Genomic DNA, 112,539 nt, shown 5'->3' with positions numbered 1-112,539 from the left:
TGGCCCCCCTTTGCCAAAGGGGGGAACAAGACAGCGCTCCGTATTCACCCCCCCTTTGAAAAAGGGGGGAAGGGGGGATTTCCCATCAACCTGACTTCCACCATGTACCTCGGCATCGACCTCGGCACCTCCGAACTCAAGTTCCTGCTCCTGGATGCGACGCATCACATCGTCGCCACCACCGGTGAGCCGCTCACGGTGCAGCGCCCCCACCCGCTGTGGAGCGAGCAGAACCCGGCCGACTGGTGGGCCGCCTGCGACCGTGGGTTGAGCCGACTGGCCGCCGAGCAGCCCGCGGCGATGCGCGCGGTGCGCGGCATCGGCCTGTCCGGCCAGATGCACGGCGCGGTGCTGATCGACGCGGACGATGCCGTGCTGCGCCCGGCCATCCTCTGGAACGACGGGCGCAGCGGCGCCGAGTGCAGCGAGCTGGAAGCCGCCTGCCCGGGCCTGCACGCCCTCGCCGGCAACCTGGCGATGCCCGGCTTCACCGCACCCAAGCTGCTGTGGGTGAAGAAGCACGAGAGCGATCTGTTCGCACGCACCGACGGCGTGCTGCTGCCCAAGGACTGGCTGCGCCTGCAGCTCACCGGCGAGCGCGTCAGCGACATGAGCGACGCCGCCGGCACGCTCTGGCTGGACGTGGCGCAGCGCCGCTGGTCCCCCGAGCTGCTCGCCGCCACCGGCCTGAGCGAGGCGCAGATGCCCCGGCTCGTCGAAGGCAGCGAGCCCTCCGGCACGCTCAAGCCCGAGCTGGCCACCCGCTGGGGCCTGGCCCCGGGCGTGATGGTGGCCGGCGGTGGCGGTGACAACGCTGCCAGCGCCGTGGGCATTGGCGCGGTGCGCCCGGGCGAGGGCTTCGTCTCGCTGGGTACCTCGGGCGTGATCTTCCTGACCAGCGAGCGCTTTCGCCCCAACCCGGCCAGCGCGATGCACGCCTTCTGCCACGCGCTGCCCGGCACCTGGCACCAGATGAGCGTGATGCTCAGTGCCGCCAACGGCCTGCGCTGGGTGAAGAACCTGCTCGGCGCCGCCAGCGAGTCTGCGCTGCTCGACCAGGTGGCCACGCTGACGGCCGAGGAGCGCGAGCGCGCCCCGCTCTTCCTGCCCTACCTGAGCGGCGAGCGCACGCCCCACAACAACCCCAATGCCCAGGGCCTGTTCTTCGGCCTGACCAACGAGCACGGCCCGGCCGCCCTGGCCTACGCGGTCATCGAGGGCGTCGGCTTCGGCCTGCTGGACGGCTGGCACAGCCTGGGTGTCCAGCCCGGCGAGGTGTGCAGCCTGTCGCTGGTCGGCGGCGGCGCGCGCAGCCCGCTGTGGGCGCAGCTGCTGGCGTCGCTGCTGGGCGTGACGCTGGTGACGCGTCAGGGCGGCGAAGCCGGCGGCGCACTCGGTGCCGCGCGGCTGGCCTGGCTGGGCGACGGCGGCACGATCGACCAGGTCTGCCTCGCGCCGCCCGTGGCACAGCGCTTTGCGCCCGATGCCGCGGAGCACGCCCGGCTCGCCGAGCGGCATGCGCGCTTCACGGCGCTGTACCGGGCGGTGGCGCCGCTGTATCCAAAGGCCTGAAGCAAGGGCCTGAAGCCGGCGAGCCGCCCTGCCGCCTGAATTACTCCGGCAGCCGCTGCATCAGCAGGTCCGCCACCACGGGCCGGTGGGCCGAGCCCTCGCGCCCGCCCGCGAAGGCCTCGCGCACGCCGATGTCGGGGCTGACCAGGATGTGGTCGATGCGCAGGAAGCTGATGTAGGGCCGCAGCGAATGGCCGTGGGTGAAGCCGTAGCCGCGGCCGGCGCTCGAAAAGGCGTCGCGCAGGCCGGTGTCGAGCAGGCGGCGCAGCAGGGGCGAAGCCTCGGGCAGGTTGAGGTCGCCGGCCAGGATCAGCGGGCGCGGCTGGCGGGACAGGTCCCGCGCGATCGACTCGACCTGATTGCGGCGCACGGCGAGGTTGTGCTCCCACTCGTCCAGGCCGGCGAGGCGGTCGTGGCGGGCGGCGTTCAGGCCCGAGCGGGGGGAGAACAGGTGGGCGGTGACGAGGTCGATCTCGCGGCCGTCCACGGTGATGACGCAGCGCAGGTAATGGTGCGGCTCGCGCTTGCCGGGCATCTTGGGGGCGCTGCAGTCGCGCAGCGGTACGCGGCTGGCGATCATGTACTCGCCGCGCTTGATGACCTGGCGGCCCTTGAAAGCCGCCTCCAGCGGCGCCGGCATCTTGGCGCCGGGCTGGGTGAATTCGTCGGCGTCCTGCATCACGATGACGTCGGCATCGTGCTGGCTGATCTCCAGGCCGAGCAGGTCGAAGCCGCCGACCCGTTCCTCGGCCAGGAAGGACTTGATGTTGTAGGTCATCAGCCGCAGCCGGCCGCTGCCATTGTCGGCATGGCCCCAGACGGGGCCCATCACCACCCCCGTCACCAGCAGCGGTGACAGCGCCGCGGCGGCACGCCAGCGCCAGCCCAGCGCCCAGGAGGCCAGGAAGACCACCAGTGCCGGCGCCAGCCAGGCCGGGTAGGGCACATAGCGCAGCAGCTCGATCCAGGCGTTGGGGCCGCGGTCCAGCGTGAACGCCAGGCCCAGGGCGGCCGAGGCCAGCAGTGAGAGGATGACGGCGGCGCGCAGCAGCGGCGTGATCCAGGAACGGGTCGGGGAGGGGGTCATGAACGCAGGGGAGGTCGGCGCCAGGGCATGGGAGCGCGAGAGCGCGGCACGCGAAGCACGTGAAGGGGGGCAACGCCGATTTCACCAACGACAACGGCCCCGAAGGGCCGTTGCAGAAGTCGGACCGTAACCGAAGTCACGGTCGGAACGCGAAAAGTCGCGCGGCAGCCGTTCAGGCGGCGATGACGCGGACCATCTCCAGCACCTTGTTGGAGTAGCCCCACTCGTTGTCGTACCAGGACACGACCTTGACGAAGGTCTTGTCCAGGGCGATGCCGGCTTCGGCGTCGAACACGGAGGTGCAGCTCTCGCCGCGGAAGTCGGTCGCGACGACCTTGTCTTCCGTGTAGCCCAGCACGCCCTTCATCGCGCCTTCCGAGGCCGCCTTCATGGCGGCGCAGATCTCGGCGTAGGAGGCTTCACGGTCCAGCTCGACGGTCAGGTCAACGACCGACACGTCACTGGTCGGCACGCGGAAGGCCATGCCGGTCAGCTTCTTGTTCAGCTCGGGGATCACCACGCCGACGGCCTTGGCGGCGCCAGTGGACGACGGGATGATGTTCTCCAGGATGCCGCGACCACCGCGCCAGTCCTTGTTGGACGGGCCGTCGACGGTCTTCTGGGTGGCGGTGGCGGCGTGCACCGTGGTCATCAGGCCGCGCTTGATGCCCCAGGTGTCGTTCAGCACCTTGGCCACCGGGGCCAGGCAGTTGGTGGTGCAGCTGGCGTTGCTGATGATGGCCTGGCCGGCGTAGGTCCGGTCGTTCACGCCGTAAACGAACATGGGCGTGTCGTCCTTGGACGGGGCGGACATGATGACCTTCTTGGCGCCGGCCTTGATGTGGGCTTCGGCGGTTTCCTTGGTCAGGAACAGGCCGGTGGACTCGACGACGACGTCGGCGCCGACTTCGTCCCACTTCAGCTCGGCCGGGTTCTTCACCGCGGTCAGGCGGATCTTCTTGCCGTTGACGACCAGGGTGTTGCCGTCGACGGACACGTCGCCCTTGAAGCGGCCGTGCACGCTGTCGTACTTGAGCATGTACGCCAGGTAGTCGGGCTCGAGCAGGTCGTTGATGCCGACGACTTCGATGTCGCCGAAGTTCTGCACCGCAGCGCGGAACACCATGCGGCCGATGCGGCCGAAACCGTTGATACCGATCTTGATGGTCATGTGAGGACTCCTGGAATGGATGGGTGAGACAGGAACAAGAAATCGAGCATCCCGGCCGGCCTGGCAGCACGCACGTCAGCGGCGGGCAAACCTGTCGAGTGTGACGTGTGTCGCGTTACTTCGAAAGTACTTTCCGCACGGTGGCCACGACGTTGTCTGCCGTGAAGCCGAAGTGCTTGAACAGCACACCCGCCGGGGCGGACTCGCCGTAGCTGTCGATGCCGATCACCGCGGCGCAGCCGTACTTCCACCAGAAGTCGGTCACGCCAGCTTCCACCGCGATGCGTGGCAGCTTGGCCGGCAGCACCTCGGTCTTGTAGGCGACGTCCTGGCGGTCGAACACGGTCGTACTGGGCATCGAGACCACGCGCACGGCGATCTTCTGCTTGGCCAGTTCGGCCTGGGCGTGCAGGGCCAGCTGCACTTCGGAGCCGGTGGCGATGATCACCGCGTCGGGCTTCTTGCCTGCCTTGAAGCCGACCTCGCTGGGCTCGGCCAGGATGTAGGCGCCGCGGGTGATGACGTCAGCGTCGGTCTTCGGGGCGTAGGGCAGGTTCTGGCGGCTCAGCAGCAGCGCGCTGGGGCGGTTCTTGTTGGCCAGCGCCATCGTCCAGGCCACCGCGGTTTCGCAGGTGTCGGCCGGGCGCCAGACGTCCAGGCCCGGGATCAGGCGCAGGCTGGCGGCGTGCTCGACGGACTGGTGGGTCGGGCCGTCTTCACCCAGGCCGATGGAGTCGTGGGTGAACACGTGCACCACGCGCAGCTTCATCAGCGCGGCCATGCGGATGGCGTTGCGGCTGTAGTCGCTGAAGGTCAGGAAGGTGCCGCCGTAGGGGATGTAGCCGCCGTGCAGCGCCACGCCGTTCATGATCGCGGCCATGCCGAACTCGCGCACGCCGTAGTTGATGTGGCGGCCACCGATGCCGGCCTCGTTCTTGACCACCGCACCGGCCGCGTCGAAGCGCAGGTTGGGCGTGGATTGGGTGTTGGTCAGGTTCGAGCCGGTCAGGTCGGCCGAGCCGCCTAGCAGCTCGGGCAGGCGGGCGGTGAACAGCTCCAGCGCGATCTGGCTGGCCTTGCGGCTGGCCACGGTCTCGGCCTTCTCGTGCGCACCGGCCACGGCCTCGACGGCAATCTCGGCGAAGTCGGCCGGCAGCGCGCCCGCCATGCGGCGGGTGAACTCGGCTGCCAGTTCCGGGAAGGCGGCGGTATAGGCGGCAAAACGCTTGTCCCAGGCGGCCTCGGCCTTGGCGCCGGCGGCCTGGGCGTTCCAGGCGGCGGCGATGTCGGCCGGGATCACGAAGGGCTCGGCGGTCCAGCCCAGGGCCTCGCGGGTGAGCTTGATTTCTTCGGCACCCAGCGGCTCGCCGTGCGCCTTGGCGGTGTTGGCGCGGTTGGGCGAGCCCTTGCCGATCGAGGTCTTGCAGATGATCAGGCTGGGCCGGTCGGCACTCGTGCGCGCCGTGGCGATGGCGGCATCGACCGCATTGGCATCGTGGCCGTCGACCGGGCCGATGACGTTCCAGCCGTAGGCCTCGAATCGCTTGGCGGTGTCGTCGATGAACCAGGGCGCGACCTGGCCGTCGATGGAGATGCCGTTGTCGTCGTACAGGGCAATCAGCTTGTTGAGCTTCCAGGCGCCGGCCAGCGCGCAGGCCTCGTGGCTGATGCCCTCCATCAGGCAGCCGTCGCCGAGGAAGGTGTAGGTGCGGTGGTCAACGATGGCGTGGCCATCACGGTTGAACTCGCTGGCCAGCAGCTTCTCGGCCAGTGCCAGGCCCACTGCGTTGGTGATGCCCTGGCCCAGCGGGCCGGTGGTGGTCTCCACGCCCGGGGTGATGCCGACCTCCGGGTGGCCCGGCGTACGGCTGTGCATCTGGCGGAAGTTGCGCAGCTCGTCGATCGGCAGGTCGTAGCCGGTGAGGTGCAGCAGCGCGTAGATCAGCATCGAGCCGTGGCCGTTGCTGAGCACGAAGCGGTCGCGGTCGGCCCACTGCGGGTTGGCCGGGTTGTGCTTCAGGTGGCGATTCCACAGCGCGACGGCCATGTCGGCCATGCCCATCGGCGCGCCCGGGTGACCGGAGTTGGCCTGCTGGACCGCGTCCATCGCCAGGGCGCGGATGGCGTTGGCCAGCTGTTGGGAGGAGGGGGATTTCTTGGTGGCCATGGCGCGATCAGGGGCAGTGGGGGACGGCAAACGCATAATTTTACCGGTGAGTCACCGCCGGGCCCGCGACGCCGAACGGCGCGCAGTATCGACCACGCCGGCCCACCTTTGCGCTGCAGCGCGCGCACCGCCGCACGTCATACTTGACGAGCATCAAAGTCAGAACGCGCGAAACTGCGAGCCTAAGCGGGTGCCGCCTCGTTCGACCCCGGTTGCGTGACCAGCGGCTTCATCAACTGCAACCACCCAGACTTGCCCAGGCGTCCGCGCTCGGGCCCTGAGACCTGCCCGGATTCCGCCATGAGCCATCCCTCCTTCCAAGTCATCCGCGACGAACACCAGGCCCTGGCCGCGATGCTCAGCTCGATCGCGATGCTGATCACCGAGCACCGCCGCAAGGGCGTGCAACCCCCGTTCGACGTGCTGCGTGCGATGCTGTTCTACATCGACGAGTACCCCGAGCGCCTGCACCACCGCAAGGAGAGCGAGTTGCTGTTCCCCGCCGTGCGCCGGGCCAGCCCCGAGGCCGCCGATGTGCTGGACAAGCTCGACCGCGACCACGGCAACGGCGAGCGGGCCATCCGCGACCTGGAACATGCGCTGACCGCCTACGAGATGATGGGCGAGTCGCGTGCCGATGCCTTCGCCACGGCCATCGACCGCTACCTGGACTTCTACCGCGCCCACATGCGCCTGGAAGAGGACGTGGTGATGCCACTGGCGCTGAAGGTGCTCAGCGAGGACGACTGGGTGCTGCTCGATGCCGCCTTCGCCGAGAACCGGGACCCTTTGACCGGCCACAAGCCGGAGGCGGAATACGAAAAGCTTTTCAGCTTCATCGTCAACAACGCCCCAGCGCCCATCGGTTTGGGTGCTCCGCTCTGAGCGGTTTTTCGGCTTCAGCGGCCTAAACTGCGGGGCTGTGAATGCCCCCAATGCTCGCTCTGAAAAGACCCTGACAGCCGCTCCCGCCGCGGCTGCCGCCCGGCCTCTGCGCGCCATCGTGCTGGCGGCCGGGCGCGGCGAGCGCATGCGCCCGCTCACCGATCACACCCCCAAGCCGTTGCTGCCGGTGCAGGGGCGCCCGCTGATCGAGTGGCACCTGCTGGCGTTGGCACGCGACGGGGTGCGCGAGGTCATCATCAACACGGCCTGGCTGGAAGAGCAGTTCCCGGCCACGCTGGGCGATGGCAGCCGTTTCGGCCTGTCGATTCGCTACTCGGCCGAGGGCCGCGACTGGGGCGGCGCGCTGGAGACCGCCGGTGGCATCGCCACCGTGCTGCCCTGGCTGGGCGAGGGCGGGCGCGAGGCCTTCTGGGTCGTGTCGGCCGACATCTGGGCGCCCGACTTCCGCTTCGACGCTGCCCAGGTCGCACGCTTCCTCGCCAGCGGGCTCGACGCGCAGCTCTGGATGGTGCCCAACCCGCCCTTCCACCCGCGCGGTGACTTCGCCTTCGGCGCCGCGCTGCCGGCGCTGGGGCCGGATGCGGCGCTGGGCATCGGTGCCGACCAGGCTGATGATGCCCCGCGCGCCACCTACGCCAACCTGGCGCTGATGCGCACGCGGCTGTGCGCTGGCATCCCGTCCGGTACACGGGCCCCGCTGGGTCCGCTGTTGCATGCGGGCATGGCGGACCAGCGCATCGGCCTGCAGTGGTACCGCGGTGCCTGGGAGAACGTCGGCACACCGGCGCAGTGGGAGGCCCTGCAGGGCGGGGCGGCCACCGCAATGCCGCCGTCGGCAGCATCCACCGAGGAGGCGGTCCCATGACTCCCTGGCTGATCGAGGCGGGCCGCTGGGGTGGCCTGTTCACCGCCGCGCTGTTGGCGACCATCGCCATCGAGCAGCTGCTGTCGCTGTCACTGCGGGCCTGGCTGCTGCGGCGCGACCCCTTGGTCTCCAGCGTCGACGAGACGGCGTCCTACCAGCGCTCGCTGTTCACAGCGGCCAGCCGCGAGGTGCGCCGCATCTGGCGTGGCCTGTTCGCAGCGGGTGGCTTGGCCGGCCTGGGCCTGCTGCTGCACCCGCTGTGCTTCGTACCGGCGGTCGGGCTGCTGCTGCTGACGCTGAAGTGGGAGCTCGATACCTGGGAGTGCGTGGCCGTGAGCCCCTGGCAGGTGGCTTGGCGGCGTGGCTGGCGGCGCAGCATCCGGCGCCTGCCGATGGTGCAGGTGGCGCGGGTGCACCTGGTGGAGCGGGAACTCTCGCGCCGCCACGGCTGGATCGCGCAGCGCTGGGGCCGCCCGCTGGGCAGCTGCTACCTGGCGCTGGAGCTGCACAACGGCCGCGCGGTGAAGCTGCCGCGCACCGGGCTGATCGCCGGGCGTGCCGAGGTCGAGCAGGCAGCGCAGTTCCTGCGCAAGCGCCAGCGCGCGGCGCAGCGCGAGCGCCGTGAGACGCTGCGTGAGCAGCAGCGCGCCGCCCGGCGGGCCCGCCGGCTGCTGCCGGATCCGCGCGAGCGCACGCTGCTGCAGCGCGAGCTGGCCAACCTGCGCCGCGTGCCCACGCCGCAGCGCGAGGTCTACCGCATCGGCCGCTGGCCGGGGCAGGTGGTCGACATGTCGCCCGACACCGGGCCCGACACGCTGCAGATCAGCGCCCCCGGCGATCTGTCGGGGCCGGTTTACCACGGCGAGCGGGCCCACGGCTGAGCCGTCGCCGGGCCCTTGGGCCGCCAGGGCGCCCACCCTCCTAGAATTCAGGGGTTTTGCCGGGCGCAGCTTGCGCAGCCCCACCCTTTCCGTCTCCTTCGAATTCCCGAACCGCGGGCCTCGACCGTCCGCCGTCTGCCATGCTGACCTTCCAGCAACTCATCCTCCGCCTGCAGGACTACTGGGACCGCCAGGGCTGTGCCCTGCTGCAGCCCTATGACATGGAAGTCGGTGCGGGCACCAGCCACACCGCCACCTTCCTGCGCGCGCTGGGCCCCGAGCCCTGGAAGGCCGCCTACGTGCAGCCCAGCCGCCGTCCCAAGGACGGTCGCTACGGCGAGAACCCCAACCGCCTGCAGCACTACTACCAGTACCAGGTGGTCCTCAAGCCGGCGCCGGCCAACATCCTGGAGCTGTACCTGGGTTCGCTCGAAGCCCTGGGATTCGACCTGAAGAAGAACGACATCCGCTTCGTCGAGGACGACTGGGAGAACCCCACGCTGGGCGCCTGGGGCCTGGGCTGGGAGGTCTGGCTCAACGGCATGGAGGTGACACAGTTCACCTACTTCCAGCAGGTCGGCGGCATCGACTGCAAGCCCATCACCGGCGAGATCACCTACGGCCTGGAGCGCCTGGCGATGTACCTGCAGGGCGTGGAGAACGTCTACGACCTGGTCTACGCGCCTGGACTGAAGTACGGCGACGTGTTCCACCAGAACGAGGTGGAGCAGAGCACCTACAACTTCGAGCACAGCAACGTCGAGTTCCTGCTCACCGCCTTCGGCGCGCACGAGGGCAATGCCCAGCACCTGATCGCTGCTCAACTGGCGCTGCCGGCCTACGAGCAGGTGCTCAAGGCCGCGCACACCTTCAACCTGCTGGACGCGCGTGGCGCCATCTCGGTGACCGAGCGCGCCGCCTACATCGGCCGCATCCGCAACCTCGCCCGTGCCGTGGCCGCCGGCTACCTGGACAGCCGCAAGCGCCTGGGCTTCCCGATGGCGCCCAAGGCCTGGGCCGACGAGGTGATCGCCAAGCTGGATGCCGAGGCCGAGAAGGCCGCCAGGAACGACGCGAAAAACGACGCCAAGAAGGCCGCCTGAAGACCATGACGAGTCCCACCATGAACGCTGCCAACCTGCTCGTCGAGCTCTTCGTCGAAGAACTGCCCCCCAAGGCGCTGAAGAAGCTGGGCGAATCTTTCGCCGCCACGCTCGCCGCCAGCCTGAAGGCCAGTGGCTTGGCCCACGCCGACGCCGCCGTGACCCCGTTTGCCTCGCCGCGCCGCCTCGCGGTTCACGTGACCGGCGTGGCCTCGCGCGCGGCCGACCGCGCGGTGCAGCAGAAGCTGATGCCGGTGTCGGTGGCGCTGGACGCCTCCGGCCAGCCCACCCCGGCGCTGCTGAAGAAGCTCGCCGCCGTCGGTGCCGACGCCTCCGCCGTGCCCCACCTCAAGCGCCAGCCGGACGGCAAGGCGGAAGCCCTCTTCCTCGACTCCGTGGTGCCCGGCGCCACGCTGACCGAGGGCCTGCAGAAGGCGCTGGACGAGGCGCTGGCCAAATTGCCGATCCCCAAGGCCATGACCTACCAGCTGGCCGATGGCTGGAGCGACGTGAAGTTCGTGCGCCCGGCGCACCGGCTGGTCGCGCTGCATGGCACGCATGTGGTGCACGTCGAGGCGCTGGGCCTGAAGGCCGGCCGTGAGACGCTGGGCCACCGCTTTGAGGCCACCACGCCGGTGGTTGCGATCGATGACGCCGACAGCTACGCCCACCAGCTGCGCGAGCAGGGCGCGGTGATCGCCAGCTTCGACGGGCGCCGCGCCGAGATCGTGCGCCAGCTCGAATCCGCTGCCGCGGTGGAGGGCCTCAAGCCGATCGAGGACGAGGCGCTGCTCGACGAGGTGACCGCGCTGGTCGAGCGCCCGAATGTGCTCACCTGCCAGTTCGAGAAGGAGTTCCTCGACGTGCCGCAGGAGTGCCTCATCCTGACGATGAAGGCCAACCAGAAGTACTTCCCGCTGCTCGATGGCCACGGGAAGCTCACGAACAAGTTCCTGATCGTCAGCAACATCCGCCCGGCCGACGCCAGCGCGGTGACCCAGGGCAATGAGCGCGTGGTGCGCCCGCGCCTGGCCGATGCCAAGTTCTTCTTCGACCAGGACCGCCGGAAGACCCTGGCCAGCCGCGTGCCGGGCCTGTCCAAGGTGGTCTACCACGGCAAGCTGGGCACCCAGGGCGACCGCATGGAGCGCGTGCGCGCGATCGGCCACGCCATCGTCCACCAGCTGGGCGCGCACCAGCCGGCGTCGGTGCAGTCGCACGACGAGCTGCAGATGCTGGAGCACAAGGTCGACCAGGCCGCCCAGCTGGCCAAGACCGACCTGCTGACCGACATGGTCGGCGAGTTCCCCGAGCTGCAGGGCATCATGGGCGGCTACTACGCCCGCCACGAAGGCCTGCGCGACGGCGTCGCGATCGCCATCGAGGACCACTACAAGCCCCGCTTCGCCGGCGATGCGCTGCCGCGCAACCACAGCGGCACGGTGCTGGCACTGGCCGACAAGCTGGAGACGCTGGTCGGCCTGTTCGGCATCGGCCAGCTCCCCACCGGCGACAAGGACCCGTTTGCGCTGCGCCGCCACGCGCTGGGCGTGATCCGCCTGCTGGTCGAGAAGAACCTGCCGCTGTCGCTGCCGGAGCTGCTCTCGGCCGCGCTGCCGGCCTTCGGCGAGCTGATCGAGGACCCGCGCCTGGCGCTGGCCGACTTCTTCCAGGATCGCCTGGCCGTCAGCCTGCGCGAGCAGGGCTACAGCGCCCAGGAGGTCGACGCCGTGCTGGCGCTGCAGCCGGAGCGTCTGGGCGACGTGCCGAAGCGCCTCGCCGCGGTGCGCGCCTTTGCCGGCCTGCCGGAGGCCGCCGCGCTGGCCGCAGCCAACAAGCGCATCGGCAACATCCTGAAGAAGGCCGAAGGCGCGGTGCAAGCCAGGGTGGATGCCGCCTTGCTGCAGGAGCCGGCCGAGCAGCAGCTGGCCGCCGCGCTGGCCGAGGCGCAGCCACAGGCCGACCGCCTGTTCGAGCAGCACGAGTACGCGGCCAGCCTGCAGGCCCTCGCGGCCCTGCGTGCGCCGGTGGACGCCTTCTTCGAGGACGTGATGGTCAACGCCGAGGACGCCGCGCTGCGTGCCAACCGGCTGGGGCTGCTCAAGACCCTGCACGAGGCGATGAACCGGGTGGCTGACCTGTCGCGCCTGGCGGCTTGATCGGGCGAGGCGACACGACGATGATCGCAGGCATGGCCAACGAAAGCGGACATGCCTGAGCGCAGCCCCATGAAGATCGTCATCCTCGACCGCGACGGCACGATCAACGAAGGTCGTGACGACTACGTCAAGACCGCCGACGAGTGGTACCCGCTCGCCGGCGCCCTGGATGCCATCGCCCGCCTGCACCAGGCCGGCTGGCACGTGGTGGTGGCGACCAACCAGTCGGGCCTGGGGCGCGGGCTGTTCGACATGGCCACGCTCAACGCCATGCACCTGAAGATGAACGAGGCGCTGGCCCGCCTGGGTGGGCGGGTCGACGCGGTCTTCTTCTGCCCCCACGCCCCCGAAGACGGCTGCGAATGCCGCAAGCCGCGCCCAGGGCTGTTCACGCAGATTGGACGGCGCTACGGCGTCGAACTGGCCGGTGTGCCCACCGTCAGCGGGACCCTGCGCCACCTCCAGGCCGGCGTGGCGGCGGGCTGCCAGCCGCATCTGGTGCGCACCGGCCACAGTGCCGATCTGGATGCCGCAGGCCTGCAGGAGCTGCGCGCGCAGGTGCCTGGCCTCGTGGTGCATGAAGACCTGGCCGCCTTTGCCGACACCTTGCTGATCGGGCACCACCGCAAGGTGGGCGAGCCCCGCTCCAAACCTGCCGGCGAGGCCGTTGCCCGCTTGGCCGATCCGCTCTGACGATGAACCGATGATCCACCTGCGTTCCGCCCTGTTCGTGCTCTGGCTGACGGTGACCGTGATCCCGTGGAGCCTGTTCGTCGTCATCCTCTCGCCGATCGTCAGCAGCACCCGGCTGTACTGGATCTGCGCCAAGTGGCTGCACGTGGCCATCCTGGGCGCCAAGTGGATCTGCGGCGTGAAGTGGCGCATCCAGGGCATGGAGAACGTGCCCAGCGCGGCCGACGAGAAGGCCGCCGTGATCCTGGTGCCCAAGCACCAGTCGACCTGGGAGACCTTCGCCTTCCCGGCGCTGATGCCGCACCCGCTGGCCTACGTTTTCAAGCGCGAGCTGCTCTACGTGCCCTTCTTCGGCTGGGCCATCGGCAGCCTGGACATGGTGCACATCAACCGCGGTCGGGCCTCGGAGGCCTGGCGCAAGGTGGCCGAGCAGGGCAAGCGCATCATGGGCCAGGGCAACTGGATGATCATGTTCCCCGAGGGCACCCGCGCGCCGCGCGGCGGCCAGGGCGAGTACAAGACCGGCGCCTCGCGCCTGGCGGTGACCTGCCAGGTGCCGCTGGTGCCCATCGCTGTCACCTCGGCACGCTGCTGGCCGCGCAAGAGCTTCCTGGTCCGCCCCGGCGTGATCGACATCTCCATCGGCCGGCCGATCCCCCCCGAGGGCCGCCGACCCGACGACCTGATGCGCGAGGTGGAGGCCTGGATCGAAGGCGAGATGCGCCGCCTCGACCCCGAGGCCTATGCGCCGTCTCCTGACGCCAGGGCTGAGCCAACCCGCACGCCCGGCGCCTGACCCGGCCGAAGCCCTCCAGGACCGGCCACGATGCGCCGCACCCGCCGCGACGAGGACGATCCGGCGCACAGCCAGTTCAGCCTGCCGATGTTCGACGACGACATTGCGCCGCTGCCGACGCCCGTGCCGGCCGGCAGCCACGACGCGGCTGCGGCGGTTGCCGCGCCAGCCGCTGCCCGGGTGGAGTCGCCACACCGCCTGTTCCGCCACCTGCGCAGCAACCGCGAGGTGAAGCTGGGCGCCCACCTGATCGGCTACGAACTCAAGCGCGGCCGGCGCCGCACCATCGGCTTCGTGATCGGCCACGAGGGGCTGGCGGTCAGCGCACCGCGCTGGGTCGGCCAGGGCGAGATCGACCAGGCGTTGCAGGCCAAGGCCCGCTGGATCCTGCGCAAGCTGGCGGACCAGAAGGAGCGGCTCGACCGCCTGGAGGCGGCCCGGGTGGACTGGCGCGACGGCACGGCGCTGCCCTTCCTGGGTGCGCCGATGACGGTGCGGCTCGACCCCTGCGTGACCGGTGCCCTGTTCACGGCCCAGCCGCGCAGTCTGCGCGTGGGCCTGCCGCTGCAGGCCGACCCGGTGCAGATCCGCGACGCCGTGCAGGGCTGGCTGCAGCGCCAGGCGCTGGCCCTGTTCGAGCAGCGCTGCGGCTTCTATGCCGTGCAATTGGGCGTGATGATCCGCCGCCTGAGACTGAGTTCAGCGCAGACCCGCTGGGGCAGCGCGAGTGCCGATGGCACGGTGCGGCTGAACTGGCGGCTGATCCACTTCGCGCTGCCGACCATCGACTACGTGGTCGCACACGAACTCGCGCACCTGCGCGAGATGAACCACAGCCCGGCCTTCTGGGAGGTGGTGCGCTCGGTGATGCCCGATTTCGAGCATCGCCGTGGCTCGCTGCGCGACGGGCAGGTGCCGGTTTACGACTGACGCGTCGAACCGGCCCTGCCCGGCGCAGGCTTTACTTCTGCTGCATCGGGCAGGTGTTGAGGCCCAGGATCGAATAGGCCGGGCAGGTGCGCAGCAGGCCGGTGGCCAGCGGCACGATGCCGATCCAGCCCCAGGCCCCGATCGTGCCCAGCAGGGTCAGCACGATCAGCAGGGCGCCGATGGCGATGCGGGCAATGCGGTCCATCCCGCCGACGTTGGTCTTCATGGCAACTCCTTCCACCGGCACCACGCCAGCTTGAGGCGCAGTGTGGTGCCGGGAGAGGTTTCCATCTGTGACTTGAGTCACAAACTTCGCGCTGTTGGCGTCGGTGCCAATTGGGCGGCTTGCCGGACGCGGCGCATCGTGCGTTCAGAAGGAAGCAGTAACGCCCACACCGTAGGTCGTCACCCGTGATGAGCCCCCAAAGGAGTTGTCATCAATCTTGTGTTTGCCGAAATCGACGTTTGCGTCGATCGAGAGATTCTTGGTCAGAGCATAGCCGGCTCCCAAACCAAAGAGCAGCGCCACATTCGTGTCGGAGACGCCGCCACGAAGCGACATGTAGGACCAGTCGAGCTTGGTCTTGAGTGACGCGACGCCAAGCCGCCCGAAGCCGCGCACTTGCGGCGCCAGATCCACGAAGCCTGCAATGCCGACACCAAAGCCGGCAGACTTGATGCTCATCGACACACCGGAATCAGCTGCAGAGACTTTGCCCAGGTTGTAGTAGCCCCCCTCAATGCCGAGGTTCGGGGTCAGCTTATAGCCACCCAACAGCTTGAACCCGATGCCATTCTTGTCGCAGGAGCTGACACCGCTGCAGTCTTCGTTGGACCGCGCAAGACCGCCGGAAGCCACCATGTATGGTTCAGCACTGACGGCCGTGAAGGTTGCACCAAGCACCAATCCGAGAATCCACTTCTTGATCATCACTGACTCACATGTTTGAGAGCCTCATCTCCGATGCGCCACAACCATTGCGTCGGCACCGACAAGGCGATACGGATCTTCTGAAACCAAGCTCCTGTATCACTTCGCTCCTTTGGGGGTATGTGGTGACGAACTGACAACGCCTTGGGTGGCATCACGCTGCATTGGAGCCGCCTGCCAAATTTCTCAACGCCGCCGGGTTCAGGATCTCGACACGCTCCCGTGCCAGGGCCACCCAGCCGGCGCGCTCGAAGCGCTTGAGCAGGCGCGTCACCATCTCGCGCACGGTGCCCAGTTCGTCGGCCAGCTGCTGGTGGGTGGTGTGCAGCGTGCCGCCATGGCCGAGCAGCGCGGCGGCCAGGCGCTGGTCCAGGCGCTGGAAGGCCACCGCCTCGGCCAGGGCGATCAGGTCCGCCATGCGGGTGGCGAACACGCCGAAGATGAAGCGGCGGAAGGGCTCGTGGTCGCACCAGCGCATGAACATGGCCGGTGGCAGCAGCATCAGCCGGGTGGGCTGCACCGTGGCGCCGTGGGCGGCCAGGGTGGTGTGGCCGAACAGGCAGGAGGCCGAGACGATGCAGACCTCGCCGGCCTGCACCCGGTACAGCTCCAGCGCCCGGCCCTGCGGCGCGCCGCGCGCCACGCGCACCTCACCCGACAGCACGAAGGGGAAACCGCGGCAGGGCGCACCTTCGTCGAAGAGCAGCGCGCTGGCCGGCACCTGCAGCGCCGGGCCCAGCGCGGCGAGATCCGCCTCCCAGCCGGTGGGTGGGGATTCACCCAGCACCGGGTAGAGCGCAGCCAGCTGCTGTGCCAGCGGGGTGGCCTCGGGCGAGGACGGGTCGGCAGGGGCAGTGCGTTGCGTCGGCATGCTGCGCAGCATACGCGGGCGCTGCCTAGAATCCCGAGCCGGTCCCGACCGTCGTGACCGTTGCGTCCCTCACCCGCCGCCAGGAGCCCGCCCGCATGAACGCCCCACATCCCATCAGCTGGCAGCCTGCCCTGTCCCTGCGTCCGTTGCCGCCGGCGATGCTGGAGGCCCTGCGCCAGCGCTTCGGTGAGCGCTGCAGCAGCGCGCGGGCGGTCTGCGACCAGCACGGGCGGGACGAGTCGCCCTACGACGTGACGCCGCCCGAGGCGGTGATCTTCTGCGAGAGCAGCGCCGACGTGGCCGATGCGGTCAAGCTGGCCGACCAGTACGCCGTGCCGGTGATCCCGTTTGGCGTCGGCTCCTCGCTGGAGGGGCACCTGCTGGCGGTGCAGGGTGGCATCTGCCTGGACGTGTCGCGCATGAACCGGGTGCTGAGCGTGAACGCCGAGGACTTGACGGTGACGGTGCAGCCGGGTGTGACGCGCGAGCAGGTCAACGCCGAGATCCGTGACCAGGGCCTGTTCTTCCCGATCGACCCGGGCGCCAACGCATCCATCGGCGGCATGTGCGGAACCCGGGCCAGCGGCACCAACGCGGTGCGCTACGGCACCATGCGCGAGAACGTGCTGGCGCTGGAAGTGGTCACCGCCAGCGGCGAGCTGATCCGTACCGGCACGCGGGCGAAGAAGTCCTCGGCCGGCTACGACCTGACGCGCCTGTTCGTCGGCAGCGAGGGCACGCTGGGCGTGATGACCGAGATCACGCTGAAGCTCTACCCGCTGCCCGAGGCGGTGTCGGCAGCGATCTGCCATTTCCCCAGCGAGGCGGCGGCCGTACAGACCACCATCGCGCTGATCCAGCTGGGCGTGCCCATTGCCCGCTGCGAGTTGCTGGACGCCAACGCGGTCACGGGCGTGAACCTGCAGAGCAAGCTCGGCCTGCGCGAGACGCCGATGCTGCTGATGGAGTTCCACGGCAGCCCGGCCAGCGTGCAGGAGCAGGCCGAGACGGTGCAGGAGATCGCCCGCGACCACGGCGGCGAGGACTTCCAGTGGGCCACCACGCCCGAGGAGCGTTCACGCCTGTGGGCCGCGCGGCACAAGGCCTACTTCTCGGCGATGCACCTGAACCCAGGCTGCCGCACGATCACCACCGACACCTGCGTGCCGATCTCCCGGCTGGCCGACTGCGTGGTCGCCGCCAAGCAGGAGGCCACCGACGCGGGCCTGCCGCACTACCTCGTCGGCCACGTCGGTGACGGCAACTTCCACATCGCCTACTTGATCGACCCGTCCAGCGCCGAGCAGCACGAGCGCGCCGAGGAGCTGAACCGCCGCGTGGTGCAGCGCGCCATCGCCTGCGGCGGCACCTGCACCGGCGAACACGGCGTGGGCCTGCACAAGATGGGCTTTTTGCTGGAAGAGGCCGGCGAGGGTGCGGTGGCGATGATGCGCAGCATCAAGCGGGCGCTGGACCCGAAGAACATCCTGAATCCGGGGAAGATCTTCTCTATCAACCCCCCCTAAGTGGGCGTTCCCAGCCCTTCACCCCCTTACTGCTCCTTAACATCTACACACCTTAGAAGTAGGGAGAGAAACAGTGAATAGGCTGGCGAAGTTTGCGTGTGGATTGGTACTCCTGACTGGCGTAGCGGCCTGCGGCGGCGGCGATAGCGAGGGGGGGGAGGTTCTAGATACCACCATCACGCTGTCAGAAGGGGTTTACCACTCATATACCCTTGAGCCCGGCACTTACCATGTGTCAATCACCTCAAGCAACAATGGTGTCACCGTACAGTGGCTGGGGGGCAGCGGAACCGGGTGCTCCGGCTCTGGGGAGGTCAAGGTCTGGTCTGCGACCTGCGCGCTGTCGATCAAAGGCCAACTGATCGTCACGAATCCGACGGTCTTTGGGCTCGGCGGATCAGAAATTGTCACGATCCGTCTGACCAAGGACTGATCCGCCTTCAATGGCTCGGCGCCGGCACCGTCCAGCGCTTGGTCACGTCACCCTTGCCGTTCGCACTCTCCAGGTGCACCGCAAAGCCCCAGAGCCGCGCGGCGTGCTTGAGCACCTGCTGGGCGGAGTCGTCCAGCGGGCGGTCGTTGTGCTGGAAGTGGCGCAGCGTCAGTGAGCGGTCGCCGCGCAGGTTGACATTCCAGACCTGGATGTTGGGCTCGCGGCTGCCCAGGTCGTACTGGTGCGACAGCGCCTCGCGCACGCGCCGGTAACCCGATTCGTCGTGGATGGCCGCGACCTCGATCTCGGACTGCTTCTCGTCGTCGACGATGGCGAACAGCCGCAGGTCGCGCATCAGCTTGGGGCTGAGGAACTGGCCGATGAAGCTCTCGTCCTTGTAGTTGCGCATCGCGTGGTCGAGCGCGGGCAGCCAGGGCGAGCCAGCCAGGTCGGGGAACCAGTGGCGGTCCTCCTCGGTCGGGTGGCGGCAGATGCGCTCGATGTCGCTGTACATCGCAAAGCCCAGCGCGTAGGGGTTCAGGCCTGAGTAGCCGCGCTCGCCCACGCGGGGCTGGTAGACCACGTTGGTGTGCGACTTCAGCCACTCGATCATCACGCCGTCGGTGAGGTAGCCGTCGTCGTACATGGTGTTGAGGATGCGGTGGTGCCAGAAGGTGGCCCAGCCCTCGTTCATCACCTGGCTCTGGCGTTGCGGGTAGAAGTACTGCGCCACCTTGCGCACGATGCGCACGATCTCGCGCTGCCAGGGTTCGAGCAGCGGCGCATTCTTCTCGACGAAGTACAGCAGGTTCTCCTGCGGCTCCTCGGGGAAGCGGCGGGTCTCCTGCTGCTCCTCGGCCCGGTCGGCGCGACGCGGCAGGGTGCGCCACAGGTCGTTGACCTGCTGCTGGGCGTAGGCCTCGCGCTCCTTGCGCTCGGCCAGTTCCTGCGCCAGGGTGCGCTTGCTGGGGCGGCGGTAGCGGTCCACGCCCTGGTTCATCAGCGCATGGCAGCTGTCGAGGAAGGTCTCGACCACCTCAAGGCCATGCTTTTCCTCGCAGGCGGCCACGTAGTTCTTGGCGTAGACGAGGTAGTCGATGATCGATGCAGCGTCCGTCCACATGCGGAACAGGTAGTTGCCCTTGAAGAAGCTGTTGTGGCCGTAGGCGGCGTGGGCGATGACGAGCGCCTGCATCGCCATCGTGTTCTCCTCCATCAGGTAGCTGATGCAGGGGTTGGAGTTGATGACGATCTCGTAGGCCAGGCCCATCGCGCCGCGCTTGTAGTTCTTCTCGGTGGAGATGAACTCCTTGCCGTAGCTCCAGTGGCGGTAGTTCACCGGCATGCCGACCGACGCGTAGGCGTCCATCATCTGCTCGGCGGTGATGATCTCCAGCTGGTTCGGGTAGGTGTCCAGGCCGTGGCGCTCGGCGGTGGCGCGGATCACGGCGTGGTACTGATCGATGAGCTCGAAGCTCCAGTCGCTCGGGCCGCTCAGGTGCTGCGCGGGGCGCTGCGCCAGTGGCAATGGGCCGTTGACCAGGTCCTTCATCTGCGGCTTGGCGGTCATGCGGGGGCCCCTTCCTTCTTGAACAGGTCGCGGAACACCGGGTAGATCTGCGAGGCCTCGGTGGCCTTGCGCATCGCGAAGTGCGGGCCGGACTCTTCGGCCAGGCGGGCGTACTCGTCCCAGAGGTTCTGCTCGGGTTCGGCCACCTGCACGTAGGCGTAGTAGCGCACCAGAGGCAGGATCTTCTGCGCGAGCAGCTCGCGGCAGCGGCCGCTGTCATGGTGCCAGTTGTCGCCGTCGCTGGCCTGCGCGCCGTAGATGTTCCACTGGTCGCTGGGGTAGCGCGCGCGGATGATCTCCTCCATCAGCACCAGGGCCGAGGACACCACCGTGCCGCCCGTCTCGGTGGAGTGGAAGAAGCCCTGCTCGTCCACCTCCTGCGCCTGGGTGTGGTGGCGGATGTAGACGATGTCGATCTTCTCGTAGTGCCGCGTCAGGAACAGGTAGAGCAGGATGAAGAAGCGCTTGGACAGCTCCTTGCGCTGCTCGTCCATCGAGCCCGACACGTCCATCAGGCAGAACATCACCGCCTTGCTGGTGGGAACGGGCGTCTTCACCCGGCTGCGGAAACGCAGGTCGATGGGGTCCAGGAAGGGAATGGCGCCGATGCGGCGGCGCAGCTCGACGATGCGGGCCTCGACCTCGTCGATCTCGCGGCGCACCGCGTCGTCCAGCGTCGTGCCGGGCGTGCGCAGCAGCGCCAGGCGCTCCTCCAACTCGTGCAACTCGCGCCGCTTGCCGGTGCCCAGCGCGATGCGCCGGCCCAGCGCGCCGCGCATCGAGCGCACCACGTGCAGGTTGTTGGGCGTGCCGTCGCTGGTGAAGCCGGCGCGGTGGCTCTTCCACTCCGGGGTCTCGGCCAGCTGGGTGCGGATCAGGTGCGGCAGGGCCAGGTCCTCGAAGAAGACCTGCATGAACTCCTCCTTGCTCAGGCTGAAGACGAAATCGTCCTCGCCCTCGCCGGAATCGCTCGCCTGGCCGCTGCCCGAGCCGCCGCCGCCCTGGCCGCCCTTGGGGCGCTGGATGCGGTCCCCCGCCACATACTCCTGGTTGCCCGGGTGCACCATCTCGCGCTTGCCGCCCGAGCCGTGGTGGAACACCGGCTCGCTCACGTCCTTCTTCGGGATGTGCACGTCCTCGCCGCGCTCCAGGTCGCGGATGCCGCGGCCATCGATCGCCCGGCGCACCGCGTCCTTGACCTGCTCCTTGTAGCGGCGCAGGAAACGTTCGCGGTTGCCGATCGACTTGTTCTTGCCGGCGAGCCGGCGATCGATGATCTGTTGCATGGCAGCCCTTGGACCCAAGATGGCGTTGACTCAGCTCGACTTGCGCACCCGCAGGTACCACTCGCAGAGCAGGCGAACCTGCTTGGACGTGTAGCCCTTGTCGACCATGCGCTGCACGAAGTTCTCGTGCTTCTTGGCCTCGTCCGCACTGGCCTTGGCGTTGAAGCTGATCACTGGCAGCAGCTCCTCGGTGTTCGAGAACATCTTCTTCTCGATCACCGTGCGCAGCTTCTCGTAGCTGGTCCACAGCGGGTTCTTGCCCTGGTTGTTGGCCCGGGCACGCAGCACGAAGTTGACGATCTCGTTGCGGAAGTCCTTCGGGTTGGAGATGCCGGCGGGCTTCTCGATCTTCTCCAGCTCCGCGTTCAGGCTGGCGCGGTCGAACACCTCGCCAGTGTCGGTGTCGCGGTACTCCTGGTCCTGGATCCAGTAGTCGGCATAAGTGACGTAGCGGTCGAAGATGTTCTGGCCGTACTCGGAGTAGCTCTCGAGGTAGGCGGTCTGGATCTCCTTGCCGATGAACTCCGCATAGCGCGGTGCCAGCAGCTCCTTGATGTAGGCGACGTACTTCTGCTCGACCTCGGCCGGGAACTGCTCGCGCTCGATCTGCTGCTCCAGCACATACATCAGGTGCACCGGGTTGGCCGCCACTTCGGCGCTGTCGAAGTTGAAGACCTTGGAGATGATCTTGTAGGCAAAGCGCGTGGAGATGCCGCTCATGCCCTCGTCGACACCCGCATAGTCGCGGTACTCCTGGTAGCTCTTGGCGCGCGGGTCGGTGTCCTTCAGGCTTTCGCCGTCATAGACCATCATCTTGCTGTACAGGCTGGAGTTCTCCGGCTCCTTCAGCCGGGTGAGGATGGCGAACTGGCTCATCATCTTCAGTGTGCCCGGGGCGCACTTGGCCTCGGCGAGCGATGAGCCGCGGATCAGCTTCTCGTAGATCTTCACCTCCTCGGAGACGCGCAGGCAGTACGGCACCTTGACGATGTAGATGCGGTCGAGGAAGGCCTCGTTGTTCTTGTTGTTGCGGAAGGTCTTCCACTCGCTCTCGTTGCTGTGTGCCAGCACGATGCCATCGAAGGGGATGGCGCCGAAGCCCTCCGTGCCCTTGAAGTTGCCTTCCTGGGTGGCGGTCAGCAGCGGATGCAGCACCTTGATGGGCGCCTTGAACATCTCGACGAATTCGAGCAGGCCCTGGTTGGCCAGGCACAGGCCGCCGGAGTAGCTGTAGGCGTCCGGGTCGTCCTGGGCATAGGTTTCCAGCTTGCGGATGTCGACCTTGCCCACCAGGCTGGAGATGTCCTGGTTGTTCTCGTCGCCCGGCTCGGTCTTGGCCACGCCCACCTGCTTGAGGATGCTCGGGTAGCGCTTGACCACCCTGAATTTGCGGATATCGCCGCCGAACTCCTCCAGCCGCTTGACGGCCCAGGGGCTCATGATGCGGTTGAGGTAGCGCCGCGGGATGCCGAATTCCTTCTCCAGCACCGGGCCGTCTTCGGTCACGTCGAACAGGCCGAGCGGCGACTCGTTCACCGGCGAGCCCTTGATGGCGTAGAAGGGCACCTCCTGCATCAGCTGCTTGAGGCGCTCGGCGATCGAGCTCTTGCCACCACCCACCGGGCCCAGGAGGTAGAGGATCTGCTTCCTTTCCTCCAGCCCCTGCGCGGCATGGCGGAAATAGGACACCACCTGCTCGATGGCGTCCTCCATGCCGTAGAACTCGGCGAAGGCCGGGTAGATCTTGATGACCTTGTTGGCAAAGATGCGCGACAGCCGCGGTTCGTTGCGGGTGTCCACCATCTTGGGTTCACCGATGGCCTGCAGCATGCGCTCGGGGGCGGTGGCGTAGGCGATCGGGTTGCGCTTGCACTCGACGAGGTACTCCTCCAGGGTGAGTTCCTCTTCTCGGGTGCGCTCGTAGCGCGCGGCGAAGTTGCTGATCACGTCCATGCAGGGCCTCCTGGGGGTCGGGCAGTGGGCGACAGGATCAGTGTCGCGCCACCAGGGAAGATCTGGTGGAGTCCCGTCCCGTTGCTACGCCGGGGCGAGGCGCCATCAGAGCTTTCCGTCGCTCTGCAGTCGTTGTGTCTGTGATCCCGTGGTGTCAGCTTCGTTCAACCTGAAGGGGTCGGTCCATGGAAGAAGCCCCAGCTGTCACTGCTTTTTCAATTGCCTTGGCAGCCGCAGGCATTTCTTCACTGACCGATGCCTCCTGCTCGCCGACTTGCTGGCTCGCTGTTGAATCAGACGTAGCAGACACCTTGTCGGTTGACCTAGCAAACCCGGGGCCAGCGGTTGGGCATCAGGCCCCGGAAGGTCTCCGGGTGTGGCCGATGTCACACCGCGTCCCAGCGTAGCGGCGCAGGCGGACGCTGCCGACACCGCGAACGCGGTGCACGGCCCGATGGATCTGGGGGGCAGGTCGGTGCGTTTGCGGGGGCGGGTTGATCCGGGCCGACGCAAGACGACGTTTTCAGGTCTCTTTCAGCCCCAGCTTGTCGAGCAGGCCGTTGAGCTCATCGAGCGAGCCGAAGGCGATCGCCACCTCGCCGGCCGGGCCGCCGCGCGAACGCTTCTTGACGCGGATCTCGACCTTGGCGGTGAGCCAGTCGGCGAGCTGTTCCTCGATGCGTGCGATGTCGCGCGGATGTTCGCCCTTCATGCGCAGCAATGGCGCCTGGCGCGGCGTGTCGCCGCGCTGTACCAGCTTCTCGGCTTCGCGCACCGAGAGCTTTTTCGCGACGATCTGATTCGCGCAGGTGATCTGATGTGCCTTGTCCAGTGGCACCAGTGCCCGGGCGTGCCCCATGTCGAGGTCGCCGGCCATCAGCATCTGCTGCACCGGTTCGGCCAGCGTGATCAGGCGCAGCAGGTTGGTGGTGGCACTGCGGCTACGGCCGATGGCCTGGGCCGCCTCCTCGTGCGTCAGGCCGAACTCGCTGACCAGCCGCTGCACGCCCTGCGCCTCTTCCAGCGGATTGAGGTCCTCGCGCTGGATGTTCTCGATCAGCGCCATCGCGGCGGCGGCCTGGTCGGGCACATCGCGCACCAGAACGGGGACTTCGTCCAGCCCGGCGATCTTTGCGGCGCGCGAGCGCCGTTCGCCAGCGATGATCTCGTACATCGGCAGCCCGTCGCGCGGTGGCAGCGGGCGCACCAGGATGGGTTGCATGATGCCCTGGCTGCGGATGCTCTCGGCCAGCTCGAACAGCGAGCCCTCGTCCATGCGGGTGCGCGGCTGGTAGCGTCCAGGCAGGAGCTGCGCGAGCTTGAGCGCGCCGGGCTGGCCCGGCTGGCCGTCCGCGGTGACGGCTGCGCTCAGTTGCGGCCCGAGCAGCGCTTCCAGACCGCGACCGAGACCTTTGGGCTTCTTGGTGACCATGCGTCCGATTGTCGGTGATCCGGACCGTGGCTCAAGCCTGGAGCGCCGGTGGCGCCCGATCGGCCTGATCTGCCATGGCCAGCAGCCGCTGCAGCAGCGCCCACCCCTGTGGCCAATCGCCCAGCCCGGATGCGGTGTTGAGGTGGCCGGCCGCCCCGGCATCGACCACTTCGGCGCCCCAGTCGGCGCACAGGCCCCGCGCCCTGGCGGGGTCGCAGTAGGGGTCATTGCAGGAGACCGCGGCGATGGCCGGAAAGGGCAGCCGAGCCCGGCTCATCGGCCGCCAGTTGTGCAGTTGCGGTGGCATGTCGCTGCGCTCGGTGTCAGGGGGCGCTACCAGCAGCGCGCCGTGCACCCGGGCGGTGTGGCGGCTGTGCGCGGCCCAGGCTGCGGTGAGTTGGCAGCCCAGGCTGTGCGCTACCAGCACCACGGGACGCGCTGGGCGGTCGTTCCCGGCCAGCAGGGCCTCGTCCAGCCGTGCCATCCAGTCGCCGCGCCGCGGCCACAGCCAGTCGGACTGTTCGAGCTTCTCGTGCCCTGGCCGGCCCCACCAGTGGGCCTGCCAGTGGCCCGGGTCGGAATCCAGCCAGCCTGGCAAATGAAGGATGCGCACCGCGTGTGGAGGTGCAGGCAGGTTGTCGAGATCGGCGGTGTCACGGTCCATGGCGTATTCTTGCGCTCCCCCATTCCGGCTCCCCGTTCGAACGTTCCGCACGCGGGGTCACAGGATCAGCAGAGGTTGTTCACCATGAAGCATGCGGTATTTGTCGACGGCCAGGAAGGCACCACGGGCCTGCGCATCCACGAGTACCTGGCCAGCCGCAGCGACATCGAGGTGCTGCGCATCGACCCCGAGCGGCGCAAGGACGCCGCCGAGCGTGCGAGGCTGCTCAATGCAGCTGACGTGGCCTTCCTCTGTCTGCCCGACGCTGCCGCCAAGGAGGCCGCCGCGCTGGTCACCAACCCCCGCACCTGCCTGATCGACGCGAGCACCGCGCACCGCACCGCGCCGGGGTGGGCCTTCGGCCTGCCCGAATTGGTCGCCGGCCAGCGTGAGCGCCTGCGTTCGTCCAAGCGCATTGCCAATCCGGGCTGCCACGCCAGCGCCTTCATCCTGCTGCTGCGCCCGCTGGTCGATGCCGGGCTGTTGCCGGCTGGCCTGCCGGTGAGCGCCACCTCGATCACCGGCTACTCGGGCGGCGGCAAGAAGATGATCGAGCAGTACGAAGCCGGCGGCGACGCGCGCCTGGCATCCCCTCGCCCCTACGCGCTGGGGCTGTCGCACAAGCACATCCCGGAAATGATGGCCCACACCGGGCTGACGACCAAGCCGGTGTTCATGCCCGTCGTCGGCCCGTTCTACAAGGGCCTCACGGTCAGCGTGCCGCTGCATTTGGCACACTTGCGCGCCGGTACCACGGCGGAGGACCTGCGTGTGGCTTACGAGCGTCACTTCGCCGGCGAGCCCTTCGTGCGCGTGATGCCCCTCAACGATGGCCCTACGCTGGACGACGGGTTCTTTGACGTCCAGGCCTGCAACGACAGCAACCGGTTGGACCTGTTTGTTTTCTCGCAGGGGGATCAGGCGCTGCTGATGGCCCGTCTGGATAACCTCGGCAAGGGTGCCAGCGGTGCCGCGGTGCAGTGCATGAACGTGCACCTGGGCGTTCAGGAAACCCTGGGGCTGTGAGCCGGGATTCCACCAGACAAGGCCCGCTCGGCCTGGTTGATCGAGGCCGGATCGCCACCAGAGAATGATCCGGATCAAAATGAAAAAGCCCGGGTGGACCGGGCTTTTTCATTTACTGGCGCGAAACGCCAGGGACCAGCAACATCGAATCAGGAGAGCTGCTCGCTGATCAGTTTGGTCATCTCAAACATCGACACCTGATCCTTCTTGAAGATCACCTTCAGCTTGGCGTCGGCGTTGATCATGCGCTTGTTGGCTTCATCCTGAAGCTTGTGCTTCTTGATGTACTCCCAGATCTTCTTGGTGACTTCGGTGCGCGGCGCAGGCTGTTTGCCGATCACGGCGGCCAGGGCTGCAGACGGAGTCATCGCCTTCATGAAGGCCGCGTTGGCCGTGCGCTTGGCCGGTGCTTCCTTGGCGGCCGGTGCCGCCGCCTTGGTTTCGGCCGCGGCCGATTTCTTTGCAGCAGGTGCCTGTTTAGCGGCGGCTTTCTTTGCAGTTGCCATGTTGACTCTCTCCATCAAGGACTGACGACGTGCCTTGCCCGGCCCGCCAGCGCGAACACCAGCATACCTACGGCACTGTGGTCGCGGATGGTACTGCCTGCCCCAGCCATTGAGAAGGCAGTTTCCGCAGCCCCTGGGCGTGAAACGGCGGTACAGGCCGGTTTTCTGTGGCCCGCAGGCATCGCCCTTGGGGCGAATCCCATGGGGGGCCTCGGTGACGGCGCCGATGGCAGTGCGGTGGGCCGCTGTGTTAACTTCCTGCCAAACCCCAGTCACCGCCAGGCCTCCTCCATCCCATGCCCGCCCTGCCGCCCCTGCGCCTGACCAAGGAGCGGCTGTGGCTCGGTGGCGCCGGCCTGTTGCTGTGGTTGGTCGTCCTTGCTGGCGACTTGCTGGGGGCCGCGGAGCGCTGGGCCTACGATCATGCATTGACGGGTGCGGCGCGAGCCGGCTCGCCGGAAGTCGTGGTGGTCGCCATTGATGCCCCCAGTCAGGCGAAGCACGGCAGTTGGCCTTGGTCGCGCGAGTTGCATGGCCGGCTGTTGGACCGCCTGCGCGGCGCCGGTGCACGCGTGGTGGCCCATGCCGAGCCCTTCATCGGCGCCCAGAGCCCGAGTGCCTTGGCCGAATGGCACCGCATAGCGAGCACCGTGGCAGCCGACCCGGCGCTGGCGCACCACCCGGACCTGCCGACCGTGCTGTCCGTCAGCCGGGAGCAACTCGATGGCGACGGGCAGTTTGCACACAGCTTGGCCGCCCACGGCAGAAGCCTGCTGGCGCTGGGTCCGCTCGAAGCCGCGTCGCTGCGCACGGGCGAGGCCATGGCCGCCTTGGTCGACGCGCAGCCCACTGCTGCAGGTTCCAATGCTTCCTTACCCGCTCGTCCGCCCTGGCCGCTGCCGCTGCTGGCCCGCGCGGCACTGGGCAGTGGCCATCTCGAACTGAGCGCGGACCGCGACGGTACGTTACGCCGCCATGCACTGCGCCGGGATGTCGAGGGCCGTGGCATCGCCTCGCTGGCCTGGCTGGCCGCTTCTGTGCAGCGTGGCCTGCCACCCGATCCGCCTGGGCAGGGGGGGCGTTGGGTCAGCCTGGGGTCGACGCGATTGCCGCTGGGGCCGCAGGACAGCGTGGCACCCATCTTCGCTGCGGATCGTCCGCAGCAGCCCGCCTTCGTCCACCTCAGCGCAGATGCGGTGCTCGGTGGCCAGTTCAACGCCCGCACCGTGGCAGGCAAGCTGGTGCTGATCGGCCGTGTCGACCACGCCGCCCGTGCCGGAGGCGCGTTGCTGCCCGATGGTGAGCCCGTGGCGCCGGTGGAGGCCCTGGCCCAGTTGTCTTCCGCACTGCTGACCGGCCAGGTCGTGGCCCAGCCCGGTTGGGCACGCGGCCTGCCCTGGTTGCTGGCGATTGCTGCCGTGGCCTACCTGGTGTGGCTGGCGCCGCGGCTCACCGCAGGCTCGGGCCTGGTGCTGAGCAGCCTGGTTGCCCTGTGTCTCCTGCTCGGCGCCCAGCTCGGCCTGAGTGCGGCGCACATCTGGTCGCCCATGGTCCTTCCGGCCGCCGTGCTGCTGCTGGGGCACCTCTCGCTGCTGGGATTGCGCCGCCACGCCCTGCAGTCAGGGCCGACCACGGTCACGCCCCTGGTCCCGCTGCCGGCGGGCCGGGGCGCCCTGGGTGGCGCTTCCGCCTCGACTGCTGCTGCGGCTGCTTCCACGGTGTTGGCCGTGGAAGCCGGGCGGCCCGCCTCGACGATCCTGCCCCAGTTGGACCAGTCCCCCGGAGTGAGTCACGGCGACCCGCGTACCGCCACCCGTCCGGTCGGGCTGCCGGTGATGCTCTCGGCGGCGCTCCCCGGTGCGCTGGCGTCGCTGCCCGCTGGGGCACCGGGCACACCGCCTCACCCTGAAGCGGACCTCTCGATGGCGGCCACGCAGCCCTTGCACGAGCGTGAGGCGAACCCCGCCACGGAACCTGCCGCCATGTACCGCTCTCGGGGTCCAGGCGGCGCGGCGCCACCGCGCCTGGGGGCGTACCAGCTGGAGCATGAGATCGGGCGGGGCACGATGGGCCGGGTCTACTTGGCCAGCGAAATCGGCCATGGCGGCGAGGTGGCGGTCAAGACCCTGGCCCTGGCGCGCGAGTTCGAAGGCTTTGCGCTGCGCGAGGCGCGCGCGCGCTTCCAGCGCGAGGCCCAGGCCGCCGGCCGGCTGCAGCACCCCGACATCGTGCGCGTGCTCCAATCCGGCGAGGAGCGCGGGCTGGCCTACATCGCGATGGAACGGCTGCATGGGCACGACCTGACGCAGCACGTCCAGCCGGGCACGCTGCTGTCGGTCGGCACGGTGGTGGCCATCGGTGCACGTGTGGCGGCCGCACTGGCCCATGCCCACCGGCAAGGCGTGATCCACCGTGACATCAAGCCGGCCAACGTGATGATCGATCCGGAGCACGGCCAAGTGAAGGTCACCGACTTCGGCATTGCCCGCATCACCGATTCGGCCCGTACCCGCACCGGCCTGGTGCTGGGGTCGCCTTCCTACATGTCGCCCGAGCAACTCACCGGGCGCAGCGTCGATGGGCGCAGCGACCTGTACTCGCTCGGGGTGCTGCTGTTCCAGTTGCTCACGGGGCGGCTGCCGCAACAGGGGCACACCCTCGCCGAGATGATCCATGCCGCCACCCAGGAGGTGGCCCCCGATGTGCGCCAGCTGAACCCGCTCGTCCCGGAGGTTCTGGCCAACATCGTCAGCATCCTGCTGCAAAAGCGAGCGGAGTTGCGCTACGGTGATGGCGATGCGGTCGCGGCCGACCTGCGGCTGGTTGGCTCCTGGTTGATGCAGCAACGCCGGGAACGCGCAGAGTCTGACGCTGTCGCATCGGTGCAGGATTGCGCGTTGCCAGCGCAGCCGAGTGCAGGATCACGGTCTGCGCCTGCCCGGGACGGGGCACAATCAGCGTCCTGATCCATGGACCGCGCCCGTGCCCCGCTCATGAACTTCGAGTTCTATGCCGTGACCGATCGCGGCCGCGCCCGCTCGAACAACGAGGACTCCGTCGCCGTTGATGATGGCGTGGCCCTGGCCGTGCTGGCCGATGGCATGGGAGGCTACAACGCTGGCGAGGTGGCCAGTGGCATGGCCACCGCCTTCGTGCGCTCGGAGCTTGGCCGTTGGCTCGCCGATGCGGCCCCGGAGGTCAGCGACCATGACGTGCGCCGCGCCATGGACATCTGTGTGGACAATGCCAACCGGGCGATCTTCAATGCTGCCAACGCCAATCCGCAGTACGGTGGCATGGGTACCACGCTGGTGGTCGCGGTGTTTCGCAGCAATCGCGTGCTGCTCGGCCACATCGGCGATTCACGCGCCTACCGCTGGCGCGATGGCCAGTTGGTGCAGATCACCCGGGACCATTCGCTGCTCCAGGAACAGATCGACGCCGGACTGATCTCACCCGAGCAGGCTGCGCTGAGCCACAACAAGAACCTGGTGACGCGCGCAGTGGGGGTCGAGGACGTCGTGCTGTTGGAAACCCACATGCATGCCGTGCTGCCCGACGACTGGTTCCTGATGTGCTCGGACGGTTTGTCCGACATGCTCGACGATGACAGCGTTGCCGAGGTGCTGCGCACGCACGGCAACGTGGTGGATGCGGCGCATGCGCTGGTGGATGCGGCCAACGAAGCTGGGGGACGGGATAATATCGCCGTCATTCTGGTGGCCGCGCGGGGGGCGCCGGCAGCATCGCGCTCCTGGTGGCCCTTCCGGCGCTGAACTGTTCCTCCGCCGATCGCACGACAAAAGTCACAGAGGTCACGCATGCCCAAACTCGTTGTTTCGCTCGACGGTGTCGTCATCAAGGAAGTCCAGCTGACCAAGGACAAGACGACGCTCGGGCGCCGCCCCTACAACGACATCGTGATCGACAACCTCGCGGTCAGCGGGGAGCATGCGGTGTTGCAGATGGTCGGCCAGGATGTCTACATCGAGGACCAGAACAGCACGAACGGTACTTACATCAACGGGCGTGCTGTCAAGAAGCAGCTGCTGCAGCACAACGACACGGTCGAGATCGGCAAGTACAAGATCAAGTATTTGGTCGAAGACAGCTCGGACTACGAGAAGACGATGATCCTCAAGCCCGGCCAGATGCCGGGTGGTGCGCCGACGCGCCCGCTGCCGCCAACGATGCCAGGGGGCCTGCCGCCCTCGGGGTTTGGCGGACTTGCTGCCGGCACCGTGCTGCAGGCATCGATCAAGGTGCTGTCCGGCGCGGCAGCCGGACGCGAGGTGGTGCTGACCAAGGTGGTCACCACCGTGGGCAAGCCCGGTGTGCAGGTGGCCTCGATCACCAAGCGCCCCGGGGGCTACGTGTTCGCCCACGTCGAGGGGACCAACCGCCCGACCGTCAATGGCCAGGCGGTGCTGGGGGATCCCGTGCACCTGAAGGACGGTGACGTGATTGAACTGGCCGGCACCCAGATGCAGTTCGTGCAGCCCTGAGCGGACGGTCCGACAACCGTCTGACCCGGTGGCAAGCAGTGGCTCGGCGGGCCTGCGACAGCTGTCATCCCTTCTTGGAAAATACCAGCGTGAGCTCTGTCACGCGCATGCCAAGCCGATGGCGCAAGCGGCCACCGGCAGTGAGGAAGTGCTCGCCTGCGTGCTTGCCCGCATCGGGCTGGGTTGGCAGGATGGCGCCCCACGCAACGGTACCTGGGCGCGAATGGTTCGACGCCCATCGACGTGCCCAGCAGTCCACCGACCGGCCGGCCCTGTGCCAGCCGCTCTCGGCAGGTTGCTGTTTGTGTGCCTGACCTGGAACCCTGATGGATCTGCGCGTGCTCGGTTGCTCTGGCTCGATCGCCAAGGACAACCGTACCACCTCCTTCCTGCTCAATGACCGTGTGCTGGTCGATGCCGGGACCGGTGTCGGTGACCTGAGTCTGGACGAGCTGGCGGCCATCGACCATGTCCTGCTCTCGCATTCGCACCTCGACCACGTTCTGGGCATCCCGCTGATCGCCGACAGCATCATGCGTCGGCGCCTGGCCGAACCGGTGTTCCGCTCCCTGCGTGTGCATGCACTGCCCGCCACGCTGGAGGCGCTGCGCAGGCATCTGTTCAACAACGTGATCTGGCCGGATTTCACCCGGCTGCCGACACCGGGGCAGGCCATCGTCGAGCTCGTGCCGGTGGAGGTTGGCCAGCGGCTGGACCTTGCCGGGCTGCACATCGAGGTGTTGCCTGCCGCGCACACGGTGCCTGCCTGCGGCTTTGCGGTGGACACCCCATCGGGCTGGTGGGTCTACACCGGCGATACCGGGCCGAATCCGCCACTGTGGCAGCGACTGCGCGGGCGCCGTGTGGCGCAGTTGGTGATCGAGACGGCGTTCAGCGACGACGAGCGGGCCTTGGCCGAAATGAGCCGTCACCACTGCCCGAGCAGCCTGGCGCAAGAGCTCGTGCAGTTCGACGCCGAAACACGCGTTGCCATCACCCACATCAAGCCGGGTGAGATGGCTGCTGTCACGGGGCAGATCGCCGCGCTGGGCATCGACCGGCCCCTGTTTGCGCTGGCTCGCGGCGACCGCTTCAGCTTTTGACCTCGCGCCGCCTGTCGTTCGGACCGAGGCGGATCAGGCGGTTCACAGCCGCAGTGCGTCGTAGCCGCTGCGCAGGATCAGCGCGCCGACCACCAGCAGGAACACCTGCCGTACGAAGCCCGCCCCGTGGCGCAGCGCCAGCCGCGATCCCAGCCAGGCACCGGCGACGTTGGCAACCGCCATCACCGCCGCGACGTGCCACCAGACATGCCCTTTGGCGGCGAACAAGGCGATCGCCGCCGCGTTGGTCGCCGTGTTCAGCAGCTTTGCCGACGCCGAGGCATGCAGGAAGTCGTAGCCCAGCCAACGCACGAACAGGAACACGAAGAAGCTCCCGGTGCCGGGACCGAAGAAACCGTCGTACCAGCCGATCACCCCGCCAATGGCCATGGCCGCCAGACGCTCGGCGCGTGGTGGCAGTCGGGGGGCGTGGACGCGCCCCAGGTCTTTGCGCACCAGGGTGTAGGCCAGCACCCCCAGTAGCACAAAGGGCAGGGCACGTCGCAGCGGCGTGGCGGGCACCTGTGTGATGAGCCAGGCGCCGACCAGGCTGCCCAGCAGCGCCATCGCCGTTGCCGGCAGCAGGGTCGGCCAGTTCAGCCCCACGCGTTGCGCATATTGGCGCATTGCCCAGGCGGTGCCCCAGATCGAGGCACCCTTGTTGCTGCCAAAGAGAGTGGCCGGCGGTGCTGTGGGAAAAACGGTGAACAACGTGGGCACCAGGATCAGTCCGCCACCGCCGACGATGGCATCCACGAAGCCTGCCAGCCCGGATGCGAGGGTGACGATCAGGAGGTCGGGCATGCAAGACCAGAGGTTGGGGTCTGCGGTCAGGACGCGTTCACTTGTCCGCATGACCACAGAGATGAAAAAAGCGCCGGGATCACCGGCGCCTTTTCATTGTCTCACCGCGCTGCAATGCGCTGTTTTTCATGCAAGCCCAGCCACCTTGTTTGATGTTGTGGCGGTGACCGCTGGCTTGCTGTCCTGTGCCTGTCTCCTCAGCCCCTCGCTCTTGCGGGACTGTCAATCAAGTGACACCCTTCGCGAGTGGCCGCACTGTAGCGGGGCGGGTACAGGCACAGCATCCGGGCTAACCCGCACCATCGTTGGGCCGTGGCGACAGCGCTCCAGCGACCCAAGGGCCCTCCTCGATGTCCTTCCGCCAACGGTCTGCGGAAATCGTCCACGTCGGTGAAAGTTCACGTCGGGATTCTCTTGGACCGCATTCCTTGGCAAGGTGGCCTGGGATCCGGCTTCTCCAGCGACGGAACAAACCCGTGAAAATCCGGGTTAACCCCGGTTTTGATGCAATTCGATACCACGGATCCCTGTTCGACTGGGCACCGTTACAACACTTCTCGATCGCCCGTGCTCCCCACGCTTGCGCAGTCACGCATAATGTCCTTTCGTGTCTGGATGCGTGCGCCTTCTCTGTTCCCTGGAATGAGTGCTGGCTGTAGCTCCGCCACTTGGTTCTCTGGTACCGCGGTACTTGTTTCTTGAAAGGCGCTCTTCCATGGGCAACAAACTGTATGTGGGCAATCTGGCCTACAGCGTGCGCGACGACGATCTGAACGAAGCGTTTTCCCAGTTCGGTGCGGTCAATTCCGCCAAGGTCATGATGGACCGCGATACCGGCCGCTCCAAGGGCTTCGGTTTCGTCGAGATGGCTTCGGATGCCGAAGCGCAGGCCGCCATCAACGGCTTGAACGGTCAGGCCATCGCTGGTCGCGCCGTGGTCGTCAACGAAGCCCGTCCCCGTGAAGAGCGTCCGGGCGGCTTCCGCAGCCCCTACGGCGGCGGCGGTGCCGGCGGCGGTGGCCGCCGTGAAGGCGGCGGCGGTGGTGGCTACGGTGGTGGCGCTGGCGGCGGTGGTGGTGGTGGCGGCGGCGGTGGTTTCCGCAGCCCCTATGGTGGCGGTGGCCGCCGTGAAGGTGGCGGCGGCGGCGGTGGTCGCGGCGGCTACGGTGGTGGTGGCGGCGGTGGCTACGGCGGCGGCGGTTACTGATCTGTCATAACCGGGGTGAGCCACTCCGGTTGAACGGATTTGAAGGGCGGGCGATCGACGGATCGCCCGCCCTTTCTCATGGGCCGTCCAGTGACGCCCGCCCTAGTTGTTGGATGGCCGGCTGCGCCGTGGCTTGCGCCCGCGCCCGGCCAGCAGCCGGTCGAGCAGTGCATTTGGCAGCAGCCGCAGCAGCCGCGCGACCCAGGCCATCTGCCAGGGGATCACCCGGTGGCTGGCGCCCCGCTCGATGGCCATGACCGCCCGCTCGGCAAACGCCTCGGCCGACGTCAGAAAAGGCATGGGGTAGGGATTGCCGCGGGTCAAGGGGGTGTCGACGAAGCCTGGCAGCAGGGTGACGACGCGGATGCCGTCGTTGCGCAGTTCGCCACGCAGGCTCTCGCAATAGGCCACCACGCCAGCCTTGCTGGCGCAGTAGCCCCCGTGGCCCGGAAGCCCGCGGATCGCCGCCACGCTGGCGATGCCCACCAGCCGGCCGGAGCCGGCCACCCGCATCGGTGCAATGAAGGGGTGGAAGGTGGCCGCCAGCCCGATGTTGTTGGTGGCAAAGAGCTCGCGCAGCACCTCCAGGTCGGCCCGCTCGGCCGTGTCGATGCCCACGCTGATGCCGGCGTTGGCAATCACGACCTGGGGCAGCCCCTGCTCGATCAGGCAGCGCCTGCCTGCGGCGACGATGGCATCGACGTCCTGGACATCGGCGGCGTAGAGTGCGCAGCGCTCCGGGCCCAGCCCTTCGGACTGAGACCAGCGCTGCATGGCATCCAGGCGCCGTGCCACCAGCGCGAGCCGCCAGCCGCGCCTGGCATAGGCGTTCGCCAGCGCCTGGCCGATACCGCTGGAGGCACCGGTGATGAACACCAGCGGCGCTCCAGGGGAGATCGGGGCTGCCGGCAGTGTCATGGTGGACCTAGCGGGGGCCGGGGGTCCCCTGGGCCGGTTGCAGGTGGCCGTGCACGCCACCGCTCAGTTCGGCCAGCCGACTGTCGTGGTCGTAGGTCATGGCAGCGGCGGTGAACACATGCGCCCCCTGGCGCAGCGTGACGGGTTCGCGGCTGCTGACACGCCCGGCCCGGGTATCGAAGCTCATGCGCTCACCCGTGAATTCGACCGGCGCATCGCCTGGCTGGTCGGCAGCGCGGCTCACGTGCGCGCCGCCTTCGAGGGTCACGACGCCGGTGGCATTGATGGCGACCGCGCGCGCAGCGCGGGCCTGCAGCACGCGCCCTTGAGCGTCGGTCCAGTGCAGCCGCACGCCTTCGATTTCCAGCGAGTCGGTGTCGGGGTAGTGGCGCACGACGTCCCCCTCGATCACGCCCCGCGCCGGCCCTGCCTGGGTGTAGTGCTGTACGGAGAAACCGCGCATCTCGTAGTCAGGGGTGTGCGTGGCTGGCCCAGCGGGTTCCGGCGCCACGGGCACCGGGGTGCGCTTGACCAGCCACCAGCTTGCAGCGGCCAGCAGGGCCATCAGCAGCACGGGCAGGTAGGCCATCACGGCGCCGCGCAAACGGGTGCCCCAGGGCAAGTGCAGTACCGCTGCGGCATCCTGGGGTCGGCCGGCCAGCGGGGGCAGCGGCAGGGGGCCGTCGTCGAGCTGGTCGAGGTCCATCGGGCGTGTCTGGGGTGCGAACGGGCTGGCGACGGGTCTCAGGCCGCCGGTGTGCCGTCCAGCGTCGTGAGGTGCCCGGCAAGCAACGAGGCATAGACCCCCCGTGCGACCAGCAGCAGGTCACAGAACTCGCGCGCTGCGCCGTGCCCGCCCGGGGTGGCGGTGACGTGGTGACACACCGCCCGCACCTCGGCGTGGGCCTGGGCCGGCGCACAGGCCAGTGCACAGCGCGCCAGCAGGGGCAGGTCCGGCCAGTCGTCGCCGATCACCGCCAGCTGGTGCCAGCCCAGGCCAAGCGTGGCCAGCAGCTGGGCGCCCGCCTGCAGCTTGTCGTGCACGCCGAAGAGGGCCTGCGTGACGCCCAGGTCCGCGCAGCGCCGCCGCACGGCGGGCGAATCGCGTCCGGTGATGACCACCGGCGTGATGCCTCCGCGTGCCAGCAGCTTGATGCCGTGGCCGTCGAGCGTGCTGAAGGCCTTGACCTGCTCGCCCTGAGCGCCGATCGTGATGCGCCCGTCGGTCAGGCAGCCGTCCACGTCGAAGACCGCCGCGCGCACGTCCTGCGCCTGCAGCAGCAGTTCGGGCGGGAAGTCCAGCACCGGCCGCACGGGCCGCGCCGGGGCCGCGAGCAGGGTTGCGACGGCGTTGGCCTGCGCGTTCGCAGCGGTTGCCTCTGCGCTTGCCATGTTCAGATCACCTTCGCCGTGAGCAGGTCGTTGTAGGTCAGCGCGCCGACCAGCCTACCGGCCGCGTCCACCACCAGCACGTTGTGGATGCGGGCCTGTTCCATCAGGTCGGCGGCCACCACGGCCAGGGCGTTCTCGGCCACGGTGCGTGGCTGGCGGTGCATGATGTCGCCGGCGCGCAGCTGCCGCACTTCGCCACCGCGCTCGATCAGGCGGCGCAGGTCTCCGTCGGTGAAGATGCCAATGGCGCCCCCGGCCTCGTCCACCACCGCGGTGCAGCCCAGGCCCTTGGCGCTCATCTCGCGCATCACGTCGAAGAAGCCGGCCGCCTCGGTCACGCGCGGCACCGCGTCGCCGCTGCGCATCACGTCGCGCACGTGGGTCAGCAGCTTGCGGCCGAGCGCCCCGCCCGGGTGCGAGCGGGCGAAGTCCTCTTCGCGAAATCCGCGTGCATCCAGCAGCGCGACGGCCAGGGCGTCGCCCAGCGCCAGCTGCGCGGTGGTGCTGGCGGTGGGCGCCAGGTTGAGCGGGCAGGCCTCCTGCTCGACCCGGTTCGACAGCACCAGGTCGGCATGCGCGGCCAGGGTCGACTCCGGCCGGCCGGTCATGGCCAGCAGCGTGACGCCCAGGCGGCGCAGCGCCGGCAGGATGGCGGCCAGTTCCTCGCTCTCGCCGGAATTGGAGATGGCCAGCACCACGTCGCCGGGCGTGACCATGCCCAGGTCGCCGTGGCTGGCTTCACCCGGATGCACGAAGAACGCGGGGGTGCCGGTGGACGCGAGCGTCGCGGCGATCTTGCGCCCGACGTGGCCGCTCTTGCCCATGCCCATCACGACCACCCGGCCGCGGCAGCCCAGCATGGCACGCACGGCGGCGGCGAAGGGCTCGGCCACCTGCTGCTCCAGGCCGAGCAGGGCTTGCGCCTCGATGTGCAGCGTCTGGCGGGCCATGCGCATGGCTCGCTCGGCATCGAAGTCGGGGAGGGGGGTGGAGGTCACGGTGTACACGCCGGACCCGTCCGGAAGGGGCGGGTTCGTGATTTAGGATCCGGTGATTCTAGGAGGCCCGGCCCTCCGCCCCAGGAGCTCAGGAGATCCCGACCCCGCATGGCCACCACGCTTGAAGTTGTGCTGCTTTACCTGCTGGCCGCCGTGCTGGGGGTGGTGGCTTGCCGCCTGCTGAAACTGCCCGCGATGCTGGGCTACCTGATCGTGGGCGTGTTGATCGGTCCGAACGCGCTGGCGCTGGCGCGCGACTCGGCCGGGGTGCGCTACTTGGCCGAGTTTGGCGTGGTGTTCCTGATGTTCGTGATCGGGCTGGAGTTCAACCTGCCCAAGCTGCGCAGCATGCAGCGCCTCGTGTTCGGGCTGGGCATGGGGCAGGTGGTGTTGACCATCTTCGGTGCGGTGCTGGGCAACGTGGGGCTGACCTGGTTGTATGCCCTGCTGTTCGAGCGCACCTGGGAGCTGGACTGGCAGGGTGCCGTGGCGCTGGGCGCGGCGATGGCCATGTCCAGCACGGCGATCGTCGCCAAGATGATGGCCGAGCGGCTGGAACTGGAAAGTGAGCACGGCCGGCGCGTGATGGGCGTGCTGCTGTTCCAGGATCTGGCCGTGGTGCCCCTGCTGGTACTGATTCCCTCGCTCGCACTGGGGGGCGGAGACCTCTGGCGCACCCTGGCGCTGGCGCTGGGCAAGGCCACCGTGCTGCTCGGGCTGCTGCTCTGGGGCGGGCAGCGTCTGATGCGCTGGTGGCTCACGCTGGTGGCGCGGCGCAAGAGCGAGGAACTGTTCGTCCTCAACCTGCTGCTGGTGACGCTGAGCCTGGCCTGGCTCACCGAGCACGCCGGGCTGTCGCTCGCGCTGGGTGCGTTCGTTGCCGGCATGCTGATCGCCGAAACCGAATACAAGCACCAGGTGGAGACCGACATCCGGCCCTTCCACGACGTGCTGCTGGGGCTGTTCTTCATCACCATCGGCATGAAGCTGGACTGGCGCGCCGTGCTGGCGGAATGGCACCTGGTGCTGGTGCTGTCCACCCTGCCGGTGCTGGCCAAGGCCGGCATGGTTGCACTGCTGGCGCGGGCCTTCAGTGCGGCACCGGGGGTGGCGCTGCGCACCGGCCTGTACCTCGCGCAGGCGGGCGAGTTCGGCTTCGTGCTGCTGACCCTGGGCGCTGACCACGACCTGATCGGTGCGCGCTGGATCAGCCCGGTGCTGGCCGCGATGGTGATCTCGATGCTCGCCACGCCCTTCATCATCCTGGGCAGCGACCGCATCGTGATGAAGCTGTCGGCCACCGACTGGCTGCTGCAGTCGGTGCAGCTGACCAGCATCGCGCGCAAGTCCATCCGCACCTCGGCCCACGTGATCATCTGCGGCTACGGCCGCAGTGGCCAGAACCTGGCGCGCATGCTCGACCAGGAGCACATCCCCTACATGGCCCTGGACCTCGATCCTGACCGCGTGCGCCAGGCCGCCGCCGCAGGGCAGAGCGTGGTCTTTGGTGACGCGGCGCGCCTGCCCAGCCTGATCGCCGCCGGCCTGGCGCGTGCCAGCGCGGTGGTGGTCAGCTACCACGACACGGCCTCGGCGCTCAAGGTGCTGCAGCACGTGCGCGAACACGCTGCGCATGTGCCCGTGGTGGTGCGCACCATCGACGACAGCGACCTGGAGAGGCTGCGCGCCGCCGGTGCCACCGAGGTGGTGCCCGAGGCCATCGAAGGTTCACTGATGCTCGCCAGCCATGCGTTGGCGCTGGTGGGCGTGCCGATGCGCCGGGTGATCCGCATCACCCGCGATGCGCGTGACGCGCGCTACGGCCTGCTGCGTGGCTACTTCCATGGCGCCGACGACGACACCACGGAGGACTTGCAGCAGGAGCGTCTGCAGACGGTGGCCCTGCCGCCCGGGGCGCCGCATCTGGGCAGCCCGCTGGGCGAGTTGGCGCTGCACGCGCTGGGGGTGTCGGTGGTGTCGGTGCGGCGGGCTTCCGGCCAGGTCGTGCCGGGCGCGGATGACCTCACGCTGGCTGGCGGCGACGTGCTGGTGCTCAGTGGCCAGCCCGAGCCCCTCGCGCTGGCCGAGAGCAAGCTGCTGCGGGGTTGATGCCGGCGCGTTGCGCCGCGCGGACTGCCTGGCGTGGGATCAGGCCACCGCGATATGCAGTGCCATGTTGGCCCGCATGCGCGCCACCAGCACCGCCCCGGCGGCACGCATCACCTCGATGGCAATGGCGGGAGCACGCTGCACCAGTTCCTCGAAGCGCGGCAGGTGCAGCGCCCAGACGGTCACGGCGGTCATCGCTTCGACGTTGGCTGAATGCGGTTGGGCGCTGAACAGCCCGGTTTCGCCGACGATCGCGCCAGGGCGCAGCATGGCGATGCGTGACAGCGCCGGTGCGGCGCCCGGCACGTAGACCTGCAGGGTCCCGCGGGCAAGGAAGTAGGCAGTGCGGTCCGCATCGCCCTGGCGGATCAGCAGATCCCCGGGCCGGGCCTGGTAGCCCGTCAGGTAGGCTCCCAGGGTGCGCCACTGTGCCGCGTCCAGGCGGGCGTGGAAGGCGTCGTCGGTGTTGAGCGACTGCACGGCCTGCACCAGTTCCTCGATACCCATCCGGTTCTCCAATCCCAGCGACTTCGTACCGGCCTCCCCTTGGCCGTACCGTCCGCGCGAAAAAACAGCAGCGATCTGGCAAATCGCCCATCGGCATTGTGCCCTGCGGCCGGCCCACGGCGAACCACGACCTTGACGCGTGTACGGGTCGAGACGCCATGGCGCAACAGCGTCGCAGTGGGGCAGCCTGCTGCGCGGCCCTTACTTGCCGATGCAGAATAGGAAAAATGTACTTAAGTCCATGAATTGGAACGAGTTTTATGACACTGATCGTTTATTTGGACTCATTCTTGGACTTCAGTGGGCGTGCGTCGGCTCCAGCGATCAAGATTGCATGGTCAGTTCGGACTGTAGTCCGATGATGCCCGTCAGCTTGTCCAGCAGCTTCATCAGGTCCGGCGGCTGCCGAACGATGTGATAGCTCCACCGGCCGAAGCGCCCGTCGTTGTTGACGGCCGTACACCAGCGGTGCGCGGCCTGGGCCTTCACCTCGGCATCGCCTAGCTGGCCCTTCACCTCGACCATCAGGCGCTCACCGGTCGTCAGGTCCACGATGAAGTCGGGCAGGTAGCGTCGGCGGATTCCGTCCTTGCGGTACGGCACGATGAAGCCCAAGTGGTCATTCTTGACCCACTTGGCGACGCCCTCGTGGGCGTCCAGGGCCGTGGCCGCCGCCTGCTCCCAGGTCTTCGTGTCGGCGACGATGGCGTTCAGGTGGCACTTCTGCACCGGCCAGGGCTGCCGGCCGGTGAAGAACTCGACGTGTCGCGTCGAGCGCTCGCCCGCCGGACCCGGCACGATGATGGGCCGCTCCTGCGTCTTGCCGCTTTCGTCCACCGGCACCAGCGAGTCGAACAGGATGCCCACCGCCTGCTGGAAGTACGGGTTCAGCGCCACGTCCTGCGGCGCCCGATTGCCCGACAGCTTCAGCTTCTCGGCCAGGAACCGGGTCGTGTAGCCCAGCAGTTGCGGGAACAGCCGATGCGTCGGGATGACATCGCCACGGTCGGCCAGCCACTGCTGCGTCAGCACCTTGGCCATGGTGAAGGCCACCTGCTGCACCCGCACCTTGGCGCGCCACTGCTCCAGGTTCACCACGTCGGCCGCGCCGGGGCCGTAGGCGGCCAGGGCGCCGTCCTGGGTGGTCAGTCCCTTCATCAGGGTCACGTCCGGCACCGTCATCGGGTTCAGCTCCAAGGTTGGCACCTTGGGCCAGTCCATGGTCAGCCGGGTCACGCCGGGGTCGGTGTAGCCCTCCACCACCGGGAAGGCCAGCTCGAACTGCGCCTTGGCCGGCACGGCGTAAATCTGGTTGGCCGGCGGTGACGGTGGCTGCTGGGCGCCGCCCTCCACCTTGAATGGAATGAGCTCGAACGGCACGCCGAAGACCTTGGCCGTCTCCTCGCGGAAGAAGCCCGTGGCCTCGTCCACCGCGTAGGACGTGCGCCGCAGCGCGCGGCCAACCACCTGCTCACACAGCAGCTGCGAGCCGAAGGGGCGCAAGCCCACCACGTGCGTCACGGTCGTGGCGTCCCAGCCCTCGGACAGCATGGCCACGCTGATGATGCAACGCACGTCGCGGCCGGGCGGCACGCTGGCGTCGATGGTCACCAGGCCGTTGTCGTCGTCCTCCAGGGCCTTGCGGTTGTGCTTCTCGACCATGGCCACGTACTCTTCGGGCACCTTGTTGCCCGGCCAGCCGGTCTTGCCGATGGTCTCCAGCACGAAGCGCAGGCGCCGCGCCTCGTCGTTCTTGCCACCGCCCTCGGCGATGTCCTCGGCCACCTTGCTGTCCACCCGCACGGTCCACTCACGACCGGGGGCGTTGCGGAACTGCTCGGGCGCCGCGCCGTAGGTGGCGTTGCCGTTGGCCAGCCAGTCGTACAGCTCTTTGGCGAGCGCGGTGTCGCGGCACACGATGATGAAGACCGGCGGCACGTCGGTCTTGCGGTGACCAGCCTTGAACTGCGCCGACCACTGCTCGGCCGTCTTGCGCCACTCGTCAGCCAGTTGCACGATGGGCTGCGTGGCGTAGCGCATCAGCACGTCGGGCGTGAGCTTGCCGCTGTGGCCTTCCTTCTCGGCAATCTCCTGCACCCACCGCCACACGTTGAAGTAGGCGGGCGTCTCGGTGCCGCCGATGTCCTGCGTGGGCAGCTGGGGAATCTTCACTAGGCCGGCTTCGATGGCCTCCAGCAGGCTGAAGTCGGACACCACCCAGGGGAAGGGCTTGCCCACCTCATTGCCGCTGCCCTGGATGAAGAACGGCGTGGCCGACAGGTCAACGCACAGCCGCACGCCATTGGTCCGGCCTCCCAGCGCCTTGTTGATGCGGTCCAGGCCTTCAATCCACACCGTCGCCTCGCGGGCATCGACCTCGGCCGTTTCCTCGTCGATGGCGAAGGTGTCCTCCGCGTCGAGCTTGCCGCGCCGGTAGGCGTGGTGGGCCTCGTCGTTCATCACCAGAATGGCCGAGCTGCGCCCCTTGCGGTTGCCCAGCACGCGGCGCAGGAAGGCGGTGTCGCTCTCGTAGTAGCGCACCTCCTTCACCTCGAAGCCGGTGAGCTGGCCCTTGTTGTCCCGCAGCTCGCGCAGGATGTCGAAGGCGCCGGTCAGCGCCTGCTGCCGGATGTCGGCCTCGGTCACCGCGTCCTTGCCGCCCACCTTCACGGTGCGCAGCTTCTCCACCGGCACGCCGCGCTTCACCACCTTGGCCGACGTGCCGTTCACATCGGTCAGCTCGCGCCGCTCCAGGTTGTGCCAGTTGGTGATGAAGACCTCGCCCTTGCGCAGGTCGGGCATGCGGTGCAGCGGCACGAGTTGCCGGGTGCGGTACAGGCTGAGCTCGTCCAGGTTGGGGTCGAGCTCGCGCAGCCGGTCGCGGATGGTGACGTTCGGGCAGACGATGAGCACCGTGTCCGAGTAGGCCGAGGCCTGCGGCTGCGCCACCTTGTTCAGGATGGACCAGGCCGACAGCATGCCCATCACCGTGGTCTTGCCGCTGCCAGTGGCCATCTTCAGCGCGTAGCGCACGAAGGCCTTGTACCCGTCTGCCTTGGCGTCGTCGCCCGGCTCGTCGCTGGGCACGTTGATGCCCTGCTTCAGGTCGTCTGGCCCTTCCACCAGGAACAGCACCGTCTCCACCGCTTCGAGCTGGGCGAAGAACAGCCGCTGCGAGCGGTCAGGCGAACGCCACAGTTCCAGCAGTTCCCGCGTTACCTTGGTGGCGCCGGCATAGTCGCGCTCGCGCCACTCGCGCAAGCGCTGGCGGATGAGGTTGGCCAGGTCCAGCAGGTATTCCTGGCCCTTCGATGCGTCGTCCAGCAGCGACTGCTGGCCCTTGGCCTTGCGCCCGCGCGCTGCACGGTCGGGCACACGGAAGAAATACGAGGCCAAGCGCCGGCCTGGCCGCTTCTCCGGGTGCTTGCCCTCTTCGATGTGCCAGTGGAAGGCCGGCGGGTCGTAGGGCGAGTTGATGATGGGCGCTTCGACGGCGTTGATTTGGCTCATTGCGGCTTCCTCACCTTCAGCACCGCGCAACGTTCGGACATCAAGCTCATGTCCTTGCTAAGGCCCGTCTCCAAGAGATGCATGCCAATCAGCGACAGCGCGCCTTCGTCCTGCAAATCACTCGGGAACTGCCTGCCCGTGACCACCACTTGGCGGAAAGCGAGCGCCCCGACCAGTGCATCCCGCTCGTGCAGCGAAACGCCCTCCACGACATCAATCGGCACAACGACTCCAGCCCGACTGGTGATGAAGGCCTCCCAGAAGAAGAATTGGCAGCGGCCTTCCTGCACTTCGTGCCAGCGCGTTGTACCGGTCGCGGTCCCCGCCATCTCGGCCATTCGAGCCAGCACCCAATTGGTCTGAGCCAACCCGGTCGCCAGCACTGAGGCACCCGGGCCGCCGCACCAGTTCAGTCCCTCCTCGCCGATGCGGCAGTCGGTCATCGTGGCCACGTCTGCACGCTTCGGCACGTAGAGCGGGCACTCGAACCCGATGGCGATGGTGCGGCCGCTGCGGATGTGAGGTTCCAGCAAGGCGATGAAGGCTGGGAGGTCGCGTCCCGTCACCTGAGTTTCGCCGTGAAGCAGAGCCCAGCCGACGTTGCCCCTCTTGGGCGAACCAATGTCCACGCAGGCGACGACTGCAGGTGCAAACCGTTCTTCGTTCATGCGCGGACATCCAGCACGCGCATCAGCTCGTTACCGCGCTCGTCGATGACCTTCACCGCCACGCGGCGCTTCGGCCCGATGGGGAACGGCTCGCTCACGGTGCCGGCCAGGTGCTCCCACACCGACGGGTCGAACTCGGCCTTCAGCGATTTCTGCAGGTTGTCCCACGCGGCGGTCTTGGGGAAGAAGACCTGGGTGGCGTAGAAACACATGCCGTCGTAGTCGGTGTCCAGCATCCACGCCGGCAGGTTCTGCGCAGGGATGTCCTCCTGGTCCATCGTGGCCGGGTTGAAGATGTCCAGGCCGCGCAGCTCGACCTCGTACAGGTCGGCCCCGTCGTCGTTCTTCTTTCCGGCCTTGCGCACCACGGCGTCAGGCAGGCCCGTCACCGAGAAGATTTCGCTGGCGCGGCTGGTCTTCAGTAGGTCGCTCATGGCCACGTCCGGTGTGACCGTGACGTAGGTGCAGGGCACGCGCAGCTTGGCGCGGTCTTCCAGCAGCTCGCGGGCCTTGGCCTGGATGGCGAAGCCGAAGAAGTACAGGTGCGGGAACTTCAGGAAGTAGGCCTCGCGGGCAGCCTCGAACACCACGTCGGACGAGATGGCGCCGTCCTCAGGGCCGAAGACCACGGCGATGCGGTTGCCCTCGGCGTCCAGGCCCTCGGCATGGATGGCATCGCTGTCGGTCATGCGGCGGATGTCGGCCAGCACCAGTTCGCGGTTGCCGGGCAGGCGCAGCGTCTTGGACTGGCGCAGCACCTGGGTCATGCGCTCGATGTGCGTCGCGGGGTCGTTGTACCGGCCAGCGGGTTCGGCCACGTGCAAAGGCAAGCCGCCGTTGGCAGCGTCGGCATCGCCCAGAGCGGCATCCAAACTCTGGGCCTCGGAATCCGCCGGCATGCTCTCTTCGAGCTCGACTGTCTGCGCGGGCGCGATGGTTGCCTCAACTACGAACGGGCCGGCAACCCGGGTCACCTTGTCATTCACCTCCGGCCGGTCCACCAGTACTTCCATGGCCGGCTGCTCGTCATTGGCGATGGACTTCAGGGTGATATGCGGCACTAAGCCGCCGACCTCTTCGCCCTTACGGTTCTGCTTGCGTTTGTAGACGAAGCCACCGGCCGGCCCTCGTTGGTGGTCCTTGAGTTCGTAGAAAGGGAACGTAGCAGTAAGCAACCGTTGGCGCGCCAGTGCAAGCGGCACCCGCGACGTGTCACAAGTAATCCAGCGCCGCCCCCATTGTTCTGCCACATATGCGGTGGTTCCTGAACCGCAGGTTGGGTCAAATACCAAGTCGCCTGGCTCACTGCACATTAACATGCAGCGTTGTATGATTTTTGGCGATGTTTGAACCACATATAACTTGTCCGCCATGAAGCTCGCGCCAACGTCGGACCAATTGTTATCCAGCGGATAAAGCGGAAAATCATCAAAGAATCGAACATAACCGACGCGACTGTCGGTTGCCTCAAGTCGGCCGGCAGCCTGCAGTCGAGACATCCCCTGCTCATTTGTTTTCCATCGAGCCTGAGCACCAGGCCGATAAGCGCGTCCGTTTATTTCAACAGGAAACCAGCAAGCAGCCCCCTCCCCCTTCTCACGACCCATACTCTGGCTGGTCAGATTGTCAAGGCTGTAGATTTTTGACCCTGAAGGAAGCAGAGTCGGGTCAGTGATTTCGGCCTTCGCTAGCGCTCGTCGAGTGCCATCAGGAAGAAGGACGCGGTTGTAGTTGGTGGCCCCGTCGCCTCCCAACTGCTTGCGGAGATAAAAGGGTCGATACTTGAGGCGAGTAATATCTCGCCCATACCAGACAACATAGTCGCATGTTGCCGGCAGATAGTTAACCGTGGCCGAGGTCGTCTTCTGGACTGTGATGATGGCTACAAAGTTTTGTGGACCGAAGACCTCGTCGAGAAGCTCCCTGACATGGTGCAGATTGTCGTCGGATATTTGCACAAATACGCTTCCGCTTTCGTGCAAAAGCTCCCGGGCAGCCATTAGGCGGTCTCGGAGGTAGGTAAGGTAGGAATGAAGTCCTAGCTCCCAAGTGTCCCGATAGGCCTTAACCATTTCGGGTTCACGCGACATCTCGGCGTCAACACTATGCTTAACGTCGCGCTTGCGAACGAACGGCTGAAAGTTCGAGCCGAACTTAACGCCGTACGGCGGGTCCATGTAAACCATTTGGACCTGACCGCCCAGACCCTCGAATTCCAGCAGCGAATTCATCACCTGCAGGCTGTCCCCGAGAATCATCCGGTTCTGCCACGGCCCCTTGTGCTCGTAGGCATCGAGCTTGTCGGTCACGTCCAGCCCGCCGCCGTCGCCGAACAGGTCGTAGGTGGTGCCCTTGGCCTTGCGGTGCTTGATGCCTTCCAGGATAGCCTTGGTCGAGTGCCGTTCGTGCACGAACAGCGGCACCGTGGGCACTGAAATCTGGTGGCGCTCGGCCTTGCCGGTCCAGTTCAGGAAGGGCTGGCTCAACGCCTGCAGCAGGTCGGCAGCCGCCTTCAGCGACTGCACCTGCACGCCACCGCCGGCCCACACCTGCGGCGCGGTGAACACCGCCGCCTCGCCTTCGGTGGCGCAGCGCTGCACCAGTCCCAGCAGCCATTCGGCCAAGTCGCGGTCGCGGTTCTCGTCCCAGCTCAGGGCTGGGTCCAGGCTGCTGTCGTAGCGGTAGGTCTTCGGCGGCTTCTTGGTGTTGAACTGGTCCTGCACGCCGACATCAGGGCGCTGGGTGGCCAGTTGGCTGTGGTGGTAGTTGCTGGTCTGATTCGGCGCGGCAATCGTGTTCTTCTTGCTGACCAAGACGTGCTCCCTTTTGAACTCTGGTGAATGACAGCGACCTGAACTGCAAATGCTAGGTCAATCACGCATCTTCGCCGAACGGGGCTGGCTAACGCGGCGGGCACACAGAATGATCACTTGGGCATAGTTCACGGCAATGCTCTCGAAGGAATGCATGCGCCTGACGGCGTACTACCAGCGAGACGCAACCGCGCGCGCACATCGATCCGCATGGCATTGCCTTCGCGAGCCGCGACACCACTCATCGGCCAGTCACGTGTTTGCCGGGGCTCGGTCTAGCGAATAGGCATTGCGGTTCGTTCTTCGTTGTTGAGTCGAGGTACGGAGAGGTGTAACTCAGTGTCGCCCTCCCGCTGACAACAGCCCGCCGCGCTGCAGCGCCTGGGCGAGAAAGGCTGCGAGTGCCTCCGGGTTTTGAGCCGTGCCCGGTTGGGGCACCGCCAACGCCTTGATCAGTTCGCCCTGCCGGCGCGGCGCCACGGTGCCGTAGCTGTAGAACGTGGTCAGCACGCCCTCGTGGCCCAGGTTCTGGCTCCAGGCCTTGAACTCCTCCGGGGTGTGGCAGAGGGTTTCGCCCAGCTGCGCCAGCGTGCGGCGGAAGCTGTGCGGGTTGAAGTAGGGCAACCCGGCCGCCTTGAAGGCTGCGCGGAAGATGGCTCGCACCGGTGAGGCGTTGGCCCAGCCGGCACGCTCCAGCCCGGTGGCCTCGAACTGCCCGGAGACACCCACCTCGATCCGGGTGGCGGGAAAGAGCGGGTCGTCGAGCCCCCACAGCCGTTCGGTGCGCAGGTGGCACACCCACGCCTCGGCGATGCGGCGGACCTCGTCCCCGACCGGGAAGAAGTAGCTGGTGAAGGTCTTGCTGAACTTCGTTCGCACCTCCCGCGCGTCCTGGTGGATGCTGCCCTGCGCCAGATCCACGTGCTTGAGCCGCAGCGAGGCCAGCGCGCTGTCACGGGCCCCGGTCAGCAGTGCGAAGGCCACCAGGGCCCGGTCGCGCATCTCGATGTCGCTGTCCGCCGACATGGACCGGATGACGTGGAGCACCTGCTCCATCGTCGGCGCGGGCCGCTCCCGCCGGGCGGTGGCCACACGGGCGTCCTTTTCGGACAGGTTGAAGTAGTCCGCATCCGAGTAGTTCAGCCGCGAGCGGTAGCCCGGCTGCAGCGCCAGCCACTGAAAGAAGCGCTTCAGATGCGACAGCGTGGCGTGCTGGGTGGCCTTGCTGAGCTTTTCGCCGGTGACCTGGCTGTCCCGGTCGGCCAGTCGGCGCTTGAAGGCCACTGCCTGCTCGGGCCGGAAGTTGCGGAAGTCCCGGTACTGCGTTTCCGCCTCGAACCGTGCCAGGGCCTTGGCGACGGCGTCCACCGAGGGCTCGCTCTGCCGTTTGGCCTCCTTCAGAAAGCCGAAGTACTGGCGCTTGACGCGCTCGTTGTCGGGGTGATGTTTGCGCATGTTCAGGCTCCTGCCTTGAAGTCACAGATTCCGGAGGGGATGGGGCTCTTGGCTATGTGCTCCCCCGCCTCCGTCTCCTGAATGCGCAGGCTGCCCAGGACTTCGGTCATCCGGGCGGTGGATACGCGGCGGAACAGCCCGGTGCCGCAGACCGGGCAGCGGCCGATCAGGTTGCCGTTGGTCGGGGTGATCAGGCGGTAGCCAACGACCCCGCCCACTGGCTCGCGCGGGACGCGGCAGCGCAGGCAATAGATCTCGCCGGCCCCACAGGGCTGCTTGTTCCGGTTGCGCTTTTTCTCCAAGAACTCGGCCAGCGCCTGACCGCGAACCAGCACGGGCCGTCGCTCGTCGATCACACCCAACCCGGCCTTGATCCAGGCGCGCACGGTGTTCTTGTGCACGCCGTAGAGGCGGGAGACTTCCTCGACCGAGTAGGTGCGGTGGATCTTCGCCAGCCGGGGGTTCAGGCTGCGGGTGCCCATTCATCGCTCCTCCATGGCAGCGGCCAGCATTGGGTCCCCGACTCTGGTGAGATGGAGGCGGTGCACCAGCTCGCGGATGCGCGCGTCGGTCAGTCCGGCGATGCGTGCCGCGTTAAGTGCCGAGACTTCTCCGGCCGGCCAGCCCACGGCCCGGGCGCCCAGCGAGATGGGCCGGGTCCAAAGGCCCTGCGAGATCCGCAGGTAGATGGTGGAGCGGGAGTACCCCGTTTCGTGTTCGACCTGCCGGCGGCGCAGGATGGTCAGACCGGAATGGGGTGGGCGTTGTTCGGTCAGGCCCGGGTATCGCGTGGAATCGTGCGTTCTCTGCACATGGTTCTCCAACAAGCGGATCAATCCCTTGCCGGAGGTCGTCACAACGCCTCCCGGGGTGGCAATCACCTTCAGGATGAGTTGTAATCGACAGCTGTCAGCCGCTCAAAGTTGACAAGGCGCTCCGGCGCCAGAAGGCCCTTCGGTGTTGCAACCACTGCGGGGCCTTCGTCTTTTCCCTGGTGATCCATCCAGTTCCAAGATGAGCAAGTCTAGACCGAGATTTACCGAGCTGCTGTGGATAACTCTGTGGATTTCTCGGGGTCAACTGGTGCCGAAATCATCATGTCGGCGCTGAAAATTCAATTCAGACAGTGACTTGTGAGTTATCTCATGGATCACATGGTGATTGCCTGATTCTTCATCAGACGTCGGTTGCTACGCGTCCTGAATCGGTTCTTGAAGGCCTCGCCCTCGCCTTTTTGGTCAGACCGTCTGCTCTTGGTGGCTTGGTCGGCCAACAAACTCGGCCCAGAACCCCAGCATCTCGCGGCGCTGCGGTGCGTACTCCGCGCGGTTGTAGATGCCACGGACTCCACCGATCGTGTGGTTCAGGGCCTTTTCGACCACGTCCGAGGACCAGCCGTGTTCGTGGAGAAGGGTGGATGCGGTGCGGCGCAGGTCATGGACCGTGAAGGCGGGAATATCCTGGCCTGCCAATGACACCTTCAATGCACTATTGATGGCGTTATGCGCGAAAGGCTTCTCCGGATGGGCTCGTCCCGGCAAGATCAGGGGGCTGCCGCCCGCCAGCCGCTTCAGCTGCTGGAACAGCTCGACAGCCTGCGGCGCCAGATAGACGATGTGGGGCTTGCCGGTCTTCGAGTGCTCGACTGGGATGTGCCATTCCGCGGCGTCGAGGTCCACATGCTCCCATCTCGCCAGCAGAAGTTCCGACTTGCGAACCATCGTCAGCAGGATCAGTCGCAGGCCGATCTTGAATTGCCGGCGGATGTTCGATTCATCCACTGCCCGTAAGAAGGTGCGGATCTCGGCGGGTGAAAGCGTACGCTCCCTGGGCTTGGCCTTGTGCACGTGGCGCATCGGCAGCGCCGAGACGGGGTTGACCGTCGCCACGCCACAGGTGATCGCGTAGTCGAACATCCGCTTGAGCACGCCCCTCAGCGCTCCTGCCGCGGCGTCGAAGCCTTCCTCCTTCTTGCGCCAGATGATCGAGCGAGCGTCCTCCGCGGACACGTCCTTCATCGCCTTGGATCCGATGGCGGGGATGATCGACTTGTCGAAGTAGCGCCGGGGCAGCGTCACGTTCTTCCAGTCGCGCGCGACGATCTCGCGGAAGTACTTTTCGCCGAACTCGGCAACGGTTGTGGCTGCAGCCCGGCCGGCTTTGGCCAGCTGCTTTTGCTGGGCGGGTGACTCGCCCATGGCCACCGCGTGGGCCGCTTCGTCCCGCTTCAGGCGGGCGTTCTTCAGGGTCAGATCCGGGTACTTGCCGAGCGACAGCTTTTCCTGCTTCCCGTTGAGCCGGTACCGGTAGCGCCACACGACCCCGCCCGTCGGGAAGACCTCCACGTAGAGCCCTCGCTCATCCGCGAGGGTGTAGGTCCGCTCCCTGGGCTTGAGTGCCTTCAGCGCAGTGTCGGTGAGTGCCATGCAGCCTCCGTGAGTCCAAGTTCATGGGATCCGGCGCGCCATTCACCTTCTTGGAGGTGAACTTGGACACGAGAGCAATGTGCTCTTGGTGGACCAGGTTGGACATTCTAGGAAGCAACATCCTTGTAAAACAAGGAGTTGTGGTGTCTTTCAAGACCTCATGAGATGGTCTTGGAAGTGACTCTACTTTCCGATGCAGAAGCGGCTGAAGATGACGCCCAGCAAGTCGTCGGGCGTGCAGGCGCCGGTGATTTCGCCCAGCGCGTCGTGCGCCAGGCGCAGCTCCTCGGCGAGCAGGTCCAGCGCGGCGTCGGACTGGCCGGCCCAGGCCTGGGCCTCGGCGAGGTGGGCCTGCGCGGCACGCAGTGCCTGGACGTGGCGCTCCCGCGCGAGGAAGACGCCGTCTGGCGCAGCATGCCAGCCAGCCAGCTGCAGCAGGGTGCGGCGCAGCTCGTCCAGGCCGGCGTGGGTGCGGGCGGACAGCACGATGGCGGAGGCGCCGTCGTCCGCCCGCATGGCCGGAGCGGCGGCGACGGGCTGGGCGGCGAGGTCGACCTTGTTGTAGACGTGCACAAGCCGCGCCCCTGCCGGCAGGCGCGCGGCAATGGCCTCGTCGGCAGCGACATAGGCGGCGTCATCCTGGCGCGTCAGGTCGTGCAACAGCAGTACTGCATCGGCCTCGGCGATGGCCTGCCAGCTGCGCTCGATGCCGATGCGTTCCACCTCGTCGCTCGCCTGGTCGCTTTCGCGCAGGCCGGCGGTGTCGACGATGTGCACCGGCACGCCCTCGATCTGCAGCGTCTCGCTGACCTTGTCGCGCGTGGTGCCGGGGATCGGCGTGACGATGGCCAGCTCCGCGCCGGCCAGCGCATTGAGCAGGGAGCTCTTGCCGGCGTTGGGCTGCCCGGCGATCACCACCTGCAGGCCCTCGCGCAGCAGGGCGCCCTGGCGGGCCGTGTCGATGACGTGGGCCAGCTGCGCGTTGGCCCGGCTCAGGCGGCCGCGGGCGTCGGCGCGTTCGAGGAAGTCGATTTCCTCCTCGGGGAAGTCCAGCGTGGCCTCCACCAGCATGCGCAGGTCGACGAGCTGGTCGCGCAGTGCGCCGACCTGGCGGGAGAACTCACCGGCCAGCGAACGCGCCGCGCTGCGCGCCGCCGCCTCGGTGCTGGCGTCGATCAGGTCGGCCACTGCCTCGGCCTGTGCCAGGTCGAGCTTGTGGTTCAGGAAGGCCCGCTCGGTGAACTCGCCCGGGCGCGCCAGGCGCAGCCCCGGCAGGCAGGGGCTGCCGTGCGCATCGGGGGCGGCCGCCGCTTCCAGGCAGCGCGCCAGCAGCAGCTGCAGCACCACCGGGCCGCCGTGGGCCTGCAGCTCCAGCACGTCTTCGCCGGTGTAGCTGTGCGGCGCCGGGAAGTACAGCGCCAGGCCGTGGTCGATCGGCCGGCCGGCCGCGTCGCGCAGCGGCCCATAGCTGGCCACCCGGGGCGTCAGATCGCGACCTGTCAGCGCGTGCGCCAGCGGGGCCAGGGCGCGGCCGGACACGCGCACGATGCCCACCGCCCCCCGGCCGGGAGCGGTGGCGATGGCAGCGATGGGTTCGTCATGGCGGGGCAGCATGGGGGCGATTGTCCCTGCGGCCGCCGGACCGTGGATCAAGGGGTGCAGCACGATGAAAAAAGCCCCGCTGGACCGAGGTCCGGCGGGGCTGCAGCGGCATGGAACGGGGGGCTGTGCGCGGAGAAGCGCCAGGGCGCTGCGGCAGGGCAAATGTGGCGCGGGGGGAAGCGGCCGGTTCGTCCGGCTTCGACCTCCCGAGCTGGGGACATCGCTGCGAATCCGTGGGTCGCGAAGACCGCAGGAACAGCAGCGACGGCCTCAGGTCTGCCCCGCTGTCCGTATGGTGCGCGAAGCGTCAGGTGGCCTCAACCCCCTGTTCTGGTTCCTCCGCGCTGCTCCGTGGACCGCAGCACGGGACAATTCCACGCGACGCGGTGGTGCCGCCCATTTCGGGGCCGGGCTGGCACTGTCCGTGCGGTCAGCCCCGCCGCGTGGCGGCGATCTTCACTTGTTCAGCCCGAGCTGCCGGTTGATCATCCACTGCTGGGCGATGGACAGCAGGTTGTTGGTGAACCAGTAGAGCACCAGGCCGGCCGGGAAGAAGAAGAACATCACGCTGAAGGCCAGCGGCATGATCCACATCAGCTTGGCCTGGACCGGGTCCGGCGGCGTGGGGTTCAGCCAGGTCTGCAGCACCGTGGTCAGCGTCATCAGGATCGGCAGGATGAAATACGGATCCTTCACGCTCAGGTCCGTCACCCAGCCCAGCCACGGGGCGCCACGCATGTCGACGCTCGACAGCAGCACCCAGTACAGCGCGATGAAGAACGGCATCTGGATGAAGATCGGCAGGCAGCCGCCCAGCGGGTTGACCTTCTCCTCGCGGTAGATGCGCATCATCTCCTGCTGCATCTTCTGCGGCTCGTCCTTGTAGCGCTCGCGCAGTTCCTGCACCTTCGGGTTGATGGCCTTCATCTTGCCCATCGAACGGTAGGCGCTGGCGTTGAGCCAGTAGAACGCCGCCTTCAGCAGCACCACCAGCGCGACGATGGCCCAGCCCCAGTTGCCGATCATCGAGTGCAGCTTGTGCAGCAGCCAGAACAGCGGCTTGGCCAGGATGGTCAGCCAGCCGTAGTCCTTCACCAGGTCCAGACCAGGTGCCAGGGCCTCCAGCTTCTTCTCTTCCTGCGGGCCGACATACAGGCGCGCGTCCAGCGTCTTGGCGGCACCCGGGGCCAGGCTGCCCAGGGGCACGGTCATGCCCACCGCGTAGAGGTTGTTGCCGACCTTGCGGGTGAAGAACTCGCGCTGCGCCTTGTCCGACAGGAGCCAGGCCGAGGTGAAGTAGTGCTGCACCATCGCGACCCAGCCGTTGTCGGCCTGGGTTTCATGGCTGGGCTTGTCGGTGGTGCCGCGCTTCTCGATGTCCTTGAACTCGATCTTCTGGAACTTGCCGGCATCGGTGTACACCGCAGGGCCGGTGAAGGTGCTGTAGAAGCTCGACTCGTTCGGCGGCGCGTTGCCGTCGCGCACCAGCTGGTAGTAGGCCTGCACGTTGGCCGCTGCCGCGCCCGTGTTCTGGACCTGCTGCTGCACGCCGATGCTGTAGTCGCCGCGGCGGAAGGTGTAGGTCTTGACCAGCTTGACGTCACCGGCGGTCGCCTCGAACTGCAGCTTCAGCTCGTTCTGGCCGTCCGCGAGGGTGCGCTCGCCGGGCAGCAGCGTCATCACGGTGAAGTGATTGGGCAGCGTCGCGCCGGCCGTGGCGGTGATCAGCCCGGTCTCGGCGGTGTAGGCGCGCTGGGCCGAACGGTCCAGCAGCGTGATGTTGTGCTTGCCGTCACCAGCCTGTTCTGTGTAGCCAAGCAACTCGACGCGCACCAGGCTGCCACCGCGGGTGTCCAGCGTGGCGTTGACCGTGTCGGTGCGGACCTCGACTGTCTCGGACGGTGTGGCCGCGGCCGTACCAGGCACGGCCACGGCCGAAGCGGCGGCAGCCGGTGCGGTGGCGCTGGTGCTGGTCACGGGAGCGGGGACGCCGGCCGATCCGTTCGCGGCGGGTGCGCTGGCGGCGGGCTGCGTGGGGTCGAACATCGACGGCTGGCCGTTGTGCCGGTTCCAGCCGTCCCACAGCATCACCAGCGACATCGAGAAAACACCCCACAGCAGGGCACGGCGCATGTCGGTCATACGGAGGTCTTTCGGGATTCGGAAGCCGGCGACCCGGTCGGGGCGGCGGCGGACTCGGCGGCGCTGGCGCGCCCGAGCAGGGCGGTGAACAGTCCGGCCCCTGTGGGAGGCACCGGGTCATGGCCGCCCGCGCACCAGGGGTGGCAGCGGCCGATGCGGGCAGCGCTGAGCAGGCCGCCGCGCAGGGCGCCGTGCCGTTCGAGCGCCGTCAGGGCATAGGCGGAACAGGTTGGCTCGAACCGGCAGGACGAGCCCAGCCAGGGACTCAGCAGCAGCCGGTAGCCACGCACGAGCCCGATCAGCAGCTGGCGAGGCCACGCCATCGGCGACGACCACCCGGCTCGGGTGGGCCAGGCAGCGTTCACCGCGCCGCCTTTCCGGAGGCGGCCGGTCCGCCCGACCTGACGCGGCGTGCCGCATCGCGCAGCAGACCATCCAGCTCACTGCGCACGGCCTGCTGCAGGGGCTCGGAGGCCGCCGACGTGAAGGCCTGGCGATTGATGCCGGCGCGCAGGCGCAGCACCCACTCGCCGCAGGGCAGTTCGGTGAGCCGCTCACGCACGTGCGCGCGCATCTGACGCTTGATCAGGTTGCGCGTCACGGCGCGGCGCGCGTGCCGCTTGGGCACCACCATGCCCAGCATCAGGATGTCGTTTCCCGATGCAGGCCCGCTGGAATCATCCACAGGGGGCGACGGATCAAGGGTCGCGGCTGTTGACAACTTGGCGGGTGGCAGATAGTGCACGCTGAAATGGGTCGACCGGGCACAAGGACGCTGACCCATGGCCGCCTCGAAACGGGCGGACGCGGTCAGGGCGCTCAGGGTCTGTGCCAAGCCGGGTTCCAGCGGGGCGGCCAGGGCAGCCCCGTGCTCGATCAGAGAGCGATGCGCTTGCGGCCCTTGGCGCGGCGAGCGTTGATGACCGCACGGCCACCGCGGGTCTTCATGCGCACCAGGAAGCCGTGGGTGCGGGCGCGGCGAACCTTGGACGGTTGGTAAGTGCGTTTCATCTTGGATCCTCAGGGGCGGTGATGCGGCAGTGATGCGGCGGTGAAGCAGAAGCGGCCAAGCCACCCGGCCATCGACGGAAGGTCGCCGATGGTGCGTGATGGGGTCAGCCGGGGGCGGCACTGCTGAACAGTCGCCCCGGTGGTTCGTCAAACAGTCCCGCAGCGACGACTTGGTGCCGCCTGCGCAAAGCCCAGGCAAACGCACCCCGGCCACGCTCCAGGGAACCCGCGATTACAGCAAGAAACGACCGGGGCGTCAACGTATCCCGTCGTCTTTCCATCCCGGTCGCAGGGTTGACCTGCCTCTCCAAACTGTGGATAACCATATCTCGAAGCCAGGGGATGTGGCTACAATCGCGCCCCTTCGGAAAAGTTGTCCACACCAAAAACATGATCACGGACCTGTGGGAGCGTGGCTGCGAGCGCCTGGCAGCCGAGCTGCCCGAGCAGCAATTCAACACCTGGATCAAGCCCCTGCCGGCTGCCGACGTCTCGGCCGCTGCCGACGGGTTGCGGGTGGGGCTGCGCGTCCCGAACCGGTTCAAGCTCGACTGGATCCGCACGCAGTACGGCTCGCGCATCGAGTCGGCGCTGTCAGAGTTGGCCGGCCAGCCGGTGCGGCTGGAGCTGTCGCTGCTGCCGCGCGGCCCTGAGCAGCGCATGGCGGCCCCGGCGGGCAGCGACACGGCCATGCGCGTCATCGCCCCGGCGCCGTTGTCGGTCGGTGCGATGCTCGACACCTCGCTGGTTACGCCAACCGCTGGCTCGATGCCCGCGGGTCGCGCGTCCTTGCGCCGCCCGGTGCGTGCCGAGGAGCCTGGCCACGTCGCGGGTGCCGCGGCACCGGGGGTGTCTGCCGCGCCCGCGCGTGGCGCACTGCCGGCCCCGGCCAGCAACATCGGCCGGCTCAACCCGGCCCTGACCTTCGAGACCCTGGTGCCCGGGCGGGCCAACCAGATGGCCCGCACCGCGGCGCTGCATGTGGTGGGTGCGCCCGGCCAGATGTACAACCCCTTGTTCATCTACGGCGGCGTCGGCCTGGGCAAGACCCACCTGATCCACGCGGTGGGCAATGCCCTGATCCGCAACAACCCCGACGCCCGGGTGTTGTACCTGCATGCCGAGCAGTTCATCTCCGACGTGGTGAAGAACTATCAGCGCAAGACCTTCGATGAATTGAAGGCCAAGTACCACTCGCTGGACCTGTTGCTGATCGATGACGTGCAGTTCTTTGCCGGCAAGGACCGCACCCAGGAGGAGTTCTTCAACGCCTTCGAGGCGTTGCTGGCCAAGCGCGCGCACATCATCATGACCAGCGACACCTACCCCAAGGGGTTGGTGGACATCGACGAGCGGCTGACCAGCCGCTTCGACGCCGGCCTGACGGTGGCCATCGAGCCGCCGGAGCTGGAGATGCGCGTGGCCATCCTGCTCAAGAAGGCCCAGGCCGAAGGCGCCGGCATGCCCGAGGACGTGGCCTTCTTCGTCGCCAAGAACGTGCGTGCCAACGTGCGCGAGCTCGAAGGGGCGCTGCGCAAGGTGCTGGCCTACGCCAGGTTCTCGCACAAGGAGATCAGCATCAACCTGGCGCGCGAGGCGCTCAAGGACCTGCTGTCGATCCAGAATCGCCAGATCTCGGTGGAGAACATCCAGAAGACGGTGGCGGACTTCTACAAGATCAAGATCGCCGACATGTACTCCAAGAAGCGCCCGGCCAGCATCGCCCGGCCGCGCCAGATCGCGATGTACCTGGCCAAGGAGATGACGCAGAAGAGCCTGCCCGAGATCGGCGAGCTCTTCGGCGGACGCGATCACACGACGGTGTTGCACGCGGTGCGCAAGATCGGCGGCGAGCGCCAGAAGAACACCGAGCTGAACCAGCAGCTGCACGTCCTGGAGCAAACGCTCAAAGGCTGAACCGGCGCGGCCGGAGGCTGCACCGTTTTCAGGCGAAAATAGCGCGTTTGCGGCCGCTCGCATGCGCGCGCGTGGTCCGTGTCCTGGTCACCGATGACCCCCCCGACGAGAGAGACACCCCTCATGATCGTGCTGAAGGCAACACAGGAAAAGGTGCTGGGCGCCTTGCAGGCCGTCTCCGGCATCGTCGAGCGGCGCCACACGCTGCCCATCCTGGCCAACGTCCTGATCCGCAAGCAGGGCGGGCACACCGAGTTCACCACCTCCGACCTGGAGATCCAGGTGCGCACCGCGGCCGAGCTGGGTGGCGACGAGGGCGCCTTCAGCACCACCGTGGGTGCGCGCAAGATGATCGACATCCTGCGCACCCTGCCCGCCGACCAGGTGGTCACGCTCAGCGCGGCGCAGAACAAGCTGACGCTGGCCGGTGGCAAGAGCCGCTTCACGCTGCAGACCCTGCCGGCCGAGGACTTTCCGCTGGTGCAGGAGTCGGCCGAGTTTGGCCCCAGCTTCAGCGTGCCGCAGAAGACGCTCAAGGGCCTGATCGACCAGGTGCACTTCGCGATGGCGGTGCACGACATCCGCTACTACCTCAACGGCATCCTCTTCGTCGCCGAGGGCCGCACGCTGACGCTGGTGGCCACCGACGGCCACCGCCTCGCGCTGGCGCAGGCGACGCTGGACGTCGAGATGCCCAAGCAGGAGGTCATCCTGCCGCGCAAGACCGTGCTGGAGCTGCAGCGCCTGCTGAAGTCCGAGAAGGACGACAAGTCCGCCCCCAAGGACGCCGAGGGCAATGTGGAGGAGTCGCGCATCGAGATGCGCTTCGCCGACAACCAGGCCAAGTTCAGCTTCGGCGGCATGGAGTTCGTCACCAAGCTGGTCGAGGGCAAGTTCCCCGACTACAACCGCGTCATCCCGAAGAACCACCGCAACCACGTCACCCTGGGCCGTGCCCCGCTGCTGGCCAGCCTGCAGCGCGCGGCCATCCTGACGAGCGAGAAGTTCAAGGGCGTGCGCATCAACTTCGAGCCGGGCACCCTGCGCATCGCCGCCAGCAACGCCGAACAGGAAGAGGCCAAGGAAGAGCTGGAGATCGACTACGGCGGCGACGCCATCGAGATCGGTTTCAACGTCACCTACCTGATCGACGTGCTGGCCAACGCCAGCACCGAGATGGTGATGCTCTCCCTGCAGGACGCCAACAGCTCCGCGCTGGTCACGATTCCCGAACAGGCCGGCTTCAAGTACGTCGTGATGCCGATGAGGATCTGACGATCCCCATCGGCATTGCTGCCGTGCTTTGTGCACCCCCTGCCCCCGCCAAGCGGGGGCGCCAGCCAGGGGGTTGCCCGGGCCGCCTGTCCTGCGGACGGCCGGCCCTCATTGTTTCAAGACACCATGACCGAATCCACCACCCCGATCCCCGCTGAACCGACGCCCGAAGAGCAGGCTGCTACGGCGGCAGCATCCGCCGCGGCCTCTGCGGCTGCATCGGCCGCGGCCTCCGCAGGGTACGGCTCGGACAGCATCCAGATCCTGGAAGGGCTGGAGGCGGTGCGCAAGCGCCCGGGCATGTACATCGGCGACACCTCCGACGGCACCGGCCTGCACCACCTGGTGTTCGAGGTGGTCGACAACTCCATCGACGAGGCCCTGGCCGGCCACTGCGACGACATCGTCGTCACCATCCACACCGACAACTCGATTTCCGTCACCGACAACGGCCGCGGCATCCCCACCGGCGTCAAGATGGACGACAAGCACGAGCCCAAGCGCTCGGCCGCTGAAATTGCCCTGACCGAGTTGCACGCTGGCGGCAAGTTCAACCAGAACAGCTACAAGGTTTCCGGCGGCCTGCACGGCGTGGGCGTGAGCTGCGTCAACGGCCTGAGCAAGTGGCTGCGCCTGACCGTGCGCCGCGACGGCCAGACCCACTACATGGAGTTCCGCCAGGGCGTGCCGCAGGACCGCCAGATCGAGGTGCGCGATGGCTTCGAGGTCAGCCCGATGCGGATCACCGGCGAGACCGACAAGCGCGGCACCGAGGTCCACTTCCTGCCCGACACCGAGATCTTCCAGCACAACACCGAGTTCCACTACGACATCCTGGCCAAGCGCCTGCGCGAACTCAGCTTCCTGAACAACGGCGTCAAGATCCGCCTCGTCGACGAGCGCAACCAGAAGGAAGACAACTTTGCCTACGCTGGCGGCGTCAAGGGCTTCGTCGAGTTCGTCAACAAGGGCAAGAAGGTCCTGCACCCGAACATCTTCCACGCTCGCGGCGACAAGATCAGCGACAACCAGACCAACGTCGGCGTCGAAGTCGCGATGCAGTGGAACGAGAGCTACAACGAGAACGTGCTCTGCTTCACCAACAACATCCCCCAGCGTGACGGCGGCACCCACCTGACCGGCCTGCGCGCGGCGATGACCCGCATCATCAACAAGTACATCGAAGACAACGAGATCGCCAAGAAGGCCAAGGTCGACATCACCGGCGACGACATGCGCGAGGGCCTCGCCTGCGTGGTCAGCGTCAAGGTGCCCGAGCCCAAGTTCAGCAGCCAGACCAAGGACAAGCTGGTCAGCTCCGAGGTGCGTGCGCCGGTGGAGGACATCGTCAGCCGCCTGCTGAGCGACTGGCTGCTCGAGAACCCCACCGACGCCAAGACCATCTGCGGCAAGATCGTCGACGCTGCGCGCGCGCGCGACGCCGCCCGCAAGGCCCGCGAGATGACCCGCCGCAAAGGCGTGCTCGACGGCATGGGCCTGCCCGGCAAGCTGGCCGACTGCCAGGAGAAGGACCCGGCGCTCTGCGAGATCTACCTGGTGGAGGGCGACTCCGCCGGCGGCTCGGCCAAGCAGGGCCGTGACCGGAAGTTCCAGGCCATCCTGCCCCTGCGCGGCAAGATCCTCAACGTCGAGAAGGCCCGCTACGAGAAGCTGCTGGCCAGCAACGAGATCCTCACGCTGATCACCGCGCTGGGCACCGGCATCGGCAAGGGCATGGGCGGGGACGACTTCAACCCCGACAAGCTGCGCTACCACCGCATCATCATCATGACCGACGCGGACGTGGACGGCGCCCACATCCGCACCCTGCTGCTGACCTTCTTCTACCGCCAGATGCCCGACCTGGTCGAGCGCGGCCACATCTACATCGCCCAGCCGCCGCTGTACAAGGTCAAGCACGGCAAGGCCGAGCAGTACCTCAAGGACGCCTCCGCGCTGGACGACTACCTGCTGCGCGTGGCGCTGGATGGCGCCCGCGTCGACCCCGCCAACGGCCGGCCGGTCATCGCCGCGGCCGACCTGTCCGAACTCGCGCGCCAGTACGTGCAGGCCAACAACGTCATCGCCCGCCTGTCCAACTGGATGGACGTCGAGGCCCTGCGCGCCATCGCCGACGGCCTGGCGCTCAACCTGGACGACGCTGCCAGCTCCGAGGCCAGCGCCGTGGCGCTCAAGGGCGCGCTGCACGACGCCGAGGTGGCGGCCGAATTCGACGCCCGCAGCGACAAGCACCACCTGCGCATCAGCCGCCGCCACCACGGCAACATCAAGAGCAGCATCATCACCGCCGACTTCGTGCACGGCGCCGACTACGAGGCCCTCAGCCGCGCCGGCCTCACCTTCAACGGCCTGCTCGGCGCGGACGCCACCGTCAGCCGCGGCGAAGGCGAGAAGCAGAAAACCGTCAAGGCCGGCGACTTCCGTACCGCCATGGCCTGGCTGATGCAGCAGGCCGAGAGCAGCGTGGGCCGCCAGCGCTACAAGGGCCTGGGCGAAATGAACCCCGAGCAGCTCTGGGAAACCACGATGGACCCGACCGTGCGCCGCCTGCTGCGCGTGCAGATCGAGGACGCCATCGAGGCCGACCGCGTCTTCACCATGCTGATGGGCGACGAAGTCGAACCGCGCCGCGAGTTCATCGAGACCAACGCGCTGCGGGCGGCGAACATCGACGCGTGAGCGTTGCTGGCGGCCTGCAGGGCGACGAGCGAGCGACGTGACTTGCGGCGCGCCTCGGGCCTGCTTTCAGCACTTGAATCGCACCTCGAGCCGCCCCGCACGTGCCCGCCCTGCGAGGTCGGCGACATGAGGCGACATGAGGTAGGCCATTGACCTACACTTGCGCCATGGATTTCGAATGGGACGACGCCAAGAGCGACGCCTGTTTCCGGGAGCGGGGCTTCGACTTCGAGTACGTTGCCCAGGCCTTTTTCGACCCCGCGCGGCACGTCATGCCCGACGATCGCCGCGCCTATGGAGAAGATCGCTTTCGGCTCCTGGGGCGCATCGACGGACGCCTGTTCGTCGTGGTCTACACGCCCCGGGCCGGGGCGTTGCGCATCATCTCGGCCCGCAAGGCCAACACACGTGAGGTCAAGCGTTATGACGGTCACCCGCAAGAAGCTCACTGAGCCTGTCAGCGGCCAGCGCGTGGGGCGCATCGACACTGCGCGCGTTGACGGCACCACCGAAGCGGACGTCTCCCGTCAAGCCCTCGCCGACGACCGTGAGGCGATGCAGGACGCTGCCCAGTTCGCCCGCCAGGTACGCCAGCGCATGGGCCTGAGCCAAGCCGAACTCGCGAGGCGCATCGATGTGTCGCTGGAGACCATCCGCAACTGGGAACAGGGAAAACGCAGCCCGACCGGTGCGGCCAAGGCCCTGCTGCGATTGCTGGACAAGGCGCCGGAGCTCGCCTTGCAGACCCTGCGTTAGGGTGCCACCTCAACCCTGAGCGGCGCTTGACGGCCTGCCAACCGGCACCGTTCACTACACCCATGGCCGTCCCCCGCTTCATCACCGACGGCCGCGATGACATCGCCGCCTTCTGCCGGCGACACCATGCCCGGCGGCTGGAGCTGTTCGGCTCGGCCACCCGGTCAGACTTCGATCCCGCGTGCAGCGACCTCGACTTCCTGGTGTCCTTCGACGAACTCCCGCCCGTGGCCTACTACGACGCCTTCTTCTCGCTCAAGGAAGGGCCTGGAAGCGATGTTTGGTCGCCAGATGGATCTGGTTGTCGAGCGGGCGGTTCGCAACCCCAACCTCAGGCAGCGCGTGGACGCCGAGCGGTAGTCCGTGTATCCAGCCTGAAGTTGGAAAGCCCTTCAGTGCGATTGAGTCTATCGAAGAACTGCTAGCTTTTCGAAATCAATCCTTGTTGGAAGTCCGGCATATGTTCCAGAGTTGTTGGACCACCTAAGTGCCGAATAACCCCCAACAAGCCGATGCCCAACCCACCTGGAGTCAATTAGATTGGGCCCATTTCTCGGATTGATCAACAAGAGCCTCCCCATGAAATCAATCCACTCTAGCGGAGACAGGAGTCTAGTCGAATATGCGTGGTATGACCTGCCACTTGTATATAACGCAAGATTCAAGAATACCGCTCTTGGAAGATATTGATGCAAGCGATCTATAAAATACCGATCCAACGATGTCTCAATCGCGAAATCAATCATTGGAATGTGAAAACTTCGCTTGTTTATCTTTACAATTGAGTGAAATGCCAACTCTTGTGTCGTCTCGAGATTGTCTATTTCTTTGTTGACCCATGAGCTATTTGCTGTACCTCCATGCACCCGTATGACGTCCCTAGAATCAAGAAGAGTGTCGGGAACGTAGATGTACTTGCTGAATTCAAATGTCATCCTCTCATCAGCAAGCAGATCCTGCATAAAATAGTAGGGGTGTCGTGGGTCTATCACTTAATTCTTATGCCCTCAAGCACTTGATAGGTTTCAAGGGCGAAATCATCTGTCATTCCAGCAATAAAGTCAATGATTAGTAGGACTTACGCAAACGTTTAAATCAAACTAGATTATTTAATATATCGGCGCCGATTTCGTGGTATTTGTGATAATATATTCACCATGAAACCCACGAGCCGAGACTACTGCCAATTTCTGATATCCACACAAATCAACTACACGCAGACCTATTTTGCGGATCACCATCAGAGGTTTTCTCATGACGCCATAAATCGCTACTTGCAGGCTGCCAATATCAGCCCGGCCGATGTCTGGAATCTGGCCCGACGAAACATCGAATTTGACGACGATGCCTGCCTGGTTTTCGATGACAGCGTTCTGGACAAGAACCACTCGCACAAAATCGAGCTGGTGCGCAAACAGTACAGCGGCAACGCCCACGGCCTGATCAAGGGCATTGGGGTGGTCAACTGCCTGTACGTGAACATCAAGACCGGCCACTACTGGATCATCGACTGGCGCATCTATGCGCCTGACGAAGACGGCAAGTCCAAGCTGGATCATGTCCAGGAGATGTTCGACAATGCCATGGCGCACAAGAAGCTGCCCTTTCGCACCGTGCTGATGGACTCCTGGTACGCCACCATGGATCTGATGAAGCACATCCACCGGGCGGGCAAGCACTTCTACTGCCCGCTCAAGAGCAATCGCAAGGTTGACGACAGCCAAGGCCAGCAGCCCTACAAGGCGGTCAGTACGCTGCAGTGGAGTGCCCAAGAACATGTGCATGGCAAACACGTCAAACTGTTCAAGTTTCCCAGTGACATCAAGCTGAAACTGTTCCGGGTTGTGGTTGATACCAATCGCACGGACTGGGTTGTGACAAACGACCTATCTCAAGATTCGACGGACGATACGCATGAGATGTGTGCCGTGCGCTGGAAGATTGAGCAGTACCACAGGGAGATCAAGCAGGTTCTTGGCATCGAAAAATGTCAGTGCAGAATGGCCCGGTCACAGAAGAATCACATCGCCTGCGCGATATTGGCCTGGGTCCACCTCTGCGAGACGGCCAAAGCGCTGAAGACAAACATCTACAGCCTGAAGAAGGGAATCCTCTCGGAATTCCTCAAGAAGGAACTTCGGTCACCAACCATTCGCATGGCACCCATCTGACATATTGAGTCGAAATGGCGAATCATTGCGCTAGCTGAAGTGACCCTGCGTAAGTCCTAATTAGATGCGCCCGCCTCGACTGCTCGTCCCCTCGGTCCAGTATCGAGTATTTCTCAATGTATCTCTTCGGCAACCTTCGAAGCAAGTGTCCATGAAAATCAAGATTCTGAGCTTTAATTTTTTCGCGATCGTCCGACAGCAATGCATTGAAATTATCTGCCGATAGCGAACGCAACTGCCCAAAATGAGATAGTAGCCCCTTAATTACACTTCTTCCAGCGAGTTCGACTCCCTCTGCGGCCGGACTTCTATATATTCTCGCTCTGGCAAAGGTGCCCACCTTTTTCAATAGGTCACCCACTTCTGTTTCGCCTGGAATGTTGCATCGGAAGTCTCCGTTGAATATTCCGTCTATGTTGTCCGTGTAATTCTTTGTGGCGGTCTCTACTGCTAAGTTATTAATCCGGCAATTAAACAGGAAAAATTTGCGTATCAAGGAAGTCCTTTGCAATCAAGGACTTGCGGGACCTTTGTGTCGCCTGTTTTATTGCCGGTTTAATAATGATGGCGGTCTTGAAAGCAATAAATGGTTTTATATGATTGGATTTGGCAGTGATTTCGCTGAAAAATGGATCAAATTCATTCTTGAGATCTTCATCGTCAATTATTCCCTTCTCAAGACCATCCTCGAGATCGCTCATGGAATATGCAATCTCGTCTGCAATGTCCATTATCTGCATTAGTGGAAATATTTTTCCTGTCTTCCAGTTTAGGCGTTCGCAACATTCTTCGTAACTTTTGACGTCACTGTCAAATATCCCGACCTTCTTGTCAATTGGTCTATTCTTGACATCCCATGGGTACTTGATTGTCGAAAGCAGAAGCGAGCAACTCAAGTTTAATCCGAAACGATCCTCGCCTGCTAGAAAAGATATTAGTCGGAAACCCTGAGGATTTCCATCAAAATGAAGAACGTCCCCTGCGAGTTGGATGTCTCTACACCATTCTCTAACTGCCGATTCTCCAAGATGCCCAAACGGTGGGTTCCCGATATCATGAAGAAGACACGCTGTCTCGACGATGTTCACTAGTGCCGTCAGCTCATTGTAGCGCTTCGAGGAGGTGTCATTGCTGACAAATTTTTCGATTATTTTCTGCGTAAGGTATCTGCCAATCTGTGATACCTCAATGGAGTGCGTCAATCGGGTTCGCACAGAGGCATTCGGTTCAAGTGGGAATACCTGAGCTTTTTGCTGCAAGCGACGGAAAGCTGCGGAATTTACAACTCTCGCTTTATCGCTCTCTGAGGCAATCAAGACGCCACGATAACCAGCTGTTGACCCTCGAAGACGCTCCTCGGAGACAAGTTGCAAGAGCTTCGAAATTGACGAATTACTCATAGAGCCTTCCGTGATTGCTCAGTTTGATTTGGATGAGGCTTACGCTGCGACGACGGCTGGCGATTGCTGTTTCTGGAGCGCGTAAGAAACCCTCTCCACCGCCCCCGAGTCCCCACACCCCGCCAACACCAGCCGATGCGTCGCCCGGGTCATCGCGACGTACAGCAGCCGCCATTCCTCATCCTCCGCATGGCGCGCATCCGGCACGGCCTGGAGGCCGACGATGGCCACGGTGTGGAATTCCAGGCCCTTGGAGGCGTGCAGCGTCGTGAGCTTGACGCTGTCGGGCTGCCAGCGTTTTCCGTCCGCGCCCTTGAGGCGCTGGGTGGGGATGCCTTGCTGGTGCAGGGCGCGTTCGATCGGGTCGAGCAGGTGGTTGTAGCGCGCCAGGATGCCGATGTCGGCCGGGGTGACGCCCTCGGCCATGGCGTCGGCGATGCGGTCGGCCACGCGTTCGGCTTCCTCGCGGGGTGAGCCGGCGCGCAGCAGTTCGGGCAGGGGGCCGCTGCGGCCGGCGGCCAGGGGCTGCTGGTGGACGATGTCGCTGGTGGCCTCGTCGTCCGGTTCCTGGCCGGCCAGGAGTTGACCGGCGGTGCGGGTGGCCAGGGAAAGCACCTCGGCGGTGTTGCGGTAGTTGACCTTCAGCACGCTGGTGCGCCCGCGGGCCTCGATGCCCACGCTGGCGAAGCTGAACTTGGTGCGGGGCCGGCGGTAGATGCTCTGGGCGTCGTCGTAGAGCACCAGCAGGCTCTTGGTGCTGGGGTCGACGAGCTGGGGCGCCAGGCGCAGCCAGGCGTCCTCGAAGTCGTGGGCCTCGTCGATCATCAGTGCGGCGTACTGGGCGCGGGGGATGCGGCCCTGCTCGACGGCCTGCACCACGCTCTCGGCCAGGCGGTCGTAGTCGGTCTGGCGGCCGTTGCGCGGAATGCCCAGCTGGTAGCTGCTGGCCATGTCGTAGCACCAGCTGTGGAAGGTGCGCACCTGCACGCGCTCGTCGATGCCGCGGGCGCGGATCAGGGCTTCGATGCGCACGGACAGCGGCCGGTTGAAGCACAGCACCAGTATGGGCCAGTCGGGCCGGGCGATGGCGGCGAGCTTCTCGGCCCGGTAGACCAGGATCATGGTCTTGCCCGAACCGGCCACGCCGTGGATGACGCGGTGGCCCTCGCCGATGCTGCGGGCGAGTTGCTCCTGCTGCAGGTCCATCACCTGCATCAGGCTGTCGGCGGGTGACAGCACCGGCCGGGCCTTGGGGTCCACCGCCTGCGCATCGTCGTCCAGCAGGGAGGCCTGGGTCTGGATGCGGATCTCGGGGAAGAGGTGCCAGCGCATGCGGTCGCGCTGCGGCAGCGTCAGCGTGTGGCGGAAGGTCACGGTGAACAGGCCCCAGAGCCGCTGCTGGAAGGTGGCGGGGTCGAGGTCGTCGGCCAGGTCCTCGCGGGTGAGGGTGCGTTCGGGCGGGAAGACCTCATCCCAATGGGGATTTTCGGCGTCGGCGATCTTGCGGCGCTCGATGTTGGCCAGCACCGCGCCCCAGCCCCAGGGCGCCAGCAGCTTGCCGGCATGGGGTTCGCCCTCGGACCGGCACAGCCCCGGGTCCTGCTCCATCTGGTTGACCAGTGCGGTGGCGTAGCCGCGCGCCTGCAGCAGCGGGTGGATGCGGCTGACGCGGCCGCCGGGCAGGTCCAGCAACACGTCGTGGCGGTTGGCCTCGCGGATGGCGCTGGCGCGCCAGCCCTTCACCTCCAGCACCAGCAGCCCGCGGCCGGGGTGGAGGATGACGAAGTCCGGGTACAGCCCCTTCGTGCCCACCGGTACGTTGTGCCAGACGAGGTAGTCGTCCTCCAGGCAGCGCCGGAGCTGGTCGAGCACTCGCTTCTCAGCCCCGCCGTCCTCGGTGTGGCGGCAGCGTGCCGCGATCTGGGTGTAGCCCTGGGGAAAGAGAGCCAATGCATCCTCCTGGCTGTCCGCTGTTCTGAAAAGTCTTTCGCACCATACCCGTGCACGGTCGGGTCGGCGAGCCGTCGGGCTCACCGGATTGACCTGGGTAGCCTGGTGAATGTGAAAAATCTCTCGACCCGCGGGCGCTCGCTGAGCCGTTGTTGACGGCGGGCTGTTCTTGTCCAAGGTGGCGCCCTGATGTCGAGCCCACTGCGGTCTCACTCGCCGCTGCTCTGGCACAGCGGCCGCATCGGCGAGCTGATCCAGGACCCGCCCGGCTTCGACCGGGAGCGGGAGGGGCCCGCGCTCAATGCCCAGATCGCGCGCTGGTTCGCGCCGCGGTGGCTGCCGTGAACGGGTGATCTGCGTGGCCGGTGGCCTGCAGTGCAGAACCAGCCCGCACGGCAGCGCTGCTCAGAGCTTCAGCTGCGACAGCGACGCGATGATCAGCACCACCTCCGTCAGGATGATCAGCAGCACCGTCGTGTGCGTCCGGCGAAAGCGGCGGAGCGCTTCCAGATTGCTGCGCTGGATGCCGTCGCCGTAGAACTGCATGGCCGGGACCAGCAATCCGCGCACGACGAAGGTGGCCAGTACGATGCCGGCTGCGCCCGCCGCCAGCAACCGCTGCCCGGCCAGCGCGTGGCTGACGGTCGTACCCGTCGCGGTGACGAAGGCGAGCCGGTAGTACAGCCGGAAGAAGCTGCGCACGAAGCGGGCGTCCAGGGGCACGTCGTGCTTGAGGATCAGCAGCGGCAGCCCGCCCATGAAGAAGTAGGCCGTCGTTGCCAGCAGCAGCACGGTGAACAGCAGGGCCGCGTGGGGGGCAGAGAACATGAGTCACCTCACCGAAAAAGGTCCGTCCATGTGATGGTCCGCTCGGCCCTGTTGTCTTCGGTAGGGCGACGGTGCGCCGCGGTCTTTGAGTGGCCCTGGGAAAGAAGAACCATCGCCGTTGCCCGGGCGGGCACTGTGGTGCGAATTGTGCTCACGATACCTGCACCCGCCAGGGCCGGGGGCCGAACCCCTGTTCCCGCAGCGCGGGCGCGGTCCAGGCGCGGAGGACGGCGGCAGGTGGGGCGGCAATGCGGCGGGTGAGCTTGGGCTCGTGAGTGGCCTTGTCGGCGGGGGTTGTGGTGGCGGCGGTCATGGGGGCCTCCGGTGTGCCCCAGGGCGCGGGTGTCGCGTGCGGGGGGGCTGGGGCGCCACGACGTTACGACGGCCAGCCGGTGTCATGCTGGCCGTTTGGGCCTGACCCCGAGTGGCGCGCGGGGATTTCTCGGCTCCAATCGGGGCTGACCCGCCTGCGGGCTCTCCCACCCCTACCGCCCTTGCGCCGACGATGCCCACTGAACGCTTTGGCCGCCACGTCCCGCCGCAGGATCGGCGCCCGGTGTCCTGGTACGCGCCGATCGGCCTGCGCCAGATCGCGCAGCAGCAGCTGTGGTCCACCCAGCTGCTGCACAACCTGGACCGGCGCGAGACCTTCCACGGCCCCTTCGAGCTGATCGACCTGCGCGATGCGGACACGGGCGGCGGGTTTGGGTTCGACTTCGTGGCCGACACCGGCGATGGCGGCTGCCCCACCTACGCGGTGGCGCGGGGGTTGCTGGCACCGGAGCTGGTGGCCGAGGGGGCCGCGGCGCCGCTGCCGGAGGGCCGGCTGCTGATCCTGGGGGGTGATCTGGCCTACCCGGCGGCGAGCCCGGAGGGCTACCAGTCGCGGCTGGTGGAGATGTTCGAGCTGGCGCGGGACGGGCGCAGCCGCTTCCGCCCGGTCGCGGGCGACCTGCCGGCCGATGCGCCGTTTGCGCCGGACCAGAAGCTGGTGGCGGCGATCCCGCAGAACCATGACTGGTTCGACAGCGCCTCGACCTTCTGCCGCTACTTCGTGCACGACGAGAAGGCCGGGCTGGTGGGAGCCCGCGCACCGCAGACGCGCAGCTACTTCGGAATTGCGCTGCCGCATGACTGGTTCGTGCTGGGCTTCGACTTTGCGCTCACCGGCGACCTGGATCGGCAGCAGTTCGAGGCCTTCGGCCGGCTGGTGACCTCGGGGCAGATCCCGCGCGGGGCGCAGCTCGTGCTGATCTACCCGGAGCCGTACTGGACGCGGCCCTTTGCGTCGCTGCTGCGGGCGGCCTATCCGCTGCGCTTCCAGCGCTTCGAGCACCTGTGCGCGGAGCACGGCCTGCATGTGCGGCTGCGGCTGGCGGGCGACCTGCACCACTATGTGCGCGAGCGGCTCGCGGCGGCCCCGCCCGTCGGGCTGAGCTGCGACCTGGTGACCTGCGGCAGCGGCGGCGCCTTCGGGCATGCCACGCACTGCGTGGAGGTGACTGAGCCCAAGGTGCTGCAGTGGGCCAGCGAGCCCGATGCGGTGCCCGAGGAGCTGCGCGGCCGCATCGTGCTGGGGCGGGTGAGGGATGCGGCGCAGGCGGCGGGGCTGGGCCTGTGCGTCGAGCCGGCGGCGTCCACCTGCCCGGCACCTGGCGACGCAGTGCCACCGGCCGCTCCCGTGTGCTACCCGGACCAGGCCACCAGCCACCGCCAAGCCCGGGGCAACGTGCTGGCGCTGCTGCGCCCGCGCGGCGAGCGCTGGTGGGCGTCGAACCTGGCCTTTGCGCTGCTGATCGGGGTGCTGCTGCAGGCCTGCAGCGGCCTGCTGGCGCCCTGGCTGCCCTGGCCGGCGCTGCTGCAGGGGCTGGCCGGGGTGGCGCTGCTGTTCACCGCGCTGATGCTGACCACCGACAACGACCCCGCCCGCGCCGGCAGGGCAGAGCGGGCCTGGGGCGGTGTGCTCGGCGCGCTGCTGCTGGCGCTGGCGGCGGTGCTGGGCTGGGGACTGGCGCCGCTGCGGCCCGCGTTGGCGGCGCCGGGGGCACCCGGCGTGTCGCTGTTGCCGGTGGACGGGCTGCGGGTGCTGGTGTTCGGGCTGGGCAGCACGGCGCTGGCGGTGCTGGCCGGGGCGTTGGGGGTGGGGGCCTTCCTGTGGCTGCTCAGCTGCGTGGCCGGGCGGGCGGTGACCAACACGTCGAGCGCACTCTCGCTGCAGGGGCACAAGGGCTTCCTGCGCTTTCGGGTGCACGCCGGGGGGTTGGAGGCCGTGATGCTGGGCTGCGACGAGGTGCCGCAGCGCTGGGTGCCGCGCCATGAGCGGTCGGCCGAGGGGCTGCCCTGGTGGGAGCCGGCGCCGGGCGAGCCGCCGCTGCGCTGGCGGGTGGTGGACCGGTTCGAGGCCGTCCGCTCGCTGGCCGATGCCGGCATCGCGGGGCAGGACACCGCGCAGGCACGTTGAAACACGTACGACACCCGTACCGAAAAGCCGCTAGGCTCCTCCGGTTCTTGAATTGGAGGGTTCCATGGGATTTGAAAGCCCTGATTTCTGGGTGGCGTTGCTGCAGATCATTGGCGTGAACATCGTGCTGTCGGGCGACAACGCGGTGGTCATCGCCCTGGCCGCGCGCGGCCTGCCGGTTCACCAGCAGAAGAAGGCGGTGGCCTGGGGCAGCGGTGCGGCGGTGGTGATGCGGATCGTGCTGACGATCGTGGCGGTGGAGTTGCTGCGCCTGCCCTACCTGAAGCTGGTAGGTGCCGTGCTGCTGCTGTGGATCGCGGTGCAGCTGCTGGTGCCGGAAGAGGAGGAAGAGGGCGGCGCCGACGCGTCGACCACGCTCGCGGCGGCCGTCAAGACCATCCTGCTGGCCGACCTGGTGATGAGCCTGGACAACGTGATCGCCGTGGCCGCTGCGGCCAAGGGCAGCGTGACGTTGCTGGTGATCGGCCTGGCGATCTCGATTCCGCTGGTGATCTTTGCCAGCCAGTTGCTGCTGAAGATGATGGAACGCTTCCCGATCATCGTGACGCTGGGTGCCGCGCTGCTGGGCTGGGTGTCCGGCGAGATGGCCATCACCGACCCGTCGGTGAAGGACTGGATCGACGCCCATGCCGCCTGGATGCACACCGTGGTGCCCGTGGCCGGTGCGCTGCTGGTGCTGGCCATCGGCCGCGTGATCGCCTCGCGTGCCCGTGCCGCCGCCCACCCGACGCCGGCTGCGGCCGCCACGCCGACGGTCGGCCGTGCCAACCGGGTGCTGCTGCCCGTGGATGGCTCCGAGGGGGCGCTGGCTGCGGTGCGCCAGGTCATTGCGATGCACGACGGGCATCCGCAGCCTGGCAGCTTCCGGGTGGACCTGCTGAACGTGCAGCACTCGGTGCCTGGTGACGTGTCCACCTTCGTCGCGGGCGCCACGCTGCAGGACTACCACCACGAGCGCAGCGCCGAGGACATGGCCGCCGCGCGCGCCCTGCTCGATGCGGCGAAGGTGCCGTACACGGTGCACACGCGCGTGGGCGATGCGCCAGCGGTCATTGCCGACACCGCCCGCGAACTGGGCAGCGAGCAGATCGTGATGGGCAGCCGTGGCCTGGGGGCGATTGCCGGGGCCCTGATGGGCTCGGTCACCACCGAGACGCTGCGGCTCAGCCCGGTGGAAGTGGTCATCGCCAAGGGCTGACCCGCATCACCCAGGGCGGGCGGCCATCGCCAGGGAGGGCGGGCCGCTGCCCGGGGGTGAGACCGGATCAGTCCAGCGCGAGCCAGGCCAGCGCGCCCAGGCTCAGGCCGAAGCTGGCGGGCACGCCCCAGCGCTCCAGCCGGGACACGGCCGCGCCGGCCACCACCTCGACCGGCACGGGGGTGTGCTCCAGCACCTGGTTGGTGACGGAGTCCTCCAGCATGCGGGTGAGCGAGTTCTTGCGCGCCGTGCCCATCACGATGTGGTGGCAGCCCAGCCGCTGCGCCGTTTGGCAGATGAGGTCGGCGCGGTCGCCGATGTGCCATTCGGCGTCGTAGGGCACGCCCGCCTGTTCGAGCAGCCGGCGCGCCGGACGCAGCGCCGCCTCGGCCTGTTCGGTGTGCCAGGCCCGGCGGTCACGGCGGGCGACGAAGCGCGCAATGTGGCGCGACAGGCCCGGCTGCACATTCAGCAGGTGCAGGTGCAGCGCGTGGTCACGCCGGTACTCCGCGATGGCATGGCGCAGGGCGTTCAGGCCGTTTTCCGACCCGTCGATGGGGACCAGTACGTTCAGCATCTTGCGTTCTCCTGGGGTGGTGGCGGGATGGGGTGGGGTGTCGGCCAGTGGGCGTGCGACGACGAGGGCGAATTCGGCCAGCCGGGCGCGGATGCGCGAATCGAGCCGCCGGTGGTTGCGCACAAAGGCGGCGGCCAGCAGCAGCGGCACCACGGCGTAGGAGGCCCAGGCCAACGCGGGGGCACCCTTCAGGGCCGGGCTTAGCAGCGGCTCGCCGGTCGCCATCTTCACCGCGGTGACCACCAGCACGCCGGAGCCGAGGTAGACGATCACCGGGTAGCGCTCCACGAGTCGGAGCACCAGCGTGCTGCCCCAGACGACGATGGGCACGCTGATCGCCAGGCCGAGCACGACCAGCAGGTAGCTGCCGTGCGCCGCACCGGCGACGGCCAGCACGTTGTCCAGGCCCATCGCCGCATCGGCGACGATGACCGTGCGCATGGCGGCCCAGAAGGTGGTCGCTGCCGGGCCGGCGTGGTGGCCGTCGCCGTCCTCCGGTTGCAGCAGCTTCCAGGCGATCCACAGGAGCAGCAGGCCGCCGGCGAGCATCAGGCCGGGAATGGCCAGCAGCCAGACCACCACGGTCGTCAGGCCGCCGCGCACGACGATGGCGCCCACGGTGCCCCAGACGATGGCGCGGCGCTGCAATTGCGCCGGCAGCCGGCGGGTGGCCAGCGCGATGACGATGGCGTTGTCGCCCGCCAGCACAACGTCGATGACGACGATGGCCATCAGCGCGCTGAGGAAGGTCCAGGCATCCATCGGGGAGCTCCTGCCGGCCGGGTGGTCGAGCGTGGGTCCGTTCGCCCCCACCGGTTCGCCATCATTTTCGGCCGATGTGGCCCCGCTGGTGTACGCATCTCGCGCAGGCAGCTTGCGCGTTTCCCGATGTCCGGGTTTCCGCGCTCCTTGCGTGGACTTGGCTGCGCGGGTACAACCGAGGCTGCTGCAAAGCGGGAGTAGTTCCAGCGCCGCATCGCCGGTGCTGCCAGGTGGCCGTCAGTCCGGGTCGAATGACCCCGGTGCCTGGAGTGTCGTGCCGTTTGCCCGGCCGGGCGAAGGTGGTGGCACCGAGCAAGACCTTTGCCTCAAGAGGCAAGCCGGGGTCGTTCGGTGTCCACGCGGTGGTTTGGCATCTCGCGGTCGGGGAAGGTCCAGGTTTGCCGTCGTCCGTCCGGCTCTGTTCGAGCCGGGTAACCGCTGAGCCCGACGATGCACGCACACCCTGCCACGCTCCTGCCTGAAGATCCGACTGGCCTGGTCTTCCGGCGAATCAGTCCGACGCTGCCCCAGTGGCCCCGCCGCTTCCTGCGCCACGGGACCCTGCCCCAGTTGGCCGCCCTGACCGCCGTGCGGCGCCTGGGCGGGGTGTCGCGCGCGGCCGATGCACTGCACATGGCGCCCTCCACCGTGTCGGGCCACCTGCGCAAGCTCAGCGAGGCGATCGACCTGCCGCTGTTTCGCTGCGATGGCCGGCAGATGCATCCGACCGGCGCGGCCGATGCGCTGGCCGGTGCGGCCGACGAGCTGTTCGCGGTGCTGGCGCGCGTCGATCAGGCGCTCGCGGTGCTGCGCGGTGCGCCGTCCGCATGCCGGGCCGAGGCCTCAGGTGCCGCCGACGAAGGGGTTGCTGCGGCGCTCGCGGCCGAAGGTGCTTTCGGGGCCGTGGCCGGGGATGAAGACGGTGTCGTCCCCCATCGGCCACAGGCGCTGGCTGATGCTGTCGATCAGCGTGTCGTAGTCGCCGCCAGGGAAGTCGGTGCGGCCGATGCTGCCGGCGAAGAGCACGTCGCCGACGAAGCAGCGCCCGATCTCCGGGCTGTGGAACACCACATGGCCGGGGGTGTGGCCGGGGGTGTGGCGCACGTTGAGCACGCAGCGGCCGATCTGCACCGTGTCCCCATCATGCAGCCAGCGGGTGGGCGCGAAGGGTTCGGCCTGCGGGAAGCCGAACTGCACACTCTGCTGCGGCAGCCCGTCGATCCAGAACTGGTCGCCCTCGTGCGGGCCAATGATTGGCAGGCCCAGTTCCCGTGCCAGCGTGCCGGTGCCGCCCGCGTGGTCGATGTGGGCATGGGTGAGCCAGATCTGCTCCAGCTTCAGAGCGCGCCGGGCGATCTCGGCCTTCAGCCGGGGCAGGTCGCCGCCCGGGTCGATGACCGCGGCGGCGTTGGTTTCATCGCACCAGACGATCGAGCAGTTCTGTTGGAAGGCGGTGACGGGGACGGTGTGGTAGCGCAGCATGGCGAGGAGAGCGGCAGAGGGGCTGGGCGCCATTCTGCCGCCAGTGCCGTCAATGCCGTCGCTGGCCTCAGTGGCGTCAGTGGCCTCGGTGCCAGCGTCGCCGGGTCGCCGCTGGTGGCGAGGCCGGCCGCCGCTCAGACCCTGACGATCCTGGCAGCAGTGACCTTTCGTGGACTCGGATACCCCGTGGGGCTACAGAATCGCTGGTTGGTGCCGAATCTGCGTTGACCGGCGCTGCCGTCGCGCCGGTTTGGCCAGAGGCCTCACCCCACTCGACTTGGAAAGAACCCCCTGGCATCCCTCCTCTGGCTGCAGACCGGTGCCTGCGGCGGCGATTCGCTGGCGCTGCTCAGCGCGGTGTCACCGAGCTTGGAGCAATTGCTGGCCGGCTACTCGATCGAGCTGCTCTGGCACCCGTCGCTGTCGAGCGGCCACGCCCGGCGCTTCGACCACGTGGTCGACCGCATCCTGGCCGGCGAGCAGGCGCTGGACATCCTCTGCGTGGAAGGCAGCATCGTCACCGCACCGCGCGGCACCGGGCTCTACGACCCCTGGCGCGGGCGCGGCAAGATGGACCTGGTGCGCGACCTGGCCGAGCGCGCCGGCGTGGTGGTGGCGATGGGCACCTGCGCCGCCTTTGGCGGCGTCCATGCGGCGCCGCCCAACCCCTCGGACTGCATCGGCCTGCAGTTCGACCACGCCCAGCCGGGCGGGCTATTCGCGCCCGAGTGGCGCTCGCGCGGCGGCCTGCCGGTGGTGAACGTGGCCGGCTGCCCGGCCCACCCGCACGCGATGACGCAGACGCTGGCGGCCCTGGTGGGTGATCTGCCGATCGAGCTGGACGGGCTGAACCGCCCCGCGTCGCACTTCAGCACCGTGGTGCACCAGGGCTGCACGCGCAATGAGTACCACGAGTACGACATCGAGGAGAGCCAGCCCGGCGGCAAGGCCTGCCTGTTCTTCAACCTGGGTTGCCAGGGGCCGATGACGCAGGCGGTGTGCAACAGCGACCTCTGGAACGGCGTGAGCAGCAAGACGCGCGCGGGGGTGCCCTGCTTCGGCTGCACCTCGCCGACCTTCCCGCGCGATGGCGACCTGTTCCGCACCGAGAAGGTGGGCGAGGTGCCGATCCGTCTGCCGCTGGGGGTGGAAAGGCCGCGCTACATGGCGTACAAGAATCTGGCGCGGGCCGCGGCGCCACAGCGGGTGCGCGACAAGGAAATGAAGCCCTGAAGGGGCAGCAGCGCCATGGCACGCATCGAACTGAACGTCGACCTCAACCGGGTCGAGGGCGACCTCTCCGTCCAGGTGATGCTGGAGGACGGCGTGGTGGTCGAGGCCCGGACCGCCGGCACGATGTACCGGGGCTTCGAGCAGATCCTGCTCGGGCGGGCGCCGCGCGACGCGATGGTCATCACCCCCCGGGTCTGCGGCATCTGCGGCACCGCGCACCTGTATGCGGCGGTGCTGGCGCTGGAGCAGATCTGGGGCACGCCGGTGCCGCCCAATGCCACGCGCATCCGCAACCTCTGCCTGTTTGCCGAGGGGCTGCAGAACGACCTGCGCCAGACCTTCCTCTTCTTCACGCCGGATTTCTGCCACCCGCGCTACGCGCCGCACCCGCTGCACGACGCGATGATGCGGGCCTTCGAGCCCTTCAAGGGCGAGGTCTACCGCGAGACGCTGGCGATGACGCGGCGCGTGCTGGAGATCGTCGCTCACTTCGGCGGGCAGTGGCCGCATTCGTCCTACATGCTGCCGGGCGGCGTGGTGACGCCGCCGGACACGCGCCGGTTGATCGCCTGCCGCGCGGTGCTCGACGAGTTGCAGCGCTGGTACGAGCAGCGCGTGGTCGGCGCCCGCCTGGAGGACTGGCTGGCGCTGGATTCGGCCGATGCCCTGTTCGCCTGGCGATGACGCGGCGCGTGCTGGAGATCGTCGCTCACTTCGGCGGGCAGTGGCCGCATTCGTCCTACATGCTGCCGGGCGGCGTGGTGACGCCGCCGGACACGCGCCGGTTGATCGCCTGCCGCGCGGTGCTCGACGAGTTGCAGCGCTGGTACGAGCAGCGCGTGGTCGGCGCCCGCCTGGAGGACTGGCTGGCGCTGGATTCGGCCGATGCCCTGTTCGCCTGGCTCGACCGGCCGGCGCCGGCCGGCTCCGCGCTGGGGCTGATGACGCGCTTCCTGCGCTCGCAGGGGCTGCACCGGCTGGGCATCGGCACGCCGCACATGCTGTCCTTCGGCGTCGGCTGCGACCCCGAGCGCTGGGGCCCATCGCAGGACGCCCACCTGATGCGCAGCGGCTTCCTCGACGGTGACAGCGGCACGGTCGAGCCGCTCGACACCACGCAGATCGCCGAGCACGTGCGGCACTCCTGGTTTCGCCCCTACGAGGGCGGGCGCCATCCCTACGAGGGCGAAACCGTGCCCGACTACCAGCCGGGCAGCGACCGCTACAGCTGGGCCAAGGCACCACGCTACGGCGAGCGCGTGGTGCAGACCGGCCCGCTTGCCGAGCTGCTGATCGGCGGCGATGCCCTGCTGCGTGACCTGCATGCCCGTGAAGGCGCGGGTGCCTGGCTGCGCCAGTTCGCCCGCGTTCGCCGCGTCGCCTATGAGCTGCGGCATGCCCGCCGCATGCTCGACGAGCTGGGCGCTTCGCTGCGTGAGCCCCATTTCATCGCCCCGGTGCCGGGCAGCGAGGTGGATGGACAGGGCTGTGGCCTGGTGATGGCCGCGCGCGGTGCGCTGGGCCACTGGGTGCGCCTGCGCGATGGCGTGGTGGAGAAGTACCAGATCATCACCCCCACGGCCTGGAACGCCTCGCCGCGCGACAGCGCCGGGGTGCCGGGGCACTGGGAAGCCAGCCTCGTGGGGTTGGAGGTGGCGGACGCGGACGACCCGATCGAGATCGGCCACCTGATCCGCTCGCACGATCCCTGCTTGGTCTGCACGGTGCATTTCGCGCAAGCGGGTGCCCCCGCGGGGGCGGGCCGGCGCCTGGTGGTGGGGGCATGACGGGCTTGGCGCGCCGGCAGGTGCTGTGCTTCGGCAACGAGCTGCACGGCGATGACGGCTTCGGCCCCGCCGTGGGGCGGGCCCTGGCCGAGTTGGGGCTGCCGGGGGGCTGGGAGCTGCACCAGCTGGGCACGCGCGGGCTGGACGCACTGGCGCTGCTGCAGGATTGCGAGGCGGCCCTGCTCGTGGATGCCGAGGCGCCTGCCGGGCAGCCCGGGCGGCTGCGGGAGCGCCGGGCCGACGAGCTGGGCAGCGAGGCCAGCCTGGTCGGCCATGGCATGGGGCTGGGCTTCGTGCTGCAGGCGCTGCGAGCGATGCCGGTCCGGCCCGGGGTGCTGCGCATCCTCACCGCCGAGATGGCCGAGGTCCGCTCCTTCCAGCTGGCGCTGTCGCCCGCGGTGGCGAGCGCGGTCGATCCCGCGGCCCGGCAGCTGGGCCGGTGGATGCAGGAGGCCGCGCATGCCTGAGCGGGCCGCGACGATGACCCCACCCGAGGCGGCTGCGCTGCGCCCGGGGCGGCCGGCGCACGACGAAGTCGCCGCGCTGCGCCTGGAGGTCGAGGCGCTGCGCCTGGCCAACGCTGCGCTGGAAGGCCAGCTGCTGGCCGGCGCCGAGCAGGCCGAGTCGATGTTTGCCGCCCTGGAGCGCCAGCGCAACGAGCTGCGCGGTGCCCATGCGCGCGAGCTGTCGCTCGGCGCCTTCGCCCAGCGCATCATGGACACGGTGGGCGGCGTGGTGATCGTGGTCGATCCCGAGGGCCTGCTGCGCCAGTGCAACCGGCACTGCCAGGCCCAGCTGGCGCCGCTGGCCGAGGGCGGCAGCGTCGACGTGCTGCTGCACCCCGACGACCAGGCGGCCCTGGCTGCCGCCCTGCCGCCGCTGCCCTGGCCGGTGCGCTCGGTGCTGTTCGAGAGCCTGCGCCGCCTTGGCCAGTACCGCGCCGAGCACCGGCTGGCCATGCGCGATGGCAGCCACCGCTACCACCTGGTCGAGGCGGCGCTGCTCTACAGCGCGCAGGGCAAGGAGGAGGGGGCCGTCATCAGCGGCACCGACATCTCGGCGCTGAAGGCGCAGGAGCTGGAGCTGCGCGCCAGCGAGGCCCGCTTCAAGCAGGCCGAGCAGGTCGCGCGTGCCGGCAGCTGGGAGCTGGACGTCGCCAGCGGCGCGATGCGCTGGTCCGACGAGATGGCACGCCTGCTCGGCCGGGCGCCCGGGGAGCCGGCCAGCCTGGCGGCCTTCGCGGCCGCCGTCCATCCCGACGATCGGGGCAGCGTCATCTGCGGACCGTCGCTGGCGCTGTCCTCCGGCGCGCCCTGCGAACTGGAGTTCCGGCTTGCTTCCACCGGAGGGCCGGAGCGCTGGGCGCACCTGCGGGCGACGCTCTTTCACGATGCCGCCGGGGCGCCGGTGCGGGCCGTCGGCACGCTGCAGGACATCAGCGCCCGGCGCCAGGCCGAGGAGGAGATGCGCCTGGCCGCCAGCGTATTCGACAACAGCCTGAACGCGATCCTGCTGGCCGATGCGCAGGGGCGCATCCGCAAGGTGAACCGCGCCTTCACCGAGATCACCGGCTACAGCGCCGAGGAGGTGCAGGGGCAGAACACCCGGATCATGAAGTCGGGCGAGCACCCACCGGAGTTCTACGCGGCCATGTGGGAGCAGCTGCGTACCTCCTTCCACTGGGAAGGGGAGCTGCTCAATCGCCACAAGGACGGCCAGATCATCTCGGTGTGGGAGAGCATCGTGGCCGTGCGTGATGCGGCCGGCGAGGTGACGCACCACATCGGCATCTTCTACGACATCTCCGAGCAGAAGGCCGCGGCCCAGCGCATCCACCAGCTGGCCTACTACGACGCGCTGACCGGCCTGCCCAACCGCACGCTGCTGATGGACCGCTGCCAGCACGCGTTGGCGCGCGCCGCACGCGAGGGCGAGCGGCTGGCGGTGCTCTTCCTGGACCTGGACCGCTTCAAGCACTTCAACGACAGCCTCGGCCATCCGGTCGGCGACGCGCTGCTGCAGGCGGTCGCGCCGCGTCTGCAGCAGGTGCTGCGGGGCTCGGACACGGTGGCCCGTCTGGGCGGCGACGAGTTCGTCGTGCTGCTGGAAGATGTCGAGACGGCGGCGAATGCCCAGTTGGTGGCACGGCGCATCGTCGAGGCGTTCAAGGCTCCTTTCGAGCTGGGCGAGTTGAGCCTGACGGCAACGACCACGGTGGGCGTGAGCCTGTACCCCGACCACGGTACGGACGTCACCAGCCTGTTCAAGTACGCCGACCTGGCGCTCTACCAGGGCAAGGAGTCGGGGCGGGGTGACTTCCGCATCTTCGAGACCCGGTTCAACGACGCCGCGCGCCAGCGCATGCACCTGGAGAACGAACTGCGCCAGGCCCTGCTGCGCAACGAGCTGGCGCTGCACTACCAGCCGCTGCTGTCACTGGGCGATGGCCGGCTGGCCGGCGCCGAGGCGCTGCTGCGCTGGACGCACCCGGAGCTGGGGTCGGTGTCGCCGGCCCATTTCATCCCGGTGGCGGAGGACAGCGGGCTGATCGTGCCCATTGGCGCCTGGGTGCTGGAGCAGGCCTGCCACCAGGCCCGGCGCTGGCTGGACGACGGCCTGCCGCTGGGGGTGATGGCGGTGAACCTGTCGGCGCTGCAGATCCAGCGCGACGACCTGGTCGCCACCGTGGCCAACGCGCTCACGCTCAGCGGCCTGCCGGCGCAGCACCTGGAGCTGGAGATCAGCGAGGCCTACATCCTGCGCCACGCGGAGCGCGACCTGCGCCAGCTGGCCCGGCTGCGCGAGCTGGGGGTGTCGCTGGCGCTGGATGACTTCGGCACCGGCCAGACCTCGCTGGGCCACCTGCGCCGCCTGCCGGTGGGCAAGCTGAAGATCGACCGGGCCTTCATGGCCGACATCGACCGCGACCCGGCTGGCGCCACCGTGACGCGCGCCATCATCGGCCTGGGCCACGGCCTGGGCATGACCGTGCTGGCCGAGGGCGTCGAGACCGAGGCCCAGGAGGCCCTGCTGCGCGCCCAGGGCTGCGACCAGGTGCAGGGCTTCCGTTACAGCCGGCCGCTGCCGGCGGCGGGGTTCGAGGCGTTTGTGTGGGGGCGCAGCGGCCGAGGGGACACGCCTTACTGGCCTGTTGCAGCACCGCACGTCGTCTGACGTTGACGTGGCGCAAGGTCAGGTTGCGCCACCGGCGTAGGGTCATCCTGGATTGGGCAACTTTGCTGCTGCCCGGTCCGTCCAGTCGGAGGGCACAGCGATGGTCGGCACATATGAAACCGGGTGGCAAGCCTATAACGCTCTCGGCGAGGAGTGCAAGAAGAACGTCAGCAGCACGAAACGAACGCGCAAGGCAGTGGCCAAGGCGGTCGGGGGGGCGACCGGCGAGGCAGTGGTGGTGGCTTTGGCGTCGGTGGTGCCGATTGTTCTGCCCTTGTTCGTCGAGTTGCTTCTTGAGGGTGGTAAAGGGGTCGTCGGTGCGGTGGAGGGGGGACGAGCCAAGACCACGATGGAGGACGGAGATGACCGCGAGGCTCTGAGACGCGACAACATCCAGAGCATTCTCTTCGGTGCCCCATTGCTGTCGGTGGTTGGCCCAAGACCGGGAACCCACGGCAGGGTCTGGCAAAGCGAGTTGATGGCCCTGGTGATGATTCACTATCGCAAGGCGCATGAAATCTGGGCCGCCGAGCCGTTCCCTGCAGGCAAGGCCGTGGAAGGACTGGCATCCTGCCACGATGCCGAGTTGCTCTACCGCAAGCACGTGGAGGTGGACTACCACCTGTCAAAGATGAAGGCCTACGCTGAAGAGTTGCAGAAGGTGGCCAGCAAGTACGTCGAGTTCTGCAACAAGAATTCGCAGACGCTGCAGAAGTCCTTCAAGATGGCTGAGGGCGCTGCGAAGGCGGTCATGGAGCACGACGAGCGATGGCACCAGGCGCACTGCGGTGTCGCGGAGCATTGCTACCGGACCACCAAGTGGCTGAGGCTCTGATCGGCAACTCGGTGGCAGCCGGACAGATTCACTCACCTCCGCTGCGCGGAGATGAGCTTCGCCCCAAACCTCAGGGTTCGCTGTCGCGAACGCCGGGCCTTACAGCCCGGCCGCTGCGCGCAGCGCCTGGGCCTTGTCGGTCCGCTCCCAGGTGAACTCGGGCTCTTCGCGGCCGAAGTGGCCGTAGGCCGCGGTCTTGGCGTAGATCGGGCGCAGCAGGTCGAGCATCTGGATGATGCCCTTGGGGCGCAGATCGAAGTGCGCTTGCACCAGCTTGGCGATCTCGGCGTCGGGGATGACGCCGGTGCCTTCGGTGTAGACCGTGATGTTCATCGGCTTGGCCACGCCGATCGCGTAGGCCACCTGGATCTGGCACTGTTTGGCCAGGCCGGCGGCGACGATGTTCTTGGCCACGTAGCGAGCGGCGTAGGCGGCCGAGCGGTCGACCTTGGTCGGATCCTTGCCGGAGAACGCGCCGCCGCCGTGCGGGCAGGCGCCGCCGTAGGTGTCGACGATGATCTTGCGCCCGGTCAGGCCGCAGTCCCCCTGCGGGCCGCCGATGACGAAGCGCCCCGTCGGGTTGATCAGGTAGCGGGTCTCATTGAGCCACTCCTTGGGCAGCACCGGCTTGATGATCTCCTCGATGATGGCTTCGGTGAAGCTGGCCTTCATCTGGGTCGCGGTCTCGGACTGGTCCGGTGCGTGCTGGGTGGAGAGCACCACGGTGTCGATCGAGTGCGGCTTGCCGTCGACGTAGCGCATCGTCACCTGGCTCTTGGCGTCCGGGCGCAGGAAGGGCAGGCGGCCGTCCTTGCGCAACTGGGCCTGGCGCTCGACCAGGCGGTGCGCGTAGTAGATCGGCGCGGGCATCAGCTCGGGCGTCTCGTCGCAGGCGTAGCCGAACATCAGGCCCTGGTCGCCGGCGCCGATGTTCAGGTAGTCGTCGCTGGCGCGGTCCACGCCCTGGGCAATGTCGTTGCTCTGCTTGTCGTAGGCCACGAGCACGGCGCAGCCCTTGTAGTCGATGCCGTACTCGGTGTTGTCGTAGCCGATGCGCTTGATGGTGTCGCGCGCGACCTGGATGTAGTCGACGTTGGCCTGGGTGGTGATCTCACCGGCCAGCACGACCAGGCCGGTGTTGGTCAGCGTTTCGGCGGCCACGCGCGAGAGCGGGTCCTGCGCCAGGATGGCATCGAGGATCGAGTCGGAGATCTGGTCCGCGACCTTGTCGGGGTGCCCTTCGGAAACGGATTCCGAGGTGAAGAGGAAATCGTTCGCCACTTAAATAAACTCCTGAGGTTGAACACAAGGACTTCGGCGGTTCGCCTGGGTCTTCGGGGTTCGGTTCGGAGACAGCGGCGAACGCTTTAGCGGTATTTCGTTCATCCTCCCGGGAGGGTGGATGCGTGCCGGTGACCCGTGGATCGCTGGCCCGTCGCCCCGCAAGTTGTTCCTTAACTCGGCGATGTCCGGAATTCTAGACCTGTGATCCCGACCCTTTTCAGACTGGCGGCACGCCTTCCGCTGGCACTTTTGCACCGTGTGGGCACTTTGTTGGGCTGGCTGGCCTTCTGGGGTTCGCCCCCCTACCGCCAGCGCCTGCGCGCCAACGTGGCCCAGGCCGGGCTGGACTGGGCCCGTGCGCGCGGCGCCGTGGCCTCGGCGGGGCGCATGGTGGCCGAACTGCCTTGGCTGTGGTGCCGCCCGCACGACCAGCCGCTGGGCGGTTGGGTGCGCTGGGACGGGGCCGAGCACGTCGAGGCCGCGCTGGCCGAGGGCCGCGGGCTGCTGATGCTCACGCCGCACCTGGGCTGCTTCGAGGTGATTGCGCAGGCCTATGCCGAGCGCTGGGGGGCTATGAGCCCGATCACCGCGCTGTACCGGCCCTCGCGCCAGCCGGCGCTGCGCGAGCTGGTGGCGCAGTCGCGCAACCGGCCCGGGCTGCTCACGGCCCCTGCCAACCTGACGGGGGTGCGGCAGATGATCCGCGCCCTGCGCAAGGGCGGCACGGTGGGCCTGCTGCCCGACCAGGTGCCGCCGCAGGGCATGGGGGTGTGGGCGCCCTTCTTCGGCCGCGAGGCCTACACGATGACGCTGGCCTCGCGCCTGGTGCAGCAGACCGGCGCGGCCTGGCTGCTCTTTGCCGCCGAGCGGCTGCCGGGTGGGCGCGGCTACGTGATCCGCGTCTCGGTGCCGGCCGAGCCGATGCCCGGCACCCCGGCCGATCCCGCCGGGGGGCAGGATGCCGAAGAGGTGGCCCGGCGGGCCGCGGCGGTGGTGAACCGGGCGATGGAAGGCCTCATCCTGGCCCGCCCGGACCAGTACCTCTGGGGCTACCACCGCTACAAGCAGCCGCGTCCCCAGGCCGAGGTGCCGGCCGATGGGGCAGACTGAGCGCTGGTCCTTCCTTCGAACCAAAACAGAGACAAAAACGCCATCCATGAGCGGGGACACTTCCAAGGCGCCGTGGCGCCAACGCGCCAGGGCTGCGGCCACCGCGGCGGCCTCCCGTGCGGTGCTGGGCCTGCTGTGGCTGCTGCACTGGCTGCCGCTGAGCTGGCTCGACCGGCTTGGCCATGGGCTGGGTGCGCTGCTGTGGCGGCTGGGCAGTTCGCGCCGCCGGGTGGCGCTGCGCAACCTGGCGCTCTGCCTGCCCGGGCGCAGCCCGGCCGAGCGCGAGGCCATTGCACGGGCGCACTTCGGCTGGCTGGGGCGCAGCTTCCTGGAGCGCGGCCTGCTCTGGTGGGCGCCGCGCGAGCGCCTGGAGCGGCTCATCCACGTCGAAGGCGATGTGAAGCTGGCCGAGCGCAGCGAGCGCCCGGTGATGTGGCTGGCGCCGCACTTCCTGGCGCTGGACGTGGCGGGCGTGGGCATCCTGCTCAACCAGAACCGCCGCGCCGGCTCGATCTACCAGGCGCAGAGCAACCCGGTGTTCGACGCGGCGATGCGCGCCGGCCGGCTGCGCTTCGGCAATGCCGAGATCTTTCCCCGGCAGGACAGCGCCAAGCCGCTGATCCGCGCCATCAAGCGCGGCGACGCCTTCTTCAACCTGCCGGACATGGACTTTGGCGCGAAGGACGCGGCCTTCGTGCCCTTTTTCGGCGTGCCGGCGGCCACGCTGCTGGCGCCCTCGCGCATGGCCCGGCTGCTCGACATGGTGGTGCAGCCGGTGGTGGGCGAGATGCTGCCCGGTGGCCAGGGCTGGCGCATCCGCTTCCTCGACCCCTGGCCCGACTTCCCCAGCATGGACGCCGAGGCCGACGCCGCGCGCATGAATCGCTGGATCGAGGGCGAGATCCTGCGCAACCCCAGCCAGTACCTCTGGGTGCACAAGCGCTTCAAGACCCGCCCTGCGGGCGAGCCGTCGCTGTACTGAGTGCCCCCCCGCGGCCGGCCCTGCCCTCAGCGCGCCGCGACCGGCTGCTTCAGGTGCAGCAGCCACAGCCGGGCCAGGTCGGCGCTGCCGTCGCTGCCCTGCACCGCCTGCAGGGTACGCACGGCCTTGTCGGCCTGGCCGGCCTGGGCGTAGGCGGCACCCAGGCGCAGGCGGATCTCGTCGGGCCGCTTGAGACTGCCCTTGGCGAGCGCCTCTTCCATCATCGCCAGGCCGCGCTCGGTCTGGCCGGCGGCGATGTAGCTCTGGCCCCAGCTGGCCTGCGCGAGCGCTTCCTTCACCGCCGGGCCCTTGCCCTTGAGCGCGGCCTCGTCGTCGGCGGCGCTGCGCTGGACGGCGTCGCGCAGCTTGGCCTGGGCCGCGGCCTGGGGGCCGTTGCCGAACTGGCCGCTGGCGTAGGCCTGCTGGATCCAGCGCCGTGCCTCGATCGACTGGCCGCCCTGCTGCGCCATCTCGGCCAGGGTCATCACGTCGGAGGTCTCGTCCAGGCCGCCGCAGACCACGGCCTTGAGCCGCAGGGCGTCCAGCACCAGGCGGTCGGCAAAGCCCTCGCGCGAGGCCACCCGCCCGACCAGGTCCGCCCAGTAGGTCTTCTTCGGGTACAGCGTCACCAGGCGCTCCAGGGTGGCCTGGTAGGCCGCCATGTCCTTGAGCTGGGCCTGGGCGCTGGCGAGCAGGCGCAGGCGCTCCTCGCCGGGCGCCTGGCCTGCGGCCTCGCCGGCCTTCAGCTCGGCCTGCATCTCGCGTGCCGCGCCGGCGTAGTCCTTGAGCAGGTACAGCGACTGAGCCAGCCATTGCTGCGCCAGCGACTGCTGGGCGGGCGTGGCGCTGGGCTCCTGGCGCAGCCGCCGGGCCCAATCGATCGAGCGCTGGTGGTCCTGCGCCCGGTAGTAGGCCGACAGCACGGCCTGCACCAGCCCGGCCCGGTCGGCGGCCGGCAGGCGCCCGCCTGCGATCAGGGCGTCGTGGGCCCGTTCGGCCGCGGCACCGTCGCCGGCGCCGGAGGCCGCGGCCAGGCGCAGCCGCTCGGTCACGAAGGCCTCGTAGGGCGACTTGGCCCCCAGCACATCGGCCTCCTTGAGCTTGGCCAGGGCGGCGCTGAACTGCTGCTGCCGGAGCAGGTCCTGGGCGCCGGCCAGCACGGGGAAGAGCTCGGGGCGCACCCCGTCGGCGGGTGCCGATGCGGCCGCGGAGGCCGGCGTGGCTGCGGCGGTGGCCTGGGCCTGGGCCACCGGCGGCACGACGGCCAGTGCCAGGAGCGTCATCAGAACGGCGGCCAGGGGCGCGCGGGGGGCTGCAAGGCGGGTCGGGGCAGGGCGCATGGGCGGCGGGTCGGGTGGTTGGAGGGAGGGCTTGAGGCGCCTGGCGTGGGCGCCACACCGGCAGGCGACGATGCTACCGGGCGCGGCGCAGCCAGCCCAGTCCGGCCGAGGTGCCCGCACGGGGGCGGTACTCGCAGCCGATCGGCTGCGTCCAGCCCAGCGCGTCGATCAGATCGAAGAGGTAGGGGTAGTTCAGCTCGCCGGTGTCTGGCTCGTGACGCTCCGGCACCCCGGCGATCTGCAGGTGGCCAACCCGGCCGCTGGGCAGGTACTGGCGCAGCTTGGTGGCCACATCGCCCTCGACGATCTGGCAGTGGTACAGGTCCATCTGCACCTTCAGGTTGGCCGCGCCGACTTCCTGCACGATGGCGTGCGCCTCGTCCTGGCGGTTCAGGAAGTAGCCCGGCATGTCGCGCGGGTTGATCGGCTCGATCAGCAGCTCCACGCCGTCGGCCGCGGCGGCCTGGGCGGCCCAGGCCAGGTTGTCCAGGTAGGTGGCGCGCAGCGTGTCGCGTGCGATGTCGGCGGGCGCGACGCCGGCCATCAGGTGCAGGCGGCGACAGCCCAGGGCGCGCGCGCAGGGCAGCGCCTGCTCGACCAGGCCGCGGCGGAACTCCTCGCGCCGCTGCGGCAGGCAGGCCAGCCCGCGGTCGCCAGCGGCCCAGTCGCCGGGCGGGGCGTTGAACAGCTGCTGCACCAGCCCGTGCGTTCGCAGGCGGTCAGCCAGTTCTGCCACCGGCCACTCGTAGGGGAAGAGGTACTCCACCGCCGTGAAGCCATCCGCCGCCGCCGCCGCAAAGCGGTCCAGGAAGGCGTGCTCGGGGTACATCAGCGTGAGGTTGGCGGCAAAACGCGGCATCGGGGCTCCTTCGGCACGGCGCAGCCCGGGCGTCTCATTGGCCCGACCACGCGATCGAACGAATCGCAGGTTCGCGATGGCCGATGCTAAGGCGGCGCCGGTCTTGCTTCGCCCCGGCGGCCCGGCTCAACCCAGCGTCTGCGCCAGCGCCCAGGCCTGCTCGGCCAGCGGGCGGGTGCGCCGGCCGGTTTCCAGCGCCCGGGCGTTGGAGGCGTTGCCCTGCTGCGCGCGCTTGGCGATGCCCTGCAGGATGCCCACCAGCCGGAACATGTTGAAGACGAGGTAGACGATCCAGTCCGCCTGCGGCACGGGGCTGCTGCGGCCGGTGCGCTCCAGGTAGCGAGCGCGGTACTCGGCCTCGGTCGGGATGCCGAGTGCGGCCAGGTCCTGACCGATCAGGCCGCGCCCGGTCAGCGGCGACATGTGCCAGCTCAGGCAGTGGTAGGCAAAGTCCACCAGCGGGTCGCCCAGCGTGGACAGCTCCCAGTCCAGCACCGCGAGGATGCGTGGCTCGGTGGGGTGGAAGATCACGTTGTCCAGCCGGTAGTCGCCGTGCACGATGCGGCTCGCGCCCTCGGGCGGGATGTGGCGGGGCAGCCAGTCGATCAGCGCGTCCGCGGCCGGGATCGGCTCGGTCTCGGCGGCCCGGTACTGCTTGGTCCAGCGCTCGATCTGGCGGGCCACGTAGTTGCCCGGCCGGCCGTAGTCGCCCAGGCCGATGGCCACCGGGTCGACCCGGTGCAGCGCGGCCATCACGCGGTTCATCTCGTCGTAGATCGCACCACGCTCGGGGGGCGTCATGCCCGGCAGGGTGGAGTCCCAGAAGATGCGGCCGTCGACGTGGTCCATCACGTAGAAGTCGGTGCCGATGACCTCGGGGTCCTGGCAGAGCACATGGGCCTTGGCGACCGGCACATCGGTCTGGGCCAGCGCGCTGATGACGCGGAACTCGCGGTCCACCGCGTGTGCCGAGGGCAGCAGCTGGCCGGGCGGCTTGCGGCGCATCACGAAGCGGCGCTCGCCGGCCGAGGAGCGCGCCGTCAGCAGGTAGGTCGGGTTGGACTGGCCGCCCTTGAACTGCTCGATGCTGACCTCGCCGTCCAGGCCCGGCATGCGCGGGCGCAGCCAATCGACCAGGCGCTGCTGGTCGAAAGCATGCTGGGGGGTCACCGGCTTGGTGCCGCTGAAGGCGTTCTGCAGCTCGTCGCTCATCCTCTGCTCCTCGAAGGGGGTCGCCCGTGTCGGCGCAAGCGCATGCGTCATCGCAAGTGCAGGCGCAGGCATCGGCACGCGGGCGGATTGGCGCGCAGTCTGGCCGTGCCGGCGGCGGCCGGCTAGCGCCAGGGTGACAGCCGCGGGGTATCTCCCGAGTGGAACATGCCCCTGCCGGCCTGCACGACCGCCCCACGCCGGCAAGAACGCGGGTTTTCACTGACACTGGAGGCCCCGTTGATTCCCGGCCAGCTCCCGGCCGACCCCCTGCCCCACCCTCTCCCTCTGCTGTCCGATCGCCCATGACCGCTCCCGCCGCTCTGCCTTCCTGCCAGCCGCCGGCCGGCTTCACGCTGTTCACCGGCCACGCCGGGCCCTATTTCGGTGCCCTCGGTCCGGTCTACTGGCAGGAAGTCGGCGACGGCACGCTCACGCTCGGGCTGCGCCTGAAGGAGCAGCACGCCAACATCCTCGGCATTCCGCATGGCGGCATGCTGCTGACCTTTGCGGACAGCGCCATCGGCGTCAATCTGGGCCGCGCCCAGCAGCGCCGCGACCCCAGCCGCGCCATCGTCACCACCAGCCTGAGCAGCGATTTCCTCGGCGCTGCGCGTCTCGGCGACTGGCTGCAGGCGCAGGTCACGGTGCGCAAGACCGGCCGCCAGCTGGCCTTTGGCGAGTGCCTGCTGGTGGCGGGTGAGCGCCCCATCCTGCGTGCCAGCGCGGTGTTCAGCGTGATCGACCGCCCGCTGCCCAGCGACGGCTCGGATGGCTGATCCGGCGTCGGCCCACCCGCGGATAATCCCGCCATGCGCCTGCGATTCACCAAGATGCAAGGGGCGGGCAACGACTTCGTCGTGCTCGACGCCACCGCCGCGCCGCTGCCCCTGGGGCCGGCGGCCTACCGCCTGCTGGGCGACCGGCGCTTTGGTGTCGGCGCGGACCAGATCCTGGTGGTCGAGCGCGCCACCACGCCGGGCATCGACTTCCGCTACCGCATCTTCAATGGCGCCAGCGGTGCGGAGGTGGAGCAGTGCGGCAACGGCGCGCGCTGCTTCGTGCGCTTCGTGCACGATCGGGGCCTGACGACGCAGCGCACGGTGCAGGTCGAGACCATCAACAACCGCCTGGCGTTGACGCTGCAGGACGATGGCCGCGTCACCGTCGACATGAACCAGCCGGTGTTCGAGCCGGCGCGCCTGCCCTTCGACCCCAGTGGGCTGACGCCGCGGCTCGTCAACGGCTTCGAGCTCTGGCCGCTGGAGCTGCCGGGGGCGAGCTGGCCGCGCGTGGAGATCGCCGCGGTGTCGATGGGCAACCCGCATGCGGTGCAGCGCGTCGAGGACGTGGACAGCGCGCCGGTGGCCGAGATCGGCCCCCTGGTCGAGGGCCACGCGCGCTTTGCGCGCCGGGTCAACGCCGGCTTCCTGCAGGTGGTCTCGCGCCGTGAGGTGCGCCTGCGCGTCTACGAACGCGACGCCGGCGAGACGCTGGCCTGCGGCACGGGCGCCTGCGCCGCGGTGGTGGCGGGCATCCGCCTGGGCTGGCTCGACGAGACGGTGGACGTGCACACCCGCGGCGGCCTGCTCACCATCACCTGGCCCGGCCCGGGCCAGCCGGTGTGGATGACAGGGCCGGCCGAGCCGGTGTTCGAGGGTGAGATCGAGCTGCCCGAGGCCTGCCTCGCTCCTGTCGCGGGGGCCTGAGGTGGGTGGCGAGCCGGGGTGCGCCGTGCCGACGCTGGCGGCGGTTTGTTCATCCTCGCTCACACTCGGTGGCCAGAGCCTGCCTTTTCAGCGCCTGACTTTCACGCCGAGGGCGTACCCTCGCGCTTGTTACTTATTTCCCATTCCTGCCGCGTCGGCCCTCGCAGGCCCGCGGCGGTGAGCAAGGCAGCAGTGTCATGAGCGTCATCCAGGGCATCACCGAAGACGAGATCGCCAACTACCTGGCCAACACGCCGGGTTTTTTCGAGCGCCACGCGCAGCTGCTGGCCAGCGTCGAGCTGGCCAATCCGCACGGCCAGCGCGCGGTCTCGCTGCAGCAGCGCCAGATGGAGATGCTGCGCGAGCGCATCCGCGGGCTGGAGCGGCGCATCATGGACATGATCCGGCACGGCCAGGAGAACGCCGCGCTGGCCGACCGGCTGCACCAGTGGACCTGCTCGCTGATGCTGGTGGAGGATGCGGCCGACCTGCCCGACCTGCTGGTGCTGGACCTGCAGGAGCAGTTCCTCATCCCCCAGGCCGCCATCCGGCTATGGGACGTGGCACCGGTCTACGCCGGGCTGCCGGCCGCGGCTGCGGTGAGCGAGGATGTACGCGCCTTTGCCTCCAGCCTGACGCAGCCCTATTGCGGCGCCAACGCCACCTTCGAGGCGGTGCAGTGGCTGGAGTCGCCGCAGACCACCGCCTCGCTGGCGCTGATCCCGCTGCGCCGCAGCGCTGCAGCGCCGGCCTTCGGCCTGCTGGTGCTGGGCTCGCCCGACCCGACGCGCTACGCCGTGGACATGGGCACCGAGTTCCTCACCCGGGTGGGCGAGCTGGCCAGCGCTGCCGCCTCGCGCCTGCTGCCGTCGGCAGATTGAGCCACCAGGGGTCGCTGCGGTGAGTACGCAGGCCCCGCCCCGGGTGGCTCCGGAGCCCGCTCCTGAGCCGCCTCCCGCGCCGGCTGCGCTGGCAGCCACCCCGTTGGGCGGGGACGCGCAGGCCTTCCTCGATCACCTGCGGCTGCAGCGCCGCCTGGCCGAGCGCACGCTGGCGATGTACCACGACGCGCTGGTGCGGCTCGAAGCCTTTGCCGTCGCCCAATCCGTCGTTCTGACCGAGGTGCGTGCCCACCACGTGCGCCGCTGGGCGGCGCAGCTGCACGGCCAGGGGCTGGGGCCACGCAGCATCGCCATCCACCTGGCGGCCTGGCGTGGGCTGTACCGCTGGCTGGGGCGCGAAGGGCGCATCCTGGCCAACCCGGTCGACGGCCTGCGCCCGCCCAAGGCGGCCCGCCCGCTGCCCAAGGCGCTGCCGGTCGACCAGGCGGTGGCGCTGGCCGAGGTGCACGATGACGACAGCGACCCGGTGCTCGATGCGCGCGACCACGCCATCGTCGAACTGCTCTATGGCTGCGGGCTGCGTGTGGCCGAGCTGCTGGGGCTGGACGTGCAGGCCAGCGCGGCGGCGCGCGGCTGGCTGGACCTGGCGGCAGGCGATGCCCAGGTGCTGGGCAAGGGCAGCAAGCGCCGCATCGTGCCGGTCGGCCAGGTGGCCGTGCGGGCGGTGCAGGCCTGGCTGGCGGTGCGAGGCGAGCTGGCCCACGTCGAGGAACCGGCGCTGTTCGTCAGCCGGCGCGGCACGCGGCTGACCGATGGCCAGCTGCGTCGCCGCCTGGCGCAGCGTGCCCGCGCCGCAGGGCTGCCGCAGGCGGTGCACCCGCACATGCTGCGGCACAGCTTTGCGTCCCACCTGCTGCAGTCCAGCGGCGACCTGCGGGCGGTGCAGGAGCTGCTGGGCCACGCCCAGATCAGCAGCACCCAGGTCTACACGCGGCTGGACTTCCAGCACCTGGCGAAGATCTACGACGCCACCCACCCGCGCGCCAAGCGCAAGTCAGGTCAGAAGCTGTAGCCGATCGAGAAGGTGATCTGCGGGATGTACTTGGCCTTGGCCACGCCGTCGCGCAGCTCGGCCAGTTCCTTGTCGAGGTTGGCCTGGGCGTCGGCCTCGTTGGCAAGCTGGCCGCGCAGCGTGCCGGTGACGGTGGCCTTGGCGAAGATCGTGCCGATGTCGACGGCGAAGCGGAAGCCGCTGCTGGCCTGGTGGCCCCAGCCGATGCCCAGGTAGGGCGCGGTCTTGGGGTACTTGATCTGCACGTTGATGCCGTCTGCGGCCGTCGTCGCATACGTCTTGTCGCCGATTTCCAGGGTGCCACCGGCGCCGCTGGCATCCAGCGTGAGCTGGTAGTTGTTGGCGGCCACGCCACCGGTGAGGCGGAACGTGCCGTCAAAGGGGAACCAGTCGGCGAAGAGGCCGAAGCGGTTGGCCTTGAGCTCACCGTTGTAGAGGATGCCCTCCTCGGTCCGCGTCTTTCGGTGCGTGCCGAGCGTCATCCAGTCGCCCCGCACGGTGAAGCTGCTGTTGATCGGGTGGGCGTAGCCCAGGCCGACGCCGGGAAAGCCGAGGTTGCCGTAGACCTCGCCAGCCTGGGCGCCGCCGCCCAGGGTGCTGCCGAGGGCGATCAGGGTGGCCACGCCAAGGGTGCGGGGAGACAGGGGGAGTCGCTTCATGGTCGGTTGCTCGCAGGCTGGAGCGGCCAGCCGCAGGGGCCGATCCGCAGGGTGAAAGCCCTGAGTGTCGGCAGCCAGGTCGGCTGGCTGCAGCGCCTGGCCCGAGCGCGAGGGGCTGGCGTGTGATCGGTCACGCCAGCAGCGGCGCAGAGCCTGTGGCGCTGCGGTGACGGCCGCTCAGCGCGGCTGGATGCGCACCGGGATGCGCCGCCGGCCGATCGGGTCCACCTCCGGTCCGGCGCCGAAACGTCCGGCAAGGGCCGTGCCGCAGTGCGGGCAGGCGCCTTGGGCGTCGAGCCGATAGGCGCGCACCTCGTGCCAGTCGCGCTCGATCAGCGGTGCGTGGCAGCCCGGGCAGGCCGTGGTGCCGCCCGCCAGGTCATGCACGTTGCCGGTGTAGACGTGCCGCAGGCCCTGGTCCAGCGCGATGCGGCGGGCCCGCTGCAACGTCGCGGGCGGCGTGGCCGGCACGTCCGTCATCCGGTAGTCGGGGTGGAACGCGGTGAAGTGCAGCGGCACGTCGGGGCCGAGTTCGTCATGCACCCAGCGGGTCATGGCCTCCAGTTCGGCGCTGCTGTCGTTGGCGCCCGGGATCAGCAGCGTGGTCAGCTCCAGCCAGCAGGCGGTGTCGTGGCGCACATGCACCAGCCCGTCCAGCACCGGCTGCAGGTGCGCGCCGGTGTGCTGGAAGTAGAAGGCGTCGGTGAAGCCCTTGAGGTCGACGTTGGCGGCGTCCATCTTGGCGTAGAACTCGCGCCGCGGCGCCTCGTGCAGGTAGCCGGCCGTGACCGCCACGGTCTGGAGGCCGCGCTCGTGGCAGGCGTCGGCCGCGTCCATGGCGTACTCGGCAAAGATCACCGGGTCGTTGTAGGTGAAGGCCACGCTGCGGCAGCCCGTCTCGGCGGCCACCTCGGCGATGCGCCGCGGCGAGGCCTGGTCCATCAGCCGGTCCATCTCGCGGCTCTTCGAGATGTCCCAGTTCTGGCAGAACTTGCAGGCCAGGTTGCAGCCGGCGGTGCCGAAGCTGAACACCCGGCTGCCGGGGTAGAAGTGGTTCAGCGGCTTCTTCTCGATCGGGTCGATGCAGAAGCCCGAGCTGCGCCCGTAGGTGGTCAGCACCATCGCGTCGCCCTGGCGGGCGCGCACGAAGCACAGGCCGCGCTGGCCCTCGTGCAGCCGGCAGTCGCGCGGGCAGAGGTCGCACTGGATGCGGCCGTCGTCGAGCCGGTGCCACCAGCGCGCCGGCGTCACGGAGTCGAGGGGTTCACTCATAGCTGCGCACCCCGTAACGCGACAGCTCAATGTCATCGGCCCAGAAATCCGCCGCCAGCCCCGCCTTGCGCTTGAGCGCCGCCAGGAAGGCGGCCGGCTCGGGCAGTTGCTCCCAGACTTGGGGCAGGAAGGTGGCGCGGTGGCCTTGCCACTGGAAGATCAGGCCGTCGACGCCCGGCTTCAAGAGCGCCAGCGCCTCGGCCTCGCTGCCCACGCGCGGCAGCGGCTGGGGCGCATCCAGCAGCGACACCTCCACCTGCAGGCCGGCCTGCCATTCGGCGCGGCTGAGCGGGCGGAAGCGTGGGTCGCGGAAGGCCGCGCCCTCCGCATTGCGACGCACGTCCTCTTCCAGCGTCCGCCAGGCCCGCAGGCTGCCGATGCAGCCGCGCAGCGCACCCCGCGCGTCATGCAGGGTCACGAAGGTGGCGCCGGGCTGGCTCAGCGCCGGGTGGGGCGGCTCGATCTCGGTTGGCAGACCCAGCTCGGCGCGAATGGCATTGCGGGCGCGGCCGAGCAGGGCGGCGCCGAGGTCGTCTGCGGTGGTCATGGTGTCGGTTGTGTCGGTGGTGGTTTCCATGTCGGTGGTCGACGGGTCCGAGCCCGGCGCGAAGGCCAGTGCCGCATAGCCGACCACGCGACTACGGTCGCCAGCCGTGTCGCCCGAGTTGCGCAGGTCCAGCCGCTCGGCCCGCAGGCCGTGGTGGCGTGCCGCGAGCAGCGCGCCGTTGAGCACGCGCGCGCCGCAGGCATCGTGCGGGTTCAGGTCGGTGGCGAGCTCGGCGATGCGCATGGCCGTGCGCTCGTCGCGCGCCTGGGCCTCGGCATAGGGCAGGAAGTGCGACAGGTCGCTGCTGAGCAGGATCAGCGTCTCGTCGCCGCCCCACAGGCGCTCGATCACCGCGCTCACTTCGCCGGGCGTGGCGTCGCCTACCGCCAGCGGCAGCAGCGTCCAGCCCGGCGCCAGCACCGTCTGCAGGAAGGGCAGTTGCACCTCCAGCGAATGCTCCATCGCGTGGGCCCGGTCGCTGCGCAGCACCTGCGGCAGATCGGCCAGTTGCGCCAGCGCCGCCTGGTCGACCGGCACCCGGCCCAGCGGCGTGTCGAAGGCCTCCACCGTCGGCACCGCCAGCCCCCGCACCGGCACCCGGTGCACCGGCCCGAGCAGCACGACGCGGCGGATCTGCGCCGCCCAGGGCCGCAGCCGGGCGTAGGCGCGCGCGGCGATCGGCCCGGAGTAGACATAACCGGCGTGCGGCACGACCAGCAGCTTGGGCCGGGGCGGCTCCACTGCGACGGGCGGCACCTCGGCCAGGCAGGCCTGGACCTGCCCGGCCAGCACGGCCGGCGAGGCGGGGTAGAAGCTGCCGGCCACGGCAGCAGGGCGGACGGAAACCATGACGCACACCTCCAGTCCGGGATATGCGCCCGGAACCTGCCGCCGTCAAGACCGCAAGGTGGGACGCCAGCGTGAAAACGGCCGCCCGCAGGCGGCCGCTGCACAAACCGGTGGCGGACGGATCAGTCTTCCAGCTTCGACAGATCCCGCACCGCACCCTTGTCGGCCGAGGTGGCCAGCAGGGCGTAGGCTTTCAGCGCGGCGCTGACCTTGCGCGGGCGTGCTTGCGCGGGCTTCCAGCCCTTGGCGTCCTGCTCGGCGCGACGGCGGGCCAGTTCTTCATCGCTGACCAGCACGTCGATCGAGCGGTTGGGGATGTCGATGCGGATGCGGTCGCCGTTCTTCACCAGGCCGATGGTGCCGCCAGCGGCCGCTTCGGGCGAGCAGTGGCCGATCGACAGGCCCGAGGTGCCGCCGGAGAAGCGGCCGTCGGTCAGCAGGGCGCAGGCCTTGCCCAGGCCCTTGCTCTTGATGTAGCTGGTCGGGTAGAGCATTTCCTGCATGCCCGGGCCGCCCTTGGGGCCTTCGTAGCGCACGATGACCACGTCGCCGGGCTTGACCTTGTCGGCCAGGATCTCGGCCACGGCTTCGTCCTGCGATTCGGTCACGAAGGCCGAGCCTTCGAACACCAGGATGGATTCGTCCACACCGGCGGTCTTGACCACGCAGCCGTCGATGGCGATGTTGCCGCGCAGCACCGCCAGGCCGCCCTCCTGCGAGAAGGCATGGTCGGCCGAGCGGATGCAGCCCTCCGCGCGGTCGCTGTCCAGGCTGGGCCAGCGGGTGGCCTGGCTGAAGGCGACCTGGGTGGGGATGCCGGCCGGGCCGGCCATGTAGAAGGTCTGCACCGCCTCGGAGGGGTCGCGGGCGATGTCCCACTGATCCAGCGCGGCCTTCATCGTCGGGGCGTGGATGGTCGGCACATCGGTGTGCAGCTTGCCGGCGCGGTCCAGCTCACCCAGGATGGCCATGATGCCGCCGGCGCGGTGCACGTCCTCGATGTGGTACTTGTTGGTGTTGGGCGCGACCTTGCACAGCTGCGGCACGCTGCGTGAGAGGCGGTCGATGTCGGCCATCGTGAAGTCGATGCCGGCTTCCTGGGCGATGGCCAGCAGGTGCAGGATGGTGTTGGTCGAACCGCCCATGGCGATGTCCAGCGTCATCGCGTTCTCGAAGGCCTTGAAGCCGATGCTGCGCGGCAGTACCGAGTCGTCGTTGCCCTCGTAGTAGCGCTGGCACAACTCGACCGCCAAGCGGCCGGCGCGCTTGAACAGCGCCTCGCGGTCGGCGTGGGTGGCCACCACGGTGCCGTTGCCGGGCAGGGACAGGCCCAACGCCTCGGTCAGGCAGTTCATCGAGTTGGCGGTGAACATGCCCGAGCAGGAGCCGCAGGTCGGGCAGGCCGAGCGTTCGACTTCGGCCAGGTCGGCATCGCTGACCTTGTCGTCCACGGCCATCACCATGGCGTCGACCAGATCGAGCTTCCTGATCTGCACGGTCTGGGTGCCCGGCACGGCCAGGCGCACCTTGCCGGCTTCCATCGGGCCGCCGGAGACGAAGACGACGGGGATGTTCAGGCGCATGGCGGCCATCAGCATCCCGGGGGTGATCTTGTCGCAGTTGGAGATGCACACCAGCGCGTCGGCGCAGTGGGCGTTGACCATGAACTCGACCGAGTCGGCGATCAGGTCGCGGCTGGGCAGCGAGTACAGCATGCCGTCGTGGCCCATCGCGATGCCGTCGTCCACCGCGATGGTGTTGAACTCCTTGGCGACGCCGCCGGCGGCCTCGATCTCGCGGGCGACCAGCTGGCCCAGGTCCTTCAGGTGCACGTGGCCGGGCACGAACTGGGTGAAGGAGTTGGCAATCGCGATGATCGGCTTGCTGAAGTCGGCATCGGTCATGCCGGTGGCGCGCCACAGCGAGCGGGCGCCGGCCATGTTGCGGCCGGCGGTGGAGGTCTTGGAACGGTAGGCGGGCATGGCAAATCCTCTGGGTGGCCCGGGCAGTGACGCACGGCGGGAGCAGTCCATGATTGTCGCGCAGCCCACCTGACCCGCGCAGTTCGCACGCTGTTCACGGTTTGTCCGCAGGGCGTTGCCAATTTTTGCAGGTTGGCCGCCCGGCCGTGGAGGGGTACCCCCCCCTACAATTCTTGGTCCCGCCTTTACCCCTTTACTAGGCGAGCCCAGCGGTGCCTGCATTCCAGCCGACGAGCCCCGGGCTGCCGAGTTGCTTGTCACCTGCTGTACTCGCCTCTCCCGCCTACTCCCGACGAATCCCGGTTGCCTCCGCTCACGAGTCCCCTGCATGAACCAGCCCGCCGCTCCCACTCTGTCTGCCTCGCCTCCCTCCGACGACCTGGCGCAGGACTTCGTGGCCTTCGCGGTGCAGGCGGGCGTGCTGCGCTTCGGTGAGTTCAAGACCAAGGCCGGGCGGTTGTCGCCCTACTTCTTCAACGCCGGCCTGTTCGACGACGGCGCCAAGCTGGGCCGTCTGGCCGAGTTCTACGCGCGCCGGCTGGTGGCCTCCGGGCTGCCATTCGACTTGCTGTTCGGCCCGGCCTACAAGGGCATCACACTGGCGGCAGCGGTGTCGGTCGAGCTGGCGCGGCTGGGCCACAACGTGCCCTACGCCTACAACCGCAAGGAGGCCAAGGACCACGGCGAGGGCGGCACGCTGGTGGGCGCCCCCGTGAAGGGCCGTGTGCTGATCATCGACGACGTGATCTCGGCTGGCACCTCGGTGCGCGAGTCGATCGCGATGATCCGTGCCGCCGGTGCCACGCCCTGTGGCGTGACCATCGCGCTGGACCGGCAGGAGAAGGCCAGCGAGAACGGGGTCGACGCGCCGCACTCGGCGGTGCAGTTCGTCCAGCAGCAGCTGGGCCTGCCGGTGGTGGCCATCGCCACCCTGGCCGACCTGCTGCAGTACCTGCACCGCCAGGGCGATGCCGGCTTGGGCGAGCACCTGGCGGCCGTGCAGGCCTACCGTGACCGCTACGGGGTGGGCATGTGACGGCCTGCACAGCCCGGCCCGCACGGGCCCTGCTGGCCGCCCTCGGCGTGTGCTGCGCGATGCAGCCCGTGGCGGCGTTGTCGCAGGTGCCTGGCAGCGCGCCCAACGCGTCAGGCATCTACTCCTGCGTCGACGGCAAGGGCCGTCGCCACACCTCCGACCGGCCGATTCCCGAGTGCCTCGACCGTGAGCAGGCGGTGCGCAACAGCGACGGCTCGGTGCGAGCCACCTTGCCGCCCAGCTACACCGCCGAGGAGCGCGCGGCCCGCGAGGAGCAGCGCCGGCGAGCCGAGGCCGACGAGCTGGCCCGCAAGGACCGCCTGCGCCGCGACCGCAACCTGCTGGCCCGCTACCAGGACACCGCGGCGCATCAGCGTGCCCGCGAGGCGGCGCTGCTACCTCTCAAGCAGGCCGCACTGGCCAACGAGAAGCGGCTCAAGGAGCTGGAGCGTGAACGCCGGACGCTGGCGGATGAGGCCGAGTTCTATGCCGGCCGAGAGCTGCCGCGCCCGCTCAAGGCCCGCATCGATGCGAACCGCGCTACCACTGAGGCGCAGCGCACGGTGGGCGCCAACAACGAGGCCGAGCTTGTGCGCATCAACGCCCGTTACGACGAGGAGCTGGCGCACCTGCGCGGGCTCTGGAGCGGGCAACCGGCCGGCGCGGCGATGAATGCCTCGTCGGCCACGCCTGTGCCGCAGGGGCCGGCCGCCCCGGCCGCGCGCTGAACGGGCCTCAGCCGGCGCCGAGCTTCTTCTTCAGCAGTTCGTTGACCTGGGCCGGGTTGGCCTTGCCCTTGCTCGCCTTCATGGCCTGGCCGACCAGGGCGTTGAAGGCCTTTTCCTTGCCGGCGCGGAACTCCTCGACCGACTTGGCGTTGGCGGCCAGCACCTCGTCAAGGATGGCCTCCAGCGCACCGCTGTCGTTCATCTGCTTGAGGCCCTTGGCCTCGATGACGGCATCGACGTCTGTGCCGGCGCCGGACCACAGCGCGTCGAACACCTGGCGCGCGGCGTTGTTGGAGATGGTGCCGTCCTGGATGCGGCCGATCAGCGCGGCCAGGGTCGGCGGCGACACCGGGGCGCTGGCGATGTCGCCGCCCTCGGCGTTCAGGCGCTTGCTGATCTCGCCCATCACCCAGTTGGCCACCAGCTTGGGCTGGCCGCAGGCGCCGGTGGCCGCCTGGAAGTACGCCGCCGTGGCACGGCTGGCGGTCATCATCGTGGCGTCATAGGCCGGCAGGCCGTGCTCGGCCTGGAAGCGTGCGGCCAGCGCGCCGGGCAGTTCGGGCATCGCGGCCCTCACCTCGGCGACCCAGCCGGGGGCGATGACCAGTGGCGGCAGGTCGGGGTCGGGGAAGTAGCGGTAGTCGTGCGCGTCTTCCTTGGTGCGCATCATGCGGGTCTCACCGGTGTCCGGGTCGAACAGCACAGTGGCCTGCTGGATGGCCAGGCCGTCCTCGATCTGCTCGATCTGCCAATTCACCTCGTAGTCGATGGCCTGCTGCAGAAAGCGGAAGCTGTTGAGGTTCTTGATCTCGCGGCGGGTGCCGAAGGGCTGGCCCGGGCGGCGCACCGAGACGTTCGCGTCGCAGCGGAAGCTGCCCTCCTGCATGTTGCCGTCGCAGATACCCAGCCACACCACCAGCGTATGCAGCGCGCGGGCGTACTCCACCGCCTGCTTGCTGGAGCGCAGCTCCGGCTCGGTGACGATCTCCAGCAGCGGCGTGCCGGCACGGTTCAGGTCGATGCCCGACATGCCGTGGAAGTCCTCGTGCAGCGACTTGCCGGCGTCCTCCTCCAGGTGCGCACGCGTCAGGTTGATGCGGTGCTTGACCCCGTCGACATAGAACTCGACCCCGCCGCCCTGCACCACCGGGATCTCATACTGGCTGATCTGGTAGCCCTTGGGCAGGTCGGGGTAGAAGTAGTTCTTGCGCGCAAAGATCGACATCGGCGCGATCGTCGCGTCCACCGCCAGGCCGAAGCGGATCGCCCGCTCCACGGCGCCGCGGTTGATCACCGGCAGCGTGCCCGGCAGCGCCAGGTCCACCGCGCAGGCCTGGGTGTTGGGCTCGGCGCCGAACTCGGTCGAGGCGCCGGAGAAGATCTTGGAATGGGTCGAGAGCTGGGCGTGGGTCTCGAAGCCGATCACGACCTCCCAGCCGCGCACGAGCGGCGCCGGCAGCGGGGCCGGAGAGGTGGCGGTGGCGGAGGCCAGGACGGCAGCGGTGGAGGCGGAGGTCATGCAAAACACTCGGTGAGGCCGCCGGCAGGCAGGCGCGAGCCCAGGGCGGTTCGGGTTGTCCGGGCGCAGCGCGCGCCGACGGAGCCAAACCGGAATGCTACGGCATTGCACTCCACTGACGGACACCCGGTCGGGAGCCGCGTCCGGACGAGGCCCAGCCTGCGGCGATGTCGGCCGTGGTGTCTTGGTGGCTGACCTACACTGACAGGGTCCTTCTGTCCATCGAGATCCGCCCATGAAGTTCGCCCGCATCGCCCTGCTCGCCATCGTTCTTGCTGGGGGAGGCATCGCCGCCTTCTTCGCCCTGGGCGGGCGCGAGACCGCGCCGACGGTGGCCTACACGCTGCTTGATGGCAGCACGCGCAGCACCGATGGCTTGAAGGGCAAGGTCGTGCTGGTCAACTTCTGGGCCACCAGCTGCACCACCTGCATGAAGGAGATGCCAGCGCTGGTCGAGACGCACCGAAAGTTCCAGGGCCGCGGCTTCGAGACCCTGTCGGTGGCGATGAACTACGACGTGCCGGCCTACGTGGCCAACTACGTGCAGTCGCGCCAGCTGCCCTTCCAGGTGACGCACGACCGCAGCGGCGAGATCGCCAAGCAGTTCGGCCAGGTGCAGATCACGCCGACCACCTTCGTGGTCGACAAGCAGGGCCGCATCGTCAAGCGCTACGTCGGCGAGCCGGACTTCCAGCAGCTGCATGCGCTGCTGGAGGAGCTGCTGGTCAAGGCCTGAACCGGCGACTGTGGCGGTTTGACCGCGGCGCCCCGGTGCTGGGCCGGCGGAACGCGGCAATCTGCCGAACAGTGGCCGGGTGACCCTTTGGGCACCATCTGTCGCTCAGGGGCTGTGCGAGGATCGCTGTTGCTGCGGGCGAGCATCGTGCCGCCCGGGCGTTCGACCAAGGAAGGATCCACGATGCAAGACAACAAGACGGCGCGCAGCGTCACCTGGGGCGTGCTGCTGTCCGCGGCGGTACTGGCTACGGGCTGTGGCTCGATGGGGATGGGTTCGTCGAAGTCCGATGGCGGCTCGACCGCAGCGGCAGGCGCGACGGCCAAGGTCCCTGCCGGCATGAATGAGCGCGGCGAGGTGGTCGACTCCAGCAAGGTGGAAGCCGGTAGCGGCCAGAAGGTCAAGGGTCTGGGTGAATGGGAGGGCGAGATCACCGGCAAGCCTGCGCCCGGCAGCAAATTCCCCCGGCTGCAGATCGGCATGAGCATGAAGCAGGTGACCGACATCGCCGGCCAGCCGACCGACTCGGGTGCCTACATCACCGGTAAGGCCTGGATCCCGTTCTATTTCGGTGCCGACCGGCACCGCTTCGAAATGGTCTACAAGGGCCAGGGCCGGCTGATCTTCGCCGGGGGCTCGCTGGGCAACTTCACCGGCGGCAACCTCATCTGGGTCATCCACAACGCCAACGAGAGCGGCTATCGGTGAGCCTTGCTGCGCTGACGTGACAAGGGCCGCAATGCGGCCCTTTCTTCATGGCGGGCCGGACGCACCCCGGCCGGCGTCATTTCAGCGCCCCGAACACGCTCTTGAGGATCGCGCTGCCGGTGGCGACCGGGTCGTGGCGGATCTTCTTCTCTTCCTCGCCGATCATCTTGTAGAGGCCGTCGAGCGACTTGCCGGTGACGTACTGCTGCAGGTTGGCGTTCTCGGCCGAGACCAGCCCGAGCCCGCTGGCCTTGGAAGCAACGGCGTTGTACTTGGCCACCATGCCGACCTTCTCGGTGGCGGTGGTGATGATGGGCAGGAATTTCACGCCCAGCGGCTCGCGGGTCTTGCCGGCGAAGAAGTCGGTCACCGAGGTCTCGCCGCCCTTGAGGATCTGCTTGGCGTCCTGCACGCTCATCGCCTTGACCGCGTCGACCAGCAGCGGCTTGGCCTCCGGCACGGCGGCTTCGGCGGCGCGGTTCATCGAGGTCTCCAGCTCATCGACGCGCTTGCCCTGGCCGAGGCGGCGCAGGAACTTGGCGGCCTTGGCCATCGCATCGGGCAGGGGGATGCGCACCGCCGGATTGCCGAGGAAGCCATCCTCCTTGCCCAGCAGACTGACCGCCGCCGCCGCGCCGCGCTCCAGGGCAGCTCGCAGGCCGCTGGTGGCATCGGCATCGCTCAGGTCCAGGGCCCAGGCCGCAGGCAGGCAACCGGCACCGAAGGTGCCGGCCAGCACGTGCAGGCAGCGGCGGCGCGCCTGCGCCAACAGGCGCTCGTCCTCGGGCAGGGCAGTCGCAGTCGCAGCGGCGGGGCGGGCGGGCAAGTTCATCTCAGGACTCCTGAAAGTGGCAGCAGAGCCAACGGTTCGAGCCCGGTGGGCGACGACCGAGGATACGCGCAGTTTCAGTTCAGGTCGCCCGGCTCAGACCGCATCGGCCACGCCCGCCTGGTGGGCCTGCTGGTCGGCGTGGTAGCTGGATCGCACCAGCGCACCGACGGCGGCATGGGTGAATCCCATGGCCGCGGCCTCGCGCTCGAACATCTTGAAGGTGTCCGGGTGCACGTAGCGGCGCACCGGCAGGTGGTGCCCGCTGGGCGCGAGGTACTGGCCGATGGTGAGCATGTCGATGTCGTGCGCGCGCATGTCGCGCATGACATCGAGGATCTCCTCATCGGTCTCGCCCAGGCCGACCATCAGGCCGCTCTTGGTCGGGACGCCCGGCACCTCTGCCTTGAAGCGCTTGAGCAGGTTCAGGCTGAAGGCGTAGTCCGCGCCGGGACGGGCCTCCTTGTACAGGCGTGGCACCGTCTCCATGTTGTGGTTCATCACGTCCGGCGGCGCTTCCTTCAGGATGGCCAGGGCCTTCTCGAGGCGGCCGCGGAAGTCCGGCACCAGCACCTCGATGCGGGTGGCGGGCGAGGCGGCACGCGTCTCGCGGATGCAGTCGACGTAGTGGCCGGCGCCGCCATCGCGCAGGTCGTCGCGGTCCACGCTGGTGATCACCACGTACTTCAGCTTGAGCGCGGCGATGGTCTTGGCCAGGTTGGCCGGCTCACTGACGTCCAGCGGATCCGGGCGGCCGTGGCCCACGTCGCAGAAGGGGCAGCGGCGGGTGCACTTGTCGCCCATGATCATGAAGGTGGCGGTGCCGTGGCCGAAGCACTCGCCGATGTTCGGGCAGCTCGCCTCCTCGCAGACCGTGTGCAGCTTGTGTTCGCGCAGGATCTGCTTGATCTCGTAGAAGCGCGTGGTCGGGCTGCCCGCCTTGACGCGGATCCAGTCGGGCTTCTTCAGCACCTCGGCCGGCACGATCTTGATCGGGATGCGCGAGGTCTTGGCCTCGGCCTTCTGCTTGGCGGTGGGGTCGTAGGCCGGCGTGGCTGGAACGGCAGGGGATTCGGACATGGCGGATCGGGCGGGTCGAACGGACCGGACGGAGGGGGCGGCCGATGCGGGGCCGACGGTCCTGGAGGCTGCTCAGCGGCTGTACAGCGCCAGCAGGTGGTGGCCCAGGCGCTCGGCAGCCTCGTCCCAGGAGACGGAAACACCCAGTGTAGCCAAGTCGACCGTCTGGAGGCCGGCGTAGCCGCAGGGGTTGATGCGCTGGTAGGGCGACAGGTCCATCGCCACGTTCAGCGCCACGCCGTGGTAACTGCAACCGCGGGTGATCTTGACGCCCAGCGCCGCCACCTTGCCCAGGCCGCGGAAGGGGTCGCGCGGGTCGGCCGGGCCGGTCAGCGCGGCGTGCGAGAAGGGGTCGTCCAGCCGCACGTAGATGCCCGGCGCGCCGGTGACGCGGTGGCCGGTGACGCCGAAGCCGTCGAGCGTGCGCAGCACCGCCTGCTCGATGCGGTAGACGTGCTCCTTGACGTAGATGCCCAGGCGCTGCAGGTCGATCAGCGGGTAGGCCACCACCTGGCCCGGCCCGTGGTAAGTCACCTGGCCGCCGCGGTTGCTCTGCACCACCGGGATGTCGCCGGCCAGCAGCACGTGCTCGGCACGGCCGGCCAGGCCCTGGGTGAACACCGGGTCGTGCTCGCACAGCCACAGCTCGTCGGGCGTGTCGGCGGTGCGCGCCTCGGTGAGACTGCGCATCGCCGCGTAGGTGGGTTCGTAGGCGACGCGGCCAAGGCGGCGCAGCAGCGGAGCGCCGGGAAGCGAGGGCGGTGCGGAGTCGGTCATGGGTTGGATCATGAACGGAGTCGGACGCGCATCATGCCGCGCTCACTGCGCCACGTAACGCCCCGGGCGGTGGTTGACCGCCAGCACCATGTTGAGCGCCACGGCACCGCCAATCGAGATGAGCACCTGCGGCCAGGGCACGATGAACAGCGCGGCCGTGACGATCACGGCGTCGACGGCCATCTGCACATGGCCGGCACGCCAGCCGCGCTCCTCCTGCAGCACCAGCGCCAGGATGCCGACGCCGCCCAGGCTGGCGCGGTGGCGGAACAGGATCAGGAAGCCGGTGCCCATCAGCATGCCGCCCATCACCGAGGCGTAGAGCGGCGCGAGGTGTTCGAACCCGATCCACTGCGGCAGCAGCTCCACCTCCAGTGACAACAGGCCCACCGCAGCGAAGGTCTTGAAGGTGAAGGCCCGGCCCATGCGCCGCCAGGCGAGCCAGTAGAACGGCAGGTTGAGCAGGAAGAACCAGACGCCAAAGCGCGCACCGCTGGCGTAGTGGCCCAGGAAGGCCAGCCCCGAGGTGCCGCCCGACAGCAGCCCCGCGTGGCGGTACATCGCCACCGCCAGGGCGATCAGCAACGTGCCGGTGACGAGGGCCTGGGCATCTTCGAGCAGGCTGTGGCGCAGGAGGCTGTCGTCGGCGGGCCGGACGGGGGTCGGTGCGGGGGCAGGGTGAGGCGGTGCGGTGGTCATCCGGTTCGGGCCGGTGGCGGGACGCGCATTGTCTCGCGGCGCGGCGCCGGAATGCCGCCGAGCTGGTCAGCCGCCGCCCAGCGGCAGGGCCGACAGCCCGGCAAAGGCACGTTCACGCAAGGAGTCGGCATCGCAGCCATCCCCCAATGCGTCGAGCAGGTCGGCCAGGCGCAGCAAGCCGGCCACACGCACCGGACCGGTGCCGGTGGACAGGGTGTGGCGGATGGCGACGAAGCAGCGATCGCGGGTCAGCTCACGCTGCCGGCGGGCCTCGCCCAGCTCGGCCAGCGCCGCCCAGTGGCTGGCCAGGGCCACGGATTCCTCCACCAGGTCGGCAAGCAGGCGGATGCCTTGCTCGTCCGGGTGGCTGTGTGTGAGCGCCAGATCGGCGCGTTGCAGGTGCCAGCGGGCTTCCTGCGGGTCATCGGCTTCACGCGCACCGCGCGCGGCCTGCAGGGACAACTCGGCCAGGCTCGCCAGGTCCCCGGTGGCCCGGGCCTGGGCCATGCGCTGCGGCCATTCCGGCCGCAAACGCATGTCCATCATGAAGGCGCTCCTCCCTGAAACATCGCGATCGCCCTGTCTGATCATCTGACCCCCACCTGTGTTTTGTACTTGTGAAGCCATCCTAGGTGGGCGACCGACGAGTGACTCTCCTCATTTCGGGGGGGACGTGGGCTGGCGACCACTCGGGCGTGACTTCGTGCGGTGTGCGTGCAGCCAGCGCGCCACGAACAGCACCCCGAGGATGAGGGCGTACACCGCCGCTTCGCTGGCGCGGTTCTTCGAGGCGCGCATCCACACGAAGTGCAGCAGGCCCAGCATCGCGATGCCATAGACCAGCCTGTGCAGCGCCCGCCAGCGTGCCGCACCCAGCCAGCGGATGGCGCCGTTCCACGAGGTGGCGGCCAGCGGCAACAGGCCGACGAAGGCCACGAAGCCGACCAGCGCAAAGGGCCGCTTGCCCAGGTCGCGGGCCACGGCGGCGGGATCGAACCCCATGTCCAGCCAGGCGTAGGCCAGGAAATGCAGCAGCGCGTAGAAGAATGCCACCAGCCCGAGCAGGCGCCGCCAGCGTGCCAGGGCCACCAGCCCGGCCCAGACGCGCAGCGGCGTGACTGCCAGCACGAGGCAGAGGAAGCGCAGCGTCCACAGGCCGGTGCCGCGCAGCAGCGTCTCGGCCGGATTGGCACCCAGCCCACCCTGGCTGCCGGCCCAGATCCAGCCGGCCAGCGGGCCGAGGCAGAGCAGGAACAGCAGCGGCTTGGCGAGTGGATGAGCTGCCGCACGATTGAGCGCCAGCGCCGCGGGCCGCTGCGCCAGGGGTCTTCCCGTCATGGGATCCCCGTTCAGAAATGGCGCTGCAGGTCCATGCCTGCGTAGAGCGAGCCGACCTGGGCCTCGTAGCCGTTGAACATCAGCGTGGCCCGCTTGCGGGTGAACAGGCCGTCCTCGCCGATGCGGCGCTCGCTGGCCTGGCTCCAGCGCGGGTGGTCGACGTTGGGGTTGACGTTGGCGTAGAAGCCGTACTCGCCCGGTGACGAGCGCATCCAGGTGCTGACCGGTTGGCGCTCGACGAAGCGGATGCGCACGATCGACTTCGGGCCCTTGAAACCGTACTTCCAGGGCACCACCAGCCGCAGCGGTGCGCCGTTCTGGTTCGGCAGGATCTCGCCGTACAGGCCGAAGGCCAGCAGCGTGAGCGGGTGCATCGCCTCGTCCAGGCGCAGGCCGTCCGTGTAGGGCCATTCCAGCAGGCGGCCTGATACCTGCGGCATCTGTTGCGGATCGGCCAGGGTGCTGAACTCGATGTACTTCGCGTTGCCGGTGGGCTCGACGCGGCGGATCAGGTGGGCCAGCGACCAGCCGATCCAGGGGATCACCATCGACCAGCCCTCCACGCAGCGCAGCCGGTAGATGCGCTCTTCCATCGGCGCCAGCTTGAGCAGGGCATCGAGGTCATAGGTGCCCGGCTTGCGCACCTCGCCTTCCACCACGACCGTCCACGGGCGCGTCTTCAGCCGACCCGCGTGGCGCGCGGGAGCGGCCTTGTCCGGCCCGAATTCGTAGAAGTTGTTGTAGCCGGTGACGTCGTCGTAGGCGGTGGGCCGCTCCATCACCAACGCCCCGGCGACCGTGCTGCGCTGGGCCGGCAGGGCGGGCAGCCGGCCTGGGGGGGAGGCAGACTGGGCCCGGGCAGTGCCGGCCAGCCAGGGCAGCGCCAACGCGGCACTGCCGGCCCCGGCGCGCTGCAGCCACTCGCGACGGCGGGCATAGAGGGCGGGCGAGGTGATCTCGCTGGGCACCGGGTGGTTGAAACCGGTGTCCTGCGGGGCGCGGCGAATCAGGGGCATGGGGGTCTCCAGGTCGGTCCGGCCGATCGTGGCCGGGATGGCGTGCACCGAAGTGCAGCAACCTGTCACCCCATACGCGGCACGGGGCCGGATGGTTACACCGACGCGTCGCCCGCTGGCCGCGCAGGGTCTTGCCCGGCGGCTGGAGCCAGCAGTCCGGAGGCCGCCACCGCAGCCAGCCACTGGAGGTCGGGCCCACCAGCGCCAGCAGCGGGGGCGGGCGCGCCCGCCAGCAGGTCCTCGGGTGCGGCGAACAGCTGCAGCGCATTGCGTTGGAAGCGATCGCGGAAGTTCTTGCGCGCGAACAGCTTGTGCTGCGCCTCAGCCGGCAGGTCGGTGATGTTGATGACGTTGCGCGCCACCAGCACGTCGACCAGGTCCTCCAGCACGCGGATCAGTCCGGCATCCAGGCTGGCGAAGCCCGCCTCGGCGGGGCTGTCACCCAGCAGCTGCTGCAGGTCCGGGTGGTCGGGGGGCAGCCATTGGGCGCCGGGCACCGGCTCGCGGTGCACGCTGTCGATCTGACCGTGGGGGTTGCGCAGGACGTGGGGCATGGTGGGGGACCTCGTGCCGCCTTTTATCGGCAGGGCACAGCGAGCCCTGAGCCCCGAGAACGAAAAAACCGCCGCGGGCGGGCCCGGCGGCGGTTTGAAGGGACAAGCAGCCGCGGCCGGCGCGCGTCAGAGCGTGCCGTAGGAGTGCAGGCCCGAGAGGAACATGTTGACGCCCAGGAAGGCGAAGGTGGTCACCACCAGTCCGATCAGCGCCCACCAGGCGGCCATCGCACCGCGCAGGCCCTTCATCAGCCGCATGTGCAGCCAGGCGGCATAGTTCAGCCAGACGATCAGCGCCCAGGTCTCCTTCGGGTCCCAGCTCCAGTAGCCCCCCCAGGCCTCGGCGGCCCAGAACGCACCCAGGATGGTGGCGATGGTGAAGAAGGCGAAGCCGACCGCGATGGCCTTGTACATCACGTCGTCGAGCACCTCCAGCGCCGGGGTGTGGCGGTTTATCACGCCGCGCGCCAGGATCGTGAAGGCAAACACCGCCAGGCAGCCGCCCAGCAGCCGTGCGGCCTTGGTGATGGCGGCCGAGGTCTCTGGGGCCAGGTCGCCGAAGGCCCAGAACAGCGCCATCAGGGCCAGCACGCCGCCCGGCACCGCAACCAGGCCAATCCACAGCGTGCGCGCCGGTGCACTCTTGTTGAGGTAGACCAGCGCGACCATCGCGGCCAGCGCAAAGGTGCCGTAGCCGACGAAGTTGGCCGGCACGTGCACCTTCATCCACCAGCTTTGCAGGGCCGGCACCAGCGGCTGGATCTCATGGGCGCCGCGCGCCACGGTGTACCAGAGCAGGAAACTCACCGCCGCGCTGACGATCAGCATCACGAAGGCGCCCAGCGAGCGGGTGCGGTACTGCTGCTCGTAGTACAGGTAGAACAGCGTGGTCAGCCAGGCGAAGAGCACGAACACCTCGTAGAGGTTGCTCACCGGGATGTGGCCGATGTCCGGGCCGATCTGGTGGCTCTCGAACCAGCGCACCATCGTGCCCAGCAGCGCCATGAACACCGAGGCCCAGGCGAGGCGCGAGCCGATGCGCTGCGCGGTATCGCTGCCCCGGCCGGCAAAGTAGCCAAGCCAGTAGAACAACGTGCTCATGTACATCAGCGTGCTCATCCACAGGATGGCACTCTGGCTGGACAGGCCGTACTTGAGCCAGAACACCTTGTCGGCGGCGGCCAGGTCGGCGCCGAAGCCGTCCGTCTGCCGCTGGTACATCGCGATGGCCAGCAGCGTGGCCGCCCCCACGCCCAGCGTCAGGGTGCGCAGGGGCCCCCAGGCCCAGCCCAGCCAGATCAGCGCGGGCACGGCGCCGATCAGGATGCCGCGCTCGTAGTCGTTCATCGCCGCGCCGTAGTGCAGCCAGGCGTAGCCGGCACCCACCAGGATCAGCGCGGCGTAGACCCAGTCGAAGGCGCTGCGCTGCGACCAGTAGGACGGCCGCCCCAGCTGCAGCGTGGTGGTGCTGCCGACAGCGCTCCCCACCGCGTAGGGGCCAGGGGAGCTTGCCGTGGAGGTCGAAGTGTTCATCGCGTCAAATCTCGTTCATTGCTGACCATCCGCAGGGCGCCTGAGGCGCTCAATGGGGGCCCGCGTCCGTCGCGGCGGTCGGTATCGGTGCCGCCGGAGAGCCTAGCAGGCTGCCGCGCAGCGTGTCGAACTCCTTGTCAGTATCCAGGGTCTGGCGGGTGGCCGACAAAGCCATGCTCACCGTGGTGGCTTGGCCGTCCGGGCTGCCGCCCAGCCAGATCCACAGCCGCCGCTCGCGGATGTAGAGCATTGCCACCACGCCGATGATCAGCAGCACGCAGCCCAGGTAGACCAGGTTCTTGCCCGGCGCGCGGGTGACCTGGAACACGCTGGCCTGGATCTGCTGGAAGTCCTCCAGCGTGAACATCAGCGGTGCCGGATAGGCAAAGGAGTCCGTCAGCGCGAACACCGACTGGCCGAGGAAGCGCTGCATCGGCTCGTCCGTCGCCCGTGCCGGCAGGCCCTCGCGCTCGCGCGCCAGGGTGAGCAGGTCCTGCAGCACGCCGCTGAGGATGCGCAGCATCACCTCCGAGGTGCGCTGGCGCTCCGTCTCGGGCACGTTGGCCTCGATGAAGTCGTGCAACGCCTGCAGCCCGGCGCTGGGCGACTGCGCCTTGACCACTTCGGCGCCGGCGAACAGCGTCAGCGTGCGCAGCGCCGAGGCCTGCAGCTGCGCCATCATCTCCGGCTTGTCGGCGGGCGCGGCGGACTTGCCGTAGCGCAGCGCGGCTTCCTTGCGCAGCATCGCATCGCCCAGCGCGGTTTTCAGCCGCAGCCAGTCGTCGAGCTTGCCGTCGGCATCGGCGGGGATGCGCAGGTAGCGCATCGGCGCATCGGGCGACTCGCGCAGCCCGGTCAGGAAGACGCGCACGCCGTCCATGTCCACCGGCAGCATGTAGTTGTGGTACTCGCGTGCCTGGCCGGCGGCATCGCGCAGCCGGTAGGTCACCGAGGGGCCGATGTTGTGCAGCTTCTTGTCGCCCGGCGCTTTGGCGCCCGAGCCCAGGTGCTTATCCAGCGAGCCGATCAGGTCGACCTTGCGCACGTCGGCGCCGCTGCCCGCCTCGCCACCGCCATCGGCGTCACCCGCCAGGTTCTCGACGTTGATCACGCGCAGCGCGGTGAACTCCAGCTGCAGCTGGTCGGCCCGGCCGTCGGCAGCCCGGTTGGTCAGCGTGGTGGAGCTGCCCACCTCGCCCTTGACCAGGAAGGACTGCCCTTCCCGGCCAAAGGGTCGGGCGCGCAGCGTGAGCTTGGAGCCGCCATCGTCGAAGCTGGACTGGTAGATCGCGATGCCGTTGTGGATGTGTGGCTCGTTGACCTTGATCTTGGCCGCGGTGGTTCGGCCATCGCGGTCGTGGATCACCACGTCGCTGGCGAACAGCTTGGGCATGCCGGTGTCGTAGTACTCGACGACGAACTTCTTCAGCTCGATGTCAAAGGGCAGGTCCTGCAGCACCATGCCATCGGTGAGGTTGATCACCGCGGCGCCGTTGCGGCCGTTCTCGGGCACGAAGAGGTTGGCCCGGAAGGTCGGGTTCGACGGGCTGAGGCGGTGCTGCGCGGGCACATCCTTGATCAGCCCGGCGCTGGTGAAGGTGCTCTTGCCCAGCAGCGCCATCTGCGCGCGCACCACCAGGTCGCCGTCGAACAGACCGCCGATGCACACCAGCACGATGGCCGAGTGCGCCGCCAGGTAGCCGATCTTGTTGGCGCTGCCCTGGCGGGCCGCCACCATCACGCCGTTCTCGCGCACCTGGGCGCGGGCCTTCCAGCCATGCTGGGCGAGCAGCCCGGACACGCGCGCGATGGCGGCCTCGCGCCCGAGCGGCAGCTCACCGCTGGCGCGGTGGTGGAAGGCCTTGAGGGACGCCTCGCGGATGCCTTCCTTCCAGTCGCGCAGGTCACGCAGGATCTTCGGGGTGTTGCGGGCGATGCACAGCGTGGTGGAGGTGACCAGGAAGGCCAGGATCAGCAGGAACCAGCCGGCGCTGTAGACCGCATAGAGCCCGATGTGGCCGAACACGTCGGCCCAGAAGGGCCCG

General features: G+C 68.3%; 100 protein-coding genes and 3 pseudogenes (1 of these 103 cut by a window edge). 45 read left to right on the top strand and 58 right to left on the bottom strand.

What is annotated here, in order from left to right; genetic code table 11:
- The first annotated feature begins 102 nt into the window (after positions 1-102).
- Positions 103-1,572, top strand: coding sequence for a xylulokinase (xylB, locus tag NGK70_RS01010; RefSeq protein WP_251971532.1), 1,470 nt, complete (start codon positions 103-105; stop codon positions 1,570-1,572).
- A gap of 40 nt (positions 1,573-1,612) precedes the next feature.
- Here the strand turns inward: xylB and NGK70_RS01005 are convergent, their stop codons facing one another.
- The 3 genes from NGK70_RS01005 to tkt all read right to left on the bottom strand — a co-directional run bounded on the left by NGK70_RS01005 (position 1,613) and on the right by tkt (position 5,997).
- Positions 1,613-2,659, bottom strand: a complete 1,047-nt coding sequence (locus NGK70_RS01005) for an endonuclease/exonuclease/phosphatase family protein (RefSeq protein WP_251971531.1) — start codon at positions 2,657-2,659, stop codon at positions 1,613-1,615.
- Between the two features lie 172 nt (positions 2,660-2,831).
- Positions 2,832-3,830: a type I glyceraldehyde-3-phosphate dehydrogenase gene (gene gap, locus NGK70_RS01000; protein WP_251971530.1), complete on the bottom strand. Its 999-nt coding sequence runs from the start codon at positions 3,828-3,830 to the stop codon at positions 2,832-2,834.
- 115 nt (positions 3,831-3,945) lie between these two features.
- Complete coding sequence (gene tkt / locus NGK70_RS00995; protein WP_251971529.1) at positions 3,946-5,997, bottom strand: transketolase; 2,052 nt, start codon at positions 5,995-5,997, stop codon at positions 3,946-3,948.
- Between the two features lie 300 nt (positions 5,998-6,297).
- Between tkt and NGK70_RS00990 the strand changes: the two genes are divergently transcribed.
- The 8 genes from NGK70_RS00990 (at position 6,298) to NGK70_RS00955 (ending at position 14,330) form a co-directional block, all read left to right on the top strand.
- On the top strand, positions 6,298-6,882 hold the full coding sequence (locus tag NGK70_RS00990; RefSeq protein ID WP_251971528.1) for a hemerythrin domain-containing protein: 585 nt from the start codon (positions 6,298-6,300) through the stop codon (positions 6,880-6,882).
- A gap of 70 nt (positions 6,883-6,952) precedes the next feature.
- Entirely contained in the window at positions 6,953-7,768 is an 816-nt protein-coding gene (locus NGK70_RS00985) for a nucleotidyltransferase family protein (protein WP_256490828.1), read from the top strand.
- Entirely contained in the window at positions 7,765-8,649 is an 885-nt protein-coding gene (locus NGK70_RS00980; RefSeq protein WP_251971527.1) for a hypothetical protein, read from the top strand. The genes NGK70_RS00985 and NGK70_RS00980 overlap by 4 nt, the downstream gene beginning before the upstream one ends.
- A gap of 140 nt (positions 8,650-8,789) precedes the next feature.
- A complete protein-coding gene (glyQ, locus tag NGK70_RS00975) occupies positions 8,790-9,752 on the top strand; it encodes a glycine--tRNA ligase subunit alpha (RefSeq protein ID WP_251971526.1) in 963 nt (320 codons plus the stop codon).
- Positions 9,753-9,772: 20 nt separating this feature from the next.
- Positions 9,773-11,911 carry a glycine--tRNA ligase subunit beta gene (gene glyS, locus NGK70_RS00970; RefSeq protein WP_251971525.1) on the top strand — a complete coding sequence of 713 codons (2,139 nt, stop codon included), beginning with the start codon at positions 9,773-9,775 and terminating at the stop codon, positions 11,909-11,911.
- 51 nt (positions 11,912-11,962) lie between these two features.
- Positions 11,963-12,604, top strand: a complete 642-nt coding sequence (gmhB, locus tag NGK70_RS00965) for a D-glycero-beta-D-manno-heptose 1,7-bisphosphate 7-phosphatase (protein ID WP_251971524.1) — start codon at positions 11,963-11,965, stop codon at positions 12,602-12,604.
- 10 nt (positions 12,605-12,614) lie between these two features.
- Positions 12,615-13,400: a lysophospholipid acyltransferase family protein gene (locus NGK70_RS00960; RefSeq protein WP_251971523.1), complete on the top strand. Its 786-nt coding sequence runs from the start codon at positions 12,615-12,617 to the stop codon at positions 13,398-13,400.
- Between the two features lie 30 nt (positions 13,401-13,430).
- Positions 13,431-14,330, top strand: a complete 900-nt coding sequence (locus NGK70_RS00955) for a M48 family metallopeptidase (RefSeq protein ID WP_251971522.1) — start codon at positions 13,431-13,433, stop codon at positions 14,328-14,330.
- A gap of 31 nt (positions 14,331-14,361) precedes the next feature.
- On the opposite strand, the gene NGK70_RS00950 is transcribed toward NGK70_RS00955, so the two are convergent.
- The 3 genes from NGK70_RS00950 to NGK70_RS00940 form a co-directional block, all read right to left on the bottom strand.
- Entirely contained in the window at positions 14,362-14,556 is a 195-nt protein-coding gene (locus tag NGK70_RS00950; protein WP_251971521.1) for a YgaP family membrane protein, read from the bottom strand.
- Positions 14,557-14,700: 144 nt separating this feature from the next.
- Positions 14,701-15,261 carry an outer membrane beta-barrel protein gene (locus tag NGK70_RS00945; protein WP_251971520.1) on the bottom strand — a complete coding sequence of 187 codons (561 nt, stop codon included), beginning with the start codon at positions 15,259-15,261 and terminating at the stop codon, positions 14,701-14,703.
- A 154-nt stretch (positions 15,262-15,415) separates the two neighbouring features.
- Entirely contained in the window at positions 15,416-16,132 is a 717-nt protein-coding gene (locus NGK70_RS00940; RefSeq protein WP_251971519.1) for a Crp/Fnr family transcriptional regulator, read from the bottom strand.
- A 95-nt stretch (positions 16,133-16,227) separates the two neighbouring features.
- Here NGK70_RS00940 and NGK70_RS00935 point away from each other — a divergent pair, with 95 nt between their 5' ends.
- Positions 16,228-17,658 carry an FAD-binding oxidoreductase gene (locus NGK70_RS00935; protein ID WP_251971518.1) on the top strand — a complete coding sequence of 477 codons (1,431 nt, stop codon included), beginning with the start codon at positions 16,228-16,230 and terminating at the stop codon, positions 17,656-17,658.
- Between the two features lie 440 nt (positions 17,659-18,098).
- On the opposite strand, the gene NGK70_RS00930 is transcribed toward NGK70_RS00935, so the two are convergent.
- The 5 genes from NGK70_RS00930 to NGK70_RS00910 form a co-directional block, all read right to left on the bottom strand.
- Complete coding sequence (locus NGK70_RS00930) at positions 18,099-19,643, bottom strand: SpoVR family protein (RefSeq protein WP_428985598.1); 1,545 nt, start codon at positions 19,641-19,643, stop codon at positions 18,099-18,101.
- A gap of 14 nt (positions 19,644-19,657) precedes the next feature.
- Positions 19,658-20,947 (bottom strand): YeaH/YhbH family protein, encoded by a 1,290-nt coding sequence (locus NGK70_RS00925; RefSeq protein WP_251971516.1) that lies wholly within the window; start codon positions 20,945-20,947, stop codon positions 19,658-19,660.
- A 30-nt stretch (positions 20,948-20,977) separates the two neighbouring features.
- Positions 20,978-22,900, bottom strand: coding sequence for a PrkA family serine protein kinase (locus tag NGK70_RS00920; RefSeq protein WP_251971515.1), 1,923 nt, complete (start codon positions 22,898-22,900; stop codon positions 20,978-20,980).
- A gap of 523 nt (positions 22,901-23,423) precedes the next feature.
- On the bottom strand, positions 23,424-24,332 hold the full coding sequence (locus NGK70_RS00915; protein ID WP_251971514.1) for a ParB/RepB/Spo0J family partition protein: 909 nt from the start codon (positions 24,330-24,332) through the stop codon (positions 23,424-23,426).
- 31 nt (positions 24,333-24,363) lie between these two features.
- The gene (locus NGK70_RS00910) at positions 24,364-24,996 is read right to left on the bottom strand and encodes an RBBP9/YdeN family alpha/beta hydrolase (RefSeq protein WP_251971513.1); all 633 of its coding nucleotides are present in this window, start codon (positions 24,994-24,996) and stop codon (positions 24,364-24,366) included.
- 84 nt (positions 24,997-25,080) lie between these two features.
- Here NGK70_RS00910 and argC point away from each other — a divergent pair, with 84 nt between their 5' ends.
- Positions 25,081-26,022, top strand: a complete 942-nt coding sequence (gene argC / locus NGK70_RS00905; RefSeq protein ID WP_251971512.1) for an N-acetyl-gamma-glutamyl-phosphate reductase — start codon at positions 25,081-25,083, stop codon at positions 26,020-26,022.
- A gap of 149 nt (positions 26,023-26,171) precedes the next feature.
- Here argC and NGK70_RS00900 read toward each other — a convergent pair whose 3' ends face one another.
- Positions 26,172-26,528, bottom strand: coding sequence for an SWIB/MDM2 domain-containing protein (locus NGK70_RS00900; RefSeq protein WP_251971511.1), 357 nt, complete (start codon positions 26,526-26,528; stop codon positions 26,172-26,174).
- A gap of 296 nt (positions 26,529-26,824) precedes the next feature.
- Here NGK70_RS00900 and NGK70_RS26420 point away from each other — a divergent pair, with 296 nt between their 5' ends.
- The 4 genes from NGK70_RS26420 (at position 26,825) to NGK70_RS00875 (ending at position 32,136) form a co-directional block, all read left to right on the top strand.
- Positions 26,825-29,494: a CHASE2 domain-containing serine/threonine-protein kinase gene (locus NGK70_RS26420; protein ID WP_310742569.1), complete on the top strand. Its 2,670-nt coding sequence runs from the start codon at positions 26,825-26,827 to the stop codon at positions 29,492-29,494.
- Positions 29,495-29,521: 27 nt separating this feature from the next.
- Complete coding sequence (locus tag NGK70_RS00885; RefSeq protein WP_251973641.1) at positions 29,522-30,304, top strand: Stp1/IreP family PP2C-type Ser/Thr phosphatase; 783 nt, start codon at positions 29,522-29,524, stop codon at positions 30,302-30,304.
- A 45-nt stretch (positions 30,305-30,349) separates the two neighbouring features.
- A complete protein-coding gene (locus NGK70_RS00880; protein ID WP_251971510.1) occupies positions 30,350-31,033 on the top strand; it encodes an FHA domain-containing protein in 684 nt (227 codons plus the stop codon).
- Positions 31,034-31,359: 326 nt separating this feature from the next.
- Positions 31,360-32,136, top strand: a complete 777-nt coding sequence (locus NGK70_RS00875; RefSeq protein WP_251971509.1) for an MBL fold metallo-hydrolase — start codon at positions 31,360-31,362, stop codon at positions 32,134-32,136.
- 42 nt (positions 32,137-32,178) lie between these two features.
- Here the strand turns inward: NGK70_RS00875 and NGK70_RS00870 are convergent, their stop codons facing one another.
- Complete coding sequence (locus tag NGK70_RS00870) at positions 32,179-32,940, bottom strand: sulfite exporter TauE/SafE family protein (RefSeq protein WP_251971508.1); 762 nt, start codon at positions 32,938-32,940, stop codon at positions 32,179-32,181.
- A gap of 715 nt (positions 32,941-33,655) precedes the next feature.
- Here NGK70_RS00870 and rbp point away from each other — a divergent pair.
- Positions 33,656-34,147 (top strand): RNA-binding regulator, encoded by a 492-nt coding sequence (gene rbp / locus NGK70_RS00865; protein WP_251971507.1) that lies wholly within the window; start codon positions 33,656-33,658, stop codon positions 34,145-34,147.
- 102 nt (positions 34,148-34,249) lie between these two features.
- Here rbp and NGK70_RS00860 read toward each other — a convergent pair whose 3' ends face one another.
- The 4 genes from NGK70_RS00860 to NGK70_RS00845 are packed head-to-tail and all read right to left on the bottom strand — an operon-like array spanning position 34,250 to position 37,407.
- The gene (locus tag NGK70_RS00860) at positions 34,250-35,065 is read right to left on the bottom strand and encodes an SDR family oxidoreductase (RefSeq protein WP_251971506.1); all 816 of its coding nucleotides are present in this window, start codon (positions 35,063-35,065) and stop codon (positions 34,250-34,252) included.
- Positions 35,066-35,072: 7 nt separating this feature from the next.
- Positions 35,073-35,771, bottom strand: a complete 699-nt coding sequence (gene lptC / locus NGK70_RS00855; protein ID WP_251971505.1) for an LPS export ABC transporter periplasmic protein LptC — start codon at positions 35,769-35,771, stop codon at positions 35,073-35,075.
- Positions 35,772-35,809: 38 nt separating this feature from the next.
- Positions 35,810-36,457, bottom strand: a complete 648-nt coding sequence (locus NGK70_RS00850) for a KdsC family phosphatase (RefSeq protein ID WP_251971504.1) — start codon at positions 36,455-36,457, stop codon at positions 35,810-35,812.
- Positions 36,458-36,459: 2 nt separating this feature from the next.
- Positions 36,460-37,407 (bottom strand): KpsF/GutQ family sugar-phosphate isomerase, encoded by a 948-nt coding sequence (locus NGK70_RS00845; protein WP_251973640.1) that lies wholly within the window; start codon positions 37,405-37,407, stop codon positions 36,460-36,462.
- A 156-nt stretch (positions 37,408-37,563) separates the two neighbouring features.
- On the opposite strand from NGK70_RS00845, the gene NGK70_RS00840 reads away from it, so the two are divergent.
- Positions 37,564-39,564: a monovalent cation:proton antiporter family protein gene (locus tag NGK70_RS00840; protein WP_251971503.1), complete on the top strand. Its 2,001-nt coding sequence runs from the start codon at positions 37,564-37,566 to the stop codon at positions 39,562-39,564.
- Between the two features lie 39 nt (positions 39,565-39,603).
- Here the strand turns inward: NGK70_RS00840 and NGK70_RS00835 are convergent, their stop codons facing one another.
- The 13 genes from NGK70_RS00835 to rpmH all read right to left on the bottom strand — a co-directional run bounded on the left by NGK70_RS00835 (position 39,604) and on the right by rpmH (position 55,698).
- Entirely contained in the window at positions 39,604-40,071 is a 468-nt protein-coding gene (locus NGK70_RS00835; protein WP_251971502.1) for a cyclic nucleotide-binding domain-containing protein, read from the bottom strand.
- Between the two features lie 324 nt (positions 40,072-40,395).
- A complete protein-coding gene (locus tag NGK70_RS26415) occupies positions 40,396-43,581 on the bottom strand; it encodes a BPTD_3080 family restriction endonuclease (RefSeq protein ID WP_310742568.1) in 3,186 nt (1,061 codons plus the stop codon).
- Positions 43,578-44,249: a hypothetical protein gene (locus NGK70_RS00825; RefSeq protein ID WP_251971501.1), complete on the bottom strand. Its 672-nt coding sequence runs from the start codon at positions 44,247-44,249 to the stop codon at positions 43,578-43,580. Before NGK70_RS00825 ends, NGK70_RS26415 begins: the two co-directional genes overlap by 4 nt.
- Positions 44,246-47,062: a site-specific DNA-methyltransferase gene (locus NGK70_RS00820; RefSeq protein WP_251971500.1), complete on the bottom strand. Its 2,817-nt coding sequence runs from the start codon at positions 47,060-47,062 to the stop codon at positions 44,246-44,248. Before NGK70_RS00820 ends, NGK70_RS00825 begins: the two co-directional genes overlap by 4 nt.
- A 336-nt stretch (positions 47,063-47,398) precedes the next feature.
- On the bottom strand, positions 47,399-48,517 hold the full coding sequence (locus NGK70_RS00815; protein ID WP_251971499.1) for a tyrosine-type recombinase/integrase: 1,119 nt from the start codon (positions 48,515-48,517) through the stop codon (positions 47,399-47,401).
- Between the two features lie 2 nt (positions 48,518-48,519).
- Complete coding sequence (locus NGK70_RS00810; protein WP_251971498.1) at positions 48,520-48,999, bottom strand: helix-turn-helix domain-containing protein; 480 nt, start codon at positions 48,997-48,999, stop codon at positions 48,520-48,522.
- Positions 49,000-49,374, bottom strand: a complete 375-nt coding sequence (locus NGK70_RS00805; protein WP_251971497.1) for a helix-turn-helix transcriptional regulator — start codon at positions 49,372-49,374, stop codon at positions 49,000-49,002.
- Between the two features lie 381 nt (positions 49,375-49,755).
- Entirely contained in the window at positions 49,756-50,943 is a 1,188-nt protein-coding gene (locus NGK70_RS00800; RefSeq protein ID WP_251971496.1) for a tyrosine-type recombinase/integrase, read from the bottom strand.
- Positions 50,944-51,126: 183 nt separating this feature from the next.
- Complete coding sequence (gene mnmE, locus NGK70_RS00795; protein ID WP_251971495.1) at positions 51,127-52,557, bottom strand: tRNA uridine-5-carboxymethylaminomethyl(34) synthesis GTPase MnmE; 1,431 nt, start codon at positions 52,555-52,557, stop codon at positions 51,127-51,129.
- A gap of 444 nt (positions 52,558-53,001) precedes the next feature.
- The gene (yidC, locus tag NGK70_RS00790) at positions 53,002-54,687 is read right to left on the bottom strand and encodes a membrane protein insertase YidC (RefSeq protein WP_251971494.1); all 1,686 of its coding nucleotides are present in this window, start codon (positions 54,685-54,687) and stop codon (positions 53,002-53,004) included.
- Entirely contained in the window at positions 54,684-55,010 is a 327-nt protein-coding gene (gene yidD, locus NGK70_RS00785; protein ID WP_251971493.1) for a membrane protein insertion efficiency factor YidD, read from the bottom strand. Before yidD ends, yidC begins: the two co-directional genes overlap by 4 nt.
- 38 nt (positions 55,011-55,048) lie before the next feature.
- Positions 55,049-55,522, bottom strand: a complete 474-nt coding sequence (locus NGK70_RS00780; RefSeq protein ID WP_251971492.1) for a ribonuclease P protein component — start codon at positions 55,520-55,522, stop codon at positions 55,049-55,051.
- Positions 55,523-55,563: 41 nt separating this feature from the next.
- Positions 55,564-55,698, bottom strand: a complete 135-nt coding sequence (gene rpmH / locus NGK70_RS00775; protein WP_251971491.1) for a 50S ribosomal protein L34 — start codon at positions 55,696-55,698, stop codon at positions 55,564-55,566.
- 390 nt (positions 55,699-56,088) lie between these two features.
- On the opposite strand from rpmH, the gene dnaA reads away from it, so the two are divergent.
- The 6 genes from dnaA (at position 56,089) to NGK70_RS26590 (ending at position 62,771) form a co-directional block, all read left to right on the top strand.
- Complete coding sequence (dnaA, locus tag NGK70_RS00770) at positions 56,089-57,615, top strand: chromosomal replication initiator protein DnaA (RefSeq protein WP_251971490.1); 1,527 nt, start codon at positions 56,089-56,091, stop codon at positions 57,613-57,615.
- Between the two features lie 123 nt (positions 57,616-57,738).
- The gene (gene dnaN, locus NGK70_RS00765; RefSeq protein ID WP_251971489.1) at positions 57,739-58,890 is read left to right on the top strand and encodes a DNA polymerase III subunit beta; all 1,152 of its coding nucleotides are present in this window, start codon (positions 57,739-57,741) and stop codon (positions 58,888-58,890) included.
- Between the two features lie 126 nt (positions 58,891-59,016).
- Complete coding sequence (gyrB, locus tag NGK70_RS00760) at positions 59,017-61,590, top strand: DNA topoisomerase (ATP-hydrolyzing) subunit B (protein WP_251971488.1); 2,574 nt, start codon at positions 59,017-59,019, stop codon at positions 61,588-61,590.
- Between the two features lie 167 nt (positions 61,591-61,757).
- On the top strand, positions 61,758-62,042 hold the full coding sequence (locus NGK70_RS00755; protein WP_251971487.1) for a BrnT family toxin: 285 nt from the start codon (positions 61,758-61,760) through the stop codon (positions 62,040-62,042).
- Complete coding sequence (locus NGK70_RS00750; protein WP_251971486.1) at positions 62,014-62,346, top strand: helix-turn-helix domain-containing protein; 333 nt, start codon at positions 62,014-62,016, stop codon at positions 62,344-62,346. The genes NGK70_RS00755 and NGK70_RS00750 overlap by 29 nt, the downstream gene beginning before the upstream one ends.
- A 62-nt stretch (positions 62,347-62,408) precedes the next feature.
- Complete coding sequence (locus tag NGK70_RS26590) at positions 62,409-62,771, top strand: nucleotidyltransferase family protein (protein ID WP_428985560.1); 363 nt, start codon at positions 62,409-62,411, stop codon at positions 62,769-62,771.
- Here the strand turns inward: NGK70_RS26590 and NGK70_RS26585 are convergent.
- Positions 62,754-63,281: a primase 1D-like protein gene (locus NGK70_RS26585; protein ID WP_428985597.1), complete on the bottom strand. Its 528-nt coding sequence runs from the start codon at positions 63,279-63,281 to the stop codon at positions 62,754-62,756. The genes NGK70_RS26590 and NGK70_RS26585 overlap by 18 nt on opposite strands.
- A 53-nt stretch (positions 63,282-63,334) precedes the next feature.
- On the bottom strand, positions 63,335-63,415 hold the full coding sequence (locus tag NGK70_RS26580) for a hypothetical protein (protein ID WP_428985596.1): 81 nt from the start codon (positions 63,413-63,415) through the stop codon (positions 63,335-63,337).
- A gap of 88 nt (positions 63,416-63,503) precedes the next feature.
- On the opposite strand from NGK70_RS26580, the gene NGK70_RS00745 reads away from it, so the two are divergent.
- The gene (locus NGK70_RS00745; RefSeq protein ID WP_251969112.1) at positions 63,504-64,517 is read left to right on the top strand and encodes an IS701 family transposase; all 1,014 of its coding nucleotides are present in this window, start codon (positions 63,504-63,506) and stop codon (positions 64,515-64,517) included.
- A 470-nt stretch (positions 64,518-64,987) separates the two neighbouring features.
- On the opposite strand, the gene dgt is transcribed toward NGK70_RS00745, so the two are convergent.
- Together dgt and NGK70_RS00735 are read right to left on the bottom strand one after the other, a co-directional pair.
- Entirely contained in the window at positions 64,988-65,890 is a 903-nt protein-coding gene (gene dgt, locus NGK70_RS00740) for a dGTP triphosphohydrolase (protein WP_251971485.1), read from the bottom strand.
- 66 nt (positions 65,891-65,956) lie between these two features.
- Positions 65,957-67,867, bottom strand: coding sequence for a 3'-5' exonuclease (locus tag NGK70_RS00735; protein WP_251971484.1), 1,911 nt, complete (start codon positions 67,865-67,867; stop codon positions 65,957-65,959).
- Positions 67,868-68,056: 189 nt separating this feature from the next.
- Between NGK70_RS00735 and NGK70_RS00730 the strand changes: the two genes are divergently transcribed.
- On the top strand, positions 68,057-68,212 hold the full coding sequence (locus NGK70_RS00730; RefSeq protein WP_251971483.1) for a hypothetical protein: 156 nt from the start codon (positions 68,057-68,059) through the stop codon (positions 68,210-68,212).
- A gap of 60 nt (positions 68,213-68,272) precedes the next feature.
- Here NGK70_RS00730 and NGK70_RS00725 read toward each other — a convergent pair whose 3' ends face one another.
- The gene (locus NGK70_RS00725) at positions 68,273-68,695 is read right to left on the bottom strand and encodes a hypothetical protein (protein ID WP_251971482.1); all 423 of its coding nucleotides are present in this window, start codon (positions 68,693-68,695) and stop codon (positions 68,273-68,275) included.
- A 151-nt stretch (positions 68,696-68,846) separates the two neighbouring features.
- Positions 68,847-69,008, bottom strand: coding sequence for an SRPBCC family protein (locus NGK70_RS00720; RefSeq protein WP_251971481.1), 162 nt, complete (start codon positions 69,006-69,008; stop codon positions 68,847-68,849).
- Positions 69,009-69,200: 192 nt separating this feature from the next.
- On the opposite strand from NGK70_RS00720, the gene NGK70_RS00715 reads away from it, so the two are divergent.
- The 3 genes and pseudogenes from NGK70_RS00715 (at position 69,201) to NGK70_RS00705 (ending at position 72,375) form a co-directional block, all read left to right on the top strand.
- A complete protein-coding gene (locus tag NGK70_RS00715; protein WP_251971480.1) occupies positions 69,201-71,156 on the top strand; it encodes a hypothetical protein in 1,956 nt (651 codons plus the stop codon).
- A 64-nt stretch (positions 71,157-71,220) separates the two neighbouring features.
- A pseudogene (locus NGK70_RS00710) lies at positions 71,221-71,898 on the top strand (TerC family protein); the annotation flags it as partial.
- 51 nt (positions 71,899-71,949) lie between these two features.
- Positions 71,950-72,375, top strand: coding sequence for a universal stress protein (locus NGK70_RS00705; protein ID WP_428985595.1), 426 nt, complete (start codon positions 71,950-71,952; stop codon positions 72,373-72,375).
- Positions 72,376-72,442: 67 nt separating this feature from the next.
- Here the strand turns inward: NGK70_RS00705 and NGK70_RS00700 are convergent, their stop codons facing one another.
- Both NGK70_RS00700 and NGK70_RS00695 read right to left on the bottom strand, forming a co-directional pair.
- Positions 72,443-72,952, bottom strand: a complete 510-nt coding sequence (locus tag NGK70_RS00700) for a universal stress protein (RefSeq protein ID WP_251973638.1) — start codon at positions 72,950-72,952, stop codon at positions 72,443-72,445.
- Between the two features lie 147 nt (positions 72,953-73,099).
- Positions 73,100-73,714 (bottom strand): annotated as a pseudogene (locus NGK70_RS00695) (TerC family protein); the annotation flags it as partial.
- Between the two features lie 450 nt (positions 73,715-74,164).
- Between NGK70_RS00695 and NGK70_RS26575 the strand changes: the two are divergent.
- A pseudogene (locus NGK70_RS26575) lies at positions 74,165-74,440 on the top strand (helix-turn-helix domain-containing protein); the annotation flags it as partial.
- A 117-nt stretch (positions 74,441-74,557) separates the two neighbouring features.
- Here NGK70_RS26575 and NGK70_RS00690 read toward each other — a convergent pair.
- Entirely contained in the window at positions 74,558-75,196 is a 639-nt protein-coding gene (locus NGK70_RS00690) for an MBL fold metallo-hydrolase (protein WP_251973637.1), read from the bottom strand.
- A gap of 234 nt (positions 75,197-75,430) precedes the next feature.
- Between NGK70_RS00690 and NGK70_RS00685 the strand changes: the two genes are divergently transcribed.
- From NGK70_RS00685 to NGK70_RS00660, 6 genes are all read left to right on the top strand, one after another.
- Positions 75,431-76,429, top strand: coding sequence for an NADH-quinone oxidoreductase subunit B family protein (locus tag NGK70_RS00685; protein WP_310742604.1), 999 nt, complete (start codon positions 75,431-75,433; stop codon positions 76,427-76,429).
- 15 nt (positions 76,430-76,444) lie between these two features.
- The gene (locus NGK70_RS00680) at positions 76,445-77,113 is read left to right on the top strand and encodes a nickel-dependent hydrogenase large subunit (RefSeq protein ID WP_251971478.1); all 669 of its coding nucleotides are present in this window, start codon (positions 76,445-76,447) and stop codon (positions 77,111-77,113) included.
- Between the two features lie 8 nt (positions 77,114-77,121).
- Entirely contained in the window at positions 77,122-78,216 is a 1,095-nt protein-coding gene (locus tag NGK70_RS00675; protein ID WP_251971477.1) for a nickel-dependent hydrogenase large subunit, read from the top strand.
- The gene (locus NGK70_RS00670; RefSeq protein ID WP_251971476.1) at positions 78,213-78,683 is read left to right on the top strand and encodes a hydrogenase maturation protease; all 471 of its coding nucleotides are present in this window, start codon (positions 78,213-78,215) and stop codon (positions 78,681-78,683) included. Before NGK70_RS00675 ends, NGK70_RS00670 begins: the two co-directional genes overlap by 4 nt.
- On the top strand, positions 78,676-81,390 hold the full coding sequence (locus NGK70_RS00665; protein ID WP_251971475.1) for a sensor domain-containing protein: 2,715 nt from the start codon (positions 78,676-78,678) through the stop codon (positions 81,388-81,390). The genes NGK70_RS00670 and NGK70_RS00665 overlap by 8 nt, the downstream gene beginning before the upstream one ends.
- A 100-nt stretch (positions 81,391-81,490) precedes the next feature.
- Positions 81,491-82,225, top strand: a complete 735-nt coding sequence (locus tag NGK70_RS00660; protein ID WP_251971474.1) for a hypothetical protein — start codon at positions 81,491-81,493, stop codon at positions 82,223-82,225.
- A gap of 99 nt (positions 82,226-82,324) precedes the next feature.
- Here the strand turns inward: NGK70_RS00660 and metK are convergent, their stop codons facing one another.
- Entirely contained in the window at positions 82,325-83,506 is a 1,182-nt protein-coding gene (gene metK, locus NGK70_RS00655) for a methionine adenosyltransferase (RefSeq protein WP_251971473.1), read from the bottom strand.
- A 207-nt stretch (positions 83,507-83,713) separates the two neighbouring features.
- On the opposite strand from metK, the gene NGK70_RS00650 reads away from it, so the two are divergent.
- Positions 83,714-84,619, top strand: coding sequence for a lysophospholipid acyltransferase family protein (locus NGK70_RS00650; RefSeq protein WP_251973636.1), 906 nt, complete (start codon positions 83,714-83,716; stop codon positions 84,617-84,619).
- Positions 84,620-84,665: 46 nt separating this feature from the next.
- Complete coding sequence (locus NGK70_RS00645) at positions 84,666-85,601, top strand: LpxL/LpxP family acyltransferase (protein ID WP_251971472.1); 936 nt, start codon at positions 84,666-84,668, stop codon at positions 85,599-85,601.
- A gap of 26 nt (positions 85,602-85,627) precedes the next feature.
- Here the strand turns inward: NGK70_RS00645 and NGK70_RS00640 are convergent, their stop codons facing one another.
- The 3 genes from NGK70_RS00640 to NGK70_RS00630 form a co-directional block, all read right to left on the bottom strand.
- Positions 85,628-86,941, bottom strand: coding sequence for a tol-pal system YbgF family protein (locus NGK70_RS00640; protein WP_251971471.1), 1,314 nt, complete (start codon positions 86,939-86,941; stop codon positions 85,628-85,630).
- A gap of 73 nt (positions 86,942-87,014) precedes the next feature.
- Positions 87,015-87,800 (bottom strand): 2-oxo-tetronate isomerase, encoded by a 786-nt coding sequence (otnI, locus tag NGK70_RS00635; protein WP_251971470.1) that lies wholly within the window; start codon positions 87,798-87,800, stop codon positions 87,015-87,017.
- 126 nt (positions 87,801-87,926) lie between these two features.
- The gene (locus NGK70_RS00630; protein WP_251971469.1) at positions 87,927-89,012 is read right to left on the bottom strand and encodes a phosphotransferase; all 1,086 of its coding nucleotides are present in this window, start codon (positions 89,010-89,012) and stop codon (positions 87,927-87,929) included.
- A 302-nt stretch (positions 89,013-89,314) separates the two neighbouring features.
- Here NGK70_RS00630 and NGK70_RS00625 point away from each other — a divergent pair, with 302 nt between their 5' ends.
- From NGK70_RS00625 to NGK70_RS00610, 4 genes are all read left to right on the top strand, one after another.
- On the top strand, positions 89,315-89,788 hold the full coding sequence (locus NGK70_RS00625; protein WP_251971468.1) for a PaaI family thioesterase: 474 nt from the start codon (positions 89,315-89,317) through the stop codon (positions 89,786-89,788).
- A gap of 33 nt (positions 89,789-89,821) precedes the next feature.
- On the top strand, positions 89,822-90,718 hold the full coding sequence (gene dapF, locus NGK70_RS00620; protein WP_251971467.1) for a diaminopimelate epimerase: 897 nt from the start codon (positions 89,822-89,824) through the stop codon (positions 90,716-90,718).
- Between the two features lie 197 nt (positions 90,719-90,915).
- On the top strand, positions 90,916-91,599 hold the full coding sequence (locus NGK70_RS00615) for a DUF484 family protein (RefSeq protein ID WP_251971466.1): 684 nt from the start codon (positions 90,916-90,918) through the stop codon (positions 91,597-91,599).
- A gap of 88 nt (positions 91,600-91,687) precedes the next feature.
- On the top strand, positions 91,688-92,632 hold the full coding sequence (locus NGK70_RS00610; protein WP_251973635.1) for a tyrosine recombinase XerC: 945 nt from the start codon (positions 91,688-91,690) through the stop codon (positions 92,630-92,632).
- Here the strand turns inward: NGK70_RS00610 and NGK70_RS00605 are convergent.
- The 4 genes from NGK70_RS00605 to ilvD all read right to left on the bottom strand — a co-directional run bounded on the left by NGK70_RS00605 (position 92,620) and on the right by ilvD (position 97,941).
- On the bottom strand, positions 92,620-93,291 hold the full coding sequence (locus tag NGK70_RS00605) for a hypothetical protein (RefSeq protein ID WP_251971465.1): 672 nt from the start codon (positions 93,289-93,291) through the stop codon (positions 92,620-92,622). The two genes, NGK70_RS00610 and NGK70_RS00605, sit on opposite strands and share 13 nt — an antisense overlap.
- A 177-nt stretch (positions 93,292-93,468) precedes the next feature.
- A complete protein-coding gene (gene amrS / locus NGK70_RS00600; protein WP_251971464.1) occupies positions 93,469-94,563 on the bottom strand; it encodes an AmmeMemoRadiSam system radical SAM enzyme in 1,095 nt (364 codons plus the stop codon).
- Positions 94,556-95,959 (bottom strand): AmmeMemoRadiSam system protein B, encoded by a 1,404-nt coding sequence (gene amrB, locus NGK70_RS00595; protein ID WP_251971463.1) that lies wholly within the window; start codon positions 95,957-95,959, stop codon positions 94,556-94,558. The genes amrS and amrB overlap by 8 nt, the downstream gene beginning before the upstream one ends.
- Before the next feature lie 122 nt (positions 95,960-96,081).
- Positions 96,082-97,941, bottom strand: coding sequence for a dihydroxy-acid dehydratase (gene ilvD, locus NGK70_RS00590; protein WP_251971462.1), 1,860 nt, complete (start codon positions 97,939-97,941; stop codon positions 96,082-96,084).
- A 328-nt stretch (positions 97,942-98,269) separates the two neighbouring features.
- On the opposite strand from ilvD, the gene pyrE reads away from it, so the two are divergent.
- Together pyrE and NGK70_RS00580 are read left to right on the top strand one after the other, a co-directional pair.
- Positions 98,270-98,977: an orotate phosphoribosyltransferase gene (pyrE, locus tag NGK70_RS00585; RefSeq protein WP_251971461.1), complete on the top strand. Its 708-nt coding sequence runs from the start codon at positions 98,270-98,272 to the stop codon at positions 98,975-98,977.
- On the top strand, positions 98,974-99,705 hold the full coding sequence (locus NGK70_RS00580) for a DUF4124 domain-containing protein (RefSeq protein WP_251971460.1): 732 nt from the start codon (positions 98,974-98,976) through the stop codon (positions 99,703-99,705). The genes pyrE and NGK70_RS00580 overlap by 4 nt, the downstream gene beginning before the upstream one ends.
- 7 nt (positions 99,706-99,712) lie before the next feature.
- Here NGK70_RS00580 and gatB read toward each other — a convergent pair whose 3' ends face one another.
- Entirely contained in the window at positions 99,713-101,224 is a 1,512-nt protein-coding gene (gene gatB / locus NGK70_RS00575; RefSeq protein ID WP_428985559.1) for an Asp-tRNA(Asn)/Glu-tRNA(Gln) amidotransferase subunit GatB, read from the bottom strand.
- Between the two features lie 235 nt (positions 101,225-101,459).
- On the opposite strand from gatB, the gene NGK70_RS00570 reads away from it, so the two are divergent.
- Together NGK70_RS00570 and NGK70_RS00565 are read left to right on the top strand one after the other, a co-directional pair.
- A complete protein-coding gene (locus NGK70_RS00570) occupies positions 101,460-101,960 on the top strand; it encodes a TlpA disulfide reductase family protein (protein WP_251971459.1) in 501 nt (166 codons plus the stop codon).
- Positions 101,961-102,143: 183 nt separating this feature from the next.
- The gene (locus NGK70_RS00565) at positions 102,144-102,668 is read left to right on the top strand and encodes a hypothetical protein (protein WP_251971458.1); all 525 of its coding nucleotides are present in this window, start codon (positions 102,144-102,146) and stop codon (positions 102,666-102,668) included.
- 76 nt (positions 102,669-102,744) lie between these two features.
- On the opposite strand, the gene NGK70_RS00560 is transcribed toward NGK70_RS00565, so the two are convergent.
- The 10 genes from NGK70_RS00560 to NGK70_RS00515 form a co-directional block, all read right to left on the bottom strand.
- A complete protein-coding gene (locus NGK70_RS00560; protein WP_251971457.1) occupies positions 102,745-103,500 on the bottom strand; it encodes a DUF4197 domain-containing protein in 756 nt (251 codons plus the stop codon).
- A gap of 93 nt (positions 103,501-103,593) precedes the next feature.
- Entirely contained in the window at positions 103,594-104,577 is a 984-nt protein-coding gene (lipA, locus tag NGK70_RS00555) for a lipoyl synthase (protein WP_251971456.1), read from the bottom strand.
- 72 nt (positions 104,578-104,649) lie between these two features.
- A complete protein-coding gene (lipB, locus tag NGK70_RS00550) occupies positions 104,650-105,354 on the bottom strand; it encodes a lipoyl(octanoyl) transferase LipB (protein WP_251971455.1) in 705 nt (234 codons plus the stop codon).
- Positions 105,355-105,396: 42 nt separating this feature from the next.
- The gene (locus NGK70_RS00545; RefSeq protein WP_251971454.1) at positions 105,397-106,053 is read right to left on the bottom strand and encodes a YitT family protein; all 657 of its coding nucleotides are present in this window, start codon (positions 106,051-106,053) and stop codon (positions 105,397-105,399) included.
- 66 nt (positions 106,054-106,119) lie between these two features.
- Positions 106,120-106,599 (bottom strand): hypothetical protein, encoded by a 480-nt coding sequence (locus NGK70_RS00540; protein ID WP_251971453.1) that lies wholly within the window; start codon positions 106,597-106,599, stop codon positions 106,120-106,122.
- A gap of 111 nt (positions 106,600-106,710) precedes the next feature.
- A complete protein-coding gene (locus tag NGK70_RS00535) occupies positions 106,711-107,391 on the bottom strand; it encodes a protein-methionine-sulfoxide reductase heme-binding subunit MsrQ (protein WP_251971452.1) in 681 nt (226 codons plus the stop codon).
- Positions 107,392-107,402: 11 nt separating this feature from the next.
- Positions 107,403-108,407: a protein-methionine-sulfoxide reductase catalytic subunit MsrP gene (gene msrP, locus NGK70_RS00530; RefSeq protein ID WP_251971451.1), complete on the bottom strand. Its 1,005-nt coding sequence runs from the start codon at positions 108,405-108,407 to the stop codon at positions 107,403-107,405.
- A gap of 95 nt (positions 108,408-108,502) precedes the next feature.
- Positions 108,503-108,961: a hypothetical protein gene (locus NGK70_RS00525; protein WP_251971450.1), complete on the bottom strand. Its 459-nt coding sequence runs from the start codon at positions 108,959-108,961 to the stop codon at positions 108,503-108,505.
- A gap of 126 nt (positions 108,962-109,087) precedes the next feature.
- Positions 109,088-110,494 (bottom strand): c-type cytochrome biogenesis protein CcsB, encoded by a 1,407-nt coding sequence (gene ccsB / locus NGK70_RS00520; protein ID WP_251971449.1) that lies wholly within the window; start codon positions 110,492-110,494, stop codon positions 109,088-109,090.
- A gap of 49 nt (positions 110,495-110,543) precedes the next feature.
- Positions 110,544-112,539: the 3' portion of a cytochrome c biogenesis protein ResB gene (locus NGK70_RS00515; protein ID WP_251971448.1), read on the bottom strand. It continues 188 nt past the right edge of the window; the window shows 1,996 of its 2,184 coding nt (coding positions 189-2,184); its start codon lies beyond the right edge, outside the window — the gene reads right to left on this strand; it ends in the stop codon at positions 110,544-110,546.

The sequence above is a fragment of the Sphaerotilus microaerophilus genome (genome assembly GCF_023734135.1).
GTDB lineage: Bacteria > Pseudomonadota > Gammaproteobacteria > Burkholderiales > Burkholderiaceae_C > Sphaerotilus > Sphaerotilus microaerophilus.
The sequence above is the reverse complement of the archived record's forward strand: the minus strand, read 5'-3'. Positions and strand labels throughout refer to the sequence as shown.

What these genes read in the sequence shown, in the direction of transcription:
- xylB (WP_251971532.1), top strand. Translation starts at nt 103, where the DNA reads ATGTACCTCGGCATCGACCTCGGCACCTCCGAACTCAAGTTCCTGCTC.
- NGK70_RS01005 (WP_251971531.1), bottom strand. Translation starts at nt 2,659, where the DNA reads ATGACCCCCTCCCCGACCCGTTCCTGGATCACGCCGCTGCTGCGCGCC.
- gap (WP_251971530.1), bottom strand. Translation starts at nt 3,830, where the DNA reads ATGACCATCAAGATCGGTATCAACGGTTTCGGCCGCATCGGCCGCATG.
- tkt (WP_251971529.1), bottom strand. Translation starts at nt 5,997, where the DNA reads ATGGCCACCAAGAAATCCCCCTCCTCCCAACAGCTGGCCAACGCCATC.
- NGK70_RS00990 (WP_251971528.1), top strand. Translation starts at nt 6,298, where the DNA reads ATGAGCCATCCCTCCTTCCAAGTCATCCGCGACGAACACCAGGCCCTG.
- NGK70_RS00980 (WP_251971527.1), top strand. Translation starts at nt 7,765, where the DNA reads ATGACTCCCTGGCTGATCGAGGCGGGCCGCTGGGGTGGCCTGTTCACC.
- glyQ (WP_251971526.1), top strand. Translation starts at nt 8,790, where the DNA reads ATGCTGACCTTCCAGCAACTCATCCTCCGCCTGCAGGACTACTGGGAC.
- glyS (WP_251971525.1), top strand. Translation starts at nt 9,773, where the DNA reads ATGAACGCTGCCAACCTGCTCGTCGAGCTCTTCGTCGAAGAACTGCCC.
- gmhB (WP_251971524.1), top strand. Translation starts at nt 11,963, where the DNA reads ATGCCTGAGCGCAGCCCCATGAAGATCGTCATCCTCGACCGCGACGGC.
- NGK70_RS00960 (WP_251971523.1), top strand. Translation starts at nt 12,615, where the DNA reads ATGATCCACCTGCGTTCCGCCCTGTTCGTGCTCTGGCTGACGGTGACC.
- NGK70_RS00955 (WP_251971522.1), top strand. Translation starts at nt 13,431, where the DNA reads ATGCGCCGCACCCGCCGCGACGAGGACGATCCGGCGCACAGCCAGTTC.
- NGK70_RS00950 (WP_251971521.1), bottom strand. Translation starts at nt 14,556, where the DNA reads ATGAAGACCAACGTCGGCGGGATGGACCGCATTGCCCGCATCGCCATC.
- NGK70_RS00945 (WP_251971520.1), bottom strand. Translation starts at nt 15,261, where the DNA reads ATGATCAAGAAGTGGATTCTCGGATTGGTGCTTGGTGCAACCTTCACG.
- NGK70_RS00940 (WP_251971519.1), bottom strand. Translation starts at nt 16,132, where the DNA reads ATGCCGACGCAACGCACTGCCCCTGCCGACCCGTCCTCGCCCGAGGCC.
- NGK70_RS00935 (WP_251971518.1), top strand. Translation starts at nt 16,228, where the DNA reads ATGAACGCCCCACATCCCATCAGCTGGCAGCCTGCCCTGTCCCTGCGT.
- NGK70_RS00930 (WP_428985598.1), bottom strand. Translation starts at nt 19,643, where the DNA reads ATGAAGGACCTGGTCAACGGCCCATTGCCACTGGCGCAGCGCCCCGCG.
- NGK70_RS00925 (WP_251971516.1), bottom strand. Translation starts at nt 20,947, where the DNA reads ATGCAACAGATCATCGATCGCCGGCTCGCCGGCAAGAACAAGTCGATC.
- NGK70_RS00920 (WP_251971515.1), bottom strand. Translation starts at nt 22,900, where the DNA reads ATGGACGTGATCAGCAACTTCGCCGCGCGCTACGAGCGCACCCGAGAA.
- NGK70_RS00915 (WP_251971514.1), bottom strand. Translation starts at nt 24,332, where the DNA reads ATGGTCACCAAGAAGCCCAAAGGTCTCGGTCGCGGTCTGGAAGCGCTG.
- NGK70_RS00910 (WP_251971513.1), bottom strand. Translation starts at nt 24,996, where the DNA reads ATGGACCGTGACACCGCCGATCTCGACAACCTGCCTGCACCTCCACAC.
- argC (WP_251971512.1), top strand. Translation starts at nt 25,081, where the DNA reads ATGAAGCATGCGGTATTTGTCGACGGCCAGGAAGGCACCACGGGCCTG.
- NGK70_RS00900 (WP_251971511.1), bottom strand. Translation starts at nt 26,528, where the DNA reads ATGGCAACTGCAAAGAAAGCCGCCGCTAAACAGGCACCTGCTGCAAAG.
- NGK70_RS26420 (WP_310742569.1), top strand. Translation starts at nt 26,825, where the DNA reads ATGCCCGCCCTGCCGCCCCTGCGCCTGACCAAGGAGCGGCTGTGGCTC.
- NGK70_RS00885 (WP_251973641.1), top strand. Translation starts at nt 29,522, where the DNA reads ATGAACTTCGAGTTCTATGCCGTGACCGATCGCGGCCGCGCCCGCTCG.
- NGK70_RS00880 (WP_251971510.1), top strand. Translation starts at nt 30,350, where the DNA reads ATGCCCAAACTCGTTGTTTCGCTCGACGGTGTCGTCATCAAGGAAGTC.
- NGK70_RS00875 (WP_251971509.1), top strand. Translation starts at nt 31,360, where the DNA reads ATGGATCTGCGCGTGCTCGGTTGCTCTGGCTCGATCGCCAAGGACAAC.
- NGK70_RS00870 (WP_251971508.1), bottom strand. Translation starts at nt 32,940, where the DNA reads ATGCCCGACCTCCTGATCGTCACCCTCGCATCCGGGCTGGCAGGCTTC.
- rbp (WP_251971507.1), top strand. Translation starts at nt 33,656, where the DNA reads ATGGGCAACAAACTGTATGTGGGCAATCTGGCCTACAGCGTGCGCGAC.
- NGK70_RS00860 (WP_251971506.1), bottom strand. Translation starts at nt 35,065, where the DNA reads ATGACACTGCCGGCAGCCCCGATCTCCCCTGGAGCGCCGCTGGTGTTC.
- lptC (WP_251971505.1), bottom strand. Translation starts at nt 35,771, where the DNA reads ATGGACCTCGACCAGCTCGACGACGGCCCCCTGCCGCTGCCCCCGCTG.
- NGK70_RS00850 (WP_251971504.1), bottom strand. Translation starts at nt 36,457, where the DNA reads ATGGCAAGCGCAGAGGCAACCGCTGCGAACGCGCAGGCCAACGCCGTC.
- NGK70_RS00845 (WP_251973640.1), bottom strand. Translation starts at nt 37,407, where the DNA reads ATGGCCCGCCAGACGCTGCACATCGAGGCGCAAGCCCTGCTCGGCCTG.
- NGK70_RS00840 (WP_251971503.1), top strand. Translation starts at nt 37,564, where the DNA reads ATGGCCACCACGCTTGAAGTTGTGCTGCTTTACCTGCTGGCCGCCGTG.
- NGK70_RS00835 (WP_251971502.1), bottom strand. Translation starts at nt 40,071, where the DNA reads ATGGGTATCGAGGAACTGGTGCAGGCCGTGCAGTCGCTCAACACCGAC.
- NGK70_RS26415 (WP_310742568.1), bottom strand. Translation starts at nt 43,581, where the DNA reads ATGAGCCAAATCAACGCCGTCGAAGCGCCCATCATCAACTCGCCCTAC.
- NGK70_RS00825 (WP_251971501.1), bottom strand. Translation starts at nt 44,249, where the DNA reads ATGAACGAAGAACGGTTTGCACCTGCAGTCGTCGCCTGCGTGGACATT.
- NGK70_RS00815 (WP_251971499.1), bottom strand. Translation starts at nt 48,517, where the DNA reads ATGCGCAAACATCACCCCGACAACGAGCGCGTCAAGCGCCAGTACTTC.
- NGK70_RS00810 (WP_251971498.1), bottom strand. Translation starts at nt 48,999, where the DNA reads ATGGGCACCCGCAGCCTGAACCCCCGGCTGGCGAAGATCCACCGCACC.
- NGK70_RS00800 (WP_251971496.1), bottom strand. Translation starts at nt 50,943, where the DNA reads ATGGCACTCACCGACACTGCGCTGAAGGCACTCAAGCCCAGGGAGCGG.
- mnmE (WP_251971495.1), bottom strand. Translation starts at nt 52,557, where the DNA reads ATGCTGCCCCGCCATGACGAACCCATCGCTGCCATCGCCACCGCTCCC.
- yidC (WP_251971494.1), bottom strand. Translation starts at nt 54,687, where the DNA reads ATGACCGACATGCGCCGTGCCCTGCTGTGGGGTGTTTTCTCGATGTCG.
- yidD (WP_251971493.1), bottom strand. Translation starts at nt 55,010, where the DNA reads ATGGCGTGGCCTCGCCAGCTGCTGATCGGGCTCGTGCGTGGCTACCGG.
- rpmH (WP_251971491.1), bottom strand. Translation starts at nt 55,698, where the DNA reads ATGAAACGCACTTACCAACCGTCCAAGGTTCGCCGCGCCCGCACCCAC.
- dnaA (WP_251971490.1), top strand. Translation starts at nt 56,089, where the DNA reads ATGATCACGGACCTGTGGGAGCGTGGCTGCGAGCGCCTGGCAGCCGAG.
- dnaN (WP_251971489.1), top strand. Translation starts at nt 57,739, where the DNA reads ATGATCGTGCTGAAGGCAACACAGGAAAAGGTGCTGGGCGCCTTGCAG.
- gyrB (WP_251971488.1), top strand. Translation starts at nt 59,017, where the DNA reads ATGACCGAATCCACCACCCCGATCCCCGCTGAACCGACGCCCGAAGAG.
- NGK70_RS00755 (WP_251971487.1), top strand. Translation starts at nt 61,758, where the DNA reads ATGGATTTCGAATGGGACGACGCCAAGAGCGACGCCTGTTTCCGGGAG.
- NGK70_RS00750 (WP_251971486.1), top strand. Translation starts at nt 62,014, where the DNA reads ATGACGGTCACCCGCAAGAAGCTCACTGAGCCTGTCAGCGGCCAGCGC.
- NGK70_RS26590 (WP_428985560.1), top strand. Translation starts at nt 62,409, where the DNA reads ATGGCCGTCCCCCGCTTCATCACCGACGGCCGCGATGACATCGCCGCC.
- NGK70_RS26585 (WP_428985597.1), bottom strand. Translation starts at nt 63,281, where the DNA reads ATGACATTTGAATTCAGCAAGTACATCTACGTTCCCGACACTCTTCTT.
- NGK70_RS00745 (WP_251969112.1), top strand. Translation starts at nt 63,504, where the DNA reads ATGAAACCCACGAGCCGAGACTACTGCCAATTTCTGATATCCACACAA.
- NGK70_RS00730 (WP_251971483.1), top strand. Translation starts at nt 68,057, where the DNA reads ATGTCGAGCCCACTGCGGTCTCACTCGCCGCTGCTCTGGCACAGCGGC.
- NGK70_RS00725 (WP_251971482.1), bottom strand. Translation starts at nt 68,695, where the DNA reads ATGTTCTCTGCCCCCCACGCGGCCCTGCTGTTCACCGTGCTGCTGCTG.
- NGK70_RS00720 (WP_251971481.1), bottom strand. Translation starts at nt 69,008, where the DNA reads ATGACCGCCGCCACCACAACCCCCGCCGACAAGGCCACTCACGAGCCC.
- NGK70_RS00715 (WP_251971480.1), top strand. Translation starts at nt 69,201, where the DNA reads ATGCCCACTGAACGCTTTGGCCGCCACGTCCCGCCGCAGGATCGGCGC.
- NGK70_RS00700 (WP_251973638.1), bottom strand. Translation starts at nt 72,952, where the DNA reads ATGCTGAACGTACTGGTCCCCATCGACGGGTCGGAAAACGGCCTGAAC.
- NGK70_RS00690 (WP_251973637.1), bottom strand. Translation starts at nt 75,196, where the DNA reads ATGCTGCGCTACCACACCGTCCCCGTCACCGCCTTCCAACAGAACTGC.
- NGK70_RS00680 (WP_251971478.1), top strand. Translation starts at nt 76,445, where the DNA reads ATGGCACGCATCGAACTGAACGTCGACCTCAACCGGGTCGAGGGCGAC.
- NGK70_RS00670 (WP_251971476.1), top strand. Translation starts at nt 78,213, where the DNA reads ATGACGGGCTTGGCGCGCCGGCAGGTGCTGTGCTTCGGCAACGAGCTG.
- NGK70_RS00665 (WP_251971475.1), top strand. Translation starts at nt 78,676, where the DNA reads ATGCCTGAGCGGGCCGCGACGATGACCCCACCCGAGGCGGCTGCGCTG.
- NGK70_RS00660 (WP_251971474.1), top strand. Translation starts at nt 81,491, where the DNA reads ATGGTCGGCACATATGAAACCGGGTGGCAAGCCTATAACGCTCTCGGC.
- NGK70_RS00645 (WP_251971472.1), top strand. Translation starts at nt 84,666, where the DNA reads ATGAGCGGGGACACTTCCAAGGCGCCGTGGCGCCAACGCGCCAGGGCT.
- NGK70_RS00640 (WP_251971471.1), bottom strand. Translation starts at nt 86,941, where the DNA reads ATGCGCCCTGCCCCGACCCGCCTTGCAGCCCCCCGCGCGCCCCTGGCC.
- otnI (WP_251971470.1), bottom strand. Translation starts at nt 87,800, where the DNA reads ATGCCGCGTTTTGCCGCCAACCTCACGCTGATGTACCCCGAGCACGCC.
- NGK70_RS00630 (WP_251971469.1), bottom strand. Translation starts at nt 89,012, where the DNA reads ATGAGCGACGAGCTGCAGAACGCCTTCAGCGGCACCAAGCCGGTGACC.
- NGK70_RS00625 (WP_251971468.1), top strand. Translation starts at nt 89,315, where the DNA reads ATGACCGCTCCCGCCGCTCTGCCTTCCTGCCAGCCGCCGGCCGGCTTC.
- dapF (WP_251971467.1), top strand. Translation starts at nt 89,822, where the DNA reads ATGCGCCTGCGATTCACCAAGATGCAAGGGGCGGGCAACGACTTCGTC.
- NGK70_RS00615 (WP_251971466.1), top strand. Translation starts at nt 90,916, where the DNA reads ATGAGCGTCATCCAGGGCATCACCGAAGACGAGATCGCCAACTACCTG.
- NGK70_RS00605 (WP_251971465.1), bottom strand. Translation starts at nt 93,291, where the DNA reads ATGAAGCGACTCCCCCTGTCTCCCCGCACCCTTGGCGTGGCCACCCTG.
- amrS (WP_251971464.1), bottom strand. Translation starts at nt 94,563, where the DNA reads ATGAGTGAACCCCTCGACTCCGTGACGCCGGCGCGCTGGTGGCACCGG.
- amrB (WP_251971463.1), bottom strand. Translation starts at nt 95,959, where the DNA reads ATGGTTTCCGTCCGCCCTGCTGCCGTGGCCGGCAGCTTCTACCCCGCC.
- ilvD (WP_251971462.1), bottom strand. Translation starts at nt 97,941, where the DNA reads ATGCCCGCCTACCGTTCCAAGACCTCCACCGCCGGCCGCAACATGGCC.
- pyrE (WP_251971461.1), top strand. Translation starts at nt 98,270, where the DNA reads ATGAACCAGCCCGCCGCTCCCACTCTGTCTGCCTCGCCTCCCTCCGAC.
- gatB (WP_428985559.1), bottom strand. Translation starts at nt 101,224, where the DNA reads ATGACCTCCGCCTCCACCGCTGCCGTCCTGGCCTCCGCCACCGCCACC.
- NGK70_RS00570 (WP_251971459.1), top strand. Translation starts at nt 101,460, where the DNA reads ATGAAGTTCGCCCGCATCGCCCTGCTCGCCATCGTTCTTGCTGGGGGA.
- NGK70_RS00565 (WP_251971458.1), top strand. Translation starts at nt 102,144, where the DNA reads ATGCAAGACAACAAGACGGCGCGCAGCGTCACCTGGGGCGTGCTGCTG.
- NGK70_RS00560 (WP_251971457.1), bottom strand. Translation starts at nt 103,500, where the DNA reads ATGAACTTGCCCGCCCGCCCCGCCGCTGCGACTGCGACTGCCCTGCCC.
- lipA (WP_251971456.1), bottom strand. Translation starts at nt 104,577, where the DNA reads ATGTCCGAATCCCCTGCCGTTCCAGCCACGCCGGCCTACGACCCCACC.
- lipB (WP_251971455.1), bottom strand. Translation starts at nt 105,354, where the DNA reads ATGACCGACTCCGCACCGCCCTCGCTTCCCGGCGCTCCGCTGCTGCGC.
- NGK70_RS00545 (WP_251971454.1), bottom strand. Translation starts at nt 106,053, where the DNA reads ATGACCACCGCACCGCCTCACCCTGCCCCCGCACCGACCCCCGTCCGG.
- NGK70_RS00540 (WP_251971453.1), bottom strand. Translation starts at nt 106,599, where the DNA reads ATGATGGACATGCGTTTGCGGCCGGAATGGCCGCAGCGCATGGCCCAG.
- NGK70_RS00535 (WP_251971452.1), bottom strand. Translation starts at nt 107,391, where the DNA reads ATGACGGGAAGACCCCTGGCGCAGCGGCCCGCGGCGCTGGCGCTCAAT.
- msrP (WP_251971451.1), bottom strand. Translation starts at nt 108,407, where the DNA reads ATGCCCCTGATTCGCCGCGCCCCGCAGGACACCGGTTTCAACCACCCG.
- NGK70_RS00525 (WP_251971450.1), bottom strand. Translation starts at nt 108,961, where the DNA reads ATGCCCCACGTCCTGCGCAACCCCCACGGTCAGATCGACAGCGTGCAC.
- ccsB (WP_251971449.1), bottom strand. Translation starts at nt 110,494, where the DNA reads ATGAACACTTCGACCTCCACGGCAAGCTCCCCTGGCCCCTACGCGGTG.